The sequence below is a fragment of the Streptomyces sp. NPDC006458 genome, from assembly GCF_040612135.1.
Classification (GTDB): domain Bacteria; phylum Actinomycetota; class Actinomycetes; order Streptomycetales; family Streptomycetaceae; genus Streptomyces.
This window is the reverse complement of sequence record NZ_JBEXPR010000002.1, coordinates 1-104,927: the sequence shown is the minus strand read 5'-3', so window position 1 is coordinate 104,927 and position 104,927 is coordinate 1. Positions and strand designations below refer to the sequence as shown.

The window sequence follows — 104,927 nt, the reverse complement described above, 5'->3', positions numbered from 1 at the left end:
CGCGGGGAACTGCGCGACCAGCCACCGAACACCGCAAGCCACACACGCTCCCCCGCCACCCAAGAAAGGCGGCGCAGGCCGCCGAGGGGCGCGGGGAACTGCGCGACCAGCCAACGGCCACCGGAAGTCGCGAAGCCGGCACCCAAGAAGGGCGGCGCAAGCCGCCGCTGCGAGCTACCCGTTCTCCCCCAGGCGGTCCTCGCCGGGTAACCGGCAACCGCCGTACCACGAGGCCCCGTTCACCCCTCCGGGTGGGCGGGGCCCTCGGCTGTCCGGGCGCCGGGCGGGTCGACCGGGGCGGCGTCCATCACGGTCGCGCCCCGGGGGTCGGGCGCCGTACGCAGCGCGGGCTCCTGGGCGTACGCCCGCAGATATCCGACGACCGTGTTGGTCACCGCCACCAGCGGCACCGCGACCACCGCTCCCCCGATGCCGGCCACCATGCCGCCCGCGGCCACGGACAGCACGACCGCCAGCGGGTGCACCCGCACCGCCCGGCCCAGGATGAAGGGCTGGAGGATATGGCCCTCGATCTGCTGCACGGCCAGCACCACGGCCAGCGTCATCACGGCCGTGAACACGCCCTGGGTCACCAGCGCCACCACCACGGCGAGCGCGCCGGAGACCACCGCGCCGACCAGCGGGATGAAGGCGAACAGGAAGATGAACACCGCCAGCGGCACGGCCATCGGCACATCGAGGAAGTAGATGCCCAGACCGATGAAGATGGCGTCGATCAGGGCGACGATCACCGTGCCGCGCACATACGCCGTCAGCGTCCGCCAGGCCCGCGGACCCGCCCCGGCCACGCCCGGCCGGGCCGCCGCCGGAACCAGCTTCAGCGACCACTCCCAGATGCGCCGGCCGTCGTAGAGCAGGAACAGGGTCGAGAAGACGGCCAGCAGGATGCCGGTCAGCGCCTCGACCACGACCGTGACGCCCTCCAGGCCGGCCGAGGTGATCTGGTCGGTGTTGGCGCCGATCGCCTCGCGCAGGTTCTTGGCGATCTCGTTGATCTGCTTGTCGGTGACATGGAACGGGCTGTCCAGCAGCCAGCGGCGCAACTCGTCGATGCCGTCCTGGACCTGGTCGGAGAGGTCGTCGATGTTCTCCATGACCTGCCAGGTGACGAACCAGCCGATCAGCCCCATGATGACGAAACCGAGGATCGCGGTCAGCGCGGTGGCGGGCCCCCGCGGCACACCGTGCCGACGCAGCCAGGCCACGCTCGGCTGGAGCAGGGCGGTCATCAACAGCGCGGCGACGAAGGCCAGGACGACCAGTTGCACGGCGCTGATGACCCGCATGAGCACCCAGACGGTGCCCGCCAGCACCAGCAGCCGCCACCCCGCCTCGGCGGCGACCCGGACCCCCCAGGGAACGGCGTGCGCGGGATCGGGCCGGGGCGTCCGGACGACCGGCGACCGGTCGAGAGCCTCGACCGGGGCGGGCCGGTCCGGCAGGGGGTCGTCGTGCTCGTGCTCGACCTCGGCCCGGCGCTCGTCCAACCGCGCCCCCATCTCGGTCAGTCCGGCTCCGAACCGGCCGAGCCACCCTGGCACCCGCGACATGATCCGCCTTCTTCCCCCGTCTCGCCCCACCACTCCCCCCTGGAGTCGTCGTGAGAGACCGTACATGCCGACAGCCCCTCACCGTTATGACGGCCAGGGGCTGAAGAGGGTTGAGGCGGAAGGCTCAGTACCAGTGGTTGGCCTGCCAGAACGACCAGGCGCCGCAGGGGCTGCCGTAGCGGCCGTCCATGTAGCTCAGACCCCACTTGATCTGCGTCGCGGGGTTCGTCTGCCAGTCGGCGCCCGCGGAGACCATCTTGGAACCGGGCAGCGCCTGGAAGAGACCGTAGGCACCGGAGGACGGGTTGACCGCCTGGTAGTTCCAGGTCGACTCGTGGTCCACGATGTTGCTGAAGCAGGTCCACTGGTCGCCCGGCACCATCTGCCGGGCCATGGCCTGGATCTGCGACACGCTGTACGAGCTCTGGACGGAGAAGGTGGAGGCGTCACGCGCGGCGCTGCGGCTCGCGGCGGCCTTCTCGGCCTCCTCGCGCTCCTTGGCCTCCTCGGCCGCCTTGACGGCGGCCTCCTTCTTCGCGACGGCGGTGTCGGCCGCGGCCTTGCGGGCCGCTTCCTCCGCGTCTTTCTTCGCGGTGACATCCGCGGCGATGGCCTGGGCGTCGGCCTGCTGCGTCAGGGACGCGGTCTGCACCTGGGCATGTTGGCCAGCGGGTATGTCCGCGAGGAGCGTGGCGTCGGCCGCCGTCGCCTCGGCGTCGTTGTTCTGCGCGGTGCTGCCCGAGGCAACGCCGACGACGCTTCCGACAGCGGTGACCGCGGTGGCGGAGGCCACTGCGAATCCCCGGACCGAGATCCGGCTCACACGGTTTCCTTCCAGCATCGTCCGCTTCGGTGACCCTGGCGGACGCAATCGTGCCCTCTGAACGCTGGCCTCCCCACTTACCGGGTCACGGGAGGCACGGGCCCGGTGGGCAACTCCCGGATGGGGAGCGCCGCGTGGTGCTCGGGCGGCATACGACGACGCTATGGAGTTGGCGGTGCTGCTTGAGTTGTTCCGTACCGCTGGGGGTACAGGTGTGCCGTATGCGGGGCCTGACAGGAGTGAGACTCTGCCGTAACCGGAGTACGCGAGGCAATTCCGAGTTGCGTGTGAAAGCTCACATCCCTTTCGGTCCAGGGGTTTTCGTCGAACGCCCACATACGGAGGCGCCGCCCCGCTAGGCTCTCGGCCTTTGCGGGACGGCGCCAACGGCCTTCAGGGACTTCAGATTGGGCCGTCTTCCAGCATTTCCGTCACCAGTGCGGCGATCTGGGACCTTTCGGACCGGGTCAGGGTGACATGGGCGAAGAGCGGATGCCCCTTCAGTTTCTCCACGACGGCGACGACACCGTCGTAACGCCCGACACGCAGATTGTCCCTTTGCGCCACATCGTGGGTCAGAACCACCCGTGAATTCGCCCCGATTCGGGACAGAACCGTCAGCAGGACGTTCCGCTCCAGCGACTGGGCCTCGTCCACGATCACGAACGCGTCATGCAGTGAGCGGCCGCGGATGTGGGTGAGCGGGAGCACCTCCAGCATTCCCCGGGCGGTGACCTCCTCGATGACGTCGCGGGAGGTGACCGCCGACAGGGTGTCGAAGACGGCCTGCGCCCACGGGCTCATCTTCTCGGCCTCGGTGCCCGGCAGATAGCCGAGTTCCTGCCCGCCGACCGCGTACAGCGGACGGAAGACCATCACCTTCTGGTGCTGGCGCCGCTCCAGCACGGCCTCCAGGCCCGCGCACAGCGCCAGCGCAGACTTGCCGGTGCCGGCCCGGCCGCCCATCGACATGATGCCGACGTCCGGGTCGAGCAGCAGGTCCAGCGCGATGCGCTGCTCGGCGCTGCGGCCCTTGATGCCGAACACCTCGCGGTCGCCGCGCACCAGACGGACGTTGCCCTCGGCCGTCACCCGGCCGAGGGCCTTGCCTCGCTCGGACTGGATGGTCAGGCCGGTGTGCACGGGCAGGTCCGCGGCCTCCGGGACGTACACGTGTCCGTCCTCGAACAGGATGTCCACCTGTTCGCCGGGGAGGGTCAGTTCGGACATTCCGGTCCATCCGGAGTTCTCCGTGATGGCGAGCTCGGCACGGTACTCCTCGGCCTGGAGACCGACGGAGGACGCCTTGATCCTCAGCGGCAGGTCCTTCGACACCACGGTGACGTCGAACCCCTCGGCCTGCAGATTGCGGGCGACCGCGAGGATGCGGGAGTCGTTGTCCCCCAGGCGGTAGCCGCTCGGCAGAACGCTGGGGTCCGAGTGATTGAGCTCGACACGGATCGTGCCGCCGAGCTCCCCGATCGGGATGGGGGCGTCCAGACGGCCGTGCCGGACCCGGTAGTCGTCCAGCAGGCGTAGGGCCTGCCGGGCGAAGTAGCCGAGTTCGGGATGGTGCCGCTTGGCCTCCAGTTCCGTGACCACCACGATGGGGAGCACGACCTCGTGCTCGTCGAAGCGGGTCAGGGCGTTCGGGTCGGCCAGCAGGACGCTGGTGTCGAGAACGTAGGTGCGCCGGTCTGACGTGTGGCGCTTTGCGCTGGTCACCACGGAAGGACGTACCCCCTCGGATGAGGTCGGGGAGCGACGAGGTGGAGCCGGACCGGTCGACGGCCCTTGTGCGCCGCGGGCCGAAAACCGGCCCTCCGCGGCTGCTTCCGTGCGGCGACCGCACGGTGGGGCTGGTGCAAAGGGCCTCCCGGGCGGACGGCTCCGTGCCGCCCGCTGAGAACCGACACCCGTGGTTCGGGTGTCGACCTGTTTGGCTTATGCCCTCGAACACGCGCCGCCATGCCAGGGCATATGACGGCAGACCGGTGAACTCCTTGTGACGCGTGGTGCGTCAGCGCGCCCGGCCGCACCTCCGCGGTCCCGACGCGCGGGGGAAGGCTCCGTGCGCGGTCCCCTCGAACGGGGGAAGGTTCCGTCGGTCGCGCGACCGAACGTTCTCAGCCGCCGTAACGCCGGTGGCGTGCCGCGTAGTCGCGCAGGGCCCGAAGGAAGTCGACCTTGCGGAACGCCGGCCAGAAGACGTCGCAGAAGTAGTACTCCGAGTGAGCCGTCTGCCAGAGCATGAAACCCGACAGCCGCTGTTCGCCACTGGTGCGGATGACGAGGTCGGGGTCGGGCTGGTCCCCGGTGTAGAGGTGGCGGCCGATCATGTCGACGGTGACGGTCTCGGCGATCTCCTCCAGGGAGGCGCCCTTGTCCTGCGCGTCGAGGAGCATCGAGCGGACCGCGTCGGCGATCTCCTGGCGGCCGCCGTAGCCGATGGCGACGTTGACCGTTATCCCGTCGACGTGACGGGTGGCCTCCTCGGCCTCCTTGAGGGTGTGCTGCATCGGGGAGGGCAGCAGGTCGAGCGTGCCGACGTGGTGCACGCGCCAGCGGCCGTCCGCGCCGAGGGTGCGTACGACGTCCTCGATGATGCCGAGGAGGGGGACGAGCTCCTCCTTGGGGCGGTCGAAGTTGTCGGTCGACAGCAGCCAGAGGGTGACGTTCTTGACGTCCGTCTCGGAGCACCAGCCGAGGAATTCCTCGATCTTCTCCGCGCCCACGCGGTGGCCGTGCACAGTGGTGGAGCCGGCGGCCTTCGCCCAGCGGCGGTTGCCGTCCATGATCACACCGATGTGCTGGGGCACCTGAGCGTGGTCCAGGTGGCCCTCCACCCGGCGTGCGTACAGCCTGACGAGCAGGCCGCGCAGCTTGTCGCGCAGGTTCACGTGATGTTCAGCCCCTCCTGTGCGGATGCAGTCCCCGCGGCGGCAGCCTACCGCTGCTAGAGGATTGCTAGAGCCGGTGGGGCCGAGTGCCGTCCGGAGGGCTTCGGTACGGCCCCCGCGCTGCCGCGGAGCGAATGGCTTCCGTACGGCTCCCGCGCTGCCGCGGAGCGAACGGCTTCCGTACGGCCCCGGCGCCGCCGCGAGGCGCGTGTCCGGGCGGGAGCAATAAAACGGGCCGGTCCGTGGGGGGGAGACGGACCGGCCCGAGGGGGGGTTTCCACCATAACCCTTCGTAAGTGATGCTGCGTGCATCGGCGCGGCTCAATTACTCTCCGAAATCGGATGACAACGGACCGATGACTCCGGAATGCCTGGCTCAGGGGCCGTTCATGGCCGGAACGCAGCGAAAGCGCAGGGTGAGACCGGGTCCCTCCGATGGGCTACCCGGGGGTGAACGCCCACTTGACGGGCGGGAGAAGGCAGGGCACCGCGCAGCCCCCTCCACTGCGCGGTACCGCCCGCGCAGCTTTGCTCACGCGAATTACCTTGGTCTGAACTTACGCCAGATCGGTGATCCTTTGCGACACGATCACGATAACGATGTGGAAAAGCTGTGAACAGTGAGGCGGAAGAGGTGTAAGGGAAGGCCCCGGCGGACAGGATCTGTCCTCTTCACCGCCTAGTGCCCCGGCAGGCAGCGTTTGCCCGTCAAGGAGCGGCGTCCGGCGCGTGCTCTCGGTGTGCCGGGTGCAGGCCCTCGTACTGGATGTACTTGGGTCTGTGCCCGGTGCGGCGAGAGGGCGTGCCGGGCGTCGCGACGGGGCGAACGTTGCCTGTCGGGGCACTAGCTTCGCTGGTATGACGTCTTCGAGGATCACCTGGGAGGCCGCCGGGGCACGGCGGCTCGGACGGCAGTTCCTGGCCAATCCCGCGCCGCCCGGCACGGCGCTCGCCGACGTCGTCGCCACGATGCCCGCGGCGCATGCCCAGGTGCTGTCCGCGGCCGAGCTTTCGGTGGGGCTGCGGGCCGCGGGGGCGACGCGCGCGGACGTACGGGACGCCCTGTGGCGCGCCAGCACGCTGATCAAGACGTTCGGGCCGCGCGGCACGGTGCATCTGCTGGCCGCGCGCGACCTCCCCTTGTTCACCGCCGCCCTGCCCGCCGTGCCGTCCGGGCCGAACCCCTTCCCGCCCGGGGTCCGGCTCGACGACGAACAGGCCGCACAGGTCGTCGCGGCGATCGGCGACGCGCTCGACGGCGTGTGCCTGACCGCCGACGAACTCGGCGAGGAGGTTCTCGCCCGCACCGGGCCCTGGGCCGGGGACCTGGTGATGCCCGCCTTCCAGGGCATGTGGCCCCGCTGGCGCACCGTGCTGCACCGCGCCGGGCAGTCGGGCGCCCTGTGCTTCGGCCCCGACCGCGGCCGCAGGGTGACGTACACCCGCCCGCCCCGCCCGCGGCCGCTCCCGGCTGACGAGGCGCTGCGCACCCTGCTGCACCGCTACCTGCTGGCCTACGGGCCCGCGACCTCGCGGCACTTCGCCGGCTGGCTCGCCGCGCCGCCCGCGTGGGCGCAGGAGCTGTTCGCGGCCGCCGAGGAGACCGGGGAGATCGAGGAGGTCGACTTCGAGGGCGGCCTGGCGTGGGTGGCCGCGGGCGACACCGCCTTCCCGGACGACCCGCCGCGCGGCGTCCGGCTCCTGCCGTACTTCGACGCCTACGGCATCGCCGCCCAGCCGCGCGAACGGCTCTTCCCCGGACCCGCGTACGAACGCGCCCTGGCCCGCGGCCAGGCCGGCAACCACCCCGTGCTGCTCGTCGACGGCGTGGTCGCCGGGGTGTGGCACCAGCGGCGCCGGGGCCGGCGCACGACGGTGACGGTCGAGTCCCTCACCGCGCTGACGGCCCGGCAGGAGCGGGAGCTGGCCGGGCAGGCCGAGCGGGTGGGCGAGGTGCTGGAGGCTCGGGCGGAGCTGGTGCGGGGCGAGGTGACGACGGGGCCGCACGCTTGAGGGGCCCGCGGCGCGCGCCGGTCCGAGCGGGCCGCACGCGGGAAGGGGCCGAGCGTCAGTCCTTCGGCCTGCGGACGTCGAACAGATGCCGGCTGCTGTGGGCCACGAACGAGCCCTCCGCGCGGATCCGTTCGTCCAGCGCGCGCAGCCGCGGCCGGTAGAGCTCGGCCGAGAAGCCCGGCACCATCCACACGACCTTGCGCAGGAAGTGGACGACGGCGCCGATGTCGAGGAACTCCACGCGCAGCCGCTCGGCGCGCAGATCGACGACCTCCAGCCCGGCGGCCTCGGCGGCGGCGCGCTCGCGGTCGGGGTGGCGGGCCTGACGGACCTCCTCGGGCAGCGGGCCGAGGAAGAACTCGACGAGCTCGAACACGCTGTCGGGACCGACGTGCTGGGCGAAGTAGGTGCCGCCGGGGGCCAGCACCCGGGCGATCTCGGCCCAGTGCGGGGTCACCGGGTGGCGGCTGGAGACCAGGTCGAAGGTGCCGCTCGCGAAGGGCAGCGGCGCGTCCTCGGCGGCGTCCACGAGCACGACGCCGCGCGGGGCGAGCAGCGCGGAGGCCCGGGCGACGTTCGGGGGCCAGCCCTCGGTCGCCGCGCTGCGGCGGGGCGTGCGACCGGCGCGGCCGAGGGCGAAGTCGAGCACCTCGCCGCCGCCGGTCTGGATGTCCAGCGCGGCCTCGGCGTCCGCCAGCCGCCGGGCGAGGGAGACTGCGTACCCCCAGGAGGGCCGTGCCTCGGTGGCGCGCCCCTCGAACCAGGAGAAGTCCCATCCCTCGGTGGGCACCGAGGCGCCCTCGGCGACGAGGTCCTCGAACGAGCGGTCGCGCTGCTGCGTGTCCATGCGGAGATCGTGACAGCCGGGGCACGGGGCGCGCCTCCGCTTTTTACGTCCGCGCGGCTCCTACGGCACGAGCGGCCGTACGTCGCCGACGAACCGTACGAACCCCTCCATGTCCTTCTCCTCGGCCGTCGGCTGGAGGATCACCGAGTCGGCGCCCGCGTCCACGAGCCGTCGTACGGCGTCCGCGACGGCCTGGGCGTCGCCCGCGGCACCGAGGCCGGGGACGTCGGCGACGCCCTCGGCGGTCAGTTCGGCGTGCAGCCGTCCGGCGGCGTCCGGGCCGGTGGCGGTGACGAGGTAGACGACGAGGCGGTGCGGGTCGGTGCGGCCGGCCTCGGCGCGGCCCTCGTCGATGATCCGCCGGGCCGCGCGCACCCGCTCGGGGGACGTCCCCGCGTGCAGGATCGTGCCGTCGGCGGCCTCGCCGGACAGTCGCAGCGTGCGGGGGCCGGTTCCGCCGCAGAGCACCTGCGCCGGTTCCTGGGGAGGCCAGTCGAGTGCCACGTCGTCCAGGCGGACGTAACGGCCCTCGCGGGTCACCCGCTGTCCGCCCAGCAGCGCCCGCATCGCGTCGAGATGCTCGCGCAGCAGCGTCAGCGGGGACGCGGCCCGGACGCCCACCTGGCCCATCCAGTCCTGGACGCCGTGCCCGACGCCGAGCATGGCCCGGCCCGGGAACATCCGGTGCAGGGAGGCGGCCTCCATCGCGGTGACGGCCACGTTCCGCAGCGGCACGGGCAGCAGCCCGACCCCGACCTTGAGGCGCTCGCTCCAGGCCAGCGCGGCGGCGACCGTGGAGATGCCGCCCTCCAGGAAGCAGTCCTCCCACAGCCACAGCTGCTCCAGACCGGTCCCCTCCGCGACCCGGACCACCTCCCGCAGACGCTCTGGCGGCAGTTGAGGACGGAAGACGGCACCCAGTTCAGTCATGGAGTCTTCCTATCCGGGGCCCGGGGCGAGGGCAACTCCTTTACGGTCGTGGCGAGTACGAGGTGCGAGGGGGGTTCGGCGGATGGCCGCGGGACGACGCTGGCGGGACGGGCGGGGACGCCTGACGGTGGAGGCGGAGCGGCCGGTGACGCTGCCGCTGGAGGTGGCCACGTCCTACCGCGCCCGGACGAAGGGTCTGCTGGGCCGGGACGGCATCGAGGGCGCGCTGCTGCTCTCCCCCGCGAGCGGTATCCACACCTTCGGCATGCGTATCCCCATCGACGTCGCCTACCTGGACCGGCGCCTCAGGGTCCTCGCCGTGCGCACGATGCCTCCGGGCCGCCTGGGCCTGCCCCGGCCGCGGGCCCGCCACGTCCTGGAGGCGGAGGCGGGCGCGATGGCGGGGTGGGGGCTGCGGGCGGGGACGGTGGTACGGGTGGAGGAGGAGCCGCCGGCGTCCGACGACGCGGCGGGGTGACGCCGTCGTCCCGGATCCCGTCGAGGGTGCCGCCGCCGCGGCGCGGCAGGCATGCGCGCGCCGTCGGACCGGGCCGGGCGCACCCACCGACGTCCGGCGACATGACGCCCTGCCGACCGAGACCCTCCGGACCGGCCCCCGGGCCACACCCGTCGACTCGAACGCCCCAGCGGCCGAGACTCCAGAACCGGCCCGAGCCACACCGCCTACACCCGACGCCCCGTCGGCTGAAGCCCGTCCGGGCCGCCTGAGCACGCAGCCGACGCCCGCCGACCCCGACCCTCCGCACCAACCCGAGCCACACCCGCCGACACCCGACGCCCCGCAGGCCGAGACCCTGCACCGGCCCCGAGCCACACTCGCCGGCATCCGACGTCCCGCAGGCTGAAGCCACCCGCACCGCCTCAGCATCCACCCGACGCCCCGCCGACCCCGACCCCCCGCACCAGCCCAAAGCCACACCCGCCGGCATCCGGTGCCCCGCGGCCGAGGCCCCCGTACCGGCTACGGGCCACACCCGGCGGCACCCGTCGGCATCCGGCGGCACCCGGCGGCTGAGGTAACCGGGCCTGCTCAGGCCGCCGCTCGCTCTGTCCCCGCCGCCAGGCGTGCCGTCAGCCGCTCCCGGCATCGCGGCCACTCCTCGCCCGTGATGGAGAAGACCGCCGTGTCGCGCAGGAGGCTCTCCTCGCCCGGCACCCAGGAGCGGGAGAAGTTGCGCAGGACGCCCTCGAAGCGGGCGCCCGTCTTCTCGATCGCGGCGCGCGAGCGGGCGTTGCGGGCGTCGGTCCTCAGCTCCAGTCGGGAGACCCGCCACACCTCGAAGGCGTGGCGGAACAGCAGGAACTTGGCCTCGGTGTTCAGGCCGGTCCCCTGGGCCGAGGCGGCGAGCCAGGTGAAGCCGACCTCGATCGCGTCCAGGCGGTCGTCGCCGAGCCAGGAGCGCGGCTCCCAGTAGGCCGTCGTGCCGACCGCCCGGCCGGTGTCCAGGGAGATCTGGGCGTAGGGGGCCAGTTGGCCGCTCGCGGCGCGGGCCAGCTGGGTGTCGATGTACGTGCCGACCTCGTCGGCCCTCGGCACCCAGGTGTAGGCGTAGAGGCTGCGGTTCTCCTCCGCGGCGGCCGCCAGGTCGGCCGCGTGGCGGTGCTCCAGCGGCTCCAGCCGCACCAGCTCGCCCCGCAGGACCGGCCCCGCCAGCGTGAAGGTCATTCCAGCCCCAAACCCCTTGTCAGTTCCGCGAACGCCTCGTGGAAGCCGGGGAAAGTCTTGCGCACGCATCCGGGGTCGTCGAACGAGATTCCCGGCACACGCAGGCCCGCCACCGCGAAGGACATGACGATGCGGTGGTCGCCGTAGGTGGTGATCTCGGCGCCGGTGAGCCGTTCGGCCGGGCGGATCTCGATCCAGTCCTCGCCGGTCGCCACGTCCGCGCCGAGCGTGCGCAGGTTCTGCGCGCAGGCCTCCAGGCGGTCGCACTCCTTGACCCGGGTGTTGGCGACGTCCTCGATGCGGACCGGGCCGGAGGCGAAGGGGGCGATGGCGGCCAGGGTGGGCATGGTGTCGGAGATGTCGCGCATGTTGACCGTGAGGCCGCACAGTTCGCCGGTGCCGCGGACGGTCGTCCCGTCGGGGCCGACCGACACCCGCGCGCCCATCCGTTCCAGCACCTCCACGAACCGCAGGTCGCCCTGGAGCGCGCCCTTGCCGAGGCCGGGGACGGTGACCTCGCCGCCGGTGAGGGCGGCCGCCGCGAAGAAGTAGCTGGACGTGGAGGCGTCGGGCTCCACGTCGTAGGTCGTGGCGCGGTAGCCGCCGGGCTCGACCGCGAACACGTCGCCGTCACGCCGCACGCGCGCGCCGAAGGCCCGCATCATCGCCATGGTGATCTCGACGTACGGCACGGAGACCAGGTCGGTGACCCGGATGCGCAGCCCCGTGCGGGTCAGGGGGCCGAGCAGCAGCAGGGCGGTCAGGTACTGGCTGGACTGGCCGGCGTCCAGGACGACTTCGCCGCCCTGGACGCCCGAGGCGTGCACGGTGAGCGGGTGGTGGCCCTCGCGCTCCTCGTGGCGCAGGTCGACGCCCAGGTCGCGCAGGGCGTGGGTGAGCGGCAGCAGGGGGCGGCGGCGCATCTGGGCGGAGGCGTCGAAGCGGAAGGTGCCGTGGCCCGCCGCGGCCAGGGTCGGCAGGAAGCGGGCGGTGGTGGCGCCGTCGCGGCAGTAGACGTCGGCCTCGGGGACGGCGGGGCCCTCGGGGCGGCCGTCGATCTGCCAGGTGTCCGGGGTGCGGCCGACCCGGTAGCCGAGGCGTACCAGGCCCTCGGCGAAGCCTTCGGTGTCGTCCGAGCGCAGGGGCCGTACGAGGGTGGTGACACCGTCGGCGGCGGCGGCGAGGAAGAGGGCGCGGGCGGTGATGGACTTGGAACCGGGGATCGCGGCTACAGGCATGCCCTCATGATCCGCCGACGGCCGCCTCGTGCGCCGGGGCGTCCAGGGGATGGACCGGCTCTCGACGGCCTGCCGGGGCGAGTGAGGTCAGGGCCACTGCGCCGAACAGGAGGGCCGCGGCGGCCCAGCGGAGACCGCTGCCGGGTTCGCCCAGGAACAGGGCGGCCGAGGACATGCCGAACACCAGGACGAGCAGCGCGAAGGGCGCCCCGGTGCAGGCCGGGTGACGGCGCGGCAGCCGACCCCGGGCGCCGAAGCCGAACACGGTGGTGACCCGGGCGACGTGGGCGACCGTGCCCGCGCCCTGCCGGTCCAGGGAGCGCGGGGCGGCCAGGTCGCCGTCCGGCCCTCCATGAGCGGGGACAGTCCCAGCAGGGGACCGGGCCGACGAGAACCCCACCCTGGTGGCACCGGTCGCCGCCGGGCCGGGCATCTCGCCCATCCCCCGGCCGGGCCGCGGCCCGCTGCCCGCCGGGGTGGTGGAGGTGGCGCTCGACCCGACGCCGGGACGGCGGCTGTACGCGCTGTGCCGGACGGGGGCCGCGCGGCGCCCGGCCGTCGCGGAGACGGTGCGCACGCTGCGGGAACACCGGCCCGACGCGGCCGCCCTGACGCCTCGTTGAGCCCGCGCGCACCAGGTCCGCGAACACGGGAACCCCGGCGACCGGCATCGGCGCGCCCCGTCCAAAGCGCCGACGGCGGCCCGTTCCCGGTTACTGTGCACTCCCTTGACCGGCAGAAACTTCCAGGATATTGGTGACTCCTCGGAAGTTTCCTTCAGCGGACCACCGCAGCCCTCCGGAAGGAGCGCACGTGCACCACACCAGCACGGGAAGCACCGCGAAACCCTCCAGACGTACGGTCCTCGCCGTCGGCGCGGGCATCACCGCGACCCTCACGGTCGGCGCGGACGCGACTGCCGACGAGGCGTTCGGCACGGCCCGGCTGCGGGCCCTGATCTCCCGGATGACGCTGGAGGAGAAGGTCGGCCAGCTGTTCGTCTCCCGGGTCCACGGCCACTCCGCCACCGCCCCCGACCAGGCCGACATCGATGCCAATCTCAAGGACTTCGGCGTCGCCACGGCCGCGGAGGTGATCGCCAAGTACCGCCTGGGCGGCGTCATCTACTTCGTCTGGGCGCACAACACCCGTGACCCGCGGCAGATCGCGGACCTGTCCAACGGCATCCAGCGCGCCTCCCTCGGCCTCCCGCGCGGCCTGCCCCTGCTGATCTCCACCGACCAGGAGCACGGCATCGTCTGCCGGGTCGGCAGGCCCGCCACGCTGTTCCCCGGCGCGATGGCGATCGGCGCGGGCGGCTCGCGCACCGACGCGCGCACCCTCGGCCGGATCGCGGGCCGGGAGCTGCGCGCGATGGGCATCCGGCAGGACTACTCGCCGGTCGCCGACGTGAACGTCAACCCGGCCAACCCGGTGATCGGGGTACGGTCGTTCGGCGCCGACCCGGCCGCGGTGTCCCGGATGGTGGCCGCCGAGGTGGCCGGCTACCAGCACTCCGGGGTCGCCGCGACGGCCAAGCACTTCCCCGGCCACGGCGACACCGAGGTCGACAGCCACTACGGCTTCCCGACCATCACGCACACCCGGGAGCAGTGGGAGACGCTGGACGCCCCGTCCTTCCGGGCCGCGATCGAGGCCGGCATCGACTCGATCATGACCGCGCACATCCTCGTCCCCGCCCTGGACGACTCCGGCGACCCGGCCACCCTCTCCCGCCCGATCCTCACCGGCATCCTGCGCGAACAGCTCGGCTACGACGGGGTCGTGGTCACCGACGCGCTCGACATGGCCGGCGTACGGCAGAAGTACGGCGACGACCGGGTGCCGGTGCTCGCGCTGAAGGCGGGCGTGGACCAGTTGCTCAACCCGCCCCGGCTGGACGTGGCGTGGAACGCGGTCCTGGCGGCCGTCCGAGGCGGCGAGCTCACCGAGGAGCGGCTGGACGAGTCGATCCTGCGGGTGCTGCGGCTGAAGGCACGGCTCGGGCTGCTCACCGAGCCCTACGTCAACCCCTCCCACGTCGACCGCACGGTCGGCACCGCGACCCATCTGGCGAACGCCGACCGCATCGCCGAGCGCACCACGACGCTGCTGGTCAACGAGGGCGGCCTGCTGCCCCTGTCCCCCGGCTCGCACGGCAGGGTCCTCGTCCTCGGCGCCGACCCGGCCTCGCCCTCCGGCACCACCGGCCCGCCCACCGGTGTCCTCGCCGCCGCGCTCACCGGGCTGGGCTTCACGGCCACGGCCCTGTCCACCGGCACGGCACCCTCGACCGCGGTGATCGACCGCGTGGTCGCGGCGGCCGCGGAGGCGGACGCGGTGGTGGTCGGCACGTACAACGTCACGGCGACCAGCACCCAGAAGACCCTGGTTGAACGCCTGTTGACGACGGGGAAGCCGGTCGTGGCGGTGGCCGTCCGCAACCCCTACGACGTGGCCCGGCTGCCGGGCGTGCGGGCGTATCTGGCGACCTACTCCTGGACCGACGTCGAACTGCGCGCCGCCGCACGCGTGATCGCCGGGGCGGTGGCCCCGCGCGGCAGGCTGCCCGTGCCGGTACAGCGGGCCGACGACCCCACCCGGGTGCTGTACCCGATCGGCCACGGGCTGACGTACTAGGGGCTGTCGTACGGCACCGTACGCCGCGCCCGCCTCGCACCACCCGCACTGCCCGCACCGCCCGGACCGCCCGCACCGCCCGCCCGCCCGCACCGCCCGCACCGCCCGCACCGGGCGTGAACCGCCCCGCACATCTGCCGTACGCCGGCCCCCGCGGGCGGCCCCCGCGGGCCACGCCGGGCGGGGGCGGGCGCGTGGCTGGACGACGTACCGCCGGGCTGTGGTGCCGTACTGGCGGGGGTGTCGGCTCTGACGGGCCGTGCGGGCGCCGCGCCCCGGCCACCGGGCCCATGCCCGAGCCCTCGCCCGGCGGGTGTGACGGACGGGCCCCCACGCGAACGGCCCACCTCGGCATGCGGCATATGCCAGGTTCAAGGACCGTGGTGCTGATCCGGAGGAGTCCGCTCGACGGCCCGAGCTGGGGAGGTGGTGCTGTGGCTGCGCTGACCCGGATTCCGCTGGACGGCGGAGGCTCGGTCCTCGTGGAGCGACCGGGCCTGCCGGACGGCGGGCCCGTGAAGGCCGGCCGCATCGGCGACACCGTGCGCGAACTGCCGACCACCCTGGAAGGCGCCCTGGAGCCGGTCACCGAGGCCGCCCAGGCGGCGCTCGCGGCCCTGCGCAAGGCCCGCCCGGACGAGATCACCGTCGAGTTCGGCGTCGACCTCGCCTTCGAGGCCGGAGCCGTGATCACCAAGAACCAGGCCGCCTGCCATCTGAAGGTGACCGTGACGTGGCGGGACCACTCCGGCCACCCCGGTCCGGACCCGGGCGGGGGGTAGTCCGGTGACGGACGCGGAGAGCACCGGCGACGACGGCATCCCCTCCGAACTGCCCATGTCGGTGGCCCGGATCCTCGGGCCCGACGGGGCGGTGGCCGGCACGGGATTCCTGGTCGCCGAGGACGTGGTGGTCACCTGCGCCCACGTCGTGGAAGCGGCCGGCGGCGGACCCGGCTCGACCGTGGCCCTCGCCTTCCCGCACCTGGCGGACGCGGAGCGGCTGGAGGGCACCGTCCCGCAAGAGCTGTGGCGGTCCCCCACCGGGGAGGACGTGGCCTTCGTCCGGCTCGCCGGTACGCCCGCCGGAGCGCGGGTCCTGCCGCTCGGCTCCTCGGAGGGCTGCCGGGGCCACCAGGTGCGCTCGTTCGGATTCCCGGCGCAGGCCCCGCCGGAAGGACACTTCGGCTTCGGCGAGACCGGGGATCTGCTGCCCGCCGCCGACGGCCGCGGCGCACATCTCCAGCTGACCGCCGCCAACGACCTCACCACCGGCTTCAGCGGCGGGCCCGTGCTCGACGAGGTGACCGGCCTGGTCATCGGCATGCTCACCGAGATCACCGCACCCGACGCCTACGAGCGGGGACTGGGCATCGCCTACGCCACCCCCACCGAGGTCCTGCGGGAGATCTTGCCCGGGCTGGCCGCGAGCGAGGTGTGTCCCTATCGGGGCCTGGAGCCGTTCACCGCCGAGCACGCCCGCTGGTTCCAGGGCCGGTCGGAGGCGGTCCGGCAGATCCTGGCGAACCTCGCCAGGCAACGGCGTCTGACACTGCTGCTCGGACCGTCCGGATCGGGCAAGTCGTCGCTGATCCAGGCGGGTGTGCTGCGCGCGCTCGCGGCGGGGGAACTGCCGGGCAGCGACCGGTGGCTGGCGGTGCTGGCCCGGCCGCGGCGGGACGTGCTCGTCGAGATCGAGCGCGCGGGGCTGCCCGGGGCGAGCGAGGACGGCATCATCGCGGCGGTCAACCGCAGACTCGCGGCCGAACCGTCCGGTCAGCGCGTGCTGCTGGTCATCGACCAGTTCGAGGAACTCCTCGTGCACGGCACCAACGGCCGGCTGCGGGACCTGCTGGACGTCATCGACGAGGTCGTCTCGGCCGCCGACGCGTACACCAAGATCACCGTGATCCTGATCATGCGCGACGACTTCTACCCGCAACTGGCGGCACGGGCGCCCAAGCTGCTCGACGCCGCGATGCCCGGTCTCCTCAACGTGCCCGGCACGCTCAGTCAGCAGGAGCTGCACGACATCATCGTGCTGCCCGCCCAGGACGTGGGCCTGCGCTTCCAGCCGGGGCTGCCCGAGCAGATCATCAGCGACGTCCTGGAGACGACCCCCGAGGCCTCTCTCACCCGTCAGGCGCCCGTCACCGTGCTGCCCCTGCTGGAGATGACCCTCAGCCAGCTGTGGCTGCGCCGCAAGGACGGTTATCTCACCCATGAGGCGTACCGGCGCATCGGCGGGGTCAGCGGCAGCGTGACCACGTGGTGCGACAGCGCGCTCGGCGAACTCACCTCCGAGCAGCAGGTCATCGCCCGGCGGGCGCTGACCTCCCTGGTGCATCCCGCCGACCCCAGCCACAACGTCACCGCCGTCCGCACCCAGGTGCCCCTGGACGAGTTGCGCGACCTGGCGGCCGATCCGGGCGCGACCGGTGAGCAGGCGGCCGTCGACACCGTCATCGCGGCGCTCACCCGGCGCCGGATCATCACCACGCAGTCGCTCCGGGCCCCGCAACGGCCCGGCGGTCCGCCCGGTGAACCCGTCGCCGAGCTGATCCACGAGGCCCTCATCCGCGACTGGGGCGCCCTGCGCCAGTGGGTCGACCAGGACCACCGCTTCCAGGAGTGGCTCGACCGCACCCGCGAACGCCAGTCCCGCTGGGCCGACCAGAAGGACCCCGGCGACCTCCTCGGCGGCACCGCCCTCGCGGAGGGCCTTGAGTGGTCCGAACAACGCCGGCTGCCCTCCGACATCGCCGAGTACCTGACCGCGAGCAGGACCCGCCAGCGGTCGGCGATCCGCCGCAGCCGCGTCCTGAACGGGGTGCTCGGGGGGTTGCTGGTTCTTGCGCTGGTGGCGGCCGGGGGTGCGGTGTGGCAGTGGGACAGGGTGGGGAACGAGAAGGAGGCGGCGTTGTCGCGGCAGTTGGCGGAAGAGTCCGACAAGCTGGTCTTCACCAACCCGGAACTCGCCGCGCTGCTGGCCGTCAAGGCGTACCGCACCAGCCATACGTCCGAGGCCGCCGACAGCCTGAGAGGCGTTTCGGCTCTGCCGAAGCACCGCCGCCTGTCAGGACACTCCGGTGAGGTACGCGCCGTGGCCTACAGCCCGGACGGCGGCACACTCGCCTCCGGCGGCATGGACCACTCCGTCCATCTGCGGGACACGTCAACCATGAAGATCCGCGACAGACTCCGGGGACACAAGGACGCCGTCAACGCTGTGGCGTTCAGTCCCGACGGCCGCCTGCTCGCCACCGGCAGCGCCGACAGCACGGTCCGTCTGTGGAACCCCGGGACCGGCAGACTCGGCAGGGTGCTCAAAGGGCACACAGGGTCGGTGAGGACGCTGGCGTTCAGTCCCGACGGCGGCACCCTCGCCACCGGCGGCGCCGACAACACCGTCCGCCTGTGGAACCCTCGAACCGGCAGACTCGGCAGGGTGCTCAAAGGGCACACGGAGCCGGTCACAACCCTGTCGTTCAGCCCTGACGGCGACACCCTCGCCACCGGCAGCGCCGACCACACCGTCCGCCTGTGGAACCCCAGGACCGGCACGTCCCGCACGCTCAAGGACCACACTCTGCCGTTGACCTCGGTGGCCTTCAGCCCGGATGGCGACACTCTCGCCACGGTCGACGACTTAGACGTTCACCTGAGAGACCCTCACAGCGGCAAGGTGCGCAAAACGCTGTACGAGAGCGCCTTGCTGATCGCCTTCAGTCCGGACAGGAAGTCGTTCGCCACCGCCGCCGACCGCTACGTGCGTCTGTGGGACGCAGACACCGGCGCCCCTCGCGCCACGTTCACCGGGCATGCCAACGAAGTCCTTGCGTTGGCGTTCAGCCGCGACAGCCACACCCTTGCGAGTGCGGCCCGCGACGCGACGGTACGACTGTGGAACGCCACCGCCGGGAACGACCGCGCCACCCTCAAAGGACACACCAGCGCAGTGCTGTCAGTGGCGTTCAGCCATGACGGCAGCACGGTTGCCACCTCCAGCGACGACAAGACCGCGCAGCTCTGGAACCCTGCCACGGGCGAACACCGCAGGACGCTCAGGAAACACTCCGACTCGGTGCTGGCGGTTGCCTTCCACCCGAAGAAGCCCGTTGTCGCCACGGCCGGCAGCGACAAAATCGTCTATCTGTGGGACGCGGACACGGGGAAGGTTCGCACGAAGCTGTCAGAACACAAGGACTGGGTGCGGGCGTTGTCCTTCAGTCCCGACGGCCGAAAGCTCGCCACTGGCGACGACACGGGCACTGTCCTCCTTCGGGACGGAGCGACCGGCAAGGTGCGCATGTCTCTCAAGGCTCACGATCACTTCGTGTACCAGGTGGCGTTCAGCCCCGACAGCAACGTCCTCGCCACTGCCAGCGGTGACTCCACTGCGGCCCTCTGGAACGCGGAATCCGGCAAGAGGCTTTTCACCCTCGCCGGGCACAGTGGCCATGTCGCCTCGGTGGCTTTCAGCCCCAACGGCAGCAAGGTCGCCACCGCCAGTAATGACGGAACCGTCCGCCTGTGGGACGCGGGCACCGGCAAGTGGCTCGCCACTCTGACGGACTACTCTGCGGCCGTGCCCGCGGTGGCGTTCCACCCCAACGGGGACACACTCGCCACCGGCGGCACCGACGGCAGCGTCCGCCTCTGGGACGTGGCCACCGGCAAGGCTCGCACCTCGTTCGCCACAGGGGGTGACCCGGTGAACTCACTGGCGTTCAGTCCCGACGGACACACCCTCGCCGTCGCGGGCGCCGATGGCGCAGGGCACCTGTGGGACGTCTCCGCTTCCTCCGAGAACGACGCAGTCGTCAAGCAGGTCTGCCGCACTTTCGCCCGAGCCCTCACCCCGGAGGAACGCGACGCCTACCTCCACGACTCCGACGCATCCATCTGCCCATGAAAAAAACCGACGGCGGATCCCAAGGACCCGCCGTCGGCTCACCACACAGAAGGACAAGGCCCGTTACGGCCGAAGCCCCCGCTCCGGCATGCGCCGGTCCAGCTTCGCGTCGAAGGACGCCAGCGGCTTCGCCTCGGCCACGGTCGGGGCGGACAGGCCCGCCCACTTGAGGATCTGCGCCGTGGCGAGGTTCTTCTCGGTGTCGACCAGGCCCGCCACGCGGGCGCCGTGGTTGGCGCCGGGGGCCGTGAAGACGTACGAGTCACGCGCGCCCGCGCCGAGGCGGAAGCGCTCCGCGCCCCACGGGTCGTTCTCGCCGTAGACGAACATCATGTGGTTCGCGTTCTGGCGCACCCAGGTGTCGACGTCCCGCATGGCCCAGGGCTGGAAGGACATGCGGATGTCGCGCGGCACGAAGTTCCGCGGGGGCTGGTAGCCGTAGCGGACGTGGCTCTTCTCGATGTGCGGGAAGTGGATCGTCGGCGCGCCGAGCTGGGTGCCCGCCTGGTAGTAGTACGGCGTGTACGGCTCCAGGCCCTGGTCGGTGTAGAAGGAGAACCCGGAGATCGTGTCGACGGAAGTCCAGATGTCGTCGTCGCTCGCGGTCTTCGCGTCGGCCGGGACCGACTCGCAGTCGGACAGCAGGCTGTACTGCCAGAAGCCCCAGACGTAGTCGAGGACGACGGCCTCGTAGGCGCGGTCGAGGCTGCCGATGGTCTTGAAGGTGTAGCCGTTCTCGGCGGCGTACGCCTCGTACTTCTTCTCCAGCGGCTCACGGCGCACCAGCGCCTCGCGCTGCACCGCGTTCAGGCGGTCGCGGCACTCCTTGGTGCCGACGGAGGTGAAGAAGCGGTCGTAGGCGGAGTCCTCATCGTTCACCACGTCGTTGGGGGCGACGTAGGCGACGACACCGTCCATGTCGCGGGGGTAGAAGCGCTCGTAGTAGGTGGCGGTCATGCCGCCCTTGGAGCCGCCCGTGGAGATCCACTTCTGGTCGTAGAGCGGCTTGAGCGCCTTGAAGATGCGGTGCTGGTCGCTGGCGGCCTGCCAGATGTCCAGCTTGCTCCAGTCGGCCGGGGCGGGCCGGGACGGGGTGAAGTAGCGGTACTCCATGGAGACCTGGTTGCCGTCCACGATCTGGGTGGGCTCGCGGCGGCTGGGCGTCGTGGAGACGTTGTAGCCGCCGGTGTAGAAGACGGTCGGACGGCTGACGTCCTTGTGCAGCACGGTGATCCGCTGCTGGAACGTGCCCGCCTTCGGGTTCCGGTGGTCGACCGGCTGGGTGTAGTTGAGGATGAAGAAGCGGTAGCCGGTGTACGGCTTCTCCTCGATCAGGCTCATGCCCGGGATGGACAGCAGCCGGTCCTTGATGTCGCCGGTTCCGGTGGCCTCCGGCTGGGCGGCGGTGGCCGCCCCGGCCGTGCTCAGCGTGCCTATGAACACAGCGAGCGCGAGCAGCCATCTGAGCGCCTTGCGCATGCACCCTCCCTGGGAGACATATGTGCGCCGGAAGCTATCGGAGCAACACGGTTCACACCAGGGGATGTTGAGCTGAGAGTTGCGCGAATTCGCCGAATGGCGAACATTCCTGACCGGTCAGCAGAGAATCCATCCGGAACTCACCGAACCGCCGCCCCGCGAACCCTTGACCCGTACGCAGCGCTGTCCGGCGTAGGTGTCCACCGGGCCGATGCTGCGCGAGCGCGGGCCCTCCTGGTGGGCGGCGCGCAGGCCGCGCGCCTGGACGCTGACGCTCATCCAGCGTTGCGGGCCGGGGTTCTTGGCGCGGGTGACGGCGCACACCAGGCCGCCGCTCTTGTAGACGTGCACCGCGCCGGTGGAGAAGGACAGCGTGCGCACCTTGCGTCCGGGGCAGTTCTCCGCGACGGCCGCCTGGGCCGCGCCCGGCGCGCCGAGCGCGAGCAGTCCGGACGCGGTCAGCACGGCCATGCCGACGGCGAGCCGTCGGCGAATCGCACTCCTGTCCAACTGTCGTCCCTCCCGCATCACGACCCTCGCCGTACTGATGTACGGACGCGGGACGTGTCCCGGATGGTTGCACGAGCCCGGGGGCCGGCGGTCACCGGCCCCCGGGCCGCAAGTCCCCGAGCCCCCGGGCCCCAGGCCCCGCGTCAGCTCGCCGCGGGCACCGGCTCCCCCACGAACGTCGCCCACAGCGCGGCGTAGCGGCCGCCGAGGGCGAGCAGTTCCTCGTGGGTGCCGTCCTCGGCGACCCGGCCGTGGTCCATCACCACGACCCGGTCGGCACGCGCCGCGGTCGTCAGCCGGTGCGCGACCACAAGGGTCGTACGGCGCCCCGCGAGCCGGTCGGTCGCCTGGTTGACCTGCGCCTCGGTGGCCAGGTCGAGCGCGGCGGTCGCCTCGTCGAGCAGCAGGACGTCCGGGTCGACCAGCTCGGCCCGCGCCAGGGCGATCAGCTGCCGCTGTCCGGCGGACAGATTGCGGCCGCGCTCGGCGACCTCGTGGAGGTAGCCGCCCTCCAGCGTGGCGATCATCTCGTGGGCGCCGACCGCACGGGCGGCGGCCTCCACCTCGGCGTCGGTCGCGTCCGGACGGCCGTAGGCGATGGCGTCGCGCACGGTGCCGGGGAACAGATACGCCTCCTGCGGCACCACGCCGAGCCGGTGGCGGTACGACGTGAGGTCCAGGCCGCGCAGATCGGCGCCGTCGACGGTGACCCGGCCGCCGGTCGGGTCGTAGAACCGGGCGACCAGCTTCACCAGCGTCGACTTGCCCGCCCCGGTCTCGCCGACGAAGGCGACCGTCTGCCCGGCCGGGATGCGCAGGTCGATGCCGGTGAGCGCCTCCTCGGGCTCGTCGGCGGAGTTGTACGCGAAGTGGACGTCCTCGAAGGCGATCTCGCCCCGCAGCGACAGCACCTCGCGCGGCTCGTCGGCGGACCCGGTCGAGGTCGGCTCCTGGAGCAGCTCCTGGATGCGGCCGAGGGAGACGGAGGCCTGCTGGTAGCCGTCGAACACCTGGGAGAGCTGCTGGACGGGGGCGAAGAACAGGTCGATGTAGAGCAGGTACGCCACCAGCGCGCCCGTGGTCAGCGTGGCCTCGGCGATCCGGCCGGAGCCGGCGACGAGCACGGCGGCCGCGGCGCCGGAGGAGAGCAGCTGCACGAACGGGAAGTACACGGAGATCAGCCACTGGCCGTGCACACGCGCCTGGCGGTAGCTGTCGCTGCGCTCGGCGAAGTGCCGCGCCCCGTCCCGCTCGCGCCGGAAGGCCTGCACGATCCGCAGCCCGGCCACGGTCTCCTGGAGCTCGGCGTTGACCACCGACACCCGCTCACGGGCCAGCTCGTACGCCTTCACGCTCGCCCGGCGGAAGTAGTACGTGGCGACGATCAGCAGCGGCAGGCACGCGAAGACGACGAGGGCGAGTTGGAGGTCGATCACCAGCAGGGCGACCATGATGCCGAAGAAGGTGACGAGCGAGACGAACGCGGTGACCAGACCGGTCTGCAGGAATGTCGACAGGGCGTCGACGTCGGTCGTCATCCGGGTCATGATCCGGCCGGTCAGCTCGCGCTCGTAGTAGTCGAGGCCGAGCCGCTGGAGCTGGGCGAAGATCTTCAGCCGCAGCGCGTAGAGCACCCGCTCGCCGGTGCGGCCGGTCATCCGGGTCTCGGCGGTCTGCGCGACCCACTGGGCGAGCACGGCGAGCAGTCCGAGCAGGGAGGCGGCCCACACCGCGCCGAGCGCGGCCTCGCTGACGCCGCTGTCGATGCCGTGCCGGATCAGCACCGGCAGCAGCAGGCCCATGCCCGCGTCCATGGCGACGAGGGCGAGGCTGATCAGCAGCGGGGGCCCGAAGCCGCGCAGCAGTCTGCGCAGGCCGTAGTGGTCCTCGGCGCTCACCGCGCGGGCCTCGTCGACCTCCGGGGTGTCGGTGGCCGGGGGCAGCGCGTCGACCTGGGCGAGCAGCTCGGGCGTGGCCGGGGTGCCGGCCAGGGCGGCGTCACGGGGCTCGCGCTCGCCGGCCCACAGCCTCGGGGTGATGCCGCGCTCGGCGTCGAACTCGGCGTCGAGTTCGTCCCGCACGGAGGTGTCCTCGGCGGGCTCGACGGGCTTGCTGCGGCCCGGGGAGACACCGCCGAGCTCGTCGGGGTCGGTGAGCAGACGGCGGTAGAGCGCCGAGCGCTGCTGGAGCTCCTCGTGGGTGCCGACGTCGGCGAGGCGTCCGGCGTCGAGGACGGCGATGCGGTCGGCGAGGTTCAGGGTGGAGCGGCGGTGGGCGATCAGCAGGGTGGTGCGGCCCTCCATGACCTCCCGCAGCGCCTCGTGGATCTCGTGCTCCACGCGGGCGTCCACGGCCGAGGTGGCGTCGTCCAGGACGAGCAGCCGCGGGTCGGTGAGGATCGCGCGGGCGAGCGCGACGCGCTGGCGCTGGCCGCCGGAGAGGGTGAGGCCGTGCTCGCCGACCTTGGTGTCGTAACCGGCGGGCAGCTCGGCGATGAAACGGTCCGCCTGGGCGGTGCGGGCGGCCTGCTCGATCTGCTCGTCGGTGGCCTCGGGGCGGCCGTAGGCGATGTTGTTGCGGACGGTGTCGGAGAAGAGGAAGGAGTCCTCGGGCACCAGGCCGATCGCGGCCCGCAGCGAGTCCTGGGTCAGCTCGCGCACATCGTGGCCGCCGATCAGGACGGCCCCGTGGGTGACGTCGTAGAAGCGCGGCAGGAGCAGGGAGACGGTGGACTTGCCGGAGCCGGAGGAGCCGACGACCGCGAGGGTCTCGCCGGGGCGGATCTCGAAGGAGAGGCCGTTGAGAACGGGGCGCTCGTCGTCGTAGCCGAACGAGACGTCGTCGAACTCGACCGTCGCGGGCGCGTCGGCGGGCAGTTCCTTGGTGCCGTCCTTGATCGACGGCTCGGTGTCGATCAGCTCCAGGACCCGCTCGGTGCCGGCGCGGGCCTGCTGGGCGACGGTGAGGACCACCGCGAGCATGCGGACCGGTCCGACGAGCTGGGCGAGGTAGGTGGAGAAGGCGACGAAGGTGCCGAGAGTGATGTTGCCGCGGACGGCCAGCCAGCCGCCCAGGGCCAGCATGGCGACCTGCCCGAGGGCGGGGACGGCCTGGAGGGCCGGGGTGTACCTGCTGTTCAGCCGGACGGTCCGCAGCCGCCCCGCGAACAGCTTGCGCCCGACCTCGCGCAGCTTGCCGGTCTCCTGGTCCTCCTGTCCGAAGCCCTTGACCACCCGGACGCCGCTGACGGCCCCGTCGACCACGCCCGCGACCGCGGCGGCCTGGGCCTGGGCGTACCAGGTGGCGGGGTGCAGCCTGGCGCGGCTCCGCCGGGCGATCCACCACAGGGCGGGGGCGACGGCGACCGCGACGAGGGTGAGCGGCAGGGACAGCCAGGCCATCACGACCAGGGAGACCACGAAGAGGGCGAAGTTGCCGATCGTCATCGGCAGCATGAAGAGCAGGCCCTGGATCAGCTGGAGGTCGCTGGTCGCGCGGCCGACGACCTGCCCGGTCGACAGCTCGTCCTGGCGGCGGCCGTCGAGCCGCGTGATCGTCTCGTACATGTCAGTCCGCAGGTCGTGCTGGACGTCGAGCGCGAGGCGGCCGCCGTAGTAGCGGCGGACGTAGGTGAGGGCGTAGACGATCACGGCGGCCCCGATCAGGCCCGCGGCCCAGGGCGCCATGTCCCGGGTCCGGTCCCCGACGACATCGTCGATGATCACCTTGGTGATCAGCGGCACGATCGCCATCACGGCCATGCCGAGCAGCGAGGACGTCAGGGCGAGGACCGCATCCCTGGGATACCGCCAGGCGTATCCCGCCAGTCTCCGTGCCCATCCCCGTTGCGCGTCCACGCGGTGTCCTCCAGTCGTCCTGATCTACCGGAAGGCACCAACGCCGGGGAGAGCGGATTTCATCCCTCCGCACTGATCGGACGATCGGATCCGCGACCGGCCGAGCGGCCGAGCGGCCGAGCGGCCGAGCGGGGAACGGCCCATCGCGTGCGCGGTCGGGAGGCCGCCTCGTGAAGCGTCGGCTCGGGCGGAACGGCGGCCGGAGGCGGGGGCTCCGGCCGGCCCGGGACGTCGGGAATCAGCTCGCGTGCAGGTCGCGGTGGACGACCTTGGCGATGTTCTGGATGGTGCCGATGCCGTAGTCCATCGTGCTGTTGCCGTGGGTGAGCACGCTGATGAAGTAGTCGTGGCCGTTGCCCTTGAAGGCACCGATGCTGTGCACCCGCCAGCCGTTGGTGCTGCGCGGCAGCCAGCCGTTCTTCAGGGCCTTGGTCACGGTGGACGGGGCGCCGTACGGGGTGCCCCAGCGCTGTGAGGAGATGACCTGGCTCATCAGCTTCAGGGCGTAGGCGCGCCGGCCGTCGGTGAGGACCGTGCCGGGGGCGGTGAGCAGCTTCAGCAGTTTCTGCTCGTCGGTGACGGTGATCTGGGTCAGGCCCCAGTAGCCGTTGGCGCCCAGCACGGTGTGGGTCATGCCGGCGGCGGTCAGGAAGCTCTTGATCTTCGTGAGGCCGAGCTGCTTCCACAGGGTGGTCGTGGAGGCGTTGTCCGACTTGGTGATCATCGCGGTCGCGAGGGACTTCTCGCGGTCGGTGAGTCCCCGGCCCTGTTTCTGGGTGTCGTACAGCAGGGCGGCCAGGACGGTCGCCTTCACGACGCTGGCCGAGTCATAGCGGACGGTCGGGCGCAGCGTGCAGATGGTCCTGGTGCTGCGGTCGTACACGCCGACCGCGATCGTGCCGCCGCGGGCGTTGACGGCGGCGGTGATGTCCGCCTTCAACTTGGCGGCCAGGCCCGCCTTGGCGGACGTACAGCTGACGGTCGGGGTGGCCGCCCCGGCGGGCGCGGCGGCGACGGATATCAGTACACCCGCGCCGAGCACGGCGACAAGCGCTTTCGCGCGTCTGCGGTGAGTCATGCCCAGGGTGACTCACGGGTTCAACGAATAGTTGTACGACGCCCTACGCACGGTTGTGCGAGCCAACGCGGAACGCACGGGAGATTCCCAGCCTGTCATGCATACGACATCATGCGTTCATCCAACCGAGCGCATGTCCATGTCACCCTCCGGATGCCGCTCAATCAACTCGCGTAGATCGGACCCCACATGCCGACATCACGTGTTCGCCGCTGGAAGCCGGTGGCACTCGCCACCGCCGCGCTCCTGTTCGGCCTGACCGCCCCCGCCCTCACCGCGACCCCCGCCGCGGCCACGACCACCGCGTACGACTCGACGTACTACCAGAACGCGATCGGCAAGACCGGTACGAGCCTGAAGTCGTCGCTGCACACCATCGTCAGCAGCCAGTCGAAGCTGTCGTACTCGGCGCTCTGGGAGGCCCTGAAGGTCACCGACCAGGACCCCGGCAACAGCAGCAACGTCAAGCTGCTGTACTCGGGCATATCCCGCAGCAAGTCGCTCAACGGCGGCAGCTCCGGCAACTGGAACCGCGAGCACGTCTGGGCCCAGTCCCACGGCGACTTCGGCACCTCCACCGGGCCGGGCACCGACCTGCACCACATCCGCCCCGAGGACGTCACCGTCAACGCCATCCGCGGCAACCTGGACTTCGACAACGGCGGCAGCAGCTTCACCAACAGCGGCGGAAGCCTGGTCGACTCCAACTCCTTCGAGCCGCGCGACGCGGTCAAGGGCGATGTCGCCCGCATGATCCTCTACATGGCCGTCCGCTACGAGGGCGACGACGGCTGGCCCAACCTGGAGCCCAACGACTCCGTCAACAACGGCGGCACGCCCTACCACGGCCGCCTCTCCGTCCTGAAGGCCTGGAACGACGAGGACCCGCCGGACGCCTTCGAGGAGCGCCGCAACCAGGTCATCTACGACACCTACCAGCACAACCGGAACCCGTTCATCGACCACCCGGAGTGGGTCGAGGCGATCTGGTAAACGGCATGCGCCCGGCCGCCCCCCGCCACGAGCAGCACATGGCGGGGGCGGCCCCGGGTCACCGGTCCTCGTAGCCGGGCGCGGGCAGACGCGCGCCCCGGCTCTCGGCGATCCGGTGCACGTCCGTCAGCGCCTCACGCATACGCGCGAGCATGAACCGGAGTTGGGCGGAGGTCGCCCGCTGGTCGGCCATCAGATCGGCCGCGTGGTCGAGGAGTTCGCCGGCCATCCCGAGCTGCACGCACTCGATGGTGTCGGCCACACGGGAGAGAAAGCCGCTCCCGTCGGTGACCAGGTAGCAGGGCTTGCCCTCCGTGCCCGCCCAGGGCAGCAGTCGTGCGTCGCTCACCCGGTCACCTCGGCACGGGGCCAGCCGCACGAGCCCAGCCCGATGCCGGGCACGGCCCGCACCGGCTGCGGCGGCCGGAATCCGGCGTGGTGGACGGTCGGCCCGGCGATCCGGCGGCGGCGCATCCGCTTGAGCGGCGGACGGAACAGAACGGCGATACGGTGGCCCATGTCGTCGACCCCTAGGGAATGTTGATGACCATGCCCCCGGACCGGTCGGACGGTCGCGGGGGTCTCTTTGTGCAGCGATCCACTCACAGAGTGAGAGGTGCCGGGCTAGCCTCGCCAGAGGGTGCAGTGTGACCAGGCATTTGTCACAAAGAGGTGGCCATGACCAACACGTACGGTGACTGGCTCAGGCAGCAGCGCGAGACGGCCGGACTGACGCAGCAGCAGCTCGCCGACATGGCGGTCATGACGCGTTCGCACATCGCGCACATCGAGGCGGGGCGGCGGGTGCCGTCCCGCGAGGATGCTCGGCGGCTGGACAGGGCGCTGAACACGGGGGATGTGCTGAGCAGTTTCCTGCCGCAGGAAGCGGTGGCGGTTGCCAACTACTTCGCGGAGGTGCGCCAACTCGAACAGCAGGCCGTGATGATCCAGGAGTACGCCATGGCGTACTTCCCAGGCATCCTCCAAACAGAACGGTACGCACGTACGCTGCTGCACGCGGCGGTTCCTCCTGCGGCTGAGGAGCAGCGTGACCAGCGGCTTGTCACACGCCTTGAGCGCGCGAAAATTCTCGAAGACCCGGTGGCCCCCGTGGTGTGGGCCCTACTCGACGAGGCACTGTTGCGGCGCCCTGTGGCCCGCGGTGACATCATGGCGGAGCAGATCATGCACATCGTCGCCCTCGCGGAGAGCGGACGCATCCGAGCCCACGTCATGCCGTTCGCAGTGGGCCTTCACCCGCTTCTGGGCGGGATGCTCTCGCTGATGTGGTTCGAGGACCAGCCCCCGCTGGCCTACACGGAAGGCTTCCGGGAGGGAACGCTCATCGATTCCCCTTCCGCAGTCAGGGTGTTGCAGACTCGCTACGCGCTCGCCCTGAGCGACGCAATGCCCCTCGAAGACTCACTGGCGCTGCTGCGGACCACCGCGAAAGACTACGGACACCATGGCTGACCGAATCATCTCGAACGCAACCGCACTGCGCGGCTGGCGGAAGTCGTCACACAGCAGCCCGGACGCAGACAGCTGCCTCGAAGTCCTGGACGGCCACCCGTCCGGCATCCCCGTCCGCGACTCCAAGCACCCCAACGGCCCGGCGGTGGTCTTCTCCACCGCCGAATGGGCACGCTTCGTCACGGCCGTGAAAGGCGACGCGGTCGGCCGGACACCGCTTCGATCGGTGTAACGCACGCTCTCTCAGGGTGCAGGGGTCGTCACTTTGTGCGAGTTTCGAATCATAAACCGAACAGCGCTCATACCCGCGCTCGCGCTCTCCGCCATCGCCCTGACGGGCCTGGCCAGCGCTCCCGCACAGGCCAGTACCGGCGAGGCCGTGATCTACACCGGCGACCAGACCCCACTGACGGTCTACCAGAATCCCACGGGCTGCCGGAACTTCACGACCGGAGCCCGGCCGCCCACCACCACCCTCCTGAACCTGACCGACGGCCCTGTCTACTACTACGGGCAGAGAAACTGTCCGGTGGGCGGCGAGGTGCTGGTCGTGCAACCCGGCTACGGCAGAGTCCTGCCGATCAACTCGTACGTGTACTACAGCCTCGAATTCACCTGAGCCCGGTCAATACAGGGCAGGACACGTCACTGCCCGTCACCTCAGGCGAGGTGTGTCGGCGCGAACATCCGCAGCACCGCCGGAAGTACGACCACCGAAGGCCCTGCCGTCGCCAGGGCCTTCGACAGGTCCGCCTCCAGGGACTCCGGGGTGGTCCGGACACCCGGTACCCCGAAGGACTCGGCGAGAGCCACATAGTCCGGGCGCGTCAGTTCCGTCGCCGTCGCCTCGCCGAAGGCGTCCGTCATGTACTCGCGCAGGATGCCGTAGCCGCCGTCGTCGACGATGAGCCAGGTCACCGGAAGGTCGTACTGCTTCGCCGTCGCCAGCTCGGCGATCGAGTACAGCGCGCCGCCGTCGCCGGACACCGCGAGGACCGGGCGGGTCGGGTCGGCCGCGGCGGCGCCGATGGCCGCGGGGAAGCCGTAGCCGAGGCCGCCCGCGCCCTGGGCGGAGTGCATGTGGTTGGGGCCCTTGGCGTCGAAGGCCGACCAGGCCCAGTACGCCAAGATCGTCATGTCCCAGAAGGACGGGGAGTCGGCGGGCAGGGCCGCCCGGACGGACGCCAGCACCTGCTGTTCCAGGGCCAGTTCCTGGGACGCGATGCGGTCGCGGACCTTCGCCAGCACCTCACGGACCCGCTCGGGGGCCGTCGGGTCCTCCCGTCGCGACACCGTCTCCAGCAGCGCCTGCACCGCCAGCCGCGCGTCCGCGTGGATGCCCAGCGCCGGGTGGTTGGACTCCAGCTTGCCGAGGTCCGCCTCGATCTGGATCACCCGGCCGCGGGGCTTGAACGTGTGGTAGTTGGAGGACAGTTCGCCGAGGCCCGAGCCGACCACCAGCAGGACGTCCGCGTCCTCCAGGAAGTCCGTGGTGTGCCGGTCCTCGATCCAGGACTGGAGGGACAGCGGGTGCGTCCAGGGGAACGCGCCCTTGCCTCCGGGCGTCGCGACGACGGGTGCCTGGAGCGCCTCCGCCAGTTGCCTCAGCTTGCCCGAGGCGTCCGCCCGGACCACTCCGCCGCCCGCGATGATCGCCGGACGTTCGGCGTTCGAGAGCAGATGGGCGGCCACCGCCGTCAGTTCGGGGCGCGGCGGCAGTTCCTCGGGAAAGGCGTCGCCGCCCGTCACGACCGGGATCGACGTGGTGGCCAGCAGCACGTCCTGCGGGATCTCCACCCACACCGGGCCGTGCGGGGCGCTCAGCGCCGACTTCCAGGCCGCCTCGATCGCGGAGGGGATCTGGGACTGGGTGCGGACCGTGTGGACGGACTTGACCACGCCCCGGAACGAGGCGGCCTGGTCGGGGAGTTCGTGGAGGTAGCCGTGGCGGCCGCCGCCGAGACCCGCGGTAGGGATCTGGCTGCTGATCGCCAGGACGGGGGCCGAGGCGGCCGCCGCCTCCTGGAGCGCGGCCAGGGAGGTCAGCGCGCCCGGCCCCGTCGACAGCAGCAGCGGGGCCGCCTCGCCGGTGATCCGGCCGTACGCGTCCGCCGCGAAGCCCGCGTTGTTCTCCACCCGCAGCCCGATGTACCGCAGGTCGGAGCGGCGCAGGGCGTCGAACACGCCGAGGGCGTGCTGGCCGGGCAGTCCGAAGACGGTGGTCGCGCCGAGCCCGGCCAGGGTCTCCACGACCAGGTCTCCGCCGTTGCGGCCGGGGGGCGGGTTCAGCGCGGCCGCCGTCTGGGCCGGCGTCGGGCGGAGAACCAGGTCGTGGTCGTGAGTCACTTCGAGCGAGCCTCGGCAATCTGGCGGGACATGATGGTGGTCAGTTCGTAGGCCGTGTGCGACGCGGCCACCGAGGTGATCTCCGCGTGGTCGTACGCGGGGGCCACCTCGACGACGTCCGCGGAGACCAGGTTGCACGATGCCAGACCGCGCAGGATCTCCAGCAGCTCGCGGGAGGTCATGCCGCCGGCCTCCGGCGTGCCCGTGCCGGGCGCGTGGGCCGGGTCGAGGCAGTCGATGTCGATGGAGATGTACAGCGGGCGGTCGCCGATGCGCTGGCGAAGCTGGTCGGCGACCTCGTCGGCGCCGCGGCGGTAGATGTCGGCGGAGGTGACGATGCCGAAGCCCATCTTCTCGTCGTCTGTGAGGTCCTGCTTGCCGTACAGCGGGCCGCGGGTGCCGACGTGGGAGAGCGCCTCGGTGTCGAGGATGCCCTCCTCCACCGCGCGGCGGAACGGCGTGCCGTGCGTGTACTCGGCGCCGAAGTAGGTGTCCCAGGTGTCCAGGTGCGCGTCGAAGTGGAGCAGCGCGACCGGGCCGTGCTTCTTCGCCATCGAGCGCAGCAGCGGCAGCGCGATGGTGTGGTCGCCGCCCAGGGTCATCAGCCGGGCGCCGGTGCCGAGCAGGTCGTCGGCGGCCGCCTCGATGGTCTCCACGGCCTCGTGGATGTTGAACGGGTTCACGGCGATGTCGCCGCCGTCCGCGACCTGGGCCAGGGCGAAGGGGGAGGCGTCCTGCGCCGGGTTGTAGGGGCGCAGCAGCCGGGACGCCTCGCGGATGGCGTTGCCGCCGAAGCGGGCGCCCGGCCGGTACGAGACGCCGGAGTCGAACGGCACGCCCACCACGGCGACGTCGGCGGTGCCGACCTCGTCCAGGCGGGGCAGCCGCGCGAAGGTCGCGGGACCGGCGTACCGCGGGATGCGCGAGGAGTCGACGGGGCCGCGGGGCGTCTCGTTGCCGCTCATGGTCAAATGCCTTCTTTCTTACGCTTCATCGCGTATGTACTGCTTTCCATACGACTCTACTGTTGAGCCGGGACGGGGGCGGACACGGGCTCGGGGGCCCGGCCGGCCAGGCGCTCGCGCCAGGCGGTCAGGACGGCCTGGTCGGTGGGCCTGGTCGCCGGCGAGACGGCCAGGCAGGCGACGAGGGAGGCGAGCAGGCCGTACTGGTGGCCGAGGCCGACACCGCCGATGGTGGACGCGCCGCCGAGCACGATGGCGGCCATGGTGCCGGAGTACATGGCCGGGCCGAGCCTGCGGCCGGCGACCAGGAACTCGCTCTTGGACCTGGCGCGGCGCATGCCCCACCAGGTCCAAGAGCCGGCATGCCGGCCAGACAGACGACGATCACTGTGCAGTCGACGGCCATGCGGGGCCCTCCTTCGCGCACTTCCGGTGGCGTGTCGTGCAGGGATGCGGGGGTGCGTGCGGCGGCTCGACGCGGGGACATCCGCCCGTACCCGCGACCGCCTGTGCCCGACCGACAGTAGGTGGCCGGAATGCGGCTGCGAAGTGTACGTTTCATCCATTCGAGCCGAACGGAGTGGAGGAATCGCACACCATGCCGGAGCCGGCCGTTCCGCCCACGCCACCCGTGCCCCTCATGGCCCTGCTGGCCCGTGAGGACCTGGGTCTGCGCCGGATCGCCGGGCCGTCCGACCCGGATGCCGTCATCCACTGGGCGCACACCTCGGAGATGGCCGACCCCTATCCGTATCTGCTGGGCGGCGAGCTGCTGCTGACGGCGGGCGTGCACGTCCCGGCGGCCGCGGACCCCGGGGACTACTTCGACGCGTACGTGTCCCGGATCGTCGCCGCGGGCGGCGCGGCCCTCGGCTTCGGGCTCGTGCCCGTGCACGACACCGTGCCGCCCGCCCTGGTCGCGGCCTGCGACAGGTACGGGCTGCCGCTGCTGGAGGTGCCGCCGCGGACCACGTTCTCCGGCATCGCGCGGGCCGTGTGGCAGCTGATGGCACAGGCCCGGACGGCCGAGCTGCGCCGGGTCACCGAGGCCCAGCAGTCCCTGGCCGCCGCCGCGGCCCGTCCCGACCCGGTGCCGTCGGTGCTGCGGCGGCTGGCCCGGCGCGTCGCGGGGCGGGCGGTGCTCTACGGTCCGGAGAGCGCGGAGATCGCCGCGGCCGGGCGGGCTCCGGGGCCCGGTACGGACACGGCGCTGGCGGAGCTGGCCGCGACGCTCCTCGCGCGCTCCTCCGCCAGCGCCAGCGCCACCGTCGCCGGGGTCCACCTCACCGCGTACGCGCTCGGCGCCGGGCCCGGCTTCGTGCTCGCCGTGGCGGCGCCCCGGCGCGACCCCGGGGACCACACCATCGCCTCGGTCGCCGCGGTGCTGCTCACGCTGCTGACCGGCGAACAGCAGAGCGGCACGGGCGCGGCCCGCTCCTCGGCCCTCGTCCGGCTGCTGCTGGGCGCCGCGCCCGACGAGGTGGCGGGACTGCTCGGGACCGGGCCGTGGCGGGTGGTGCACGCCCGCCCGGAGGCGCCCGGCGCGGTCGATCCGGTGGCCGCGACCGCGCTCGGGGCGGCGCTAGGCTCGCCGCTGGTCGACGTGGACGACGGGGGTGACGGGGTCGTCCGGGTGCTGCTGCCGGGAGCGGGGGCGCGTGAGCCCGGACCGCAGCAGGGGTGGACGCTCGGGGTGAGCGCCGCCGTCGAGCCGGCGGACTGGCAGACCGCCGACACCCAGGCCGCCCGTGCCCTGGCGCGGGCCCGCGCCACCCGGGGCGCCCTGGTCCGGCACGGCACCCGCCCGGGGCTGGCCGGCCTGGTGCCGCGGGCGGACGCCGAGACGTACGCGGCCACGCTGCTCGCCCCGCTCGCGGGCAGCCCCACCCTGGTGGAGACACTGCGCACCTGGCTCTCCCTGCACGGCAGTTGGGACCGCACCGCGGTCGCCCTGTCCGTGCACCGCAACACCGTGCGCCAGCGCGTCGGGCGGTGCGCGGCCCTGCTCGCGGCGGACCTGGACGACCCCGACGTACGCATGGAGCTGTGGTTCGCGCTGCGGCACGAGAACTGATGTGACAGCGGTGTCACAGAGCGAAGTGACGCATGTCCCAGCGTGCGGGACGACCGCAACCGGCCGGTAGGTCTGCCTCACAATGGGCACCATGCCGATACCCGGGACTCCCAGCCGCGACGAGCTCGTCGAACACCTCGTCAGAACCCGTATCGCGGGCGATGTCGCCACCCCGCGCGAGAACAACCTCTCCCACTACCGCCAGCTCGCCAACGGCGTCCGCAACTTCTGGCTCGGCCTGGAGCTGGGCGACCGCTGGACCGACGAGCAGGACGTGCTCGCGGTGATGGCGGAGCGCTGCGGCGTCAGCGACGACCCGGAGTACCGCTACGGCCAGGACACCATCGACCCGGAGCTGACCGTCGACGCCCTGGAGCGGCTGGCCGGGCGGCTGCGCAAGGCGGCCGAGGACCGCCAGCGGGTGCTGTTCGCCACCGGTCACCCGGGCGGCCTGCTCGACGTCCACCGCGCGACCGCGGCCGCCCTGCGCGCGGCGGGCTGCGAGATCGTGGTCATCCCCGACGGGCTGCAGACCGACGAGGGCTATGTCATGCAGTTCGCGGACGTGTCCGTGCTGGAGCACGGCGCCACCCTCTGGCACACCCACTCGGGCGAGCCGATGCGCGCCATCCTGACCGGCCTGGAGCGCGCGGGCCGCCCGCTGCCCGACCTGGTGGTCGCCGACCACGGGTGGGCGGGCTACGCCGGACAGCACGGCGTCGACTCCGTCGGCTACGCCGACTGCAACGACCCAGCCCTGTTCATCGCCGAGGCGGAGGGCACCGTGCAGGTGACGGTCCCGCTGGACGACCACGTGGTCAGCCCGCGCTACTACGACCCGATGACGGCGTATCTGCTGGCGGCGGCGGGCCTGAGCTGATCCCGGGACGGCCCGCACCGGACCGTGCGGCGGGCGCGGGCCCCGGCGTGCCGGGGACGCCTCGGCGGCGGACCGCGCCCGCGCCGTCCAGGTTGTGCGAGGCCGGCCATGCGCCTGCCGCCGAAGACAACGTCTGCGGCCGCCCGATGGGTGACCTCGGTCTCACCGAGGCACGCGCACGACGCCCTCCTGGATGACCGACACCGCGAGCCGGCCGTCCTGGGTGTAGATGCGGGCCTGGCCGAGGCCGCGGCCGCCGGACGCCGAGGGGGACTCCTGGTCGTACAGCAGCCATTCGTCGGCGCGGAAGGGCCGGTGGAACCACATGGCGTGGTCCAGGGAGGCCCCGACGACGTCGCCGACCGCCCAGCCGCCGCGGCCGTGCGCGAGCAGGACCGAGTCGAGCAGGGTCATGTCGGAGACGTAGGTGGCGAGGACGATGTGCAGCAGGGGGTTGTCGACGGCGCCGTCGAGCTTGCCGTTGGTGCGGAACCACACCTGGGAGTGCGGCTCGCGCGGCTCTCCGTACTGCCCGTAGGGCGGCTCCTCGACATAGCGCAGGTCGATGGCTTCCCGCGCGGCGAGGAAGTGCTCGACGACCTTGGGGTCGAGGTGGCCGTAGCCACGGAACCGGTCCTGCGAGGTGGGCAGCGCCGCCGGGTCCGGAGCGGGCGGCATGGGCGCCTGGTGGTCCATGCCCTCCTCGTGCTCCTGGAAGGACGCGGACAGCGAGAAGATCGGCCTGCCGTGCTGGACGGCGACCACCCTGCGGGTGGTGAAGGAGCGGCCGTCGCGGATGCGCTCGACGTTGTAGACGATGGGCGCGCCGGGGTCGCCCATGCGCAGAAAGTACGCGTGGAGCGAGTGGGGCGGCCGGTCCGCCGGGACCGTGCGCCCGGCGGCGACCAGCGCCTGGGCCGCGACCTGACCGCCGAAGACCCGGGGGACCACGGCGGAGCGGGACTGGCCGCGGAAGATGTTCTCCTCGATCTGCTCCAGGTCGAGCAGATCGAGGAGATCCTGGAGTGCCTGGCTCATGTGGTCAGTTGTATACGCCGGTGATTGCGGGGGCCTTACAGGCCCATGTCCTTGGCGATGATCGACTTCATGATCTCGCTGGTGCCGCCGTAGATGCGGTTGACGCGGTTGTCGGCGTACAGGCGGGCGATCGGGTACTCGTTCATGTAGCCGTAGCCGCCGTGCAGCTGGAGGCAGCGGTCGATGACGCGGTGGGCGACCTCGGTGCAGAACAGCTTCGCGGAGGCGGCCTCGGCGGCGGTCAGCTCACCGGCGTCCAGGGCCTCGGTGGCGCGGTCGGCGACGGCCTCGGCGGCGTCCACCTCGGCCTGGCAGGCGGCCAGCTCGAACTTGGTGTTCTGGAAGTGGGCGACCGGCTTGCCGAAGACGGTGCGGTCCTGCACGTACTGCTTGGCGAACCGGACGGCGGCCTTGGCCTGCGCGTAGGCGCCGAAGGCGATGCCCCAGCGCTCGGAGGCCAGGTTGTGGCCGAGGTAGTAGAAGCCCTTGTTCTCCTCGCCCAGCAGGTCCTCGACCGGCACCTTGACGTCGACGAACGCCAGCTCGGCGGTGTCGGAGGTGCGCAGGCCCAGCTTGTCCAGCTTGCGGCCGACGGAGTAGCCCTCGGACTTGGTGTCCACGGCGAACAGGGAGATGCCGAAGCGGCGGTCCTCGGCGGTGGGGGCCGAGGTGCGGGCGCAGACGATGACCTTGTCGGCGTGCACACCGCCGGTGATGAAGGTCTTGGCGCCGTTGAGGACGTAGTGCGTGCCGTCCTCGGAGAGCTTGGCGGTGGTCTTCATGCCCGCGAGGTCGGAGCCGGTGCCCGGCTCGGTCATCGCGATGGCCCACATCTCCTCGCCGGAGACGAACTTCGGCAGGAACCGCTTCTTCTGCTCGTCATTGGCCAGCATCTTGATGTAAGGCAGGGCGAGCAGCACGTGCACGCCGGAGCCGCCGAACTGGACGCCCGCGCGGGCGGTCTCCTCGTACAGGACGGCCTCGAACTTGTGGCTGTCCATGCCCGCGCCGCCGAACTCCTCCGGCACGTTGATGCCGAAGACGCCCAGCTCGCCGAGCTTGTAGTAGAACTCGCGCGGCGCCTGGCCGGCGGCGAACCACTCGTCGTACACGGGCACGACCTCGGCCTCGATGAAGGCCCTGAGGGTCTCCCGGAAAGCCTCGTGATCCTCGTTGAACACCGTACGGCGCACGCCGCCACCTCCGCGGTCACATGTCTAAGCGCTTGCTCATATCAACCGTACCGGCCGGTAGGGAGGGCGTCCAGAGCTATCACCGCGTAATGCTCGTCACGCCTCCCCGCCACTCTCCAGCATGCGGGCCCGCGGCGCCCTGGCCAATGGAGCGGCCTCGGTCGGGCAGCGGGCCCAGGCGCGGGATCCCCCCACAGCACCCGACCACGACAGCGCCGCAGCACCCTCCTCGCCCTCCCCCACCTCCGGGGAGGCGGCCGGCGGGTGTGTGCGGGGACGCGCGGGAGCACGGGGGACGCGGGAGACCCGGAGGCGCGGGACGCCCGGGACCGTCGCATGCGCGCGGGCCCGGCCGCCGGATTCCCCGCGCCCCCACCCGCGCGATTCGCTGCCCCCCAAACGGTTCCCGGACCTCCCGAGGCCGACCGGGCACCCCCCAAGGGGCGCGGGGAACTGCGCGAACAAGCACCAACGACCCGCACCGCCGGACACACACGAGCCAGGCACCGCCAAGGGGCGCGAGGAACCGCGCACGGGCTCACGCGCCGGACGGGCCAGGCTCAGGCGTTGGTGGAGCCGTTGCCCGCCGACGCCGCGAACGCCCCGCGCGCCATCCGGTGCAGCAGTTCCGCCGTCACGCGCCGACCCGGCAGGGAGCCCGGCCGACCGAGGTGGGGGGTGGAGTTGAGCAGGCCGAAGACCGAGTGGACGGCCGAGCGGGCGGTGGGCTCGGCAAGGCCGGGATAGCAGGCCCGGACCACCTCGACCCACAGCTCGACGTACTGGCGCTGGAACTGGCGCACCAGCTTGCGGTCGCTGTCGCGCAGGCGGTCCAGCTCGCGGTCGTGCAGGGTGATGAGAGGGCGGTCGTCGAGGGCGAAGTCGATATGGCCCTCGATGAGCGAGTCCAGGAGTTCCGTCGCCGGCATGCCGTCGGCCTCGGCCACGCGGAGCTTGGCACCGGTCAGCAGCCGGCTGCTGATCCCCACCAGCAGTTCGGCCAGCATCGCGTCCTTGCCCGGGAAGTGCCGGTAGAGGCCGGGGCCGCTGATGCCGACGGCGGCCCCTATCTCGTCCACGCCGACACCGTGGAAGCCGCGTTCGGCGAACAGCCGGGCGGCCTCCTTGAGGATCTGCTCGCGGCGGGTGGGTGCGTCGGTTCTGGGGGCCATGCGAGCAATTCTAGACAGGGAGGTTAGCGGTCGTTAACCTGAGGGAAATGCGTTAACGCTCATTAACAAGGTGAGGGGATCCGCAAGGATGGATGAGGCACCGGAGCTTCACAGCGCGGCCGACCCCGCGTCGGAGGCCTTTCGGGCCAACGAGGAGGCCCACCGGGCGCTCGTCGGGGAACTGCGCGGCAAACTGACCGCGGCCCGCCTCGGCGGCGGCGAGAAGGCACGTGCGCGGCACACCGCGCGCGGCAAGCTGCTGCCGCGCGACCGGGTGGACACCCTGCTCGACGCCGGTTCGCCGTTCCTGGAGCTGGCTCCCCTCGCGGCCGACGGGATGTACGAGGGCCAGGCCCCGGCGGCCGGGGTGATCGCCGGCATCGGCCGGGTCGCCGGACGCGAGTGCGTGGTCGTCGCCAACGACGCCACGGTCAAGGGCGGCACCTACTACCCGATGACCGTGAAGAAGCATCTGCGCGCCCAGGAGGTGGCCCTGGAGAACCGCCTGCCGTGCGTGTACCTGGTCGACTCCGGCGGCGCCTTCCTGCCCATGCAGGACGAGGTGTTCCCGGACCGCGAGCACTTCGGGCGGATCTTCTACAACCAGGCCCGTATGTCCGGCGCCGGCATCCCGCAGATCGCCGCCGTCCTCGGCTCGTGCACGGCCGGCGGGGCGTACGTCCCGGCCATGAGCGACGAGGCCGTCATCGTGCGCAACCAGGGCACGATCTTCCTCGGCGGCCCCCCGCTGGTGAAGGCCGCCACCGGTGAGGTCGTCACCGCCGAGGAGCTGGGCGGCGGCGAGGTGCACTCCCGGGTCTCCGGTGTCACCGACCACCTGGCGGAGGACGACGCGCACGCGCTGCGGATCGTGCGCGACATCGTCGGCACACTGCCCGCGCGCGGGGCCCTGCCCTGGCAGGTGCGCCCGTCCGTCGAGCCCAAGGTGGACCCGGCCGGGCTCTACGGGGCCGTCCCCGTCGACTCCCGCACCCCCTACGACGTGCGCGAGATCATCGCCCGGATCACCGACGGCTCGCGCTTCGCGGAGTTCAAGGCCGAGTTCGGGCAGACCCTGGTCACCGGCTTCGCCCGCATCCACGGCCACCCGGTCGGGATCATCGGCAACAACGGCATCCTGTTCGCGGAGTCCGCCCAGAAGGGCGCGCACTTCATCGAGCTGTGCGACCAGCGCGGCATCCCCCTGCTGTTCCTGCAGAACATCTCCGGCTTCATGGTCGGCCGGGACTACGAGGCGGGCGGCATCGCCAAACACGGCGCCAAGATGGTGACGGCCGTGGCGTGCGCCCGGGTGCCCAAGCTGACCGTCGTCGTCGGCGGCTCCTACGGCGCCGGGAACTACTCCATGTGCGGCCGCGCCTACTCCCCCCGCTTCCTGTGGATGTGGCCCAACGCCAAGATCTCCGTGATGGGCGGCGAGCAGGCCGCCTCGGTGCTCGCCACCGTCAAGCGGGACCAGCTGGAGGCCCGCGGCGAGGACTGGCCTGCCGAGCAGGAGGAGTCCTTCAAGGCGCCGGTGCGCGAGCAGTACGAGCGTCAGGGGAACGCCTACTACGCGACCGCCCGCCTGTGGGACGACGGGGTCATCGACCCGATGGAGACCCGGCAGGTGCTGGGCCTGGCACTGACCGCCTGTGCGAACGCCCCGCTGGGTGACCCCCAGTTCGGCGTCTTCCGGATGTGAAGGGCTTGACGACGATGTTCGACACCGTGCTCGTGGCCAACCGCGGCGAGATCGCCGTCCGGGTCATCCGTACTCTGCGCAGGCTGGGCGTGCGCTCGGTGGCGGTCCACTCCGACGCCGACGCCGACGCGCGGCACGTGCGGGAGGCCGACATCGCCGTACGGATCGGCCCGGCGCCCGCCGCCGAGAGCTATCTGTCCGTCGAGCGGCTGCTCGAAGCCGCCGCCCGCACCGGCGCGCAGGCCGTCCACCCGGGCTACGGCTTCCTCGCGGAGAACGCCGGCTTCGCGCGGGCGTGCGCCGAGGCGGGGCTCGTGTTCATCGGCCCGTCCGCGGAAGCCATCTCCCTGATGGGGGACAAGATCCGCGCCAAGGAGACCGTGAGGGCGGCCGGGGTGCCCGTGGTGCCCGGCGGCCGCGGCCCCGAACTGGCCGAGGCCGCGCGGGAGCTGGGCGCCCCCGTGCTGCTCAAGCCGAGCGCGGGCGGCGGCGGCAAGGGCATGCGCCTGGTGCGGGACCTGACCGTGCTGGAAGAGGAGATCGCGGCCGCCCGCCGCGAGGCCCGCGCCTCCTTCGGCGACGACACCCTGCTGGTGGAGCGCTGGATCGACCGGCCCCGGCACATCGAGATCCAGGTCCTCGCGGACGGCCACGGCGAGGTGGTGCACCTCGGCGAGCGCGAGTGCTCCCTCCAGCGCCGCCACCAGAAGATCATCGAGGAGGCGCCCTCGGTCCTCCTGGACGAGGCCACGCGTGCCGCGATGGGCGAGGCGGCCGTGCAGGCGGCCCGCTCCTGCGGCTACCGGGGCGCGGGCACGGTGGAGTTCATCGTCCCCGGCGGCGACCCGTCGGCGTACTACTTCATGGAGATGAACACCCGCCTCCAGGTGGAGCACCCGGTCACCGAGCTGATCACGGGCCTGGACCTGGTGGAGTGGCAGCTGCGGGTGGCGGCCGGTGAGCCGCTCGGCTTCGCGCAGGAGGACATCACCCTGACCGGGCACGCGATCGAGGCCCGGATCTGCGCCGAGGACCCCGCGCGCGGGTTCCTGCCCTCCGGCGGTCGCGTGCTCAAGCTGAACGAACCGCAGGGCGACGGCGTGCGCACCGACTCCGGGCTCAGCGAGGGCACCGAGGTCGGCAGCCTGTACGACCCGATGCTGTCCAAGGTCATCGCCTACGGCCCCGACCGGGCCACGGCCCTGCGCAAGCTGCGCACGGCCCTCGCGGAGACGGTCACCCTGGGCGTGCAGACGAACGCCGGGTTCCTGCGCCGCCTGCTGGCCCATCCCGACGTGGTGGCGGGCGAGCTGGACACGGGGCTGGTCGAGCGCGAGGTCGACGGGCTCGTGGCCGACGTCGTGCCGACGGAGCTCTACGCGGCCGCGGCGCTGCTGCGCCAGTCGGCGCTCGCGGTGGCCGGGCCCGGCGACTGGGCCGACCCCTTCGCGGCGGCGGACGGCTTCCGTCTCGGCGGCGAGCCGGCCTGGACACCGCATCACCTGCGGGTTCCGGGCCAGGAGCCGGTGACCGTGCGCGTGCGCCGCGCCCCGGACGGGCGGATGGAGCTGCTGCTGCCCGGCAGAGACGAACCGCTTCGGGGGTCCGGGGGCCCGTCCCCGCGTCCCGGCGCCGAATCCCGCTTCACCCTTCAGCTGGACGGTGTCACCCACACCTTCGCCACGCTGGCGGACGGCACCTGGCTGGGGCGCGACGGCGATGCCTGGCAGGTGCGCGACCACGACCCGGTCGAGGCCGCGCTGAACCGGGCCGCCCACGCGGGCTCCGACTCCCTGACCGCGCCCATGCCCGGCACGGTCACGGTGGTGAAGGTCGCCGTCGGCGACGAGGTGGTGGCCGGTCAGAGCCTGCTGGTCGTGGAGGCGATGAAGATGGAGCACGTCATCTCCGCCCCGCACGCCGGCACGGTCACCGAGCTGGACGTCACGCCCGGCACGACGGTCGCCATGGACCAGGTGCTCGCGGTCATCGCGCCCCACGAGGAGGCGGAACAGTGACGGAGCCCGCACTCCCCATGCCCGTCCCGACCGCGGGCCTGCCCGCCCGGGTGCGCATCCACGAGGTCGGCGCCCGCGACGGCCTGCAGAACGAGAAGACGACCGTCCCGACCGAGGTCAAGGCCGAGTTCATCCACCGCCTGGCGCAGGCGGGCCTGACCACCATCGAGGCCACCAGCTTCGTGCACCCCGACTGGGTGCCCCAACTGGCCGACGCCGAGCGGCTGTTCCCGCTGGTGAGCGACCTCGAAGGGGTGCACCTGCCGGTCCTGGTCCCCAACAACCGGGGCCTGGACCGCGCGCTGGCGCTCGGCGCGCGGCGGCTCGCCGTCTTCGCCAGTGCCACCGAGACCTTCGCCAAGGCCAACCTCAACCGCACGCTGGAGGAGTCGCTGGCCGTCTTCGAGCCGGTCGTGACCCGCGCCAAGGACGAGCACGCCCATGTGCGCGGCTATGTCTCCATGTGCTTCGGCGACCCCTGGGAAGGCGCTGTCCCCGTCCACCAGGTCGTGCACGTCTGCAAGGCCCTGCTGGACATGGGCTGCGACGAGCTGAGCCTCGGCGACACCATCGGCGTCGGCACACCGGGCCATGTGCGGGCGCTGCTCGCCGCGCTCAACGAGAGCGGCGTGCCGACCGACGTGATCGGCGTCCACTTCCACGACACCTACGGCCAGGCCCTGGCCAACACCTTTGCCGCCCTGGAGCACGGCGTCACCACGGTCGACGCCTCCGCCGGTGGCCTGGGCGGCTGCCCCTACGCCAAGTCCGCCACCGGGAACCTCGCCACCGAGGACCTGGTGTGGATGCTGCGGGGCCTCGGCATCGACACCGGTATCGACCTCGGCCGCCTCGTCGCCACGAGCGAGTGGATGGCCGGACAACTGGGCCGACCCAGCCCGTCCCGCACCGTCAGAGCCCTCTCCCACCAGGAGCAGTGAACGACATGGACTACCGACTCTCCCCCGAACTGGAAGAACTGCGCCGCACGGTCGAGGAGTTCGCCCACGACGTGGTCGCGCCCAAGATCGGCGACTTCTACGAGCGGCACGAGTTCCCCTACGAGATCGTCCGCGAGATGGGCCGCATGGGCCTGTTCGGGCTGCCGTTCCCGGAGGAGTACGGCGGCATGGGCGGCGACTACCTCGCCCTCGGCATCGCCCTGGAGGAACTGGCCCGGGTCGACTCCTCGGTCGCCATCACCCTGGAGGCGGGTGTCTCGCTGGGCGCGATGCCGATCCATCTGTTCGGCACCGAGGAGCAGAAGCGCGAGTGGCTGCCCCGGCTGTGCGCGGGCGAGATGCTGGGCGCGTTCGGGCTGACCGAGCCGGACGGCGGCTCGGACGCCGGGGCGACCCGGACGACGGCCCGGCTGGACGCGGAGACCGGCGAATGGGTCATCAACGGCACGAAGTGCTTCATCACCAACTCCGGCACCGACATCACCGGCCTGGTCACGGTCACCGCGGTCACCGGCCGCAAGCCGGACGGCAAGCCGCTGATCTCGGCGATCATCGTCCCCTCGGGCACGCCCGGCTTCACCGTCGCGGCGCCGTACTCCAAGGTCGGCTGGAACGCCTCGGACACCCGTGAACTGTCTTTCCAGGACGTACGCGTGCCCGCGGCGAACCTGCTCGGCGAGGAGGGCCGCGGCTACGCCCAGTTCCTGCGCATCCTGGACGAGGGCCGCATCGCCATCGCCGCGCTGGCGACGGGCCTGGCGCAGGGCTGTGTGGACGAGTCGGTCAAGTACGCCAAGGAGCGCCACGCGTTCGGCCGGCCGATCGGCGCCAACCAGGCGATCCAGTTCAAGATCGCCGACATGGAGATGAAGGCCCACACGGCCCGCCTCGCCTGGCGCGACGCGGCCGCCCGGCTGGTGTCCGGCGCCCCCTTCAAGAAGGAGGCCGCGCTGGCGAAGCTGTACTCCTCCACCGTCGCGGTGGACAACGCCCGTGAGGCCACCCAGGTCCACGGCGGCTACGGCTTCATGAACGAGTACCCCGTCGCCCGCATGTGGCGCGACTCCAAGATCCTGGAGATCGGCGAGGGCACGAGCGAGGTCCAGCGGATGCTGATCGCAAGGGAGTTGGGCCTGGTGGGCTGACGCGCCCCGAGCTGCGGGAACAGCGCGGGAAGGCCCTCCGCGGGAGGCCGGTCACGGCCGGCGCCGCCCCGCCTCCTGGACAAGATCTGAGGTTAGGCTAACCTACCTTTCGACTTGTCCGGCGGGCCTTCCGCCCTGTTCGAAAGCAGCCACAGCCATGCCCAATGCCCGTGCCACTCTCCTGTCCCGCCGCGGCATTCTCGCCGCCGGTGGCGCCCTCGGCCTCGGTGCCGTCCTCACGGCCTGCGGCGACGACGACAAGAAGAGCGGCGGCTCGGACACCAAGGCGTCGGCCAAGGCCTCGGGTCCCTGGACCTTCAAGGACGACCGCGGCACGACCGTGAAGCTGGACAAGGTCCCGGCGAACATCGTCGCCTTCACCGGTGTCGCCGCCGCCCTGTACGACTACGGCATCTCCGTCAAGGGTGTCTTCGGCCCGACCAGGACGCAGGACGGCAAGCCCGACGTCCAGGCCGGCGACATGGACATCACCAAGGTGAAGGTCCTCGGCAACGTCTGGGGCCAGTTCAACGTCGAGCAGTACGCGGCCCTCGCCCCCGACGTCCTCCTCACCACCACCTTCGACGCCGCGGGCACCCTCTGGTACGTCCCCGACGAGTCCAAGGACAAGATCGCCAAGCTCGCCCCGAGCGTGGCCGTCTCCGCCTACGACCGCAAGCTCGACGTCTCCCTCGCCCGGATGCTGGAACTCGCCAAGTCCCTCGGCGGCGACGTGACCTCGGCGAAGGTCACCGACGCCAAGAAGCGCTTCGAGGAGGCCTCCGCGCGGCTGCGCGCCGCCGCCAAGGCCAAGCCGAACCTCAAGGTGCTGGCCGGCTCCGCGAGCCAGGACCTGTTCTACGTCTCCGGCTCCAACCTCTCCCTGGACCTTGAGTACTTCAAGGCCCTCGGCGTGAACTTCGTCGAGCCCTCGGAGAAGGCGAAGGCGGAGGGTGGCGGCTGGTACGAGGGCCTCAGCTGGGAGAACGTCGACAAGTACGACGCGGACATCATCATCATGGACGACCGCTCCGCGACGATCCAGCCGGCCGACATCACCGAGGGCACCTGGAAGAAGCTGCCCGCGGTGAGGGCCGGGCAGGTCATCTCGCGGTCGCCCGAGCCGATCCTGTCGTACGACAAGTGTGTGGCGCTGGTGGAGAACCTGGCGGCGGCGCTGGAGATGGCCAAGAAGGTCAGCTGAGCGCCTGTTGTGGTTGTGGGGTGACCGCGGGCCCGTAGCGGCTGGTCGCGCCCCGCGGCGGCAGCCGCGGATCAACCACGGCCCGCGCCCCTCAGGTGCCTCCACCGCCCCCTGATCGATCGGTTCTGGAGATTCCGTGACAGCCGACGCACTCGCCTTTCGGTTCTTCTCTCTTCACGTCGTACGGACCAAGGCACTGGGTCCGTCACTCGTCCGGGTCACCTTCGCCGGTGACGACCTCGCGCACTTCCACTCCGACGGTCTCGACCAGTCGCTGTCCCTCTTCCTGCCGGCGCCGGGGCGCACCGAGCCCGGGGTGCCGGTCGAGGCGGGCGAGAACTGGTACCAGGCCTGGCGGGAACAGCCCGACGAGACGCGGGCGGTGATGCGGTCGTACACGCTGCGCGCGCTGCGGCGCGAGCCGGACGAGATCGACATCGACTTCGTGCTGCACGGCGTGGAGCCGGGGGCGGCCGTCCCGGCGGGGCCCGCCTCGCGCTGGGCCGCCGACGCGAAGGCCGGCGACCGGGTCCAGCTGATCGGCCCGGCCGTCGCCGACAACCGCGCGATACGGTTCCGGCCCGCCGAGGACACCGACCTGGTGCTGATGTGGGGCGACGAGACGGCGCTGCCCGCGCTCCTCGCCTGTCTGGAGGCCCTGCCCGCCGGGACGCCCGTACGGGCCTGGCTGGAGGTCGAGGACGCCAGGAACATCCAGGACGTCGAGACCGAGGCCGACGCCTCGGTGACCTGGCTGGTGCGCGACGCCAGTGACGCCGAGGGGTCCCCCATGGCCCTCGGCCCCATCAAGACGGCCGAACTCCCGGCAGCCGAGCGGCCGTACGTGTGGATCGCGGGCGAGTCGAGCCGCGTGAAGGAGCTGCGCCGCCACTTCGTGGGCGAGCGGGGCATCGACCGCCGGCAGGTCACGTTCGTGGGCTACTGGCGCCGCGGCCTGACCGAGGAGCAGCTGCGTGAACAGGAGGAGTGAACTGCCTTGTTCCGTAAGGCAGTCACCGCCACAAGCGGAGTGACGGCAGTCACTTGAGGGGTGGAGCATTCCGACTCGAACTTAGGTTAGGCTAACCTAAGTTCGAAGCCGGGGCTCCGCCCCTCTTCCTGTACGTCTTCACGGATTCCCTCACGGTCCATCCCCACCCGGAGGCCCCCCGCATGCGCTCGCACCTGCTCAATGACACGACTGCGGAGCTCTACCGCCGCTCCGTGACCGACGGAGTCGAGCGGGTGGCGGCCAAACTCGCCACCACCGACCGCCCGTTCACGGGAGTGACGGTCGACGCCCTCGCTCCCCGTATCGAGCGGATCGACCTGGACCGGCCGCTGCACGACACCACGGCCGTGCTCGACGAGCTGGAGGACGTCTACCTCCGTGACGCGATCTACTTCCACCACCCCCGCTACCTCGCCCACCTCAACTGCCCGGTGGTCATCCCCGCGGTGCTGGGCGAGGCCATCCTCTCCGCCGTCAACTCCTCGCTGGACACCTGGGACCAGTCGGTCGGCGGCACCCTCATCGAGCGCAGGCTGATCGACTGGACCGCCGAGCGCATCGGCCTCGGCCCCGCCGCCGACGGCGTGTTCACCTCCGGCGGCTCGCAGTCCAACCTCCAGGCTCTGCTGCTTGCCCGCGAGGAGGCCAAGAGCGACGACCTGGCGAAACTGCGCATCTTCGCCTCCGAGGTCAGCCACTTCAGCGTCAAGAAGTCCGCCAAACTGCTCGGCCTCGGCCCGGACGCGGTCGTCTCCGTCCCCGTCGACCACGACAAGCGCATGCGGACCGTCGCCCTCGCCCGCGAGCTGGAGCGCTGCAAGGAGGCCGGCCTGGTCCCCATGGCCGTCGTCGCCACCGCGGGCACCACCGACTTCGGGTCCATCGACCCGCTCCCCGAGATCGCCGAGCTGTGCGCCCAGTACGGCACCTGGATGCACGTCGACGCCGCCTACGGCTGCGGTCTGCTCACCTCGCTGAAGCGCCGCGAGCTCCTCGACGGCATCGAGCGCGCCGACTCCGTCACCGTGGACTACCACAAGTCCTTCTTCCAGCCGGTGAGTTCCTCCGCGCTGCTGGTCCGCGACGCGGCCACCCTGGGCCACGCCACCTACCACGCGGACTACCTCAACCCGCGCCGCGCGGTGGCCGACCGCATCCCCAACCAGGTCGACAAGTCCCTGCAGACCACGCGCCGTTTCGACGCGCTCAAGCTGTGGGTGACCCTGCGCGTGATGGGCGCCGACGGCATCGGCCGGCTCTTCGACGAGGTGTGCGACCTGGCCGAGGAGGGCTGGAGGCTGCTCGCCGCCGACCCGCGCTACGACGTCGTGGTCGAGCCCTCGCTGTCCACCCTGGTCTTCCGCTACATCCCGGCGGCCGTCACCGACCCGGCCGAGATCGACCGCGCCAACCTCCACGCCCGCAAGGCCCTGTTCGCCTCCGGCGAGGCCATCGTCGCGGGCACCAAGATCGGCGGCCGCCACTACCTGAAGTTCACCCTGCTCAACCCCGAGACGAAGACGTCCGACATCGCCGCCGTCCTCGATCTGATCGCCGGCCACGCCGAGCAGTACCTGGGAGAATCCCTTGACCGCGCTTCCTGACACCACGGACACGACCTACGCATTCGTGGGCATCGGGCTCGGCCCGTTCAACCTCGGCCTGGCCTGTCTGACCGAGCCCGTCGCCGAGCTGAACGGCGTCTTCCTGGAGTCCAAGCCGGACTTCGAGTGGCACGCCGGCATGTTCCTGGACGGCGCCCACCTCCAGACGCCGTTCATGTCGGACCTGGTCACCCTGGCCGACCCGACCTCTCCGTACTCCTTCCTGAACTACCTGAAGGAGAAGGGCCGGCTGTACTCGTTCTACATCCGCGAGAACTTCTACCCCCTGCGCGTCGAGTACGACGACTACTGCCGCTGGGCGGCCGGAAAGCTCAGCAGTGTCCGCTTCGGCACGACCGTCACCGAGGTGACGTACGACGAGAGCGAGGAGCTGTACGTCGTCCGGACCCAGGGCGGCGACGTCTACCGCGGCCGCCGCCTCGTCCTCGGCACCGGCACCGTGCCGTTCGTCCCGGAAGCCTGCCAGGACCTCGGCGGCGACCTCTTCCACAACGCGCAGTACATGCACCGCAAGGCGGAGCTGGCGGGGAAGAAGTCGATCACGATCGTCGGCAGCGGCCAGAGCGCCGCGGAGATCTACTACGAGCTGCTGTCCGAGATCGACGTCCACGGCTACCAGCTCAACTGGGTCACCCGCTCCCCGCGGTTCTTCCCGCTGGAGTACACCAAGCTGACCCTGGAGATGACGTCCCCCGACTACATCGACTACTTCCGCGCGCTGCCCGAGGACACCCGCTACCGCCTGGAGAAGCAGCAGAAGGGCCTGTTCAAGGGCATCAACTCGGAGCTCATCGACGCGATCTTCGACCTGCTCTACCAGAAGAACGTCGAGAGCGGCGACCGCCCGGTGCCCACCCGGCTGCTCACCAACTCCACGCTGCACAGCGCCCGTCACGAGGACGGTGTCTACAAGCTGGGTCTGCGCCAGGACGAGCAGGGCAAGGACTACGAGATCGACACCGAGGGCCTGATCCTGGCCACCGGCTACCACTACAAGGCCCCGGCCTTCCTGGAGCCGGTCCGGGACCGCATCCGTCTGGACGGCCACGGCCGCTACGACGTGGCCCGCAACTACTCCATCGACATCACCGGCCGCGGCATCTTCCTGCAGAACGCCGGCGTGCACACCCACAGCATCACGTCCCCGGACCTGGGCATGGGCGCGTACCGCAACAGCTGCATCATCAGCGAGCTGCTCGGCTCCGAGTACTACCCGGTCGAGAAGACCATCGCGTTCCAGGAGTTCGCCGTATGAGCGTCATCACCTTCACCTTCCGTCCCCTCGACCCGCTCAGCGACGCCGAGCTGCTGCACGGCTGGGTCACCCACCCCAAAGCCGCGTTCTGGATGATGCGGGACGCGCGTCTTGAGGACGTCGAGCGGGCGTACATGGAGATCGCCGCCGACGAGCACCACCACGCCCTGCTCGGGCTCCAGGACGGCGTCCCCGCCTTCCTGATGGAGTACTACGACCCGCGCCACCGTGAGCTGGTCGGGCTGTACGAGCCGCAGCCGGGCGATGTCGGCATGCACTTCCTGACGCCGCCGACGGACACGCCCGTGCGCGGGTTCACCAAGGCCGTGATCACCGCGGTGATGGCCCGCCTCTTCGAGGACCCGGCCGTCGAGCGGGTGGTCGTCGAGCCCGACGTGGACAACAAGGCGGTGCACGCGCTCAACGAGGCCGTCGGATTCGTGCCCGAGCGGGAGATCGACAAGCCGGAGAAAAGGGCGTTGCTGAGCTTCTGCACCCGCGCGCGGTTCGAGAAGGCGGTGGCCGCGTGACCCTCGCCGACGCCGTCTCCCATCTCACCCCCGAGCACTGGGACCTGGCCAACCGACAGCTGATCCGCAAGGCCCTCGCCGAGTTCGCGCACGAGCGGCTGCTCACGCCCGAGCCGGACGGGGAGTCGTACGCCGTCCGCAGCGACGACGGACTGACGAGCTACCGCTTCGCCGCGGTCCGCCGCGCCCTGGACCACTGGCAGATCGACGCCGACTCCATATCCCGCCACCGCGACGGGGCCGAACTCCCGCTCGCCGCCCTGGACTTCTTCATCGAGTTCAAGGACGCCCTGGGGCTGAGCGACGAGATCCTGCCGGTCTACCTGGAGGAGATCTCCTCCACCCTCTCCGGCACCTGCTACAAGCTCACCAAGCCGCAGCTGCCGTCCTCCGTGCTGGCCCGCAGCGGCTTCCAGGCCATCGAGACGGGGATGACCGAGGGCCACCCCTGCTTCGTCGCCAACAACGGCCGCCTCGGCTTCGGCATCCACGAGTACCTGTCCTACGCCCCGGAGACCGCGAGCCCGGTGCGTCTGGTGTGGCTGGCCGCCCACCGCTCCCGGGCCGCGTTCACGGCCGGGGCCGGCATCGAGTACGAGTCGTTCGTCCGGCAGGAACTGGGCGAGGAGACCGTCGAGCGGTTCGAGCGGCAGCTCACCGACCGGGGCCTGGACCCCGCCGACTACCTGCTCATCCCCGTCCACCCCTGGCAGTGGTGGAACAAGCTCACCGTCACCTTCGCCGCCGAGGTCGCCAGGGGGCACCTGGTGTGCCTGGGCGAGGGCGAGGACGAGTACCTGGCCCAGCAGTCCATCCGGACGTTCTTCAACGCCTCGCAGCCCGAGAAGCACTATGTGAAGACGGCCCTGTCCGTGATCAACATGGGCTTCATGCGCGGGCTGTCGGCCGCCTACATGGAGGCCACCCCGGCGATCAACGACTGGCTGGCCCAGCTGATCGACAACGACCCGGTGCTGAAGTCGACGGGCCTGACGATCATCCGCGAGCGCGCGGCCGTCGGCTACCGGCACCTGGAGTACGAGCGGGCGACCGACCGCTACTCGCCGTACCGCAAGATGCTGGCCGCCCTGTGGCGCGAGAGCCCCGTCGCCTCCCTCCAGGACGGCGAGTCCCTCGCCACGATGGCCTCACTGCTGCACGTCGACCACGAGGGCCGCGGCCTGGCGGCCGCCCTGATCGAGCAGTCGGGCCTGGCCCCGGTGGAGTGGCTGCGCCGCTATCTGCGGGCCTACTACGTCCCGCTGCTGCACAGCTTCTACGCCTACGACCTGGCCTACATGCCGCACGGCGAGAACACGATCCTGGTCCTGAGGGACGGCGTCGTGCAGCGCGCGATCTACAAGGACATCGCCGAGGAGATCGTGGTCATGGACCCGGACGCGGTGCTGCCGCCCGAGGTCACGCGCATCCGGGTGGAGGTGCCGGAGGACCAGAAGCTGCTGTCGGTCTTCACGGACGTCTTCGACTGCTTCTTCCGCTTCCTCGCCGCGAACCTCGCCGCCGAGGACGTCCTGGAGGAGGACGGCTTCTGGCGCACGGTCGCCGAGGTCACCCGCGAGTACCAGGAGACGACGCCCGAACTGGCCGACAGGTTCCGCCAGTACGACATGTTCGCCCCCGAGTTCATCCTGTCCTGCCTCAACCGCCTCCAACTGCGCAACAACAAGCAGATGGTGGACCTGGCGGACCCGTCGGCCGCGCTCCAACTGGTCGGCACGCTGAGAAACCCGATCACCGGTTACTGACCCTCCCCCACCACACGCCCCCTCCGGAGACGGTCCTCCGGGGGGGTGCCCCGTGAAGAGGCCACGAGGAACCACCCAAAGGGCCGCGAGGAACTACCCAAAGGGCCGCGGGGAACTGCGCAAACAACCCCCACCGACCTGAAGGGGCGCGAGGAACTGCGCGACCAGCCCCCACCCGCCCGCACCCAAACCAGAAGGATCGCGACCCAAAAAGGGGCGCGGGGAACTGCGCGAACAACCCCCACCGGCCCGCACCCGAATCACCGCCCCCGCCAGGCATGGACCGATGAAACAATCGCCCCCATGGCGGAAATCATCCAGAAGGACGGCACGTGGATCTTCGACGGTGACGCCCTGCGTCTGACACCGGGCCGCGACAAGAGCGTCGGCCTGCTACGCCGAGACCTGGGTGAACTCGTCGTACCGCTGGAAGCCCTGGCGGGGATCTCGTTCGAGCAGGGCAAGAAGACCGGACGCCTGCGACTGCGGCTGCGAGAGGGCGCCGACCCGCTGCTCCAGGCGACCGGCGGACGGCTGGGCGATCCGCACGACCCGTACCAGCTGCTCGTGGAGTCCGACCGCTACGGCGTCGCCGAGTACTTCACGGACGAGATCCGCAACGCCCTGCTGCTGGACCAGGTGCCGGCCGACCCGGTGGACCGCTATCTGCTGCCGGGCCCGTCGGTCCCGCTGTCGGCGTCCGCCGGGGACGGCACGGCCGCCTTCGACGGCGAGCAGGTGCGGCTGGAGTGGAACTGGAAGACGGAGGAGGCCAAGTCCTCCGCCGGGAGCCGCACGCTCGCCATGTCCGACATAACGGGCGTGGAGTGGCAGCCGGCCGCGGGCCTGGAGAACGGCCACCTGCGCTTCACCGTGCGGGACTTCCCCAGCAAGCTCTCGCCGAAGTACGACCCGCACGCGGTCGAGCTCTGGGGCTTCAAGAAGGACCCGCTCATGGCGCTGGTGGCCGCCGCCGTCCAGGCCCGCCTGCCGCACCCGGCGGCGCCCGCCGACGACACGGGCCGGGCACGGCCGGACTCCCCCGCCCCGGCCCCGCCCGAGGACGACCACGACGCCCTGCTGCGGCGGCTGCGCGAACTGGGCGAACTGCACCGCTCGGGCGTGCTCACGGACGAGGAGTTCACGCTGGCGAAGCAGGCGATCCTGAAGAGAATGTGACAAAGCAACCCATTCGCCACCCGCGCCTGCCCGAAATCGGGCAGGATGGTTGCGTGAAGCGTTCAGCTACTCCAGGATCTACGGGTGCACGACGAACTTGTTGATCATCTGACGCGGTCCACGCCCCTGAACCGGGGCGAGGCGCTGCGGGTGGTCCAGGACGTGCTCGCCTATTTCGACGAGACGACCACGGAGTTCGTCCGTCGCCGCCACCGCGAGCTCCAGGCCCAGGGCCTGCTCAACGCGGAGATCTTCGAACAGATCGAGGCGGACCTGAAATACCGGGCGGTGGCACCGCCGGAGCTCTCGCTCCGGCAGCTGCGCCGCATCGTCTACGGCTAGGAATACCTCTGTATGTGCGGAATCGTCGGATACATCGGCAAGCGTGACGTCGCGCCCCTCCTCCTGGAGGGCCTGCAGCGCCTGGAGTACCGCGGCTACGACTCGGCCGGCGTGGTCGTCTCCTCCCCGAAGACGCCCAACCTGAAGATGGTCAAGGCCAAGGGCCGGGTGCGCGACCTGGAGGCCAAGGTCCCGGCGCGCTTCAAGGGCACCACCGGTATCGCCCACACCCGCTGGGCCACCCACGGCGCCCCCTCCGACGTGAACGCCCACCCGCACCTGGACGCCGAGGGCAAGGTCGCCGTCGTCCACAACGGCATCATCGACAACGCCTCCGACCTGCGCCGCAAGCTGGAGGCCGACGGCGTCGAGTTCCTCTCCGAGACCGACACCGAGGTCCTGGTCCACCTCATCTCCCGGTCCCAGGCGGAGAAGCTGGAGGACCGCGTCCGCGAGACCCTCCGGGTCATCGAGGGCACCTACGGCATCGCCGTCATGCACGCCGACTTCCCCGACCGCATCGTCGTCGCCCGCAACGGCTCGCCGGTCGTCCTCGGCATCGGCGAGAAGGAGATGTTCGTCGCCTCGGACATCGCCGCCCTGGTCGCCCACACCCGCCAGGTCGTCACCCTCGACGACGGCGAGATGGCCACGCTGAAGGCCGACGACTTCCGCACCTACACCACCGAGGGCACGCGCACCACCGCCGAGCCCACCACCGTGGAGTGGGAGGCCGCCTCCTACGACATGGGCGGCCACGACACCTACATGCACAAGGAGATCCACGAGCAGGCCGAGGCCGTGGACCGCGTGCTGCGCGGCCGGATCGACGACCGCTTCTCCACCGTGCACCTCGGCGGCCTCAACCTGGACGCGCGCGAGGCCCGCCGCATCCGCCGCGTGAAGATCCTGGGCTGCGGCACCTCGTACCACGCGGGCATGATCGGCGCCCAGATGATCGAGGAGCTCGCCCGTATCCCCGCCGACGCCGAGCCCGCCTCGGAGTTCCGCTACCGCAACGCGGTCGTGGACCCCGACACGCTCTACATCGCGGTGTCCCAGTCGGGTGAGACCTACGACGTGCTGGCGGCCGTCCAGGAGCTGAAGCGCAAGGGCGCCCGGGTCCTCGGCATCGTCAACGTCGTCGGCTCGGCCATCGCCCGCGAGGCGGACGGCGGCATCTACGTGCACGCCGGCCCCGAGGTCTGCGTCGTGTCGACCAAGTGCTTCACCAACACCACGGTCGCCTTCGCCCTGCTCGCCCTGCACCTCGGCCGCACCCGCGACCTCTCGGTCCGCGACGGCAAGCGCATCATCGAGGGCCTGCGCAAGCTGCCGGCGCAGATCGCCGAGATCATGGAGCAGGAGGCGGAGATCGAGCAGCTGGCCAAGGCCTACGCCGACGCCCGCTCGATGCTCTTCATCGGCCGTGTCCGCGGCTACCCGGTCGCCCGCGAGGCCTCCCTGAAGCTCAAGGAGGTCTCCTACATCCACGCCGAGGCCTACCCCGCCTCCGAGCTCAAGCACGGTCCGCTTGCCCTCATCGAGCCGGCGCTCCCCACGGTCGCGATCGTCCCCGACGACGACCTGCTGGAGAAGAACCGCGCCGCCCTGGAGGAGATCAAGGCCCGCAGCGGCAAGATCCTCGCCGTGGGCCACCAGGTCCAGGAGAAGGCCGACGAGACGATCGTCGTCCCGAAGAACGAGGACGAGCTCGACCCGATCCTGCTGGGCATCCCGCTCCAGCTCCTCGCCTACCACACGGCCCTGACCCTCGGCCGCGACATCGACAAGCCCCGCAACCTGGCCAAGTCGGTAACGGTGGAATAACCACCCCACCCACAAGGGGCGCGGGGACCTGCGCATCTTCAGGGTGCGCGAGGACCCGCGCACCTTAGGTTGCGCGGGGAACTGCGCACCTTAGGGGCGCGGGGAACTGCGCATCTTTAAGGGACGCGAGGAACCAACTGCGCACCCTTCAGGGACGCGAGGAACCAACTGCGCACCCTTCAGGGGCGCGAGGAACCGCGCAGGCAGGGGGCGCGAGGAACCGCGCATCCTTAGGGGGCGCGGGGAACTGCGCATCCTTCAGGGGCGCGGGGAACTGCGCGACACCCCCCAACCCCCCGGACCCCAGGGGCGCGAGGAACCGCGCAAAAGCCCCACCGCCCCGCCCCGGGCAAGAACACAGAACGGCCCCCCACGTACGCCACCGAACACGTGGGGGGCCGTTCCATGAGAGGGGCCCAGCCAGCGCCGCGCCCCCGCGCCGCACTCAGCCGGCAGCCGTCACACCCCGACCAGCAGCGCGCTTCGGAAGCACCGTCGGCCAGTGCGCGAGCGCAGCGGTCGCGGTGTACCAGGCAACCGCCCCCGCGGCCACGGCGAACCATCCACCGGCCTTGGCAAGACCCCCGCTCTCGGCGAAGGCGGCGACAGCCATGAGCACCAGGCCGACGAGGAACAGCCCGTACATGCCCTGCGAGAGCTGATCCCCGCCCGCGACCGCGAGCGAGAGCACCACAAGGGCGAACAGCAGGTAGAACAGCCCCGCCGCGTTGGCGGAACCCGCGTCGGTCACGGCCCAGGTGAACCAGAGCGCGCCGAGAACCGAGAAGGCCGTACCGGTACCGGAGTCCTGCTCGCGGAAGGCGAACAGGCCGGCGACGAAGAGTGCTACGCCGCCTATGTAGTGGGCGATGGACACGGCGTCGGCCGCCGTGACGCCGTCGATCACGTCCACGGACCCCAGCCCGAAGGCCAACAGGGTTATTCCGAGGGCGAGTCGGCCGGCGATCGTGGTCGTGGTGCTTCCCGCTGAGACGTCGTTGGCCACGGCGGGCTCCCTTCTGCCATGCAGTTGCGCGGTGACCGGTATATGCCCTTCACAAGAGCACAAACACCTCTACGCGCGAGTAGATTCGCGCGGCGCACAAAGGGAGTTGGTTCGGCGGACCCCGCATCTCACCTGGGACAGGGGCGAGTTACGGAATGACGATGACCGGTCGCTTGGCCCGTTTGGCGAGCCGTCCGGCGACGGAGCCGAAAATGCGCCCCACGATGCCGTGGGTCGACCCGACCACGATCGCGTCGGCCTCGTACTCGCGGCCCACCTCTTCGAGTTCGTGGCAGATGTCCCCGCCGCGCTCGACCAGGATCCACGGCACCTCGGCGAGGTATTCGGCGCAGGCGAGCTCCAGGCCCAGCACCTCGGTGCGGTGGTCCGGCACGTCCACGAAGACGGGCGGCTCGCAGCCGGCCCACACGGTGGTCGGCAGCCGGTTGGCGACATGCACGATGATCAGGCCCGAACCGGAACGGTGGGCCATGCCGACGGCGTACGCGAGGGCACGCTCGCTGGAGGTCGAGCCGTCGAAACCGACGACGACGCCGTGCTTGAAGGCTGGGTCGCACGGATGGCGTGGCTCTTCCGCCGCCAGGGGATCGGCCGCCGTGGGGTCGGCGACCGGCCGCTTGCGGTCCGCGGGTTCGAAGAATTCGTGACCGGCCATGGCTGTCTCGGCGTCGTGATCCTTAGGTGGGTGGGGACGACAGTGTGCGGCGGAGCTGTGTCCGGGAAACATCTTCCCAACCCCATACCCCCAAGGGTACGGCGGCACGCCTCCTTAGCCCAGATCCCGCGCGAGCCGCGCAGGGGTTCCAGGGAGCATGCACGAGGGCGCGCCCGGAACGCAACGGTTGCTGCTCTGTACAGGCTGTTCGGTCAGGATTCAAGCAAATTTCAAGCGGCCTCCGCCCGGCGGCCCATGAAAGCCCCACACCCCGATGGAGCTGGAGCAGATCCGTCCGTCGCCCCGCACGGGCGGCGGCCCCGGCAGTGACCGACCGGTCGAACACGCGTTGACCCTGGCGACCGACCGCACAGGGAGAACGCCATGCCCCCACCCCATCCGTCCCCGCACGGCGCGGCCCGCGAGTCCTCGACCGACGTGGTTCGCTGGGCGGCCTTCAGCTGTGTCCTCGTCCCGGTGGTCCTCGTCGGGTACGGCACCTCGCTCGCGGGGGCCGCGGGCGCCGCGTTCGGCCTCGCGGCGGTGACGGCCGTGTGCCGGGTGCTGCTGCGGCGCTCCGAGCGCTGCGCGGGGCGGCGCAGAGTGCCGCCCCTGGCCGGGCCGGCCGCCGAGGAGAGCCCGGGAGAACACGCTCGGCATCCGCGCGGTGGCACGGTGTCACATCGGGCAGGTCGCCGAGCAGGCGGAATTTCACCGGCTGACTGACCGGTTTTGATACCCCTGCCCACCGGTTTTCAGCCAACTTCTCAAACCCGCCCCACCCCCCTTCCGAACACCCTTCACCCCCCGTTCGACCTGCACGGAAAGGGCCGCCAACCCCTCGCACACCCTACGTGGATCGGCCACGGCGGAGAGGCGCACTTCCCTGCGCGGCCCGTGAGTGCAACCCTTCGTGATCGAATGCTTTACGCCAAGTTGCCATGTCGACAATGGGCGATGAGCCGAGAGTGGTCACCGTGGCACGGCGTGACGCAGTAAATTCGATCTTGTCTTACGGCGGGGGACTCGTGCAGGACCGAGGGGAAACGTGCAGGAGCGACACAACCGAGGAGCCGCGACCACCGAGGGGGGCTTAGCAGGATGAGCCACGACTCCACTGCCGCGCCGGATGCCGCGACCCGGAAGCTCTCCGGGCGACGCCGCAAGGAGATCGTCGCGGTGCTGCTGTTCAGCGGCGGCCCCATCTTCGAGAGTTCCATACCGCTGTCGGTGTTCGGCATCGATCGCCAGGACGCCGGCGTACCGCGCTACCGCTTGCTGGTGTGCGGGGGCGAGGAAGGCCCGCTGCGGACCACAGGAGGCCTGGAACTCACCGCGCCACACGGCCTGGAGGCGATCTCACGGGCAGGCACGGTCGTCGTGCCGGCCTGGCGGTCGATCACCTCCCCGCCGCCGGCGGAGGCGCTCGAAGCGCTGCGCCGGGCGCACGAAGAGGGAGCCCGCATCGTCGGACTGTGCACCGGGGCCTTCGTGCTCGCGGCCGCCGGTCTGCTGGACGGCCGGCCCGCGACGACCCACTGGATGTACGCACCGACGCTGGCCAAGCGCTATCCGTCGGTGCATGTGGATCCCAGAGAACTGTTCGTCGACGACGGCGATGTGCTGACGTCGGCGGGCACGGCGGCCGGGATCGATCTCTGTCTGCACATCGTGCGGACGGACCACGGCAACGAGGCGGCGGGCGCGCTGGCCCGCCGGCTGGTGGTGCCACCGCGCCGGTCGGGCGGCCAGGAGCGCTATCTCGACCGGTCTTTACCGGAGGAGATCGGCGCCGACCCGCTCGCTGAGGTCGTCGCCTGGGCGCTGGAACACCTCCACGAGCAGTTCGACGTGGAGACCCTGGCGGCCCGCGCGTACATGAGCCGTCGTACGTTCGACCGCCGCTTCCGCTCGCTGACGGGCTCGGCCCCATTGCAGTGGCTGATCACCCAGCGGGTGCTCCAGGCACAACGCCTGCTGGAGACGTCGGACTACTCGGTCGACGAGGTCGCGGGGCGCTGCGGCTTCCGCTCGCCGGTGGCCCTGCGCGGCCACTTCCGCCGACAGCTCGGCTCGTCCCCGGCCGCGTACCGGGCTGCCTACCGGGCACGCCGGCCGCAGAGCGAGCGGGTGGACTCCGGTGAGACCGTGCCGAGCCCGGCGACGGCCGCGTCGGCGGGCCCGGCGGGCCAGCTCATGGCCCCGTCCGCGCCGCCGCACATCCTGCACCCGGACGCCCCCGTCCCGATGCAGGCCCGCCGCACCGCCACCGCGGGAGCGCTGCCACTGGCGACCCTGCCCGGCCAGCGCACCGGGATGTGATCCACCCGGTACGACATCGCTGCCCCGGCACCCGGCCTCCCGGCCGAGTGCCGGGGCAGTGCGCGTCCCACCCGCGTCAAGGCTCACGCGCACTCCTCACCCCACCCCGGGCCCCGTAAGGTGAGACGCATGAACGACCGCATGGTGTGGATCGACTGTGAGATGACCGGCCTCTCGCTGTCGGACGACGCGCTCATCGAGGTGGCCGCCCTCGTCACGGACTCGGAGCTGAACGTGCTCGGGGAGGGCGTGGACATCGTCATCCGTCCGCCGGACTCCGCGCTGGAGCAGATGCCGGAGGTGGTGCGCCAGATGCACACCGCGTCAGGGCTGCTCACCGAGCTGCCGAACGGCACGACGCTGAAGGATGCCGAGGAACAGGTCCTGGCGTATGTGAAGGAGCACGTGAAGGAGCCCGGCAAGGCACCCCTGTGCGGCAACTCCGTCGGCACCGACCGCGGCTTCCTGCTGCGGGACATGGCGACCCTGGAGGACTACCTCCACTACCGGATCGTCGACGTCTCCTCCATCAAGGAACTGGCCCGCCGCTGGTTCCCGCGGGCGTACTTCAACAGCCCGGAGAAGAACGGCAACCACCGCGCCCTCGCCGACATCCGTGAGTCGATCGCCGAGCTGCGCTACTACCGCGAGGCCGTGTTCGTCCCGCAGCCCGGCCCGGACTCGGACACCGCCAAGGCCATCGCCGCGAAACACGTGCTGCCCGCCCGCTGACGGCCGCCCCCGGGCCCCTCGTGGGCCTCGGCGAAAAGCCGTGCGCGAGCACCCCTTCGGACCCTGTACACTTTTTCTCGGCCGGTCAGGGAAGCAACTGATCCAAGAACCGGTCATGGTGGGTGTAGCTCAGCTGGTAGAGCACCTGGTTGTGGTCCAGGATGCCGCGGGTTCGAGTCCCGTCACTCACCCTGAATGATCAAGGGGTGACCTGCAAAAACAGGTCACCCCTTCTTCATGCCCAGATTTTTGGGAACATCTTGGGAACCGATCAAGGGATTCCCGGCCTATCGTCCCTGGCATGGCGAGCATTGTGGACAGGCCGAAGAAGGACGGCAGCGTCACCTATCAGGTGAAGTGGCGTCAGGACGGAAGCTGGCAGACCGAGAACTTCGGCGACAAGGACCAGGCAGAGCAGTTCCGGAAGCTGGTCGAGGCGCACGACAACAAGTGGCCGTACGGCTGGATCCGGGGCAAGGGGTTCGTCGAGCCGGATGAGCACCCCAACGACGCCCCGCTGATGGACTACGCCAACCGGTACGTCGACCGCCTCACGGGCGTCGACATCCGTACCCGCGAGGACTACCACCGCGAGATCCGCCTGCACTTCATCCACCTCGTGCACACCCGCACTGACGGCCTCGAGGTGCCGGCAACGATCTGCAACATCACCCAGGATGACGTCACCGACTGGGTGCGCCGTGAGCAGGAGGGTCAGCTGGACCCCAAGGACGCCAGCAGGTGGCTCCGGAAGAAGGCCGACCCCAAGAGCATCGCCAACCGCCACGGTCTGATGTACTGCGTCTTCCAGGCCGCCGTCGACGCCACCCCGCAACTGCGTACGACCAACCCCTGCAAGAAGACCAGCCTGCCCCGACAGGACGATCACGTCGATCAGGACATGACCTTCCTGGAACGCGACGAGTACGCCCGCGTCGCCAAAGAGATCACGGATCCGGACGCTCGCGATCTGGCCGACTTCCTGGTGGGCACGGGGATGCGCTGGAGCGAGGCCAGCGCGCTCAAGGTAAAGGACCTGAACCTCACCTCAGAGCGGCCCACAGCGTCCGTCCAGCGGGCGTGGAAGCGCGCCAAGAAGGGGGCCCCGGCGGGAGAGGGATTCTTCCTGGGTCCGCCCAAAACCAAGAAGGCGCGGCGGCTGATCGCGCTCAGCCCGGCCCAGGTGGAGATGTGCCGGCGACTGACGACAGGCCATGGCCCGGAAGCCTTCGTGTTCCGGGCGGCCATGGGCGGGCCCTGGCGACACTCCAACTTCTACCACCGCAAGTGGCAGCCCGCCGTACAGGCAGCGATCGCGGCGGGCCTACCCAAGAAACCCCGCCTGCATGATCTGCGTCACACCCACGTGGCGTGGCTGATCGCCAAGAACATCCCGCTGCCGGCGATTCAGGCGCGGCTGGGGCATGAGTCGATCCAGACGACCGTGGACCGGTACGGGCATCTCGTGCGAGAGCTGGACGATGAGATCACGGCAGCCGTCGAAGGGATCATGTCCGTACCGGCCCCGCGGGCGGGTCTGCGGGCGGTGTGAGGGCTGTCAGCCGCCGGCCTGTGGAGGCTGCCAGTTCTGTTCCCACAGGCCGGAGCGGACGATGTGGCGGAGGTCGCCAAGCATCTCAGCGCGCGCCTGGGGGGAGATGTGCCCGCGGACGATGAGCCAGGCGAAGTGGCCCTCGCGTTCGATGGGCATGACCACGCGGCCTCCGGGCAGGTGGTCCACGTACTCCATGGCTACGTCTGGTGGGGCGTTCTCAGGTTCCGTCGGTCGCGCGCCGTCCGGCTCGTGTTTCGTGGCGCCATGGTCTGCCATTCGCGGTGACCCCCTTGCGGTGTCATCGTCGCGCATTCGCTCGTATGTTCGAATGCCTGGTCATAGTGATCCTGTGCCGCCCCCCAGGCGGATCATTGACGATGCCACACCGGTCACGCTGTGACCACTAGGGGACGGAAAGTAGTACTACCTGTTCACGCTCTGGCCATGGGCTGCAGACAGCCCTCACGGCGACCGGCACCCGGGGCCGGGCGGGCGCCGCGTGAAGCGCCCTGCGGCGGCTCGTACCAGTACTGCACCCAGAGGCCGTCGCGGGCGAGGCGCTCGAGCGTCGCGTTCACGGCATCACGCAGGGGACGAGTGCATGCCCGCTCGCGGATCAGCCATACGCAAGCACCCTCTTCCTCGGCCGTCATGACCGTGATGCTGCTGGGCAGGGCGCTGGCGGGCACGAGCTCCCATCGGGAGGCGGCAGCCCGCTCGCCCTCCGCCGACTCGGGCATCCGCCCGCCGCCGGCCACCCGGTGTCGCCACAGTCCGTTACCAACCTGATGGCGCGTTAGCCGATTGAGGCCTCGGGCCAGTTCGCTCCTGGCGTGGAGCGGGTGCAGATAGATGCCGAGTGTGCCGCCTGGCTGGGCCTGGACGTGAATGAGCTCGTCAGGCCCGAACTTCCCCGGCTGGGCTATGTGGTACACGGCTGACGTGTATTGGTCTGGCATGTTGCCCCCTGCCGCTCGTCCATCGCGAGCGCTAGGACCCAATGGTCATCTCCACCCCCCAGGCGGAAAGCCATTAGACACCGGGCAACAACAAGCAGCCAATACGGGAAACACACTGCGTAACCGGATGGGCGACCGGTTATAGCGCAACTCCGCTTCACTCCAAGGGAGTTGGGGAAAGACTTGACTCAGATTCGATAAAGCGGAAGGCGAGGCTTGAGCGATGCTCAAGTCAGTCTCGCCTCAGCCTCCGCCAGGACTCCATCATCGCCAGGACTCGCTCCTGATCCGCTTCGTCCAGTTCGCGGAAACCATGGACAAGCGTCCGGATTTTACCGTCGTGCGACCAGACCGTGTCGATGCCGACGAACTGAGCGCCGGTGGCCTCCTGGACCAGACCGAGTGGGACCCGAAGGCCAGCCTTCAGCGCGCGGAGCTGCGGCAAAGTAGGCGCCTTGATGCCGACGCCCTTCTCCAGGTTCTCCAGGGTGCTGCGCCCCCAGAGCGGGCCGGCTTCCGGGTCCTCTGGGTCAATGCAGGCCTCGGCGAGGCCGCGGTAGCTCATACCCAGCTCCAATCTCCGCTTTCGCACGAGATCGGAGAGGTCGGTCCTCTGCGTCGTCCCCTCGTCCGTCATCATGTCTGTCTCCTGGTCGCTATGGGCTGCCCGGTGTCCATGTGACCACTGATACGCAGGCGGCATATGCACTGCTCAGCGCGCTGCCACCCATGCTGGCCTTGGGCATAGTGTCCAGGTTCTTAGCCACGTTTCGCCAGTCCGCCCGGCCGGTTTGACCAAATCGGCACGCGCACTCTGCCCAGAAATCTGGACAGGTCGCCCACATTTCTGGCACGGTAGAGCTCTGCCCGAATTTCTGGTCACTCTGCCCGTGAGGTGTGCCAATGGCCTCAGCCCCCCGACACCTGCTCCGCAAGCCGGATCTCCTGCGGGAGCTCATGGAATGCACCGGGACCGGGGCGCCCATCAGCGGACGTGAACTCGCCGCCGCGGTACACGTTCCCCCGAGCACCATCGACGCCCTCGTCAACGGGGTGACCAGGACCCAGCCCAGCCACATCGCCGAGCGGATCGCCAGCGTCATCGGTGTGGACCTGCTGATCCTCTGGGCACCCACCGGCCGTGCCGTCCCGAACCCCGAGGCGGCCACGCCCACCCCGCACCGCAAGGCGGTACCGGCATGAGCCGCCGCCGCCTCAAGTACCCGCAGGCTGCGGAGGAACTGGGCATCGACGAGAGCTGGCTGCGCCGGCACATCAAGCGCCTCCCCCACTCGAAGCTCGGCCGGGTCGTGTATTTCACGGACGCCGACCTCGAGCGCATCGACGCCCAGTTCCACCACGAGCCCACGACAGGCCCGCTCGCAGCCGCCCCCATACCGGCGCCGAGCACCACGCCCCACCCGCTCAGCCACCTGCGCCCCCTGCCGCCAAGGCGCCAGGCCGCACTCACCAGCTGACCCCACGACAAACGGGACCGCCCAGACCCTGCCCGGTCCAAACGGCCCCGCTCGAGACGTCACCTCACTCCAACCATCTTGAAATGAGGTTCACGTGAACCAGGCTACCCAGCCCACCGCACCCGCCGCACACGAGACCGGCGCCAGCCGCGCCTCCTACGAGCGGGCCCGCGTCCTCGCCGACCGGCTCGTCGCCCAGCTGACGACCCTGCCCACCGCGGTTGAGGTCCACCGCTCCTTCGCCCTCGACTCCTTCGAGGTGCGCCTGCACTTCGGCGCCGGCATGACCGCTGGCCGCGGCCTGCTCGAGGCGGCGGCCGCGATCGACACCGAGGTCACCCGCGAGGACAAGTACGACCAGCGCAGCCGCCTCGTCGGGTGCTGGCTCCTCGCTCGCACCGTCATGGACGGTGTGCCCGTGAGCGCCTGGGCTCTGGCCAGCGAGGACGACGCCGACCAGCTGCTGCAGGCGACGCCCACGGACGAGGACACCGCGACGTCGGAGGCCGACACCGCGGCGACGCAGCCGATCCCCACCGTCGGCACCGACCCCGCCGCCATCGTCGCCCCGGCCATGACTGCCGTCCGCACTCTCGCCTCGGTCGTCCGCCCGGTCGGTGACCGGTGACCCGGCCCCTGCAGCACCAGCTGCACGGCCGCCTCGAGCTCGCCGCCCAGGTCCTCGACCTGCCCCTCACGGCCGACCAGCTCGAGCGCCTAGCCCTCGAACTCGCGCCCGCGGTACGGGCGATGCTCGCCGAGCAGGCCGACAGCCTGACCGCGCAGGTGCCCGTCACCTACGCCGTCGTCGGCACCGACGTCGACCGACAGGCCGGTGTGGCGATCACGACGTGGGCGCAGTGCACCTCCGCGATCGGTACCGACGTCGACCACGAGTCGCCCGCTGCGCTCCTCGCTCACGAGCTGCGGTCCCGCCAGCCGGACGTCATCGGCACCGACGTCCCGACCGGCACGTACCTCGGGCTGACCGTACGGCCGCAGTCGCTGAGCGCCTGGCGCTGGTGGCTCGACCGCCTGAGCATCGCTGCCGAGGCGGTGACGGTGCAGGACACCGACGCCTACGCGGTCGGCGTCGTGGGGGACATCGCCGTGCAGTTGTGCGGGCAGGGCGTGGCCGAGCTCCTCGCTGACCGGCCCGTCGCCCGCCTGATGGGGATGCTCGCCGAGTCCGACACGGCCACGCCATGAGCACGGTCACCAGCACCGCCGAGTGGGTGCGCTGCGGTGGCATCGGCGTCGGCGCCTGGGCGGTGATCGCCGTCCTGGTCAAGGCCGCCGCCGACGCCCCGCCCCGCACACAGCCCGCGCCCGCCAAGACCGAGGCCCCGGCCGCGGTCCCGCCGATGCCCGCGTTCCCGCCGTCCACGGCACGGCACGCCGGCATGGCGGCCGCCGAGGAGCAGCTGCTCCTCACCCCGTCTGTCTCCCTCATCAAGGCGGAACCGTCATGGATCTGATCACCGAGACCTACCTCGGGTGGGACCCGCTCACCCACCTCGCCCACTGCCCTGCCCCGGCCTGGGACACCGTCGAGGTGCGCCGCACCGACGGCATCCGCGCCCAGTCCATGGGCGCCTACCACCACAACTGCGAGCACCCCAACTGCGAGCACGCCGACGCCTTCCAGCGGGTCCAGCTGCGGCTGGCGTGCCGGGACTGCGGCACCGTCCACGTCATCTCCGGCGAGGGCCTGACCGAGGCGCACACCGACACGTCGCTCACCGGCTGGGGCCAGGCTCCCGCCCGGTACGGCGACGTGTGGTTGTGGCCGGGCCGCCCCGCCGTCCCGGGCGGCAGCCCGCACGAGTACCTCGTCACCCGGCAGGAGACCGCTGTCACCCGCGCCACCCTGTACGGGATCGTCATCGCCTACCGGGACAGCAACGGTGCCCGGTGCTGGCTGGCCGCCGCCGAACCGGCCGACGACGGGGCGCACCAGGTGTCCACCCTGCGCTGGCGCCACGCCTCCACCTCGCTCGCCTCCATCGAGGAGGCGGCCGAGTGGCTCGGCGTCACGGCCGGCTTCCAGCAGCGCCCGCTGGTGGTGGCGTTCTGATGCCCACTCGTGCTCAGCGCCCCCGCCTGCCGGAGGTCAGCGACAGCCAGCGCAAGGCCCGGCAGGAGTGGAACAGCGGCAAGGTCGGCCAGAGCCGTACGCCCGCCGACCTGGCGGTCGTCGAGGTCTGCACCGTCGACGGCTGCGGCGACCTCGCCGACCAGCCCCGCCCCGCCGCCGGCATGGTGCGCGTGGAGGTGGCCGACTCCCGCGAGCCCGCCCGCTGGTACTGCCCCGTCCGCTGCGCCGCGATCGGCCGCGCCCTCGCCGACCTCGCCACCATCCCTGTCCGGGGGGCCGGAGAGTGACGGCCCGTACCGAGACCATCGCCTCTGTCCTCCAACGCCCCCGTCTGCTGCGCCCGGTGCTCGCGCACGAGCTGCGCGAGCGACTGGTGCAGGGGATGGGCGCGGGCACCACCGAGGTCGAGTGGACGGCGACGGTGCCGCAGCTCGCCGAGGCGATCGACACCGAGCTCACCAGGCACGAGCAGAAGGACAGCCCCACGCGGCCGCCGGTCGCGGTGGGGTCGGCGGACACTGCCCGTGCCCAGATCCTCGCCGCCCTGCAGGCGGCCGGCCACAGCGAGACAGCGGCCCGCGAACTCCTCGCCAGGGCGTTCCGCGATCCGCATGCCGACCCGGTGGCCGGCCACCGCCCCGAGACCCTCGTAGGCGGCCACGCCCTAGTCGTCGAGTACGGCGACCAGGACGTACACGGTGCCTGCCAGTGCGGCCGCCGCCTCGGGCGCATCACCCCCACCGCGCACCTCGACAGCCTCGCCGCCCTGTGGGAGCGCCACACCCTGACCGAGCTCGCTGCACAGGGGAGCTGCTCGTGAACGTCATGCGCGGGAGCGACTACCGCGTAACCGCCCACAGCCAGGTCAGCCCGCATGAGCGACGTCAGGCGATGCAGTACGTGCGCCGCCGGGCCCGCTCTGCCGAGGACCGCCAGTTGCTGCTGACCACCCTCGGCCTGAAAACCCACACCGCCAAAGGGGACTTGATGACTCGCGCCCTGCCCCACGACCCGTACATCACTGCCGTCTGCGACGCTCTCACCGCCGCTGGCCTGGAGCTCACAGGCAGCTCCTGGACCGACGACGGCGAGAGCCGCGGCACGTACTGCTACCTCAACGCCGTCATCACCCTCGACCCCAGCGGCACTCACGACACCGACGACACCGACGACGAGGACCTCCCCGCAGGCACGCCCTGGCGCCACGGCCTGCTGCTGATCTGGGAGTGGCACACCGGCATCGAGGAGGAGGACGGCGAGCCCGCGCGCGGCCCCCTCTGGCTGTTCGCCGAGCTGAGGGCGGACGGCTCCAATGAGTACCCGACCACCTTGCCGGTCTACGGGTACGCCAGCCCGGCCGCGATCGTCGAGGCCACGCGCAAGGTGATCAGCCGGGAGATCGGCGCTGGCCACTCTTTCAACGGCGGCACACCGACGTGGGACGGCCAGCTCATCGGCGACTCGTGGGAGCAGCGCGCCGAGCTGGACACCGCGTGCGAGGCGTGGGGCAACGACGAGGCTTCCAGCGGATGATCCGCCGCCCGGGCGCATGCACGGCAGTGCGGAAGCCGCCTCACGCCCTCACCTACGCGCGCCTCTACCCGAGTGGCTGGTGGTGCGCACGCCATACACCCTCCGCGATGGCCGGCCTCCCCGAGGCCCCGCCCGGCCCGGGCTGGCCCGTCTACCGCCAGCCGCCACCCGACGCCGACACCGCGACATCGGCGCCCACCAGCACCACCGAGCACAGGCAGGACCAGACATGACCTCACCGGCCGCGCCCCGCCGCATTCCGACCCCCGCCGACATGCTGCGCGCCCGACCCGCCCCGTCGCCCGCGACCACCGGCCAGGCCGCGGATACCCGCACCCGGGGTGCAAAGCAGGCGGCACGCCGCGCCGTCCGCGCTCTCGTGCCGTACGAGCCGAAGCGGCTCAGTGTCGAGGAGTCCCTCGCTCCCGGGAAGCTGACCCGTCAGGAGCACTTTCGGCGGTGCTTCCTGTTCGGGGTGCGGCTCAGCAGCATGCCCGCGAGCAGCCGTCTCCTCGCGCATGACCTGATGTGGCGCGCCAGCCACTCCACCGGGCGGGTGCCCCTGAACATGCAGCCCACTCGCGAGCACCTGGCTCAGGCCACGGGCTTGAGCCTCTCCCAGGTCGACGCCGCCATGAACACGCTGGCCGGTCGTGGCTGGCTGCAGCGGCGGCGCCGTACGGAGGCCGACGGCCGCCGCCTCGGCAGCGAGCAGCTGGTCCTGACGATCCCGGCCGGAGCGCTCGAGGACGTCCGCGCATGGGCGAGCACGCACCGCAACCGCGGCATCGCCCGCTGACCTGCTGGGCGGGCGATGACCGCTCTCGCCCGCCCGGCATCAACCCGCATCCCCCCTTTGGAGAACACGTGATCTCGCTCAGCAAGATCGAGGCCCAGGCGCCCGACATGGTCCGCCTCGCCAAGACCGCCGGCGTCAGCCTCACCAAGCACGGCCTGGCCGGGCAGCGCGCGGCCGTCTACCTCGTCGTCGACCGGTCCGGGTCCATGAGCGGCTACTACAACGACGGCTCCGTGCAGCACCTCACCGACCAGGCCCTCGGACTGTCCGTGAACCTGGACGACGACGGCACGGTGCCGCTGGTGATGTTCGACAGCAGGCCCTACCCGACCGTCACTGTCGACCTCGATCGGTACCAGGGCGTCATCAGCCAGCAGCATGAACTGCACGGCGGGCGACGCACTATGGGCGGCACCAACTACTCGGTCGCCATGAACGTCGTGGTCGACGACTACCTGAACTCCGGCATGGGCGCTCCGGCCCTGGTGATCTTCCAGACCGACGGGGCTCCGCAGGACGCCGAGGTCGCCGCACAGCTCCTCGCCCGCCTCTCGAGCCGCCCCATCTTCTGGGCGTTCGTGGGATTCGGACGCACAGAGGTCCCGTTCCTGCAGCGCCTCAACACCCTGCCCGGCCGGGCCGTCGACAACTCCAGTTACTTCCACGCGGGCGCCATCCCCCAGGCGATCGACGACGCCGTTCTCTACGACGGCATCACCGCCGAGTTCTCGCAGTGGCTGCCCGCCGCGCGCGCCCTCGGGATCGTCCGGTGAGGCGCACTCTCGCTGCACTCGGCGCGGCCCTCACCACCACAGCGCTGCTGCTGACCGCCTGCTCGGACACGCTCGAGCAGGGCCCAGCCGGCCGCGTCGTCGCGAAAGACCGCCACTACGAATGCCGCGCCAGCAGCAGCCGCAAGGCCCGCCGCTGCCACTGGGAGTACGAACTCACCACCCGCGACGAGCACGGCCAGCAGCACGAGTTCGAGGTGCCCTCCTTGGTCTACAACGACTGCCGCCGCGGCTCCGCCTACCCCTCCTGCATCGACCGCTGACCCAACCCACCTGAAGGAAACCGATGTCCGCCGCCGCGCTCGCAGCCCACCAGGCTGCACCGCACGCCCAGCCGCCCAGCGCGGCCGCGGCCGTGCGCCCGCGCGACGGCGGACTCACCGTCAAGGTCCCCCTGCGCCTGGTCGTAGGTCCTCAGTACCCCGATGCGGCCCTGAGCACCTACGTCAAGGTGAAGGCACTGGCCCTCCGCCCGGAGGGCTGCACCGCCCGCGTGGACACCCTCGCCGCCTACCTCGGCGTGTCCAAGTCCAGCGCGGAGCGAGGCCTGCGCCCGCTGCGCCACCCCGACCCCGTGGACGGCATCGTCGAGGTGCCCACCGTCCGCCGCACCGCCCGGGGCGGCACCGGCGAGTCCGCGCACCGCGTGACCCGTCCGCTTGCCGAGGGTGAGTTGTGGGTCCGCATCCCCGTGCGCGCGGCCGAGGCCCTCACCCCGCGCCTGCTGCGCCTGTACGCGCTGCTCGCCTACGCCACCGCCCGGGGTATCCCGGTGACGGTGGCCGAGCTGGGCGAGATGTTGCGCCACCACACCGGCAAGCGCGCCGGCGAGGCCCTTGGCGAGCGGCAGGCCCGCCGCCTGATCGACCAGCTCGGGGCGACCGGCTGGCTTACCGTGCGGCGCCGCGAGGGCGCGCAAGGACGCCACGCCTACGAGACCCACCGCCACCCGCTCCGCACCGTGCCCGCCCCGTCGGCGGTCGCCGACGTTCCCGCGGACCAGGCCGCCGAGCAGCTGCCGCTGTGGGGCGCCGAGGCACCGGTCATTCATGACGGATCGGGTGCGGACGATCTTGACGGATCCCTCGCGTCTAAGGAAGACCCGCAGACTGACCGACCTGATGAGACGCACCCCGTGGGGGTTATCCGCCGTAGGCGAGGTGACCGTGAGTGGGTCGCGGGTCCTGTGGACAACTCCCGCACCGACGCGTTCGGTCGGCCCAGTCTCGTGCTGCGCATGGATGACGAGACCGCTGGCGCGGGCCCGGCCCCCTGCCGCCCCGCCTACACCGGTCCCGCCCTGCAGCTTTCCCCCCGGGTGTGGCGAGTGCTCGCCCCGGTACGGCATGAACTCACCGACGTACGCACCTACGTGCTGCGGAGGATCGCCCGCGAGATCGGCACCCAGCTTGACGCGCCGTTCGGCAGCGAGGACCGCCTGATCGACCGCATCGCCCGCCGCTACGCCACCACTGAGCCCGTCCGCGACATCGGCCGCTGGCTGCTCGGCGCGGCCCTCGTACGGCACGGCTGCGGCGACCCGGCCTGTGAGTCCGGACAGCTGTGGCCCGCCGAGGGCGGAGGCGGCGCCTGGGCGCCCTGCGAGACGTGCGCGCTCAACCGGCAAGTAGAGGCGGCCCGGGCGCGGCGGGACGCCGAGCTCGACCGGCGCGAGCGCGAGCAGGTGGCACGCCTGGCGCAGCGGCTGGGTGTCCTCGAGGACCAGGCGCGGCGAGGCGCGGCGGTGCTCCCGCCGAAGAAGACGTTCCGCGAGCGGGACCGGGCGACGGACGCCGAGATCCTCGCGGCGGCCGCCGAGCACGGCCCCGCCGTCGCACTCCACATGTACGGCCCGCTGCGGGCGCTCCCGCTCCTGCACGGCCGCTCCCCATCACCCGAGACCGGCACCGACCGGAGGACCAATGCTCAGTGACCACGACGTCGCCGCATGCGACGGATGCCGTGCGCGGATCCGGTGGGCCATCACCGCCCGCGGCCGCCGCCAGGCCATCAACGCCGACCCCGACCCTGCGGGCAACTTGGCCGCGTACACGGACGGCCCGGGCACCCTGCGGGTACGCGTGCTGACCGCCGAGCGGCCGACCCTCGAGCACGCCGAGTGGCAGGCCATGCCGCACGCCGCGACCTGCCCGCGCCCGCAGCCGCGCCGCTCGACGTCGAGCAGGCCCGAGCGGCGCGCCGCCGTACGTGCCGGGGACTGGCGGTGGGGACGGTGACCCGCGACGACCAGGTCGCCGCGCTCCTGAAGGCCGGCGCCACCTACGCTCAGGTCGCTGCAGACCTCGGCGTCGGCAAGGCGATCGTCCGCCGTGTGCGAGCGCAGCGAGGCATCCCGGTTCCAGCGGAGCGTGCCAAGCGCGGCCGCGCCGAGATGGACGCCGCCGAGGCGGCGGCGATCGGCATGCTCCGCAGCGGTGCCACCGTGAAGGAGATCCGCCGGGCCACCCGGCTGGGACCCAACCGGATCTCCCGCCTGCGCGCCGACTTCCAGATCCCCACGCCCCGGCGGACGTACCCCGCCCCCATAACGATCGCCGAGGCCCTCGCCCTCCACCTCACGCCGGAGCCCGGCGGCCACGCACGGTGGACGGGATCGCGCTACCGCCGCTCGCTGATCCTTTTCGCCGAGGGCCGCCAGCACAACGCCCGCCGGGCGATCTTCGAACAGACGCACGGCCGTCCGCCAGTCGGCTACGTGACGACCGAGTGCACGCGCTCCTGGTGCGTGGCCGGGGAGCACCTCAAGGACGCGGTCATGCGCGGCACCGCCGAGACGGACGCGTGACGGCATGGCCCTCCACCTGACCGCCGCTCATCCGGTTCCGCCCGCCATCACGCACAGACAGGACGTAATCATGACCGACCCGAACGACAGCGAAGGCCTCGCCCGCAAGATGTTCCTCGCCGAGACCGCCGCCGTACGCGAGCACCTCGCCGAGCAGGAGCAGGCCGCCACCGACCGCGCGGCCGAGCTGCTCGCCCCGATCCAGGCCCAGGTACGCGAGCAGCAGGCGCGCGACCGCGCCGAGCACCGGGCCACGGTCCTCCGCGAGGCCGCCGATTTCGTCGGCAACGACGACGACTGCGACTGCGGCGGCTGCGACAGCTGCGTGCCGAACAAGCTCGCTGAGGGCCTGCGCCGTCTGGCCGACCAAGCTGCACCCGCCGGCCCTTCCTCGGTGTTCGCCGAGATTCGCGACGAGCGCGCCCGCCAGGACGCCAAGTTCGGCGAGCAGAACCACCCCGACGGCACCGGCAACAAGTCCCAGCAGGACTACGCAAAGGCGGCCCGTCGCTGGTGCGAGGCCGCCTTCGGCTCCGGCTACGGCACGTGGGCTGACGTACTCGCCGAAGAGGTGGCCGAGGCCAACGCTGAGTGCGACCCCGCGAAGTTGCGCGCCGAGCTGGTCCAGGTCGCCGCCGTCGCCGCCGCATGGATTCAGGCCATCGACCGCCGCACGCCGTGACCAACGCCGCCCGCGACGCCGCGGACTGGCGCCTGCGGGCGGCCTGCCGCGGACAGGACACCGACCACTGGTTCGACGCCAAGGGCAGCCACCACGCCACCGCCCAACAGGTCTGCAACGGCTGCCCGGTCCGCGCCGAGTGCCTCTACGACGTCCTCACCACCGAGCCACCCCACCACCGCTACGGGCTGTGGGGCGGACTCAACGGAGACCAGCGCAGAAGCATCCCCACCCTGCCCGCCTCGACGGCTGCCGCCCTCGCCGCCCTCCGCGAACACCTCGCCGTCGCCCACCCGCCCGCCGAGAGGACCGAACCGCCCATGTCCCAGCCCATCCCCACCGCCCCGCCCTCGCTCGCCGACGCCGACGTACGTCTCAGGGCGGCCGAGCGACTCCCCGTCGGCCAACTCCTCAAGTGGGGCGCCACCCACCCCGACGCTCACGTCCGCGACCAGGCCATGCGCGCCCAGGACGCCCTCGTCGGCCTCCGCCAGCGCCACGCCGCCGACGCCGAGCTCACCGCGATCACCGACGAGGCCGCCAACCTGGAGAAGCGCCTCGCCGAACTCCGCGCCCGCGAGGCCGAGCTCGCGCCCGCCAAGGCGAAGAAGAAGCGCGCCGTCACCCGCGACTACGAGCCCCGCACCGTCCGCGCGTGGGCCGCCGAGACCGGCATCGACTGCCCCCGCGTCGGCCAGATCCCCAGACCCGTCCTCGATGCATGGCGCGCAACCACCGGCCAGGCCTCGGCGAGCCCGTCGTGAGCGAGGTCGGCACGTACGTCGCAACCGTCATCGCCCTGGCCGCAGCCCTTTGCGGCCACACCAGCGAGCCACTCCCGCCCGCCCTTACGCGCCTGCTGCAGCGGGCCCGCCGCAAGAGGAGCACCCGTTGAGCTACCCAGCCCTGTTCACCACGCCCGGCATCCTCGAGGAGGCCTACGAGGCCGGCGCCGAGCGGGACCTCGAGGAGTTCCGCGCCGAGCTGATCCAGATCGCGGCCGTCTGCCAGACGATCATCACCGACCTCGACCGCCGCGGCGGTGCGCGATGAGGAACCCCCGCTCCTACATGTACTCCGCGGCCGCCGGCGCCGTGCTCCTCGCTGGTGCCGTGGCCCGCTCAGCCCTGCAGGGTGAGCACCTGCACGCTGCGATGTTCGGCATCGGCATGCTCGTCCTGGCCGAGGCCGCACTGCGCGAGCACCGCCGCCTGCGCCGCCGGCGCCTCGAGGCCGAGTGGGCCCGCAGCTGTGCACTCGGGGAGAACCCGCCGCCGCTCGAGCCGTGCTGCCTCCTCTCCTTCGCATCCGACGGCCGGGCCCACGACCGTCGTTGCACCGGCACCCACTCCCTGTCCCAGGTCATCGACAACGCAGAACAGCAGCGGAGCCGGCCCTGAGCGAGCAGACCGAACCCAGCGACGCCTGTACGGACGTCGAGGTCGACGGCACCACCATTCGGGTCCGCGGTAGCGGCGAGATGACCAGAGAGGCCAGCGCAGGACTGGCCGCCCTCGTCCGGGCAGCCACCCGACGGTTCACCGAGGACCAGGCCGCCATCGTCCAGCAGGCACTGCATCTTCAGCGGATCTGGCTCGAGGGCGGGCCGCCGCCGCTCGGTACGCCCGTCTCTCGCTGGTGGGACGCCCGCCTCGCCGAACTCCGAGCGGCGCTCACGCCGCCGCAGGATGCGGTCTCCCAGGCCGGAGACTCCCTGCCCACCGTGCAGGACCGGTGGGTGCTCCGGCTCCTATCGGTTCTCTCCGACCTCGACCGCTGCGAGCACGGCCGCCACGAGGGCGACCCCTGCGAATCCTGCGGCGGCTCGTCCGCTGGCAACCCCCACGTCGGACCCGACCGGGTCATCGGCTACGGCCGGTACGGCACCCCGCTCGTCCTGCCCACCCGCGGCAGCAAGACCGACCCCGCCGCCTGGCGGCAGACCAAGGAGAACAATTCGTGAGCGACCCCACCATCCCCGGCCCCCGCGAGCACCAGCCTGCGCCCGACGACGTAGACGACGCCGTCCGCCCCCAGTACGACGCTCTCCGCCGGCGTGCGGACAAGCTGCTGAACGAGCGGGACGAGCGCGTCCGCATCCACATCCAGGCCGTCATGACGGCGGTCAAGGAGCACTCGCCTGAGCAACTCGCGCAGCCTGCAGGGCTGTTCATGTCCGGCATGCTCACCGGCCTCGCCTCAAGCCTGGAGATCCTCGGCGGCACCGCCGAGGGCGCCCTTGAGAACGTCAACGCCCGGCTCACCGCAGCGGTCGGCGAGGCAGGCCTCGCCGGCACCCTGCCCACAAGCAAGCAGAATTCCACCGACCAGACGGACGGCTCCCGCGTCACGGTGTACGGGATCGACGCCGCCGAGTGGGACCGGATGTGGGAAGTCGTCCGCCGCATTGAGACAGCGGTCACCGGATGGCGCGCCCAGGGCCACACCGGACATGGCAGCCCGTGCGAGCACAGATCCGATGGCTCGTGCGCCCAGCCGCCCTCACGGCCGACGGCCGCCCTCAGCGACCACCAGCTCACCCGCGAGGCAGAGATCCGCGGTGTGCAGGGCTGGATGGCCATGGACCTGCACCAGGCCCTCGGGCTGCCGGTCGACGAGCAGGCCGACCACCAGGGCCACCCGTGGTGGGCGGACTGGTGGGCCGACCTGTGCGGCCGCGTACGCCAGCGCACCCACGCCAGCCTGGCTCACACCCGCGCCCTGACCGAGCCGGAAGACCTCACCACGGACCCACTCGTCCCCACCACCGGGTTGCCGCCCGAGCCCGGGGACCTGTTCTTCCCCATCAAGTACGGCGCGATCCTCGCTGAGGCGCACCCGGCCACGCCCACTGAGCCGCCCTACGTGATCGACCTGGTCGGTGTCACCGACGGCGACCCGCTGCGGGATGTAACGCGCAGGCTCATCGTTCACCGGTCCCTGGCCACCCGCCTTGCGCGGGACCTGACAAGGCTCGCGGGCCCCCAGGCGCAGCCACTCCCTGCCGACCTCGCCTCGCTGGTCGACACGGCGACCAGCCAGATGATCGAGGAACACGCCGCCCCTCCGGGCAGCGACGTGGACCCCTTGGAGGCCCTCGGGTACCACGCCATGGGGCTGGGCCTTGCCCTCGAGCGCGCCGAGGCCGAGCGGGACGGCGCTTACCGCGAGCGCACCCACCTGGTCGCGCTCCTCGCAGCGCTGACCGACGGCGCAGTCGTCGCGCCAGCGCCGGACGTGGACGAGCCCGGCTGGCAGATCGCGTACCTGTACCTCGGCGGCCGCCAGGCGTCCTGGCACATCCACCCCCGCGACGCCGACCTGATCCAGGCGCTCGAGCACGTCCCCACCGACGACCCGCGCGCGCAGTGGGACGGCCACACCACCGAAGCCAAGTTCGCCGGAATGCAGGCCCTCACAGCCGAGCTGATGCAGCGCTGCGGCCCGGCCTGCTCCGAAGCCCACACCTACACCCGCCGGTGCGAGGGCGCCGGCGAGGCCTGCGCCCAGCACCCGGGCGCCCCGGTCATCGGTGGCGTGTGTGGCGGCTGCACCCAGTACCCCGACGACATCACGCAGGGAGCCTGACTCATGCCCACCACGGACGAGGTCCTCGCCCAGATCGACAGCGCCGTCCACGACTGGACCGTCAGCGGCGACGCCATGCGCAGCCGCCCCACCCCCGAACCCGCCCCCGCCGTGCCCCTCGTGCCGGCGCCCCCGCTCCTCGTGGCGCGCGCCGAACTGGTGCACCGTCTCGTCACCCACCACGACATGGCCCCGGAGACGGCGCAGCGCGCCCTCACCGACGCGCTGGAGGGCAGGCACACCGAGCACACGGCGGTCATCCACGCGGAGGCGCGCGCGGCCGTCGCCGAGCGGGCTCACATCGCAGGCACGGCCATCGCCCACTTCCTCCAAGCCATGCGGCCCGCCCTCCAGGCCATGGCGGAGGCGGCGCGCCAGGCCGGCCAGGCGATGCGGGCAGCGGCCCACATCGCCGAGCACTGCCACGCCGAGCGACAGCGGGGCCGCCCGGCGTGGCAGTCCCCGTACGGGCCGCGTCGCGGCCGAAAGAAGCGATGACCACCACGCCGTGACCCCGGCAGGCCGTCGCCGCCCAGCATCACCAGCACAGCGAGGAGAACACCGGTGACCACACACCCCTGCGCCGCGGCGACCTGCCACCGCACCCTGCGCGACCACGAACTGACCGCCCACCAGACCCTGTGCACCCCCTGCGTCCGCCTGCTCGGCAGCTGGCTCGCGGAAATCCCGACGCAGATCATCGTCCTCGAGGGCTCCCGCCAGCGGGAGACCACCAGCGCCGGCACCGGCGGCCGCGTCGCCATCCGTACCGCGCCGCTGCCCGGCCGCCCCGACGTCCTCAACCTCCTCGGCCCCGCCGCCTGGACCGACGTGCGCGACCCGCACGGCGACCAGCACGGGCCCCTGCCGATCGCCGGCGTCCTCATCCCCTGGGTCCGGCTCGTCAGCGAGGAACGCCGCTGGAACCCGCCCGCCTCGCTCACCCCGCAGGCACTGTGTGCGTGGCTGGCCGCGCCCCGGCCGCTCGGCTGGGTCTCGCGCCGACCCTGGGCGGGCGACATGCGCGACGAGCTGCACGAGCTGGTGCGGACCATCCGCAACACCACTCGTCTGCGGCCGCAGCGCCGGCCGATCACCCAGCCCTGCCCACGCTGCGACGACCTCGAACTGGTCGAGACCGACCACCAGCTGTACATCGACTGCGGCGGCTGCGGCGCCATGTTCACCCGCGAGGAGCTCGCCCTGGCCGCACGCATCACCGCGGCCGCCCTCGAGGCCGGCGCAGCGTGAGTCTGGAAGACCAACGGACTGGAGCCGCAGGTCACTTATGTGACGCAAGACGGCGCGTACCACCAACATCGTCCGAAAGGGTGACCTGGCTTTGTACGGGAGAACGGTTCTCGCTCTCGCGTACAAAGCCAGGTGACCACTCAAGGCCTTCAGGCGTCCGGCCCGCCGCCCGCCGCGTCCGCCTTCTTCTTCACCCTTCGGACGTACTCCCGCGTCCATCCGGTGATTCGGGCGACAGAGGCCTGTGCGCCGCGCTCTTCCGTTTGGCGGAGTGCGGCCACGGCTTCGGCGTGGAGGTCGGCGCGTGCGGAGTCGAGGGCGCGCTCGGCCTCACGGTAGCGCTGAGCTGCGAGTTCCAGTCTGACGGTGTCCATGCGCCCATCATGCATCAACCGTGTTGGCCAACTCAATAGGCGAACAGAGTTGACAATGCGAACCGAGTTGGCCAACATGGTTCCCACGAGGCGGCGACCGGCGCCACCCACCTCCGAGAGGAACCCGCCATGATGGACGCCAACTCCCTCACCCCCCGCTTCGTCGCCCTCAAGGGCCGCGGGCACTGGTACGTCCTCGACCGCACCACCGGCGCGATCCGTGCGGGCTATGTCCGCGTGGGGGCGATCCAGGTCGCCGACCATCTCAACCGGCGCAACCCCTGACGGGGTGCGGCCGGCGAGCGTCGCTCGCCGGCCGCGGTCAACGCGTCCAGACGTCCGGTCCGCCGCCGCGCCACTCGATCAGCGACGACCGGACCACGTCCATCTCATCCCACTCCTGGAGCCCCGCCTCCTGCATGAACCGGGCGACGTCTTGCACGCTGAACGCCCGGCCCTTGATCACCCCGTCCACGCGCACGCGCCGGCCTCCGTCCTCGTCGGGCGGATAGATCACGACCGGGCGATCAGCGGCCACGCCTTCAGCCTCACCCCGGATCGCGGGCGCCGCACCCTGGGCTACTCCCCGGCCGCCGGCGGCTTCCCCTTCAGGTCCGTACGCCAGCCAGGGTGGTCCTTGTCCCACTCTCGATGCGCCTTGTTCCCATACGCCTGACAGTCCGCGTTGGCCTTGACCAGGAAGGCACCCCAGCCCGGCGTGCCGTGCAGGTTGTGCAGTGGCCCGTCCTCACGCAGCGCGCGCCGCTCCTCGGCCGCAGCCTCCTCACGCGACGCGAACCACGTCACCTCGAAGGAGGCGACGCTCGGCCACCAAGCATGCTGATCGGCGTGGGATGCCCAGCGCCCCATCGGGTTGCGCCCCATCCCCACGTAGAGCAGGCGGCCGGAAGCGTCACTGAGCCGGTACACCGCTGCTCTTGTCACCCACTCCTGGGTGGGGAATCTGCCCCCGCGTCGCGTGCTGCACCATCTGTCGGGTTCTCCTCTGACGGTCGAATGTCGGTTCTCTGCCCCTGCCGTGACTTCCGCTTCCGGAAGTACGGCTCGATGACCCGCCAGTCGAACAGCCTCATGCGGCCGACCTTCATTGCCTGATTGAGAGGCACCGGCCAGTCCGGGTCTTCCTCGGCGAGCTGCCGACAACGCTGCGCGCTGATCTTCTTCAGACCGGCAGCTTCGAGACGCGCGGGCATGTCCGCGAAAGAGATCAAGTCCGGGCCTCCCGTCTCGTCGACTTCCTCCGGCGGAGAGTCGGGCATGACTCCATCCTTCCAACTTCCTTGTTTTAAAACAAGGAAGTTCGCTACTCTCGATCCGGCAACAACGAAGGCCCCGGCCGGAGTTCGCACCTCCACATGGCCGGGGCCGGACCTACCCACAACCGTGACGAAGGAGCAGGTCCGCCATGGAGCGTACCGACGAGCCCGACCCGCCGCCCAGCCTCAAGCCGCAGCCCAGCGGTCTCATGGCCACGCCCGACACCCCCGAGCAGTGCCACGCCGAGTACGAGAACGGGGCCGACATCCGCCGCCGCCTCGGCTGGAGGGACGGCAACTGATGAGCCGCCTCGCCGACTTCGCGCGCAGCCTCCAGCCCGGCCGTGACCGCGAACTCGCTGCCGACCTCTCCGCGCAGCGCCGGCGCGCGCCCCGCCAGTCCATCCCGCGCACCGCCCGCAAGGGGCAGGCGTGGGAGGACGAGGACCGGGCCCGCGACCGCCGCGGCGGCTGGCACCGCCTCCGCTGACCCACCCCGACCGCCGGCCCCGCGAAATCCCCCACGCGGGGCCGGCTCCTTCCCCTCGGAGTCACACCATGAGCACCCCGCCGCCTGTCGGTAAGACGCTGTCGGTCAAGGTCGACCAGGGGCTGTACGACGACCTGGTCACACTGATGTCCACCGGTATGACGCAGTCCGACGCTGTGCGCACCGTCGCCCGCATCGTGGCTGGCACATACCGGGCCGTGTGGGCCGCCGGTCACACCCCGCCGACCGTCCAGCCGCTCATCGATGCCTGGTTCGTCGCACCGTATGACGCAGGTCAGAGTCCCCAGGAGCGCGCAAAGGCGCAGCGCGTCCCACGCGCGTACCGCGCCCGTCCCACCACCCCTCACACGCTCGGTAAGACACGCCCTCCCCAGGTGCGACGGTCTGACTGATGGCCGTCACACGAGACCCGGGGCCGTCCGACGAGGAGCCCCGCGAGCGGTCCTATGGCGACGAGCTGCGCGCCCGCTACTACCTCCACCGCCTCGACCAGTCCGACCGCGCGATGCGTGAGAGCGTCGGCATCAGCCCCGACCCGTCCTGAGAGGATCCCCGTCATGTCTGCTGATCGCGTCACCGTCCGAGTCCTGCTCCTCTTCGGCGACCAGGCCGAGATCGTCGCCGAAGTCCCGGCCGAGGACCGGGCCGCGCCCGAGCGCTACCCGGCCGCCGAGATCGCCGAGACGATCGGCGTGCCCGTGCCCGAACTCGCCGGGATGCGGCTGACCGCCGAGGTCGGTGCCGACCACCGCCTGTCCGGCTGGCGCCGCGCGTAGCACCCCCGCCTCAAGCCCCCGGCCCACTCGGTCCGGGGGCATTCACCACCCAAGAGTGTTGCAAAACCAGAAGCGAATGTTGTAAAGTTAGAGATGTCAGGGCGGGGGGTGAGAGCCCCGCACCAGACGCCAGTTGAAAACTCCACAGAGAGGGAAGCCAATGGCCGACCGCGACGACGAGATCATGGGGGCACTCGCCCACTCGATCTCCGTGACGTACTCGCTCCTGGTCGACGTGTGCGAGGCACTGCCCGTGCCGATCACCATCCCGACCGACCGGCACATCCCCGCAACCAACGCGGTCCCCGCAATCCAGCGGGTGGCCGCACTGGCCGAGGACCAGCCGATGGGCGAGGCGCAGGAGGCGCAGCTGTTCACCGGCTGCATCCACCTCCTGGCCGCCATTGACCTCTACGCGCTGTGCGCGGCGAGGTACGAGGAGACCCGAGCCGAAGGGGTCGGCGCCAACCTGCTATACGCGGACGGCGCGCTCAAGGCCCTCTGGGTCTGGCTCCTGATCAACAGCGACTGATCAATCGGCGCCCCCGGCACCCAGCCGGGGGCGCTCCACTCCCCCTCTCGCAGTTGCAATTCTAGACGCGAGTGCTGTAAAGTTAGAGATGTCAGGGCGGGGGGTGAGAGCCCCGGGCCTGACGGCCAGTTGAAAACTCCACAGAGAGGGAAGCCGAAATGGCTGACGACAAGGAGCGGTTCCTCCGACTCGGAGAGACCGTCATGGGGATGATGGAGTACCTGCGGGGCCTCCTGCTCGACCTCCCCATCCCGGTGGTCCTCCCCGAGCTCCTCGCGGGGGGCAGCCCCGACCCCGAGGCGGTCCTGGCGCTCGACAGGGCGCGCGACCTCCTTGAGGCCGAGCCGATCCCGGGCCAGCACCAGACCGCGCTTGAGCACCTCATCCTGAACTGGTTCATCGCGTACGAGATGCTCGTACTGCGGACGATGGCCGGACCCGCAGCCTGGCGGCTGGACGCCGCCGAGCACGCAATCCGGTCCTTCACGACCATCGCAGAGATGATCGAGAGCGGCGAACTGGAGGACGACGAGTCCTAACCGCCCCGCCCGCCCCGCGCAGCCAGCGCGGGGCGGGACCCTCTCAACTGGCGAACACCGAGCCCGCTCTCACGCAAGCAAACGGGGCCGGCGCTGATCCCCTGGCACGCCAGAGGGTGAGAGAGCGTCGGCCCCACCAGTTGAAAACTCCGCAGAGGGAGAATCCGCCACCATGGTAGCCCCGGCCCGCATCATCACCCCCGAGATCGCCGCGACCTACGGTGTGAGCACCCACACCGTGACCAAAGAGTGGGCCCGCCGCCCTGGCTGGCCCGAGCCCGTCGGCAAACGCGGCCGGTACAAGGAATACGACGCAGCCGCTGTCGCCGAGTTCGTCCGCGCCAGCGTCGACCGCCAGGCCGTCGACCTCGAGCCGGACCGCCTCTACACCGCCCAGGACCTCGAGGCCGCCGGCATCGGCATCAAGGCCGGCACCATCCGTGCCGACCTCAACCGCGGCCGCTGGCCCGAACCCGACGACACGGACCACGGCGTGAACCGGTGGAAGGGGCAGACCGCCGCGGCCGCCATGAGGAACCGTCGAAGCTACCGGCGCAGCACGGAAGCGTGATCGGACGACAGTGACGGGTTCGTGACGCACCCTCCGCCGGGACCCCGACGAACCGCGTGAACTAGGGCAGACCCTATGTACTAGAACGAATGATCGAATCAGGATTGATCATCTGGTCCGGCCGGATCGCCCGCGCAGTACCTGCGCAGCCAACGACTCGCTCGCCTCACGGCGTACGCGACCCGGCGAAAGGCATGCACACATGGCCACCTGGACCCTGCATAGCGGCGACGCACTCACACTCCTCCCCACCCTCGACACCCCCATCGACGCGGTCATCTGCGACCCCCCGTACAACAGCGGCGGCCGCACCATGAGCGAACGCACCGCCCGCACCGCCCGCCAGAAGTACCTCAGCAGCGGCGGCCGCCACCACGGATTCGACCTCGGTGACTTCACCGGCGACAGCCGGGACCAGCGCTCATACACCGCGTGGCTCGCGCTCGTCCTCGCCCAATGCCACCGACTTACCCGCCCGGGCGGCGCCGCGATGGTCTTCACTGACTGGCGCCAGCTTCCCGCCACCAGCGACGCCCTCCAGGCTGCCGGCTACACCTGGCGCGGCATCGCCGTCTGGCACAAACCCAACGCCCGCCCCCAGGCCGGACGCCTCAAACAGGACTGCGAGTTCATCGTCTGGGGCAGCAACGGCGCCATGATCCCCGGCAACGACCCCGTCTACCTGCCCGGCCACGTCACCGGCAGCCAGCCCCGTGGAACACAGCGCCGTCACATCACCCAGAAGCCGCTCGAGGTCATGCAGCAGCTGGTGCGGATCGTCCACGAGGGCGGCACCGTCCTCGATCCCTTCACGGGGTCCGGCACCACCGGCGCCGCAGCCCTCCTCGAGGGCCGCCACTTCATCGGCATCGAGCAGTCCCAGCAGTACGCGGACATCGCAAGGGAACGCCTCGCCTGCATCGCGCCCGCCGCGCCGACGGGCAGCGCTGGACAGTAAACGATCAGCACTGCATACTCTGATGCCAGCAGTACACCTGTGCCCACACACCACACGAGCCCCCGCCCCGGCGGGGGTTTTCGCGTTCCAGGGGGTGAGCACATGGCCCGCCCCGGAGACCGCGAGCCCGCAGCCGGCCGCGAGGACGCCGACGGAAACGTCTGGTTCACCGTCGCCCAGGCCGCCGCATTCCTCAGCGCCAGCCGCCAGACGATCTACTCCTGGGAACGCCGCGGACACCTCAACCGCGACGCAGCGCCCACCGACGAACACGGCCGCCGCATCTACAGCCAGGCCCAGATCGCCGCCGCCGTACGCGCCACCCGGCAGAACACCGTGGCGATCCGCCGCGTCGCATAACCACCGTCTGCCGCCCGCCGGCGGCCACACCCCATGGAGGCCGCCGTGCCCCGCACCGCCGTACCCGTCACGCAGATCACCCGTGCCGGTGTCGCAGCCCCCGCCGAAACCAACGGCGACCCCGTCAACAACCACGTCATCCCGAACAACGGGCGGATGCTCCTCCTGGTCCGCAACTCCGGCAGCACCGTGGCCCGCACGGTCACACTCCGACTGCCCGGCCTCCACGACGGACAGAGCATCACGCCCCGAACCGTCAGCGTGCCGCAGAGCGCCAGCCGCTACATCGGCCCTTTCCCCACCGACAGCTACGGCTCCCAACTCCAGGTCGACGTCGACAACGCCGAGCTGAAACTGATCGCTCTCGGCATCTGATGGCCGAGCAGCCCATCGGCCAGCTGCTCGATGCGCTCGGCGTACAAGCCGACCTCGGAGAGGGCGACCTCCCGACCGATGCGTTCGTGATCCTGAAGATCGTCAAGGCGGACGGCACCGTCAGCATGATCAGCGCCCGCTCTGAAGGCCTCGACTGGATCACCCGACTCGGCATGGTCACCGCGACCCAGCAGATCGAAAACAGCGGCTACCTCGACGTACCCACCGACGACGGATGAGAGAGGCAACCCGCATGCCCCGCATTCAGATCCTCGAACTCCCCACCATCTACCGTGAGAACGGGGACGACGAGACACCCTTCGCCCTTGTCATCGACCAAGCCTCCGAGGAAACCATCAAGGACCTCACCCTGTGGCACGGCGAGAGCGACCAGCCCGCACCCCACCGATCCCTCGCCGAACAGCTCGGTGCACGCGCGGTCCTCTGCTTCGAGGACACCGTCGACATTCCCGCGAACGAATGGCGCACCCCCGCCCCGGCCGAACAGGTCCTGAACGTCCACGTGGACGGGGACGCCGAGCAGATCCGCCGCCAGGTAGAGGAGAGTGCCGCGCGCGCGGTTCGGGCCAACGCGGAAGCCCGGCCCGCATGATGCCCACCGCTGGCCACATGGCACGCCTCACCGCCCGCGAGGCAGCACAGCTCCTCGCCCAGCAAGGCCGGCACTCACACCTGCACTCCGAGCACGAAACCGTCTGCATCAGCGGCGACTGCATCCCGACTCCCGCCGTCCTCGACGGCACCACCCACACCACCATCCGCCCGAGCAGGTACCTATGAGCGGCGGCAGCTACGGCTACCTGTACAGCGCCCTGGACCTCGAGGACCTGCAGACGCATCGGGGCGACCTGGAAGCGATGGCCGAACGCCTGGCCAGCCTCGGCTACGCCCAGGACGCAGCGCGTGAGACCGAGGAACTCCTCGTCCTTTTCCGCCAATGGGAGACCCGCGCTGCGGTGCGCATCACCCGGCTCCGGGATCTCTGGCACGCCGTCGAGCGATGGGACTCCAACGACAGCGGCGAAGCCAGGGTGCGGGCAGCGCTCGAGGCGTACCGCGGCGACCACGCCGGCACGCCGCCGCCCTAGCGCGTCAGTCCTGGAACGAGCCGTCCTTGCGCCGCTGGTGGCGCCCCATCAGGTGCTTGCACTGCGGACAGTTCTTCAGGAACACGGGCTTGATCAGCCACGCCAGAGTGACCAGATACAGCATGTGACGGCCCTGCCGGGCCACCCAGCTCATCGTGCACGTCCGGCAGTCTCGGCACCCACCAGCCACGACCACACCCCCCTCACGCTGGAACCCCTCTGGTCCCAGACACGGCACCGTATCCCAGGACGGGTGATAACCATGGCCAGACGAGCGATGTCCATCTGCTCCACGCCAGGCTGCCCGGAGTACACCAATGGCGGCCGCTGCGCCGACTGCCGCGCTGCGGCCGACCGCCGACGCGGCACCAGCACCCAGCGCGGCTACGGCGCGCGCCATCGCAGCCGCTTCCGCGACGCCGTCCTCGCCCGGGATCCGGCCTGCGTCTGCACGATCACCAGCCACGGCCACGACTCACCCTGCGGACAGCCGAGCAGGCACGCCGATCACCATCCGCTCAGCCGCCGCGATCTCGTCGCCCGCGGCCAGGATCCGGACGACCCGCAGCACGGCCGAGGCCTCTGCCACCGCTGCCACTCTGCCGAGACCGCCGAGCACCAGCCCGGAGGCTGGAATCAGTGACCGACACCGCGACCAGGCCGACCGAGGCCACGAGCCTGCTGCGACGCACGGCGCAGCAGGACATCGCGGCCGCCGCGCTGCGCCTCGCTCGCCTCGGCTTCGACACCGTCGACCGCCGCGAGCCGCCGATCCCGTCCACCTTCCGCGCCCGCTGGTCGCCAATCGGGTTCCAAGATCACGACGCAACGTTTTGATCTTGCCGCGCGCGCCCGCGCGCCCGCGCCCGGGTGGGGGCGCACCCGCGTGCGCGGCTGCACGGGAGACCGCGGGGGAGGGCTCTCAGAACCTGTACGGGTCTGGGAACTTGATCATCTTGCGTTCAACCGCGCCTGTCCCACCCGATCCACGCTCAGCCGCAACGGCGGGCACTGACGCGCCGCAACGGCGCTCACCTGGAGTGATGACCATGGCAGGGAACGGACCGCCCCCGAAGCCGGCCGGACAGCGACGGCGGCGCAACGCCACCATCGCCACCACGAAACTCCCCGTCGAGGGCCGGAAAGGCCGGCCGCCGAAGTGGCCGCTCCTCGACGACGTCGTCCTCACCACCCGCCGCGACATGGCGATGCGCAAGGCCGACGACCTCGAGCTGGCGCTGCTCGAGCCGAACCTCAAGGGGCGCGCGAAGACGACGGCCGAGAAGAAGGCCGACGAGGCGCGGGCCGCGGCGACGATCCTGCAGATGCAACTCGAGGCCCAGCAGAAGATCGAGACCGAACTCTGGCGGCAGCTGTGGGCGACGCCCCAGGCCGTCATGTGGGTGCGGCTGTCCTGGACGCGGGAGGTCGCCCAGTACGTACGGTGGAAGTCCCGCGCGGAGGCCGGCGACCTGGACGCTGCGAAAGAAGCGCGACAGCTCGCCGACCGTCTCGGCCTGACACCGCTGTCGCTTCTGCGGCTGCGGTGGGAGATCGCCACTGACGAGGTCGCCGAGACACGGCAGGCCCGGGCCAAGACCGAGCGGCAGACCACCCGGCGACGCCTGCGGGTCGTCGACACCGACGCGGCGGCAGGGGGCGAATGATGGACGAGCCGCTGTTCGTGGTCTGTTCGCCGACGGCCCGGCATACCGCGGAGTGGCGGCGCGAGATGGGGCTGCCCCGCCGCCGGGTGATGCACGCCGGCTCAGTCAGCAAGGTCGACGGAGTGCACAACTTCGTGGCGGTGTACCTGCCCGGCTTCCACGAGCGCCGTGACGCGGCGCAGATCCGTACGGTCCTGGACCGCTGCCTCATGAAGCTGGCGGCCTCCCGTGCCGTGGCGGGGTCCTGAGTATCGCGGCGAGTTCCCGAGCCTCGGCTGGCTGGTCGGCGAATGGATCGAGCGGCACTGTGTCATCCCGGACGGCGACCGGATCGGTGAGCCGTACGGTCTGACGGACGAGATGTGGACGTTCCTGGTCCACCACTACCGTCTGCGGCTGACGGCCACTCCCGGCCAGCGCGCGGCCGCGTTCGCCTACCGGCGCTCGCAGCTGGTGCGTCCGCAGAAGTGGGGCAAGGGCCCGCTCACCGCCGCCATGGTCTGCGCCGAGGGCGTCGGCCCGGTGCTTTTCGAGGACTGGGCCGAAGGCGGAGAGGCCTACGACTGCCGCGACTACGACTGCGGGTGCGGATGGATCTGGGAGTACGAGCCCGGAGATCCGATGGGCCGGCCGTGGCCCACGCCGCTGATCCAGATCACGGCCAACTCCGAGGACCAGACGGCCAACATCTACTCGGCACTGACCCCGATGATCGAGCTGGGGCCGCTCGCCGAGCTGATCTCGGACACCGGCGAGACGCGGATCAACCTGCCGAACGGCGGACGCATCGACCCGGTCACCAGCCGGGCCCGCAGCCGTCTCGGCCAGCGTGTGACGTTTGTGCCCTGGGACGAGTCCGGTCTGTACACCGTCTCGTCCGGGATGATCGCCGTCGCCGAGACCCAGCGCCGAGGCCTCGCCGGTATGGGCGGCCGCGGCGTGGAGACGACGAACGCGTGGGACCCGAGCGAGGACAGCCTCGCGCAGCGGACGTCGGAGTCCCGGGCGAAGGACGTGCACCGGGATCACCGCAAGGCGGACCCTCGGCTGCAGTACAAGCTGAAGGCCGACCGCCGGAAGATCCACAAGGCGGTGTACGGCGACAGCGCCGGCCGTACCGGCTGGGTCGACCTCGACGCCATCGAGGGCGAGGCCGCCGAGCTCATCGAGCGGGACCAGGCGCAGGCAGAGCGGTTTTTCGGCAACCGCATCACGTCCGGCACCGGGACCTGGCTCGACCGGGAGATCTGGGACCTGCGCCACCAGGCGCGCGAGGTCGAGGCCGGCACTCAGGTCGTCCTCGGGTTCGACGGCTCCGACGTGGACGACTGGACCGGTATCCGACTGGAGACGCTGGACGGCTACCAGTTCACCCCGACGTACGGGCCGGACAAGCTGCCGACGATCTGGAACCCGGCCGACTACGGGGACCAGGTCCCACGCCTCGAGGTCGACGCCGCGATGGACGAGGTGATGAACACCTATGACGTGGTGCGCGGCTACCTCGATCCGCCGTACTGGGAGTCCGAGGTCGACGCCTGGGCCGAGCGGTACGGGGAGACGCGGGTGGTGCGCTGGTACACCTACCGCACCGTGCAGATGCACGCCGCTGCCGAGCGGCTCCTGACCGACGTCACGAAGAAGGACACCACCTTCACGCACGACGGCTGCCCGAGCGCGAGTGCTCACGTGGGCAACGCCCGCAAGGCCGCGCGGCCGTCGAACCGGTACGTGCTGAAGAAGGCCAGCCTGACCCAGAAGATCGACGTCTGTGTGATCTCGATCCTCGCGCACGAGGCGGCCGGTGACGCGATCGCGGCCGGCCTGGCAAAGCCCAAGAAGAAGTCGAAGATGATCGTTATCCGCTGAAAGCGAGGTGAGCTGTGGAGCGCACTGAGCTGCAGTGGCTGGAGGACCTGATCACCTGCCACGACAAGGTCCGGGGTGAGCTCGACAGGCTGGACCGGTACTACGAGGGTGAGCAGGAACTCTCCTACATGGCGCCCGAGCTGCAGGCGGAGCTCGAGGAGAACGTGCGCCAGGTCGTCATCAACTGGCCGCGCCTGGTAGTCGACTCCGTCGAGGAGCGCCTGGACGTCGTCGGGTTCCGCTTCCCCGGGCAGGCGGAGGCCGACGAGGAGCTGTGGCGGATCTGGAAGGCCAACGACCTCAGCGTGCAGTCGCAGCAGGGCCAGCTCGATGCGCTGATCATGAAGCGGGCGTACGTGGTGGTCGGCACGAACGAGGACGACGAGCGGACCCCGCTCGTGACGGTCGAGTCCGCGCAGGACATGTACGCCGACCACGACCCCCGCACCCGCAAGGTGGCGGCCGCCGTGAAGCGGTGGGAGGACGGCGAGGGCCAGGACAAGGTTGAGCACGCCACCCTGTACCTGCCGGAGGCGACGATCTGGTGGGTGAAGAAGGACGGGACGTGGGAGGAGGACACCGACAACCCGCGCGACGATCACGAACTCGGTGTCGTGCCGGTGGAGGTCCTCGCGAACCGGACCCGCCTGAAGAAGCGCGGCGGCGTGTCCGAACTCGCCGACGTCATCCCGCTGTCGGATGCCGCCTGCAAGATCGCCACGGACATGATGGTGTCCGCGGAGTACCACGCCACCCCGCGAAGGGCGGCGTTCGGCTTCGGCGAGGAGGACTTCGTCGACGAGCAGGGCCGGAAGATCTCGGCCTGGTCCCGGATCGCCGGCAGGATCTGGGCCACGGAGAAGACGAAGAAGGACGGGGCGGACGTCGTCCAGTTCCCCGAGGCGGACCTGAAGAACTTCCACTCCACGATCAACCAGCTCGCGCAGCTGGTCGCCTCGCTCGCCGGTCTGCCGCCCCACTTCCTGGGCCAGACCACAGCCAACCCCGCCAGCGCGGACGCGATCCGCAGCGCCGAGTCCCGGCTGGTCAAGCGCGCCGAGCGCAAGCAAGGGTCGTGGGGCGGGACGTGGGAGCGCGTCATGCGGCTGGTCCTGCGCATCCGCGACGGCGAGTGGTCGGACGACGCCCGGGCGCTGGAAACGATCTGGCGCGACGCTTCCACCCCGACGGTCGCGCAGGCCGCCGACGCCGCGGTGAAAAAGCACCAGGCGAAGATCGTGCCGCTGCGCCAGACGCGCGAGGACCTCGGCTACACCCAGGCGCAGATCCGGCGCATGGAGGAGCAGGACGAGGAGGACGCGCAGAACGCCCTGCGCCGCCTGGCCGCTGGCGATGTGACGCCGCTGTTCGGCACGAAGCCGCAGCCGCAGCCGGACGAGGCGCTGCCGGAGGCCGACCATGGCGACGCCGCCTGAGCTCCCCGCCTCCGGCCGCCCCGGCCCTCCCCCTGTCCGTCAGCTCGGCTCGGCGTCCGAGCTGGCGGCCGGCCGATACGACCACGTGGCGGCGACGATCCGCGCGATCGTCGAGCAGATCCAGGCGGTGTGGGCCACCCTCGCCGCGCAGTCGATCGAGGCCGCTCTCCTCGGCGAGGCAGGCGCACAGATCGCCGCCGCGGCGATCGCCGGGCAGACCAGTGTCGCCCAGGCCGCCCAGGCGTACATCGCGGCGCAGATGGCCGCCCAGGGCGGAATGTCGCTGGCGCAGTCCGCGCTGCTGCCGCGGCTGGTTCCGTCCGCGCTCGCCGGGATCGCTCCGGGCGGCGGGCGGCTGGAGTCGCTGCTGTACGTTCCGGCGATCGGCGTCCGTCGGCGGCTTGCCGCTGGGCTCCCCCCGGAGGAGGCTATGATCGGCGGCCTCGTCGACATGACGATGTACACCTCCACCGCCATCGCAGACACCGCCCGGACCGCGGACCAGGTGGCGATGACCTCGCACCCGCAGTGCGTGGCCTACGTGCGGGTCGTACGGCTGCCCGCCTGCGCGCGCTGCATCATCCTTGCCGGGCAGATCTACTCCCACTCGGAGGGATTCCTGCGGCACCCCAACTGCGACTGCCAGACCCTGCCCCTGCGCGAGCACGAGTGGCCCGGCGTGTACACCCCCGAGCAGCTGTTCAACCAGCTCGACAAAAGGCAGCAGCAGAGAGTGTTCGGCGTCGCCGGGGCCCGCGCCATCCGCGCCGGCAGCGACATCGGGCAGGTCGTCAACGCGCGCCGCGGCATGTCCACCGCTCACGTCCACGGCCGTGACATCCAGGTCACCAGCGAGGGCGCCACCCGGCGTGGCACGTTCGGCCGCAGCCGGGACCGCGCGGGGGACCGGTTCGCCAGGTTCGCCGGCCAGCGCCACGGCCAGGCCACATCGACCCGGTACGCACGCTCGACGTCCACACCGCGGCTGATGCCCGAGGAGATTTTCCGGATCGCGGACACCCGCGACGAGGAACTGCGGCTGCTACGCCGCAACGGCTACATCTCGTAGCCGCCAACCCGCCTGACCAGGCGCAACGCCTGGCCACCGATCCCGCAACGGGAGAGACACCACCATGCACGCAACCCGTACCAGCTGGCTGCCCGCTGCTCACCGCGTGGGCTGGTTCCGGCTCGACCGGCACGACGACCCCGAGCCGGCCGCCCCGCCTGCCGACCCCGCGGCGGACCCGGCCGACCCGTCGGCGGACCCGGGCCCCGCTCCTGCCGACCCGCCTGCCGACCCGGACGGAGCCGACCAGCTCGGCGACGCCGGGAAGAAGGCGCTCGACGCGATGAAGGCCGAGCGCGCCGAAGCCAAGAAGACGGCAGCCGCCGAGAAGAAGCGCGCCGACGACCTGGCGAAGCGAGTCGCGGAGTTCGAGGACCGCGACAAGTCGGACCTGGAGAAGGCACAGCAGGCCGCCGAGCGGGCCTCGGCCCTGGCGGAGGCGGCCACCAAGCGAGCCGTGACCGCTGAAGTACGGGCGGCCGCAGCGGACTTCGCCGACGCCGACGACGCCATCGCGTTCCTCGACCTGGCGTCGTACTCCGACGACAGCGGCGAGATCGACACGGACCAGATCCGTACCGACCTCGACGCGCTCCTGGAGCGCAAGCCGCACCTGCGCAAGCAGACGGCGACCGCGCCGGAGCCGGAGCGCAAGGGCCCCCGCCCGGACCCGAGCCAGGGCGCACGGCCCCCGGCTCCGCCGTCCGACTACCGCAGCGCCTCCAAGGAGGACTACGCCGCGGCGATGGCCAAGCTCGGCGTGGCGCCCCGGCGTTGATCCGCATCACGGCACGGCTCTCTGACGGCGTCACGCGCCTGGAAGTCGAGGGCCACGAGGGTCACCTCGAGGACGGGCGGGTCTGCGCGGCGGTCAGCGCCATCACACAAGCCGCGCTGCTCGGCCTCGAGCAGGTCGCGCAACAGCATCCGGACCTCGTGTCCATCGACATCCAAGAGGAGTAGCTATGTCGCTCGCGACGCTCCCCACGCGCAGGACCTGGTTCAACCTGGCCCGGCACGACATCCGTTCCACCCTGCCGGCATCGATCCGCGAGATCATGCAGAACGGCCTGCTGTACCGGGCCTTCGAGGAGGCCCTCCTCCCGGAGTTCCTGTTCCCGTCCATCGCGACCCCGCGGCCGTGGTCGCAGAACGTCGGCGACACGGGAACGTTCACCCGGACCGGTCTGCTCACGCCGACCACCACGCCGCTGGCCGGGGCCGACCCGGCGCCGCAGACGTACAGTGTCGAGCAGTACTCGGTCACCATGGACCAGTACGGCATCACGATGGACACGAACATGCTGACCAGCCGCATGGCGCTGGCCAGCAAGTTCCTCGAGGACGCCCAGAAGCTGGGCATCTCGGCCGGTCAGTCCCTCAACCGGATCGCCCGCGACAAGCTCTACAACGCGTACGCGGGCGGCCGGACCTGGGCGACGTCGGCCGGCTCCTCGGACACCAGCATCGTCGTGCAGTCCGTGCGCGGCTTCGAGTACGTCCTGGTCAACGGCAAGCCCACCCCGGTCTCCGGCGCGAACCCGCTGACCGTGTCCATCGAGGGCGTCGCCAACACGGTCACCGGCGTCAACGCCGGCACCAGCACGCTGACCCTCGGCACCGCCCGCGCCGACACCGCCGGTGACGCCGTCGTCGCGGTCAACGCCCCGGTCACCATCCGCCCGTCCAACACTCTGGACACGGCGTACGACATCGGCACATCGAACGTCGCCACGCTCAAGATGTTCCGCGCGGCCGTCGCCCGCCTGCGCCGGATGAACGTCCCGGCGTTCGGCGGCTACTACACCGCGCACATCGACCCCGAGACCGAGACCCAGCTGTTCGACGACGCCGATTTCAAGCAGGCGCTGCAGGGCCGGGTCGACTCCCCGATCTACGAGGGACTGTCGATCGGCCGGTTCGCCGGCATCGACTGGGTCCGCGACAACGAGGTCCCCATCCTCAACGGCGGGTCCGCCGGCAACGTCACCGTGCACCGCCCGATCGTCTTCGGCGCGGAGGCGCTGCTGTCCGCCCCGTTCGACGGGATGGGCCAGCTGCTCAGCGAGGCCGACACCGGCGGCGTCCCGTCGATCCAGATGATCGGCCCCGCCAACGGCGTCCAGGTCGCCTACATCGTCCGGCCGCCGCAGGACCGCCTCGGCCAGATCGTCTCCCAGACCTGGTCCTGGGTGGGCGACTTCGGTGTCCCGTCCGACGCCACCTCCGGCGACGCCAGCCTCTTCAAGCGCGCCGTGGTCCTCGAGCACGCATGACCGCCCGGGCCCGCCCTGCACGGGCGGGCCCGCGCCCGACCCCCAGAGAGGAACCGGACGATGCGTGTGCTCGTGCGGGAGGCCCTCAAGGCCTACATCAACCACCAGCCCGAGGACTTCACCCCCGGGCAAGAGATCAAGGGCGACACCGCCGTGTACCTGCTGCGCAACGGCGCGGCGGTCGACCCCTGCGACGACGAGGCGGAGGAGCTCGCCCAGGCCCTCGCCGCCGAGGGCCAGGACGACGAGCCCGAGGAGACAGAGCCCGACGACGACCAGACGCCTGCGGAGCTGGACATCACGGGCTCCGTACCGCACGTCCTCGCCTGGGTGGGCGAGGACCCCGAGCGGGCTCGCCAGGCCCTGGCCGCCGAGCTGGCCCAGGACAAGCCGCGGTCGACGCTGGTCAAGCAGCTCGAGAAGACCGCCGAACCAGGCCAGTAGAGGGGGCATCGTGCCGCTGCCAACCCTCGCCACTCCCGACCAGCTGCGGGCCTATCCGGGTGTGGGGCAGGTGTCCGACGAGGAGGCCGACCTGGTCCTGCGGCTGGCGTCCGGCGCCATCCGCAACCAGACCCGGCAGGTCATCACCTTCGTCGCGGACGACACCGTGGAACTGGACGGCGGAGAGCGGGTGCTGAGGCTGCCGCAGCGGCCCGTGGTGGTCGACGACGCCCATCCGCTGACCGTGGTGGAACTCGTGGACGGCACGGGCCTGGAGGTCCCTGCCGTCGCCGGCCGCGACTTCGTCCGCAAGGGATCGGAGCTCCACCGCGGCGAGTCCCATCCCACCAGCCGGCTGATGGGCTGGCCCCGCCGCTACCCCGTCGGGATCTGGGCGGACCGCGTCCGGGTGACCTACTCCCACGGTGAGCTGGAGATCCCCGATGACATCCTCGGTATCTGTCTGGACCTGGCGTCCGCGACGGTCTCCAACCCCAACCGGCTCCGGTCGGAGACCTCCGGTGCCACCAGCGTGGTGCACACCGTGGAGACCTTCGGCACCGGCTCACTCACCTCTGACCACATCAAGCTGCTGCGCGCCTACAAGCGGTCGACCATGTCGGTGGCTCCGTCATGAGCGTCCTGTACCAGCAGTCCGGCGTCATCATCCGCCCCGCCGTCACCACCGACCGGTACGGCAACCAGCGGCCGGACTACGGCAGCGCAGCCGAACGCATCCCCCTCGGCCAGATCAACGTGCAGCCAGCCGGCGGCAGCAGCGAGGACACCAGCGACCGGCAGCTCACCGTCACGGGCTGGCTGCTGATCTCCGCGCCCGGCACCATGCCCGACCTCCGCGAGACCGACCGGATCGAGATCGACGGCCAGGTCCTCGAGGTCACCGGCAAAGTCGGCCGCTGGCCCACACCACCGGGCCTGCGCCACATCGAAGCCCAGCTCAAGGAGGTGGCCTAGCAGTGGCTCGCACCACCTTCCGGTACGTGCCCAACCCGCAGGTGTTCCAGGAGATCGCCCGGTCCAACGGCGTACGGGACCTGCTGAAGGACGCCGCCGACCGCGGCGCCACCGTTGCCCGGGCCACGGCCCCCCGCTACAGCGGCCCCACCTACAACCCCGCCATCAGCCGCCACGACGAGTACGTCAACAGCATCTACTCGGCCGCTGTGCTCCAGCCGAACGGCTGGCGCGCCGAGTTCGGGGCGACCGCCCCGTGGGCGTTGCAGGTCGAGTTCGGCACCGGCCAGACCACGGACCGCGCCCGCGACTCCAGCGGCCGGTTCCGGTCCACCCGCGAACGCCCGCAGGGCGGCCACAGCCCGAAGTTCAGGGTCCTCGGCCGCTCTCTCGACTCGATCAGGAGTACGTGATGCCCCGTATCCAGCTCGCCCACTGGCACGGCCAGCATCAGCCGGGCGACGAAATCGACGTCACGGCGGAGGAGCTGGTGGCGCTGCGACGGGACGGCCGGGTCGCCCAGGTCGTCACGGACCCGCCGCAGGCGGCGGCCGCGGCGGATCCCGTCCCGGACACCACGCCGGCGGAGGCCGTCGAGGAACCCGCGCCTGAGCCGCCTGCGCGGTCCAGCCGCAAGAGGCCATGACCACACCGGTCTACGTGTTCCCCGACGCCGAGAAGGCCGCGGTCACCGTGCTGCGGGCCGCGCTCGACACCGGCGTCACGGTCGGCACCGAGTGGCCGGCCTCCCTGCCGGAGCGGCTCGGCGGCGGTGTGGTGTCCGTGAGCCGCGGCGGCGGAGCGACCGTGCAGCGCAACGTCATCGAGGACGTCACCCTCGACATCGACGTCCTCGCCGCCGACAAGGGCGCCGCGCAGGACCTGGCGCAGCTGGTGCGCGCGCACCTGCACGCCGCCAGGGGCAACACCGTCGAGGACGCCAAGATCTACGCCGTCGCGGACCTCTCGCTGATCTGGCTCCCGCACGAGCCGGACCCGGAGACCGCCCCGATCCCGCGGTACGTGCTGGTCATGCAGATGCGTCTGCGTGCCAGGCCTGCCACCTAACCCGCTGTCCCTGTTCCCGTACCCGTCGGCCGCCGGTCGCACGGGCCCCTCGCATGCCTGGAGGCATCCGTGTCCAACGACGCCGACAACGTAAGGGTCGCGCTCAACGGCTCCATTTACCTGGCCCCCAAGGGGACCACCGCCCCGGCTGACCTGACCACCCCGTGGGGTGCGTCGTGGGTGGACCTCGGCTACATGTCCGACGACGGCGTCTCGATGGAGTACTCGACCGACGTCGAGGACATCAACGCCTGGCAGTCCCTCTCCCCCGTACGCCGTGTGCTGACCAGCGTCGACATGACGCTCGGGTTCACCGCCCTCGAGCTGAAGGCGAAGACGATCACGGCGTACTTCCCGGACAGCACGATCACCGAGGTGTCCGCCGGCACCGTCTGGCGCCTCGACATCCCGGCCGCACCCGGACCCGCCGAGTGGGCCGTCGGCCTGGAGTGGATCGACGGCGACATCACGAACCGCTTGGTCATCCCGCGCGGTGAGATCACCGACCGCGGCGCGATCAGCCTCGGCCGCTCAAGCGCGGTCGGTCTGGAGATGACCGTCTCCGCGTACGCCTCCTCGGCGCCGGAGCTCGCGACCTGGCTGTCCAACGACCCGGCCTGGGCCCTCGCCGCCTAAGGCCGCTCGACTCCCCGGCAGGCGTGCGATGCGGGTCGCGCCTGCCGGGGACCCCAACCCGCTGAACCCGCAACCCGTATGAGGAGAACTAGGTGAGCACCACCCCCAGCACCAGCAAGAAGAGGACGGGCCCGGGCACGCAGCGCGTCAGCCTCGACGCGCTCGCACAGCAGAAGCGTGACGCGCTGCCCGACCCCACCGACTACGAGCTGTTCGGCGTCGAGTTCACGCTGCCGCCGATGCGGGCGCTGCCGTGGGAGATCCAGGAGAAGGTCGGCGACCTCAACGACACCATCGGCGTCCTGGCCGAGACCCTCGGCGAGGACAAGGTCAAGGAGATGTACCGGGCGGGCTACCAGCTCGGCGACCTCGAGGTCATCGCCCGCGACTGGCAGAAGCGCTCCGGGCTGGAGCCGGGGGAATCGCAGGCCTCCGCCGGTTCCTGAGCGAACACGGGGAGGCAGTCGAGTGGGACATGGCCCGGTACTGGCCGGGCCGGTCCCTGCTGCAGCTGTACCGGGGCGAGCTGTCCTGGCGTGAGCTGCGGGTGTTCCTCAAGTACCTGCCGGCCGACTCGGCCACCGCACGTTCCGTGCGCGGCTCCACCCCGGAGGACGACTACTGGACCCCGGACCGGCAGCTGGCGGCGGCCGTCGTTGACGCGCTGCGGGAGCAGACGTTCGTACAGATCAAGCTGCACGGCGACCCGAAGAAGACCAAACGCTTGAAGGCGCCTGAGCCGATCCAGCGGCCGGGCGTCGAGAAGCGCAGGAGCACGAAGACGATCCGCTTCGGCGGCCGCCATGGAAGCGGCGCCGCCGAGCTGGCGAGGGTCTTCGGAGGCCGCGCCACCAACCCATGACGGGAGGTGCGCGTGGCTTCCGGAGGTGTACTCGTCGGCCGCGGCTACGTCGGCATCCGGCCCGAGTTCGAGGGCAACTGGTCCCAGGCCGTCAACGCCCGCGCCTCGAACGCAGGCAAGTCGGGCGCGGCTGCGTTCGGCCGCGCTTTCGGCGCCGGCCTCAAGGGCATCGGTGCCCTGGCCGGTGTCGCGATCAGCGCCAACCTGTCCTCCGCGGTCGGGGCCGCGGCAATCCTCGCCCCCGCCCTCACGACCGCGGGCGTGGCAGCCGGCGCGCTGAAGGTCGGGCTGTCCGGGGTCGGCAACGCCATGAAGGCGGCGTTCGCCGACAGCAGCGCGCAGGCTTCCTCTGCCGCGTCCGCGACCCGTGCGGTAGAGGCGGCGCAGCGTGGACTCGCCAATGCGCAGCGGTCGCTGGCCGACGCCCGGGTGCAGGCGGCGCAGCGGGTGCGGGACGCCCAGGAGGAGGTCGCCGACGCCGAGCGGGATCTCACCGATGCGCAGCGTGAGGCGCGGGACGTACAGGCCGAGCTCACCGACGCGCGCCGTGAGGCGACGCGCGAGCTCGAGGACATGAACCAGCGGCTCGCCGAGTCCCAGCTCAGCGAGCGCGAGGCGGTCATCCGGCTGCAGGAGGCGGAGGAGGAGCTCAAGGCCGCCCAGCAGAAGCCGGGCACGGACCCGCGCGACCTCGAGGAACTGGAGATCCGCTACGAGCGGGCGCGCCTCAACCTCGAGGAGCAGCGCAGGGAGACGCAGCGGCTGGCCACCGACACCGCGGCGGCGAACAAGGCCGGCGTCGAGGGCAGCGACAAGGTGCTGGCCGCGAAGGGGCGGATTGCCGACGCCAACCGTACGGTCGCCGACCGCGAGCGTGCGCTGGCCGAGGCGCAGGCCGGCGTCGACGAGGCGCGTGCCGACGGGCAGCGGCAGATCGAGGACGCGCAGCGGGCCGTCGCGGACGCCGCGCGCGCGGTCGCCGATGCGCAGGCCGCGGCTGCCGGGCAGGCGTCCCAGTTCGACAAGGCCATGGCGAAGCTCGCCCCGAATGCACGCAGTTTCGTGGGCGCGATCCAGGGGCTGGCACCCGCCTGGCGGGACATGAAACTCGGCGTCCAGAACCGGCTGTTCGAGGGCCTGGACTCCACGGTCACCACCCTCGGCAACGCCACCATTCCGGTCCTCAAGCGCGGCCTGACCGAGACGGCCGGGGTGTGGAACGCCATGGCCAAGTCGGCGGCCGGCGCGGTCACCGAGATGGCGAGGACCGGCCTGCTCGACAAGATCCTCGACGGCGCCACCGCGAACCTGGCCGCGTTCAAGGACGCCCCCGGGCAGATGCTCACCGCGTTCGGTCAGCTGTCCGTGGCAGCGCAGCCCGCGTTCAACGCGCTGTCGCAGCAGATGGCCGGCGGCATCAAGTCGTTCACCGACGGCATCGCCGAGTCCTTTGCCTCGGGCGGTCTCGAGCAGGCGATCAGCAGCGCGGTCGGGATCCTGTCCGCGTTCGGCACGCTGATCGGCAACATCCTCGGCACCGTCAACCAGATCTTCAAGGCGGCATCCGACGCCGGCGGTGAGATCGTCGGCTCGCTCGGCGCCGTCTTCGGCGAGCTGCGCCGGGTGCTGGGCGGCGACGAGATGCAGGCCCAGATGCGGAGCCTGTTCACGTCGGTCGCGCAGATCGTCTCAGCGATCGTCCCGGTCATCGGGTCGGTCGTCCAGGCCGTCGTGCCGCTGCTCGCCGCGATCGCCGCGCCGATCGCGCAGATCGCCACCGTTCTCGGCCCCGTCCTGCAGCAGCTCGCCTCCGCCCTGGGCGCCGCGCTGCTGCCGATCGTGCAGGCGCTGGGCCCCGTCCTCGTCACGGTCGGCACCGCCCTGGTGCAGATGGTCCAGGCGGTGACGCCGCTCCTGCAGCCGATCGCCGACCTGATCAGCGGCGTCGTCACCGCGCTCGCGCCGGCGCTGACGCCGATCGTCTCCGTCATCACCAGCTTGGTCGGTGTCCTGGTCGGCCCGCTGGCGCAGATCGTGCAGGCCCTGGCCCCGGCACTGCAGCTCATCGGCACGGTGATCACTCAGCTGTTCGTGAGCCTGGAGCCCGCGCTCACGCCGCTGGTCACGCTGATCGGGCAGGTCGCCGAGCTGATCGCCGGCGTGTTCACCGCGGCGCTCGACCAGCTGATGCCGATCCTGCTGCCGCTCGTGGAGACCGGCATCCAGCTGGTCGACATCGTGTTCGCCGCGCTGGCTCCGCTGCTGCCGGTGATCGGCGAGGCGGTCAGCGCGCTGGGCGGTGCGCTGCTGACGATGCTGCCGGCGTTCTCCGGGATCGCGGACGCCGCGGTGCTCCTGGTCGAGGGCATCACCCCGCTCATCCCGGTCGGCGTGCAGCTCGTCACGGCCGTGTTCGACGCGCTGCTCCCGGTCCTGCCGACCGTGGCGGACGCGTTCGTCGGAATCTCCGCCGCGCTGCTGGCGATCGTGACGCCGCTCGCCGAGGTCGCCGGATCCCTCGCCCAGCAGCTCGCGCCGATCATCGCTGGACTCGCCCCCGTCCTGGCGGACTTCGTCGGCATGCTCGCGGGCACCCTCGCCGGAGTCCTCCCGCCGCTCACCGCAGCGTTCCTCACCCTGGCGCAGGCCTTCGCCCCGCTGCTGCCGGTCGTCGGCGAGCTCCTCGGCATGGTGCTGGAGATGGCCGGCGGTGTGCTGCTGCAGCTGCTGCCGTCCCTGATGCAGCTCGTGCAGGCCGGGGTCGACCTCGCGCTGGCGCTGCTGCCGATCGTGCCGCCGCTCGCACAGATCGTCGGCCTGGTCCTCGAGCTCGCCATCAACGTCCTGTCCTGGCTGCTGCCCCCGCTGCTGCAGTTCGCCGGTTTCCTCGTCGGCCAGTTCGCGGGCGCCGTCTCGGGCGCGGTCGGCTGGGTGTCCTCGATGGTGAAGGCGATCGCGGGTCTGGTCACGTGGGTGCGGGAGCACTTGGGCCCGGCGTTCCAGTGGCTCAACGACCGGGTGGTCCAGCCGGTTTGGCGCGGGATCAAGGACACGATCCGGGCTGCCTGGGAGAAGGGGATCAGGCCCGCTTTCGGGTGGATCACGAGCGGGGTCGGGAATCTCGGCACGACCATGCGCAACTTGCGCGACCGGTGGATCCGTCCCATCTGGGACGGCATCGCCGGCGCGATCCGCGGCGCGTACGACCACGGGATCAAGCCCGCTTTCGACGTCCTCAAGGAAGGCGTCGGGCTGGTCAGCGACAGCTTCGAGGACGCACGCAAGTCGATCAAGCTGGCGTGGGACCGGTTGAAGGGGATCGCCAAGGGCCCCGTCAGTTTCATGATCGACACCGTCTACAACTTGGGGATTGTCGGCGTCTGGAACAAGATCGCCGCCGCGTTCGGTGCGCCTCCGCTCAAGGAGTTCCACCCCAAGGGCTTCGCCCGCGGCGGCGTCCTGCCCGGCTACACCCCGGGCCGGGACGTGCACAGGTTCGTCTCCCCGACCGGCGGCACGCTCGACCTGTCCGGCGGCGAGTCGATCATGCGGCCGGAGTTCACCCGCGCCGTGGGCAGCGGATTCGTCTCCTACTTCAACCGCGTCGCCAGGACGTCGGGGACGTCCGGCGTACGCGCCGCCCTCGCCCCCGTCTTCGGCGGCAACCCCCGCACCGGCGTGGACCGTTCACTGCGGTACGCGTCCGGCGGCGTCCACCAGGCGTACGCGGACGGCGGCATCTTCGGATGGATCGAGTCGGCCGGGTCCGCGGTCCTGGGCGCCGGCACCGAAGTGTGGAACCACGTGAAGAAGGGGGCGTCCTGGCTGGGCGACACGCTCGAGGCGTCCGCCCGGGCAGGCGTCCGCAACCTCGTCGACCCCCTGCTGCGCAGCTTCCCCGGCATGGACACCGCGCTGGGCCGGATGATCCGCCGCATCCCCAACAAGATCCTGGACGCCCTGTTCGGCTACTCCGAGTCCGCGGACAAGAAGGGCGCGGGCGGGGTCGGCGGCCCCCGGATCCAGGCAGGCCTGCGCTGGGCGCGCACCCAGGACGGCCTGCCCTACCAGTGGGGCGGCAACGGCAACCCGTCCTGGGACTGCAGCGGTCTGGTGTCCGCGATCGAGTCCGTGATCCGCGGGCAGAGGCCGCACCGCAGGTGGGCCACCGGCGCATTCCACGGCACGACCGCCCCGCCCGGCTGGGTCCTGCACGGCAAGTCGCCGTACCGGATCGGCATCACGAACGCCGGCGTCGGCCACACCGCCGGCACGATCGGCGGCGTCAACGTGGAGTCGCGCGGCGGCGACGGCGTTGTCATCGGCAAGGGCGCCCGCGGCTACAAGGACAAGCTGTTCACCGACTGGTACGGGTTCCAGCCGGGCGTGTACGACCAAGGCGGATGGCTCCAGCCCGGCTGGAACTTCAACGGAATGCGCACGCCGGAGGCGGTGCTCACTCCCCGGCAGCTGAGCACCCTCGAGGGCGCGGCCGCCGTCGGCATCGCCGCCAGCCAGGGCGCCGGCACCCAGTACGTCATCAACGCCCGTACGGCCGACTTCACCGTGGCGGACCTCGAGCGGGTCCAGCGCGTGCAGGAGGCCCGGGCCAGGGTGGGGAGGCCGCGCTAGATGCCCATCATCACCGCACCACTCACAACCCCGCCCGGGCCAGAGCCCGGCCCTCCAGTACTGCTGCCGGAGATCGGCTACGCCACCGCCACCTACACCGACCCGAGCGGGCAGGTTTGGCCGCTCACCGACCGGGACGGCGGCTGGTTCACCCTGGCCGACGGCGTGTCCGGGCTGGGTGCGGCGTCGTACGAGCTGACCTCCGACAAGCACCCACGCGGCGGTGCCCGCCTGCGGCACGCCCAGCCGCAGCCGCGCACGATCATCTGGCCCTTGTTCGTGCACGGGTCCGATCACGTCGACTTCCTGGCGCGGTGGCGGGCGCTGGCCACGGCCTTCACCCGCACACTGCGGCGCGGGCCGGACGGCGTACGGATGCCAGGGATCCTGGAGATCGCCCGCCCCGACGGGGGTCGACGCCAGATCGAGGTGTACTACCAGGAGGGGTTCGACGGGCAGTCCAAGCGGGGGTACTACCGGGACGCCGACAGCGCCGTGATCACCCTGTGGTGTGAGGATCCGTACTGGGTGGACCCCACCCCCGTGACGGTCACCCGCGAGGCCAGCACGCCGAGCGACTTCCTGGACCCGTTCCCGTCCGTGTCGTCGTCGCAGGTCCTCGGCGAGACGGTCGTCCACAATCCCGGCGACGTGGACGTGTGGCCGTCCTGGGTGATCACCGGCCCGGCGTCCTTGATCGAGGCCGCCCACGCAGGAACGGGCGAGGCCTTCACACTCGACCCGGACGCAACGGCCATCGAGCACGGACCGCTCCTCGCCGGGCAGCAGGTCACCATCTCCACCGACCCGCCCCAGGTGCGCTATCAAGACGGCTCCAACTGGATCGGCAGCCTCGACTGGCCCGGCGCCACTCTCTGGGGCCTGGCCCCCGGAGACAACCCGGTTGAGTTCGCACTGACCGGAGCGGGGCCCGGCTCGTCCGTGCAGCTCACCTTCAACCCGCGCTACGAGACGGCCTGAGATGACGATCCAGCTCCTCGTCACCGACGACGCCCTCGCCATCCAGGGCGACCCGCTCACCGGCTGGACCAACCTGGACGCGCCCCGGCGGTTCAACGAGCCCGCGGCCGGAGCGGTGACCCTTCCCGCGCGGTCCGAGGTCATGGACCAACTCCGGCCAGGCAACCGCCTGGTCGTCATCCGGGACGGGCACATCTGGACGGCCGGCCCCATGGAAGTACCGACGGACTACGAGTGGACGGCCGACGACGGCGACCCCGGCACCGGCACCGTCACCGTCAACTTCGTCGACGACTTGGCCACGATCGCCGGGCACATCACCTACCCCACCCCCGGCTCCGCCTGGTCGGCCCAGCTCGGCAGCACCTACCGCAGCTTCACGGCGGTCAGCGCGGAGACCATCATCCGCACCCTGGTCAACGAGAACTGCGGGCCTGGCGCCCTCCTCGCCCGCCGCATCCCGAGCCTGGTCCTTGATACCGCGGCCGGGGTCGCCACCACGACCAGCGTAAAAACCCGGTTCGAGCCGGTGCTGGACGTGTGCCGCGCCGCGGCCAGCAACGGCGGCGGCCTCGGCTTCCGCACCCGCCAGGTCGGCAGCCAGATCAAGTTCGGCGTCTACGAACCGCGGGACCTCACCGCCACGGCGCGGTTCTCGATCGGCCTCGGCAACCTGCGCAGCATCGGCTTCCGTCAGTCCGCGCCGACAGTCACTCACGCTCTGGTCGCCGGCACCGAGACCTCAGGCAGCACGACGCGTACGTTCGTCGAGACCGCCAACGCGGGAGCAGCGAGCAGCTGGTGGCGGGTCGAGAAGTACGTGGACGGCAACGCCGCCAACGACACGAGCGGTGAGCTCACGGTCCTCGGGACCAGCGAGCTCGCCGAGAGCTCCGCGCCGGTCGAGCTGGCGACGGTCACCGTCGACACCCCCGACCTGCAGGCCGGCCGCGACTACGACCTGGGCGACCAGGTCACCATCGCGCTGCCGCACGGGCTGCAGGTCACCGACATCGTCCGGTCCATCCACCTGCAGGCCACCCCCGACGGCGGCGAGACGGTCGCGTCGGTCGTCGGCTCGCAGGACGCCACCACCGACCCGCAGACCGTGCGGATGATCCGCACGCTCGGCCGCAGGCTGGGTCGACTCGAAACGAGGTAACACCCGATGGCACAGAACTCGTGGCCGTCCCCGGCCTACAACGCGCGCGCCGTCACCGACAGCGAGTTCGAGGCGATGGCCTCACGCTGGTCCGACGACGGGGTGTACGGCACGCCCGGCAGCGCCCGCGTCGTCACCGAGGGAACCGGCCTGAACGTGCTCGTGCGGCATGACATGCGCGCCTCGGTCCGCGGCCACCACTGGACGTCGGGCCCGACCTCCAGCACCTTGCCCGTCGGCACCAACGTGTCGGGCCAGACCCGCATCGACCGCGTCGTCCTGCGCCTGGACCGCTCGACCTGGACGGTCCGCGCCGTCATCAGCCCCGGCACACCCGGATCCGGCCCACCGGCTCTGACACAGGACACCGGTGACACCGGCCTGTACGAGATCCCGCTCGCCGAAGTCACCGTACTGAGCGGCGCCGCCGCCGTGAGCGTGACCCGCACCGAGCTCTACGTGGGTTCCCGCGTCCGGCCGTGCACCTCCACCACCCGCAACCCCGTACCGGCCCAGGGTGAGATCTGCTACGAGATCGACACCGGCCGGCTACGGCTGTGGACGGGGTCGACGTGGACGCTAGTCCACCGGCCGCAGACGAGCACCAGCATCGACTCCCCGGTGTCGTCCTGGACCAACTCGGGCGCCTCCGTCGCGGAGCGCCGCGGCGACAGCGTCACGCTGCGACTGGGGAACTTCGAACGCAACTCCTCGCTGGCCGCCGCCTCGGACTCCCGCCTGCCCGTCCTCATCCCCGTCGACTACCGGCACCCCACGCTGAACCACTTCGCACCGGTCTACATTTCGGGCGTCCGCATCGGGAACCTGACGATCTACCCCAACAACCACGCCGACCGCGCCGGACAGGTGTGGCTGACCCAGCACCCCGACATGACCGCGGCCGACTCCGTGCTCGCTACGACGATCTCCTGGACGGTGTGACCCTTGGCTCGATACCTGTACGGCGCCGGTATGGCGGACTACGTCGTCCGGCCCAG

General features: G+C 71.2%; 120 protein-coding genes, 1 tRNA gene and 3 pseudogenes. 93 read left to right on the top strand and 31 right to left on the bottom strand.

The features are described 5' to 3' along the window. Positions 1–239: 239 nt before the first annotated feature. The 4 genes from ABZZ79_RS03750 to ABZZ79_RS03735 all read right to left on the bottom strand — a co-directional run bounded on the left by ABZZ79_RS03750 (position 240) and on the right by ABZZ79_RS03735 (position 5,294). On the bottom strand, positions 240–1,571 hold the full coding sequence (locus ABZZ79_RS03750; protein WP_356686112.1) for an AI-2E family transporter: 1,332 nt from the start codon (positions 1,569–1,571) through the stop codon (positions 240–242). A gap of 124 nt (positions 1,572–1,695) precedes the next feature. Beyond that, positions 1,696–2,394, bottom strand: a complete 699-nt coding sequence (locus tag ABZZ79_RS03745) for a transglycosylase SLT domain-containing protein (RefSeq protein ID WP_356686110.1) — start codon at positions 2,392–2,394, stop codon at positions 1,696–1,698. A 402-nt stretch (positions 2,395–2,796) separates the two neighbouring features. Continuing rightward, positions 2,797–4,122, bottom strand: coding sequence for a PhoH family protein (locus ABZZ79_RS03740; RefSeq protein ID WP_356686108.1), 1,326 nt, complete (start codon positions 4,120–4,122; stop codon positions 2,797–2,799). A gap of 398 nt (positions 4,123–4,520) precedes the next feature. Then, positions 4,521–5,294, bottom strand: coding sequence for an isoprenyl transferase (locus ABZZ79_RS03735; protein WP_356686106.1), 774 nt, complete (start codon positions 5,292–5,294; stop codon positions 4,521–4,523). An 858-nt stretch (positions 5,295–6,152) separates the two neighbouring features. Here ABZZ79_RS03735 and ABZZ79_RS03730 point away from each other — a divergent pair. Next, positions 6,153–7,307, top strand: a complete 1,155-nt coding sequence (locus ABZZ79_RS03730) for a winged helix DNA-binding domain-containing protein (RefSeq protein WP_356686104.1) — start codon at positions 6,153–6,155, stop codon at positions 7,305–7,307. Between the two features lie 55 nt (positions 7,308–7,362). Here ABZZ79_RS03730 and ABZZ79_RS03725 read toward each other — a convergent pair whose 3' ends face one another. Then, entirely contained in the window at positions 7,363–8,154 is a 792-nt protein-coding gene (locus ABZZ79_RS03725) for a methyltransferase domain-containing protein (protein ID WP_356686102.1), read from the bottom strand. A 60-nt stretch (positions 8,155–8,214) separates the two neighbouring features. Continuing rightward, positions 8,215–9,084: an LLM class flavin-dependent oxidoreductase gene (locus ABZZ79_RS03720; RefSeq protein ID WP_356686100.1), complete on the bottom strand. Its 870-nt coding sequence runs from the start codon at positions 9,082–9,084 to the stop codon at positions 8,215–8,217. 82 nt (positions 9,085–9,166) lie between these two features. On the opposite strand from ABZZ79_RS03720, the gene ABZZ79_RS03715 reads away from it, so the two are divergent. Continuing rightward, a complete protein-coding gene (locus ABZZ79_RS03715) occupies positions 9,167–9,562 on the top strand; it encodes a DUF192 domain-containing protein (protein WP_356686098.1) in 396 nt (131 codons plus the stop codon). Between the two features lie 573 nt (positions 9,563–10,135). Here the strand turns inward: ABZZ79_RS03715 and ABZZ79_RS03710 are convergent. The 3 genes and pseudogenes from ABZZ79_RS03710 to ABZZ79_RS03700 form a co-directional block, all read right to left on the bottom strand. After that, positions 10,136–10,771, bottom strand: coding sequence for a GNAT family protein (locus ABZZ79_RS03710; protein ID WP_356686096.1), 636 nt, complete (start codon positions 10,769–10,771; stop codon positions 10,136–10,138). Continuing rightward, entirely contained in the window at positions 10,768–12,009 is a 1,242-nt protein-coding gene (gene aroA / locus ABZZ79_RS03705) for a 3-phosphoshikimate 1-carboxyvinyltransferase (RefSeq protein WP_356686094.1), read from the bottom strand. Before aroA ends, ABZZ79_RS03710 begins: the two co-directional genes overlap by 4 nt. Positions 12,010–12,013: 4 nt before the next feature. Further along, a pseudogene (locus tag ABZZ79_RS03700) lies at positions 12,014–12,387 on the bottom strand (EamA family transporter); the annotation flags it as partial. A gap of 2 nt (positions 12,388–12,389) precedes the next feature. Here ABZZ79_RS03700 and ABZZ79_RS03695 point away from each other — a divergent pair. From ABZZ79_RS03695 to ABZZ79_RS03680, 4 genes and pseudogenes are all read left to right on the top strand, one after another. Beyond that, positions 12,390–12,632 (top strand): annotated as a pseudogene (locus ABZZ79_RS03695) (LysR family transcriptional regulator); the annotation flags it as partial. Between the two features lie 190 nt (positions 12,633–12,822). After that, positions 12,823–14,649, top strand: coding sequence for a glycoside hydrolase family 3 protein (locus ABZZ79_RS03690; protein WP_356686092.1), 1,827 nt, complete (start codon positions 12,823–12,825; stop codon positions 14,647–14,649). A 434-nt stretch (positions 14,650–15,083) separates the two neighbouring features. Continuing rightward, complete coding sequence (locus ABZZ79_RS03685) at positions 15,084–15,431, top strand: CU044_2847 family protein (protein ID WP_356686090.1); 348 nt, start codon at positions 15,084–15,086, stop codon at positions 15,429–15,431. A 4-nt stretch (positions 15,432–15,435) separates the two neighbouring features. Beyond that, positions 15,436–19,563: a trypsin-like peptidase domain-containing protein gene (locus tag ABZZ79_RS03680; protein ID WP_356686088.1), complete on the top strand. Its 4,128-nt coding sequence runs from the start codon at positions 15,436–15,438 to the stop codon at positions 19,561–19,563. Positions 19,564–19,626: 63 nt separating this feature from the next. On the opposite strand, the gene ABZZ79_RS03675 is transcribed toward ABZZ79_RS03680, so the two are convergent. The 4 genes from ABZZ79_RS03675 to ABZZ79_RS03660 form a co-directional block, all read right to left on the bottom strand. Beyond that, positions 19,627–21,042, bottom strand: a complete 1,416-nt coding sequence (locus ABZZ79_RS03675) for a S28 family serine protease (protein WP_356686086.1) — start codon at positions 21,040–21,042, stop codon at positions 19,627–19,629. Between the two features lie 117 nt (positions 21,043–21,159). Then, positions 21,160–21,552, bottom strand: coding sequence for a hypothetical protein (locus ABZZ79_RS03670; protein ID WP_356686084.1), 393 nt, complete (start codon positions 21,550–21,552; stop codon positions 21,160–21,162). A 143-nt stretch (positions 21,553–21,695) separates the two neighbouring features. Further along, entirely contained in the window at positions 21,696–25,409 is a 3,714-nt protein-coding gene (locus ABZZ79_RS03665) for an ABC transporter ATP-binding protein (RefSeq protein ID WP_356686082.1), read from the bottom strand. A gap of 238 nt (positions 25,410–25,647) precedes the next feature. Further along, positions 25,648–26,487, bottom strand: coding sequence for a serine hydrolase (locus tag ABZZ79_RS03660; protein ID WP_356686080.1), 840 nt, complete (start codon positions 26,485–26,487; stop codon positions 25,648–25,650). A 189-nt stretch (positions 26,488–26,676) separates the two neighbouring features. On the opposite strand from ABZZ79_RS03660, the gene ABZZ79_RS03655 reads away from it, so the two are divergent. Further along, positions 26,677–27,480, top strand: coding sequence for an endonuclease (locus ABZZ79_RS03655; protein WP_356686078.1), 804 nt, complete (start codon positions 26,677–26,679; stop codon positions 27,478–27,480). 58 nt (positions 27,481–27,538) lie between these two features. Here the strand turns inward: ABZZ79_RS03655 and ABZZ79_RS03650 are convergent, their stop codons facing one another. After that, entirely contained in the window at positions 27,539–27,829 is a 291-nt protein-coding gene (locus ABZZ79_RS03650) for a hypothetical protein (protein ID WP_356686076.1), read from the bottom strand. After that, a complete protein-coding gene (locus tag ABZZ79_RS03645) occupies positions 27,826–27,999 on the bottom strand; it encodes a hypothetical protein (protein WP_356686074.1) in 174 nt (57 codons plus the stop codon). Before ABZZ79_RS03645 ends, ABZZ79_RS03650 begins: the two co-directional genes overlap by 4 nt. A 159-nt stretch (positions 28,000–28,158) precedes the next feature. On the opposite strand from ABZZ79_RS03645, the gene ABZZ79_RS03640 reads away from it, so the two are divergent. Genes ABZZ79_RS03640 through ABZZ79_RS03630 form a run of 3 tightly spaced genes read left to right on the top strand, consistent with a single transcriptional unit; the run spans position 28,159 to position 29,572 of the window. After that, positions 28,159–28,953 (top strand): helix-turn-helix transcriptional regulator, encoded by a 795-nt coding sequence (locus tag ABZZ79_RS03640; RefSeq protein WP_356686072.1) that lies wholly within the window; start codon positions 28,159–28,161, stop codon positions 28,951–28,953. Beyond that, positions 28,946–29,185 carry a DUF397 domain-containing protein gene (locus tag ABZZ79_RS03635; protein WP_356686070.1) on the top strand — a complete coding sequence of 80 codons (240 nt, stop codon included), beginning with the start codon at positions 28,946–28,948 and terminating at the stop codon, positions 29,183–29,185. The genes ABZZ79_RS03640 and ABZZ79_RS03635 overlap by 8 nt, the downstream gene beginning before the upstream one ends. Positions 29,186–29,218: 33 nt before the next feature. Then, positions 29,219–29,572 carry a hypothetical protein gene (locus tag ABZZ79_RS03630; RefSeq protein ID WP_356686068.1) on the top strand — a complete coding sequence of 118 codons (354 nt, stop codon included), beginning with the start codon at positions 29,219–29,221 and terminating at the stop codon, positions 29,570–29,572. Positions 29,573–29,613: 41 nt separating this feature from the next. On the opposite strand, the gene ABZZ79_RS03625 is transcribed toward ABZZ79_RS03630, so the two are convergent. The 3 genes and pseudogenes from ABZZ79_RS03625 to ABZZ79_RS03615 form a co-directional block, all read right to left on the bottom strand. After that, positions 29,614–31,299 (bottom strand): thiamine pyrophosphate-binding protein, encoded by a 1,686-nt coding sequence (locus tag ABZZ79_RS03625; RefSeq protein ID WP_356686066.1) that lies wholly within the window; start codon positions 31,297–31,299, stop codon positions 29,614–29,616. After that, positions 31,296–32,264, bottom strand: a complete 969-nt coding sequence (gene speB, locus ABZZ79_RS03620) for an agmatinase (protein WP_356686064.1) — start codon at positions 32,262–32,264, stop codon at positions 31,296–31,298. The genes ABZZ79_RS03625 and speB overlap by 4 nt, the downstream gene beginning before the upstream one ends. Before the next feature lie 194 nt (positions 32,265–32,458). Next, positions 32,459–32,670, bottom strand: a pseudogene (locus tag ABZZ79_RS03615) (sodium:solute symporter); the annotation flags it as partial. A 192-nt stretch (positions 32,671–32,862) separates the two neighbouring features. Between ABZZ79_RS03615 and ABZZ79_RS03610 the strand changes: the two are divergent. Beyond that, the gene (locus tag ABZZ79_RS03610; RefSeq protein WP_356686062.1) at positions 32,863–34,338 is read left to right on the top strand and encodes a PucR family transcriptional regulator; all 1,476 of its coding nucleotides are present in this window, start codon (positions 32,863–32,865) and stop codon (positions 34,336–34,338) included. Between the two features lie 91 nt (positions 34,339–34,429). Next, positions 34,430–35,218, top strand: coding sequence for a phosphatase (locus ABZZ79_RS03605; protein ID WP_356686060.1), 789 nt, complete (start codon positions 34,430–34,432; stop codon positions 35,216–35,218). A 162-nt stretch (positions 35,219–35,380) separates the two neighbouring features. On the opposite strand, the gene ABZZ79_RS03600 is transcribed toward ABZZ79_RS03605, so the two are convergent. The 3 genes from ABZZ79_RS03600 to ABZZ79_RS03590 form a co-directional block, all read right to left on the bottom strand. Then, the gene (locus ABZZ79_RS03600; protein WP_356686058.1) at positions 35,381–36,256 is read right to left on the bottom strand and encodes an acyl-CoA thioesterase II; all 876 of its coding nucleotides are present in this window, start codon (positions 36,254–36,256) and stop codon (positions 35,381–35,383) included. 35 nt (positions 36,257–36,291) lie between these two features. Next, a complete protein-coding gene (locus ABZZ79_RS03595) occupies positions 36,292–37,449 on the bottom strand; it encodes an acyl-CoA dehydrogenase family protein (RefSeq protein WP_356686056.1) in 1,158 nt (385 codons plus the stop codon). Between the two features lie 560 nt (positions 37,450–38,009). Then, on the bottom strand, positions 38,010–38,621 hold the full coding sequence (locus tag ABZZ79_RS03590; protein ID WP_356686054.1) for a TetR/AcrR family transcriptional regulator: 612 nt from the start codon (positions 38,619–38,621) through the stop codon (positions 38,010–38,012). Positions 38,622–38,709: 88 nt separating this feature from the next. Here ABZZ79_RS03590 and ABZZ79_RS03585 point away from each other — a divergent pair, with 88 nt between their 5' ends. The 13 genes from ABZZ79_RS03585 (at position 38,710) to glmS (ending at position 55,194) form a co-directional block, all read left to right on the top strand. Next, the gene (locus tag ABZZ79_RS03585; RefSeq protein WP_356686052.1) at positions 38,710–40,326 is read left to right on the top strand and encodes a carboxyl transferase domain-containing protein; all 1,617 of its coding nucleotides are present in this window, start codon (positions 38,710–38,712) and stop codon (positions 40,324–40,326) included. A gap of 14 nt (positions 40,327–40,340) precedes the next feature. Further along, on the top strand, positions 40,341–42,344 hold the full coding sequence (locus ABZZ79_RS03580; protein WP_356686659.1) for an acetyl/propionyl/methylcrotonyl-CoA carboxylase subunit alpha: 2,004 nt from the start codon (positions 40,341–40,343) through the stop codon (positions 42,342–42,344). A 17-nt stretch (positions 42,345–42,361) separates the two neighbouring features. Continuing rightward, positions 42,362–43,285: a hydroxymethylglutaryl-CoA lyase gene (locus ABZZ79_RS03575; protein ID WP_356686657.1), complete on the top strand. Its 924-nt coding sequence runs from the start codon at positions 42,362–42,364 to the stop codon at positions 43,283–43,285. Between the two features lie 5 nt (positions 43,286–43,290). Then, positions 43,291–44,451, top strand: a complete 1,161-nt coding sequence (locus ABZZ79_RS03570; protein WP_356686050.1) for an acyl-CoA dehydrogenase family protein — start codon at positions 43,291–43,293, stop codon at positions 44,449–44,451. A 157-nt stretch (positions 44,452–44,608) separates the two neighbouring features. Beyond that, the gene (locus ABZZ79_RS03565) at positions 44,609–45,655 is read left to right on the top strand and encodes an ABC transporter substrate-binding protein (RefSeq protein WP_356686048.1); all 1,047 of its coding nucleotides are present in this window, start codon (positions 44,609–44,611) and stop codon (positions 45,653–45,655) included. 136 nt (positions 45,656–45,791) lie between these two features. Next, positions 45,792–46,646 carry a siderophore-interacting protein gene (locus tag ABZZ79_RS03560; RefSeq protein ID WP_356686046.1) on the top strand — a complete coding sequence of 285 codons (855 nt, stop codon included), beginning with the start codon at positions 45,792–45,794 and terminating at the stop codon, positions 46,644–46,646. 182 nt (positions 46,647–46,828) lie between these two features. Further along, on the top strand, positions 46,829–48,271 hold the full coding sequence (gene desA, locus ABZZ79_RS03555; protein WP_356686044.1) for a lysine decarboxylase DesA: 1,443 nt from the start codon (positions 46,829–46,831) through the stop codon (positions 48,269–48,271). Further along, the gene (locus ABZZ79_RS03550) at positions 48,255–49,547 is read left to right on the top strand and encodes a lysine N(6)-hydroxylase/L-ornithine N(5)-oxygenase family protein (RefSeq protein ID WP_356686042.1); all 1,293 of its coding nucleotides are present in this window, start codon (positions 48,255–48,257) and stop codon (positions 49,545–49,547) included. Before desA ends, ABZZ79_RS03550 begins: the two co-directional genes overlap by 17 nt. Next, positions 49,544–50,077, top strand: coding sequence for a GNAT family N-acetyltransferase (locus ABZZ79_RS03545; protein WP_356686040.1), 534 nt, complete (start codon positions 49,544–49,546; stop codon positions 50,075–50,077). The genes ABZZ79_RS03550 and ABZZ79_RS03545 overlap by 4 nt, the downstream gene beginning before the upstream one ends. Beyond that, positions 50,074–51,843: an IucA/IucC family siderophore biosynthesis protein gene (locus ABZZ79_RS03540; protein ID WP_356686038.1), complete on the top strand. Its 1,770-nt coding sequence runs from the start codon at positions 50,074–50,076 to the stop codon at positions 51,841–51,843. Before ABZZ79_RS03545 ends, ABZZ79_RS03540 begins: the two co-directional genes overlap by 4 nt. A gap of 303 nt (positions 51,844–52,146) precedes the next feature. Next, positions 52,147–53,022, top strand: a complete 876-nt coding sequence (locus tag ABZZ79_RS03535; RefSeq protein WP_356686036.1) for a DUF4429 domain-containing protein — start codon at positions 52,147–52,149, stop codon at positions 53,020–53,022. 84 nt (positions 53,023–53,106) lie between these two features. Continuing rightward, a complete protein-coding gene (locus ABZZ79_RS03530; protein WP_356686034.1) occupies positions 53,107–53,364 on the top strand; it encodes a hypothetical protein in 258 nt (85 codons plus the stop codon). A 12-nt stretch (positions 53,365–53,376) separates the two neighbouring features. Then, a complete protein-coding gene (gene glmS / locus ABZZ79_RS03525) occupies positions 53,377–55,194 on the top strand; it encodes a glutamine--fructose-6-phosphate transaminase (isomerizing) (protein ID WP_356686033.1) in 1,818 nt (605 codons plus the stop codon). A 445-nt stretch (positions 55,195–55,639) separates the two neighbouring features. On the opposite strand, the gene ABZZ79_RS03520 is transcribed toward glmS, so the two are convergent. Both ABZZ79_RS03520 and ABZZ79_RS03515 read right to left on the bottom strand, forming a co-directional pair. Continuing rightward, on the bottom strand, positions 55,640–56,200 hold the full coding sequence (locus tag ABZZ79_RS03520; RefSeq protein WP_356686031.1) for a GPR1/FUN34/YaaH family transporter: 561 nt from the start codon (positions 56,198–56,200) through the stop codon (positions 55,640–55,642). Positions 56,201–56,348: 148 nt separating this feature from the next. Beyond that, positions 56,349–56,876 carry a universal stress protein gene (locus tag ABZZ79_RS03515; protein ID WP_356686029.1) on the bottom strand — a complete coding sequence of 176 codons (528 nt, stop codon included), beginning with the start codon at positions 56,874–56,876 and terminating at the stop codon, positions 56,349–56,351. Between the two features lie 384 nt (positions 56,877–57,260). On the opposite strand from ABZZ79_RS03515, the gene ABZZ79_RS03510 reads away from it, so the two are divergent. From ABZZ79_RS03510 to ABZZ79_RS03490, 5 genes are all read left to right on the top strand, one after another. Then, positions 57,261–57,602: a hypothetical protein gene (locus ABZZ79_RS03510; RefSeq protein WP_356686027.1), complete on the top strand. Its 342-nt coding sequence runs from the start codon at positions 57,261–57,263 to the stop codon at positions 57,600–57,602. A 375-nt stretch (positions 57,603–57,977) separates the two neighbouring features. Then, positions 57,978–59,198 (top strand): helix-turn-helix domain-containing protein, encoded by a 1,221-nt coding sequence (locus ABZZ79_RS03505; RefSeq protein ID WP_356686025.1) that lies wholly within the window; start codon positions 57,978–57,980, stop codon positions 59,196–59,198. Between the two features lie 129 nt (positions 59,199–59,327). Next, on the top strand, positions 59,328–59,930 hold the full coding sequence (orn, locus tag ABZZ79_RS03500) for an oligoribonuclease (protein ID WP_356686023.1): 603 nt from the start codon (positions 59,328–59,330) through the stop codon (positions 59,928–59,930). A gap of 118 nt (positions 59,931–60,048) precedes the next feature. Beyond that, positions 60,049–60,121: transfer RNA gene (locus ABZZ79_RS03495), tRNA-His, on the top strand. Positions 60,122–60,231: 110 nt separating this feature from the next. Next, positions 60,232–61,482: a site-specific integrase gene (locus ABZZ79_RS03490; protein ID WP_356686021.1), complete on the top strand. Its 1,251-nt coding sequence runs from the start codon at positions 60,232–60,234 to the stop codon at positions 61,480–61,482. Positions 61,483–61,488: 6 nt separating this feature from the next. Here ABZZ79_RS03490 and ABZZ79_RS03485 read toward each other — a convergent pair whose 3' ends face one another. The 3 genes from ABZZ79_RS03485 to ABZZ79_RS03475 form a co-directional block, all read right to left on the bottom strand. Further along, on the bottom strand, positions 61,489–61,680 hold the full coding sequence (locus tag ABZZ79_RS03485) for a hypothetical protein (protein ID WP_356686019.1): 192 nt from the start codon (positions 61,678–61,680) through the stop codon (positions 61,489–61,491). A gap of 236 nt (positions 61,681–61,916) precedes the next feature. Then, positions 61,917–62,420, bottom strand: a complete 504-nt coding sequence (locus tag ABZZ79_RS03480; protein ID WP_356686017.1) for a hypothetical protein — start codon at positions 62,418–62,420, stop codon at positions 61,917–61,919. A 256-nt stretch (positions 62,421–62,676) separates the two neighbouring features. Further along, on the bottom strand, positions 62,677–63,084 hold the full coding sequence (locus ABZZ79_RS03475) for an XRE family transcriptional regulator (RefSeq protein ID WP_356686015.1): 408 nt from the start codon (positions 63,082–63,084) through the stop codon (positions 62,677–62,679). A gap of 263 nt (positions 63,085–63,347) precedes the next feature. On the opposite strand from ABZZ79_RS03475, the gene ABZZ79_RS03470 reads away from it, so the two are divergent. From ABZZ79_RS03470 to ABZZ79_RS03355, 24 genes are all read left to right on the top strand, one after another. After that, a complete protein-coding gene (locus tag ABZZ79_RS03470) occupies positions 63,348–63,647 on the top strand; it encodes a helix-turn-helix transcriptional regulator (RefSeq protein WP_356686013.1) in 300 nt (99 codons plus the stop codon). Continuing rightward, positions 63,644–63,922 (top strand): helix-turn-helix domain-containing protein, encoded by a 279-nt coding sequence (locus tag ABZZ79_RS03465; RefSeq protein WP_356686011.1) that lies wholly within the window; start codon positions 63,644–63,646, stop codon positions 63,920–63,922. Before ABZZ79_RS03470 ends, ABZZ79_RS03465 begins: the two co-directional genes overlap by 4 nt. Before the next feature lie 94 nt (positions 63,923–64,016). Further along, complete coding sequence (locus ABZZ79_RS03460; RefSeq protein ID WP_356686009.1) at positions 64,017–64,550, top strand: hypothetical protein; 534 nt, start codon at positions 64,017–64,019, stop codon at positions 64,548–64,550. Further along, positions 64,547–65,131: a hypothetical protein gene (locus ABZZ79_RS03455; protein WP_356686007.1), complete on the top strand. Its 585-nt coding sequence runs from the start codon at positions 64,547–64,549 to the stop codon at positions 65,129–65,131. Before ABZZ79_RS03460 ends, ABZZ79_RS03455 begins: the two co-directional genes overlap by 4 nt. Then, entirely contained in the window at positions 65,128–65,400 is a 273-nt protein-coding gene (locus tag ABZZ79_RS03450; protein WP_356686005.1) for a hypothetical protein, read from the top strand. The genes ABZZ79_RS03455 and ABZZ79_RS03450 overlap by 4 nt, the downstream gene beginning before the upstream one ends. Further along, positions 65,391–65,999 (top strand): hypothetical protein, encoded by a 609-nt coding sequence (locus ABZZ79_RS03445; RefSeq protein ID WP_356686003.1) that lies wholly within the window; start codon positions 65,391–65,393, stop codon positions 65,997–65,999. Before ABZZ79_RS03450 ends, ABZZ79_RS03445 begins: the two co-directional genes overlap by 10 nt. Beyond that, entirely contained in the window at positions 65,999–66,307 is a 309-nt protein-coding gene (locus ABZZ79_RS03440; RefSeq protein WP_356686001.1) for a hypothetical protein, read from the top strand. The genes ABZZ79_RS03445 and ABZZ79_RS03440 overlap by 1 nt, the downstream gene beginning before the upstream one ends. After that, positions 66,304–66,840 carry a hypothetical protein gene (locus tag ABZZ79_RS03435; protein ID WP_356685999.1) on the top strand — a complete coding sequence of 179 codons (537 nt, stop codon included), beginning with the start codon at positions 66,304–66,306 and terminating at the stop codon, positions 66,838–66,840. Before ABZZ79_RS03440 ends, ABZZ79_RS03435 begins: the two co-directional genes overlap by 4 nt. After that, positions 66,837–67,553, top strand: a complete 717-nt coding sequence (locus ABZZ79_RS03430; RefSeq protein ID WP_356685997.1) for a hypothetical protein — start codon at positions 66,837–66,839, stop codon at positions 67,551–67,553. Before ABZZ79_RS03435 ends, ABZZ79_RS03430 begins: the two co-directional genes overlap by 4 nt. Before the next feature lie 107 nt (positions 67,554–67,660). Beyond that, a complete protein-coding gene (locus ABZZ79_RS03425; protein WP_356685995.1) occupies positions 67,661–67,786 on the top strand; it encodes a hypothetical protein in 126 nt (41 codons plus the stop codon). Beyond that, the gene (locus tag ABZZ79_RS03420; RefSeq protein WP_356685993.1) at positions 67,783–68,352 is read left to right on the top strand and encodes a hypothetical protein; all 570 of its coding nucleotides are present in this window, start codon (positions 67,783–67,785) and stop codon (positions 68,350–68,352) included. The genes ABZZ79_RS03425 and ABZZ79_RS03420 overlap by 4 nt, the downstream gene beginning before the upstream one ends. Positions 68,353–68,420: 68 nt before the next feature. Continuing rightward, positions 68,421–69,125, top strand: coding sequence for a VWA domain-containing protein (locus tag ABZZ79_RS03415; RefSeq protein ID WP_356685991.1), 705 nt, complete (start codon positions 68,421–68,423; stop codon positions 69,123–69,125). Continuing rightward, a complete protein-coding gene (locus ABZZ79_RS03410; protein WP_356685989.1) occupies positions 69,122–69,406 on the top strand; it encodes a hypothetical protein in 285 nt (94 codons plus the stop codon). The genes ABZZ79_RS03415 and ABZZ79_RS03410 overlap by 4 nt, the downstream gene beginning before the upstream one ends. Positions 69,407–69,429: 23 nt before the next feature. Next, the gene (locus ABZZ79_RS03405; protein WP_356685987.1) at positions 69,430–71,076 is read left to right on the top strand and encodes a hypothetical protein; all 1,647 of its coding nucleotides are present in this window, start codon (positions 69,430–69,432) and stop codon (positions 71,074–71,076) included. After that, a complete protein-coding gene (locus tag ABZZ79_RS03400) occupies positions 71,066–71,380 on the top strand; it encodes a hypothetical protein (RefSeq protein ID WP_356685985.1) in 315 nt (104 codons plus the stop codon). Before ABZZ79_RS03405 ends, ABZZ79_RS03400 begins: the two co-directional genes overlap by 11 nt. Next, the gene (locus tag ABZZ79_RS03395) at positions 71,377–71,949 is read left to right on the top strand and encodes a hypothetical protein (RefSeq protein WP_356685983.1); all 573 of its coding nucleotides are present in this window, start codon (positions 71,377–71,379) and stop codon (positions 71,947–71,949) included. The genes ABZZ79_RS03400 and ABZZ79_RS03395 overlap by 4 nt, the downstream gene beginning before the upstream one ends. A 70-nt stretch (positions 71,950–72,019) precedes the next feature. Next, entirely contained in the window at positions 72,020–72,631 is a 612-nt protein-coding gene (locus ABZZ79_RS03390) for a hypothetical protein (RefSeq protein ID WP_356685981.1), read from the top strand. Continuing rightward, positions 72,628–73,395 carry a WhiB family transcriptional regulator gene (locus ABZZ79_RS03385; RefSeq protein WP_356685979.1) on the top strand — a complete coding sequence of 256 codons (768 nt, stop codon included), beginning with the start codon at positions 72,628–72,630 and terminating at the stop codon, positions 73,393–73,395. The genes ABZZ79_RS03390 and ABZZ79_RS03385 overlap by 4 nt, the downstream gene beginning before the upstream one ends. Before the next feature lie 127 nt (positions 73,396–73,522). Further along, positions 73,523–73,684, top strand: coding sequence for a hypothetical protein (locus tag ABZZ79_RS03380; protein ID WP_356685978.1), 162 nt, complete (start codon positions 73,523–73,525; stop codon positions 73,682–73,684). Beyond that, on the top strand, positions 73,681–74,031 hold the full coding sequence (locus ABZZ79_RS03375; RefSeq protein WP_356685976.1) for a hypothetical protein: 351 nt from the start codon (positions 73,681–73,683) through the stop codon (positions 74,029–74,031). The genes ABZZ79_RS03380 and ABZZ79_RS03375 overlap by 4 nt, the downstream gene beginning before the upstream one ends. Positions 74,032–74,111: 80 nt before the next feature. Further along, positions 74,112–74,594: a hypothetical protein gene (locus ABZZ79_RS03370; protein ID WP_356685974.1), complete on the top strand. Its 483-nt coding sequence runs from the start codon at positions 74,112–74,114 to the stop codon at positions 74,592–74,594. Continuing rightward, positions 74,591–76,219: a hypothetical protein gene (locus ABZZ79_RS03365; protein ID WP_356685972.1), complete on the top strand. Its 1,629-nt coding sequence runs from the start codon at positions 74,591–74,593 to the stop codon at positions 76,217–76,219. Before ABZZ79_RS03370 ends, ABZZ79_RS03365 begins: the two co-directional genes overlap by 4 nt. Before the next feature lie 3 nt (positions 76,220–76,222). Further along, the gene (locus ABZZ79_RS03360) at positions 76,223–76,717 is read left to right on the top strand and encodes a hypothetical protein (RefSeq protein ID WP_356685970.1); all 495 of its coding nucleotides are present in this window, start codon (positions 76,223–76,225) and stop codon (positions 76,715–76,717) included. Between the two features lie 66 nt (positions 76,718–76,783). Continuing rightward, on the top strand, positions 76,784–77,470 hold the full coding sequence (locus ABZZ79_RS03355) for a hypothetical protein (protein WP_356685968.1): 687 nt from the start codon (positions 76,784–76,786) through the stop codon (positions 77,468–77,470). A gap of 149 nt (positions 77,471–77,619) precedes the next feature. On the opposite strand, the gene ABZZ79_RS03350 is transcribed toward ABZZ79_RS03355, so the two are convergent. After that, the gene (locus tag ABZZ79_RS03350; RefSeq protein WP_356685967.1) at positions 77,620–77,844 is read right to left on the bottom strand and encodes a hypothetical protein; all 225 of its coding nucleotides are present in this window, start codon (positions 77,842–77,844) and stop codon (positions 77,620–77,622) included. A 129-nt stretch (positions 77,845–77,973) separates the two neighbouring features. Between ABZZ79_RS03350 and ABZZ79_RS03345 the strand changes: the two genes are divergently transcribed. Then, positions 77,974–78,129 carry a hypothetical protein gene (locus ABZZ79_RS03345; protein ID WP_356685965.1) on the top strand — a complete coding sequence of 52 codons (156 nt, stop codon included), beginning with the start codon at positions 77,974–77,976 and terminating at the stop codon, positions 78,127–78,129. A 37-nt stretch (positions 78,130–78,166) separates the two neighbouring features. Here the strand turns inward: ABZZ79_RS03345 and ABZZ79_RS03340 are convergent, their stop codons facing one another. From ABZZ79_RS03340 to ABZZ79_RS03330, 3 genes are read right to left on the bottom strand one after another with little or no spacing between them, the layout of a single operon-like run. Next, a complete protein-coding gene (locus tag ABZZ79_RS03340) occupies positions 78,167–78,382 on the bottom strand; it encodes a hypothetical protein (protein ID WP_356685964.1) in 216 nt (71 codons plus the stop codon). A gap of 41 nt (positions 78,383–78,423) precedes the next feature. Beyond that, complete coding sequence (locus ABZZ79_RS03335; protein WP_356685962.1) at positions 78,424–78,789, bottom strand: hypothetical protein; 366 nt, start codon at positions 78,787–78,789, stop codon at positions 78,424–78,426. After that, positions 78,786–79,124 carry a hypothetical protein gene (locus ABZZ79_RS03330; protein WP_356685960.1) on the bottom strand — a complete coding sequence of 113 codons (339 nt, stop codon included), beginning with the start codon at positions 79,122–79,124 and terminating at the stop codon, positions 78,786–78,788. Before ABZZ79_RS03330 ends, ABZZ79_RS03335 begins: the two co-directional genes overlap by 4 nt. Before the next feature lie 146 nt (positions 79,125–79,270). Between ABZZ79_RS03330 and ABZZ79_RS03325 the strand changes: the two genes are divergently transcribed. From ABZZ79_RS03325 to ABZZ79_RS03255, 15 genes are all read left to right on the top strand, one after another. Continuing rightward, entirely contained in the window at positions 79,271–79,423 is a 153-nt protein-coding gene (locus tag ABZZ79_RS03325; protein WP_356685958.1) for a hypothetical protein, read from the top strand. Next, entirely contained in the window at positions 79,423–79,611 is a 189-nt protein-coding gene (locus tag ABZZ79_RS03320; protein WP_356685956.1) for a hypothetical protein, read from the top strand. The genes ABZZ79_RS03325 and ABZZ79_RS03320 overlap by 1 nt, the downstream gene beginning before the upstream one ends. Before the next feature lie 68 nt (positions 79,612–79,679). Beyond that, on the top strand, positions 79,680–80,024 hold the full coding sequence (locus ABZZ79_RS03315) for a hypothetical protein (RefSeq protein ID WP_356685954.1): 345 nt from the start codon (positions 79,680–79,682) through the stop codon (positions 80,022–80,024). Further along, positions 80,024–80,176 (top strand): hypothetical protein, encoded by a 153-nt coding sequence (locus ABZZ79_RS03310; protein ID WP_356685952.1) that lies wholly within the window; start codon positions 80,024–80,026, stop codon positions 80,174–80,176. The genes ABZZ79_RS03315 and ABZZ79_RS03310 overlap by 1 nt, the downstream gene beginning before the upstream one ends. A 13-nt stretch (positions 80,177–80,189) precedes the next feature. Next, positions 80,190–80,408 (top strand): hypothetical protein, encoded by a 219-nt coding sequence (locus ABZZ79_RS03305; RefSeq protein ID WP_356685950.1) that lies wholly within the window; start codon positions 80,190–80,192, stop codon positions 80,406–80,408. A gap of 160 nt (positions 80,409–80,568) precedes the next feature. Continuing rightward, positions 80,569–80,940, top strand: a complete 372-nt coding sequence (locus ABZZ79_RS03300; RefSeq protein ID WP_356685948.1) for a hypothetical protein — start codon at positions 80,569–80,571, stop codon at positions 80,938–80,940. Between the two features lie 158 nt (positions 80,941–81,098). Then, positions 81,099–81,479 (top strand): hypothetical protein, encoded by a 381-nt coding sequence (locus ABZZ79_RS03295; RefSeq protein WP_356685946.1) that lies wholly within the window; start codon positions 81,099–81,101, stop codon positions 81,477–81,479. Between the two features lie 172 nt (positions 81,480–81,651). Then, positions 81,652–82,050 (top strand): hypothetical protein, encoded by a 399-nt coding sequence (locus tag ABZZ79_RS03290; RefSeq protein WP_356685944.1) that lies wholly within the window; start codon positions 81,652–81,654, stop codon positions 82,048–82,050. 202 nt (positions 82,051–82,252) lie between these two features. After that, positions 82,253–83,008 carry a site-specific DNA-methyltransferase gene (locus tag ABZZ79_RS03285; RefSeq protein WP_356685942.1) on the top strand — a complete coding sequence of 252 codons (756 nt, stop codon included), beginning with the start codon at positions 82,253–82,255 and terminating at the stop codon, positions 83,006–83,008. A 102-nt stretch (positions 83,009–83,110) separates the two neighbouring features. Then, positions 83,111–83,368, top strand: a complete 258-nt coding sequence (locus tag ABZZ79_RS03280) for a helix-turn-helix domain-containing protein (RefSeq protein ID WP_356685940.1) — start codon at positions 83,111–83,113, stop codon at positions 83,366–83,368. Between the two features lie 45 nt (positions 83,369–83,413). After that, positions 83,414–83,743: a hypothetical protein gene (locus ABZZ79_RS03275; RefSeq protein ID WP_356685938.1), complete on the top strand. Its 330-nt coding sequence runs from the start codon at positions 83,414–83,416 to the stop codon at positions 83,741–83,743. Next, the gene (locus tag ABZZ79_RS03270; protein ID WP_356685936.1) at positions 83,743–83,982 is read left to right on the top strand and encodes a hypothetical protein; all 240 of its coding nucleotides are present in this window, start codon (positions 83,743–83,745) and stop codon (positions 83,980–83,982) included. Before ABZZ79_RS03275 ends, ABZZ79_RS03270 begins: the two co-directional genes overlap by 1 nt. A gap of 14 nt (positions 83,983–83,996) precedes the next feature. Further along, the gene (locus tag ABZZ79_RS03265; RefSeq protein WP_356685934.1) at positions 83,997–84,356 is read left to right on the top strand and encodes a hypothetical protein; all 360 of its coding nucleotides are present in this window, start codon (positions 83,997–83,999) and stop codon (positions 84,354–84,356) included. 17 nt (positions 84,357–84,373) lie between these two features. Next, a complete protein-coding gene (locus ABZZ79_RS03260) occupies positions 84,374–84,544 on the top strand; it encodes a hypothetical protein (RefSeq protein WP_356685932.1) in 171 nt (56 codons plus the stop codon). Next, the gene (locus tag ABZZ79_RS03255; RefSeq protein WP_356685930.1) at positions 84,541–84,852 is read left to right on the top strand and encodes a hypothetical protein; all 312 of its coding nucleotides are present in this window, start codon (positions 84,541–84,543) and stop codon (positions 84,850–84,852) included. Before ABZZ79_RS03260 ends, ABZZ79_RS03255 begins: the two co-directional genes overlap by 4 nt. A gap of 4 nt (positions 84,853–84,856) precedes the next feature. On the opposite strand, the gene ABZZ79_RS03250 is transcribed toward ABZZ79_RS03255, so the two are convergent. Next, entirely contained in the window at positions 84,857–85,006 is a 150-nt protein-coding gene (locus tag ABZZ79_RS03250) for a hypothetical protein (RefSeq protein WP_356685928.1), read from the bottom strand. Between the two features lie 108 nt (positions 85,007–85,114). Here ABZZ79_RS03250 and ABZZ79_RS03245 point away from each other — a divergent pair, with 108 nt between their 5' ends. The 23 genes from ABZZ79_RS03245 to ABZZ79_RS03135 all read left to right on the top strand — a co-directional run bounded on the left by ABZZ79_RS03245 (position 85,115) and on the right by ABZZ79_RS03135 (position 104,871). Further along, complete coding sequence (locus ABZZ79_RS03245) at positions 85,115–85,495, top strand: holin (RefSeq protein ID WP_356685926.1); 381 nt, start codon at positions 85,115–85,117, stop codon at positions 85,493–85,495. Next, positions 85,492–85,689: a hypothetical protein gene (locus ABZZ79_RS03240; protein WP_356685924.1), complete on the top strand. Its 198-nt coding sequence runs from the start codon at positions 85,492–85,494 to the stop codon at positions 85,687–85,689. Before ABZZ79_RS03245 ends, ABZZ79_RS03240 begins: the two co-directional genes overlap by 4 nt. A gap of 212 nt (positions 85,690–85,901) precedes the next feature. Continuing rightward, positions 85,902–86,519 (top strand): hypothetical protein, encoded by a 618-nt coding sequence (locus ABZZ79_RS03235; RefSeq protein WP_356685922.1) that lies wholly within the window; start codon positions 85,902–85,904, stop codon positions 86,517–86,519. Next, on the top strand, positions 86,516–86,767 hold the full coding sequence (locus ABZZ79_RS03230) for a hypothetical protein (RefSeq protein WP_356685920.1): 252 nt from the start codon (positions 86,516–86,518) through the stop codon (positions 86,765–86,767). Before ABZZ79_RS03235 ends, ABZZ79_RS03230 begins: the two co-directional genes overlap by 4 nt. Continuing rightward, positions 86,748–88,388, top strand: a complete 1,641-nt coding sequence (locus ABZZ79_RS03225) for a hypothetical protein (RefSeq protein ID WP_356685918.1) — start codon at positions 86,748–86,750, stop codon at positions 88,386–88,388. The genes ABZZ79_RS03230 and ABZZ79_RS03225 overlap by 20 nt, the downstream gene beginning before the upstream one ends. Before the next feature lie 14 nt (positions 88,389–88,402). Further along, a complete protein-coding gene (locus ABZZ79_RS03220) occupies positions 88,403–89,824 on the top strand; it encodes a phage portal protein (protein WP_356685916.1) in 1,422 nt (473 codons plus the stop codon). Continuing rightward, positions 89,808–90,893: a hypothetical protein gene (locus ABZZ79_RS03215; RefSeq protein ID WP_356685914.1), complete on the top strand. Its 1,086-nt coding sequence runs from the start codon at positions 89,808–89,810 to the stop codon at positions 90,891–90,893. Before ABZZ79_RS03220 ends, ABZZ79_RS03215 begins: the two co-directional genes overlap by 17 nt. 64 nt (positions 90,894–90,957) lie before the next feature. Beyond that, on the top strand, positions 90,958–91,671 hold the full coding sequence (locus ABZZ79_RS03210; protein ID WP_356685912.1) for a hypothetical protein: 714 nt from the start codon (positions 90,958–90,960) through the stop codon (positions 91,669–91,671). Further along, a complete protein-coding gene (locus tag ABZZ79_RS03205; RefSeq protein ID WP_356685910.1) occupies positions 91,668–91,856 on the top strand; it encodes a ribosomal-processing cysteine protease Prp in 189 nt (62 codons plus the stop codon). The genes ABZZ79_RS03210 and ABZZ79_RS03205 overlap by 4 nt, the downstream gene beginning before the upstream one ends. A gap of 2 nt (positions 91,857–91,858) precedes the next feature. Next, positions 91,859–93,169 (top strand): N4-gp56 family major capsid protein, encoded by a 1,311-nt coding sequence (locus tag ABZZ79_RS03200; protein ID WP_356685908.1) that lies wholly within the window; start codon positions 91,859–91,861, stop codon positions 93,167–93,169. Between the two features lie 60 nt (positions 93,170–93,229). Continuing rightward, entirely contained in the window at positions 93,230–93,613 is a 384-nt protein-coding gene (locus tag ABZZ79_RS03195; protein ID WP_356685906.1) for a hypothetical protein, read from the top strand. 10 nt (positions 93,614–93,623) lie between these two features. Then, the gene (locus tag ABZZ79_RS03190) at positions 93,624–94,250 is read left to right on the top strand and encodes a hypothetical protein (protein ID WP_356685904.1); all 627 of its coding nucleotides are present in this window, start codon (positions 93,624–93,626) and stop codon (positions 94,248–94,250) included. Further along, positions 94,247–94,588 carry a hypothetical protein gene (locus ABZZ79_RS03185; protein WP_356685902.1) on the top strand — a complete coding sequence of 114 codons (342 nt, stop codon included), beginning with the start codon at positions 94,247–94,249 and terminating at the stop codon, positions 94,586–94,588. Before ABZZ79_RS03190 ends, ABZZ79_RS03185 begins: the two co-directional genes overlap by 4 nt. Positions 94,589–94,590: 2 nt before the next feature. Beyond that, entirely contained in the window at positions 94,591–95,001 is a 411-nt protein-coding gene (locus tag ABZZ79_RS03180) for a hypothetical protein (RefSeq protein ID WP_356685900.1), read from the top strand. After that, positions 95,001–95,234 (top strand): hypothetical protein, encoded by a 234-nt coding sequence (locus tag ABZZ79_RS03175; protein ID WP_356685898.1) that lies wholly within the window; start codon positions 95,001–95,003, stop codon positions 95,232–95,234. Before ABZZ79_RS03180 ends, ABZZ79_RS03175 begins: the two co-directional genes overlap by 1 nt. Continuing rightward, entirely contained in the window at positions 95,231–95,656 is a 426-nt protein-coding gene (locus ABZZ79_RS03170) for a hypothetical protein (RefSeq protein ID WP_356685896.1), read from the top strand. Before ABZZ79_RS03175 ends, ABZZ79_RS03170 begins: the two co-directional genes overlap by 4 nt. A gap of 69 nt (positions 95,657–95,725) precedes the next feature. Next, complete coding sequence (locus ABZZ79_RS03165) at positions 95,726–96,292, top strand: phage tail protein (protein ID WP_356685894.1); 567 nt, start codon at positions 95,726–95,728, stop codon at positions 96,290–96,292. 92 nt (positions 96,293–96,384) lie between these two features. After that, on the top strand, positions 96,385–96,738 hold the full coding sequence (locus ABZZ79_RS03160; RefSeq protein WP_356685892.1) for a hypothetical protein: 354 nt from the start codon (positions 96,385–96,387) through the stop codon (positions 96,736–96,738). 29 nt (positions 96,739–96,767) lie between these two features. Further along, positions 96,768–97,154, top strand: a complete 387-nt coding sequence (locus ABZZ79_RS03155; protein WP_356685890.1) for a hypothetical protein — start codon at positions 96,768–96,770, stop codon at positions 97,152–97,154. A 12-nt stretch (positions 97,155–97,166) separates the two neighbouring features. Further along, complete coding sequence (locus ABZZ79_RS03150; RefSeq protein WP_356685888.1) at positions 97,167–101,786, top strand: hypothetical protein; 4,620 nt, start codon at positions 97,167–97,169, stop codon at positions 101,784–101,786. Further along, on the top strand, positions 101,787–102,767 hold the full coding sequence (locus tag ABZZ79_RS03145) for a phage tail protein (RefSeq protein ID WP_356685886.1): 981 nt from the start codon (positions 101,787–101,789) through the stop codon (positions 102,765–102,767). It abuts the gene before it with no gap. A gap of 1 nt (position 102,768) precedes the next feature. Beyond that, positions 102,769–103,929 (top strand): siphovirus ReqiPepy6 Gp37-like family protein, encoded by a 1,161-nt coding sequence (locus ABZZ79_RS03140; protein WP_356685884.1) that lies wholly within the window; start codon positions 102,769–102,771, stop codon positions 103,927–103,929. A gap of 6 nt (positions 103,930–103,935) precedes the next feature. Next, entirely contained in the window at positions 103,936–104,871 is a 936-nt protein-coding gene (locus ABZZ79_RS03135) for a hypothetical protein (protein WP_356685882.1), read from the top strand. Positions 104,872–104,927 lie beyond the last annotated feature (56 nt).

What these genes read in the sequence shown, in the direction of transcription:
- ABZZ79_RS03515 (WP_356686029.1), bottom strand. Translation starts at nt 56,876, where the DNA reads ATGGCCGGTCACGAATTCTTCGAACCCGCGGACCGCAAGCGGCCGGTC.
- ABZZ79_RS03750 (WP_356686112.1), bottom strand. Translation starts at nt 1,571, where the DNA reads ATGTCGCGGGTGCCAGGGTGGCTCGGCCGGTTCGGAGCCGGACTGACC.
- ABZZ79_RS03490 (WP_356686021.1), top strand. Translation starts at nt 60,232, where the DNA reads ATGGCGAGCATTGTGGACAGGCCGAAGAAGGACGGCAGCGTCACCTAT.
- desA (WP_356686044.1), top strand. Translation starts at nt 46,829, where the DNA reads ATGCGCTCGCACCTGCTCAATGACACGACTGCGGAGCTCTACCGCCGC.
- ABZZ79_RS03310 (WP_356685952.1), top strand. Translation starts at nt 80,024, where the DNA reads ATGGCCGTCACACGAGACCCGGGGCCGTCCGACGAGGAGCCCCGCGAG.
- ABZZ79_RS03200 (WP_356685908.1), top strand. Translation starts at nt 91,859, where the DNA reads ATGTCGCTCGCGACGCTCCCCACGCGCAGGACCTGGTTCAACCTGGCC.
- ABZZ79_RS03640 (WP_356686072.1), top strand. Translation starts at nt 28,159, where the DNA reads ATGACCAACACGTACGGTGACTGGCTCAGGCAGCAGCGCGAGACGGCC.
- ABZZ79_RS03470 (WP_356686013.1), top strand. Translation starts at nt 63,348, where the DNA reads ATGGCCTCAGCCCCCCGACACCTGCTCCGCAAGCCGGATCTCCTGCGG.
- orn (WP_356686023.1), top strand. Translation starts at nt 59,328, where the DNA reads ATGAACGACCGCATGGTGTGGATCGACTGTGAGATGACCGGCCTCTCG.
- ABZZ79_RS03350 (WP_356685967.1), bottom strand. Translation starts at nt 77,844, where the DNA reads ATGGACACCGTCAGACTGGAACTCGCAGCTCAGCGCTACCGTGAGGCC.
- ABZZ79_RS03600 (WP_356686058.1), bottom strand. Translation starts at nt 36,256, where the DNA reads ATGAGCCAGGCACTCCAGGATCTCCTCGATCTGCTCGACCTGGAGCAG.
- ABZZ79_RS03505 (WP_356686025.1), top strand. Translation starts at nt 57,978, where the DNA reads ATGAGCCACGACTCCACTGCCGCGCCGGATGCCGCGACCCGGAAGCTC.
- ABZZ79_RS03210 (WP_356685912.1), top strand. Translation starts at nt 90,958, where the DNA reads ATGCACGCAACCCGTACCAGCTGGCTGCCCGCTGCTCACCGCGTGGGC.
- ABZZ79_RS03465 (WP_356686011.1), top strand. Translation starts at nt 63,644, where the DNA reads ATGAGCCGCCGCCGCCTCAAGTACCCGCAGGCTGCGGAGGAACTGGGC.
- ABZZ79_RS03170 (WP_356685896.1), top strand. Translation starts at nt 95,231, where the DNA reads ATGACCACACCGGTCTACGTGTTCCCCGACGCCGAGAAGGCCGCGGTC.
- speB (WP_356686064.1), bottom strand. Translation starts at nt 32,264, where the DNA reads ATGAGCGGCAACGAGACGCCCCGCGGCCCCGTCGACTCCTCGCGCATC.
- ABZZ79_RS03185 (WP_356685902.1), top strand. Translation starts at nt 94,247, where the DNA reads ATGAGCGTCCTGTACCAGCAGTCCGGCGTCATCATCCGCCCCGCCGTC.
- ABZZ79_RS03255 (WP_356685930.1), top strand. Translation starts at nt 84,541, where the DNA reads ATGAGCGGCGGCAGCTACGGCTACCTGTACAGCGCCCTGGACCTCGAG.
- ABZZ79_RS03485 (WP_356686019.1), bottom strand. Translation starts at nt 61,680, where the DNA reads ATGGAGTACGTGGACCACCTGCCCGGAGGCCGCGTGGTCATGCCCATC.
- ABZZ79_RS03305 (WP_356685950.1), top strand. Translation starts at nt 80,190, where the DNA reads ATGTCTGCTGATCGCGTCACCGTCCGAGTCCTGCTCCTCTTCGGCGAC.
- ABZZ79_RS03580 (WP_356686659.1), top strand. Translation starts at nt 40,341, where the DNA reads ATGTTCGACACCGTGCTCGTGGCCAACCGCGGCGAGATCGCCGTCCGG.
- ABZZ79_RS03575 (WP_356686657.1), top strand. Translation starts at nt 42,362, where the DNA reads ATGCCCGTCCCGACCGCGGGCCTGCCCGCCCGGGTGCGCATCCACGAG.
- ABZZ79_RS03585 (WP_356686052.1), top strand. Translation starts at nt 38,710, where the DNA reads ATGGATGAGGCACCGGAGCTTCACAGCGCGGCCGACCCCGCGTCGGAG.
- glmS (WP_356686033.1), top strand. Translation starts at nt 53,377, where the DNA reads ATGTGCGGAATCGTCGGATACATCGGCAAGCGTGACGTCGCGCCCCTC.
- ABZZ79_RS03445 (WP_356686003.1), top strand. Translation starts at nt 65,391, where the DNA reads ATGGATCTGATCACCGAGACCTACCTCGGGTGGGACCCGCTCACCCAC.
- ABZZ79_RS03135 (WP_356685882.1), top strand. Translation starts at nt 103,936, where the DNA reads ATGGCACAGAACTCGTGGCCGTCCCCGGCCTACAACGCGCGCGCCGTC.
- ABZZ79_RS03635 (WP_356686070.1), top strand. Translation starts at nt 28,946, where the DNA reads ATGGCTGACCGAATCATCTCGAACGCAACCGCACTGCGCGGCTGGCGG.
- ABZZ79_RS03510 (WP_356686027.1), top strand. Translation starts at nt 57,261, where the DNA reads ATGCCCCCACCCCATCCGTCCCCGCACGGCGCGGCCCGCGAGTCCTCG.
- ABZZ79_RS03345 (WP_356685965.1), top strand. Translation starts at nt 77,974, where the DNA reads ATGATGGACGCCAACTCCCTCACCCCCCGCTTCGTCGCCCTCAAGGGC.
- ABZZ79_RS03420 (WP_356685993.1), top strand. Translation starts at nt 67,783, where the DNA reads ATGACCTCACCGGCCGCGCCCCGCCGCATTCCGACCCCCGCCGACATG.
- ABZZ79_RS03270 (WP_356685936.1), top strand. Translation starts at nt 83,743, where the DNA reads ATGGCCGAGCAGCCCATCGGCCAGCTGCTCGATGCGCTCGGCGTACAA.
- ABZZ79_RS03250 (WP_356685928.1), bottom strand. Translation starts at nt 85,006, where the DNA reads ATGAGCTGGGTGGCCCGGCAGGGCCGTCACATGCTGTATCTGGTCACT.
- ABZZ79_RS03280 (WP_356685940.1), top strand. Translation starts at nt 83,111, where the DNA reads ATGGCCCGCCCCGGAGACCGCGAGCCCGCAGCCGGCCGCGAGGACGCC.
- ABZZ79_RS03655 (WP_356686078.1), top strand. Translation starts at nt 26,677, where the DNA reads ATGCCGACATCACGTGTTCGCCGCTGGAAGCCGGTGGCACTCGCCACC.
- aroA (WP_356686094.1), bottom strand. Translation starts at nt 12,009, where the DNA reads ATGCCTGTAGCCGCGATCCCCGGTTCCAAGTCCATCACCGCCCGCGCC.
- ABZZ79_RS03140 (WP_356685884.1), top strand. Translation starts at nt 102,769, where the DNA reads ATGACGATCCAGCTCCTCGTCACCGACGACGCCCTCGCCATCCAGGGC.
- ABZZ79_RS03535 (WP_356686036.1), top strand. Translation starts at nt 52,147, where the DNA reads ATGGCGGAAATCATCCAGAAGGACGGCACGTGGATCTTCGACGGTGAC.
- ABZZ79_RS03370 (WP_356685974.1), top strand. Translation starts at nt 74,112, where the DNA reads ATGACCAGAGAGGCCAGCGCAGGACTGGCCGCCCTCGTCCGGGCAGCC.
- ABZZ79_RS03645 (WP_356686074.1), bottom strand. Translation starts at nt 27,999, where the DNA reads ATGGGCCACCGTATCGCCGTTCTGTTCCGTCCGCCGCTCAAGCGGATG.
- ABZZ79_RS03360 (WP_356685970.1), top strand. Translation starts at nt 76,223, where the DNA reads ATGCCCACCACGGACGAGGTCCTCGCCCAGATCGACAGCGCCGTCCAC.
- ABZZ79_RS03325 (WP_356685958.1), top strand. Translation starts at nt 79,271, where the DNA reads ATGGAGCGTACCGACGAGCCCGACCCGCCGCCCAGCCTCAAGCCGCAG.
- ABZZ79_RS03715 (WP_356686098.1), top strand. Translation starts at nt 9,167, where the DNA reads ATGGCCGCGGGACGACGCTGGCGGGACGGGCGGGGACGCCTGACGGTG.
- ABZZ79_RS03145 (WP_356685886.1), top strand. Translation starts at nt 101,787, where the DNA reads ATGCCCATCATCACCGCACCACTCACAACCCCGCCCGGGCCAGAGCCC.
- ABZZ79_RS03265 (WP_356685934.1), top strand. Translation starts at nt 83,997, where the DNA reads ATGCCCCGCATTCAGATCCTCGAACTCCCCACCATCTACCGTGAGAAC.
- ABZZ79_RS03315 (WP_356685954.1), top strand. Translation starts at nt 79,680, where the DNA reads ATGAGCACCCCGCCGCCTGTCGGTAAGACGCTGTCGGTCAAGGTCGAC.
- ABZZ79_RS03260 (WP_356685932.1), top strand. Translation starts at nt 84,374, where the DNA reads ATGGCACGCCTCACCGCCCGCGAGGCAGCACAGCTCCTCGCCCAGCAA.
- ABZZ79_RS03195 (WP_356685906.1), top strand. Translation starts at nt 93,230, where the DNA reads ATGCGTGTGCTCGTGCGGGAGGCCCTCAAGGCCTACATCAACCACCAG.
- ABZZ79_RS03475 (WP_356686015.1), bottom strand. Translation starts at nt 63,084, where the DNA reads ATGATGACGGACGAGGGGACGACGCAGAGGACCGACCTCTCCGATCTC.
- ABZZ79_RS03590 (WP_356686054.1), bottom strand. Translation starts at nt 38,621, where the DNA reads ATGGCCCCCAGAACCGACGCACCCACCCGCCGCGAGCAGATCCTCAAG.
- ABZZ79_RS03545 (WP_356686040.1), top strand. Translation starts at nt 49,544, where the DNA reads ATGAGCGTCATCACCTTCACCTTCCGTCCCCTCGACCCGCTCAGCGAC.
- ABZZ79_RS03295 (WP_356685946.1), top strand. Translation starts at nt 81,099, where the DNA reads ATGGCTGACGACAAGGAGCGGTTCCTCCGACTCGGAGAGACCGTCATG.
- ABZZ79_RS03450 (WP_356686005.1), top strand. Translation starts at nt 65,128, where the DNA reads ATGAGCACGGTCACCAGCACCGCCGAGTGGGTGCGCTGCGGTGGCATC.
- ABZZ79_RS03675 (WP_356686086.1), bottom strand. Translation starts at nt 21,042, where the DNA reads ATGCGCAAGGCGCTCAGATGGCTGCTCGCGCTCGCTGTGTTCATAGGC.
- ABZZ79_RS03425 (WP_356685995.1), top strand. Translation starts at nt 67,661, where the DNA reads ATGGCCGGCCTCCCCGAGGCCCCGCCCGGCCCGGGCTGGCCCGTCTAC.
- ABZZ79_RS03300 (WP_356685948.1), top strand. Translation starts at nt 80,569, where the DNA reads ATGGCCGACCGCGACGACGAGATCATGGGGGCACTCGCCCACTCGATC.
- ABZZ79_RS03610 (WP_356686062.1), top strand. Translation starts at nt 32,863, where the DNA reads ATGCCGGAGCCGGCCGTTCCGCCCACGCCACCCGTGCCCCTCATGGCC.
- ABZZ79_RS03660 (WP_356686080.1), bottom strand. Translation starts at nt 26,487, where the DNA reads ATGACTCACCGCAGACGCGCGAAAGCGCTTGTCGCCGTGCTCGGCGCG.
- ABZZ79_RS03235 (WP_356685922.1), top strand. Translation starts at nt 85,902, where the DNA reads ATGGCAGGGAACGGACCGCCCCCGAAGCCGGCCGGACAGCGACGGCGG.
- ABZZ79_RS03375 (WP_356685976.1), top strand. Translation starts at nt 73,681, where the DNA reads ATGAGGAACCCCCGCTCCTACATGTACTCCGCGGCCGCCGGCGCCGTG.
- ABZZ79_RS03330 (WP_356685960.1), bottom strand. Translation starts at nt 79,124, where the DNA reads ATGCCCGACTCTCCGCCGGAGGAAGTCGACGAGACGGGAGGCCCGGAC.
- ABZZ79_RS03730 (WP_356686104.1), top strand. Translation starts at nt 6,153, where the DNA reads ATGACGTCTTCGAGGATCACCTGGGAGGCCGCCGGGGCACGGCGGCTC.
- ABZZ79_RS03440 (WP_356686001.1), top strand. Translation starts at nt 65,999, where the DNA reads ATGCCCACTCGTGCTCAGCGCCCCCGCCTGCCGGAGGTCAGCGACAGC.
- ABZZ79_RS03725 (WP_356686102.1), bottom strand. Translation starts at nt 8,154, where the DNA reads ATGGACACGCAGCAGCGCGACCGCTCGTTCGAGGACCTCGTCGCCGAG.
- ABZZ79_RS03710 (WP_356686096.1), bottom strand. Translation starts at nt 10,771, where the DNA reads ATGACCTTCACGCTGGCGGGGCCGGTCCTGCGGGGCGAGCTGGTGCGG.
- ABZZ79_RS03155 (WP_356685890.1), top strand. Translation starts at nt 96,768, where the DNA reads ATGGCCCGGTACTGGCCGGGCCGGTCCCTGCTGCAGCTGTACCGGGGC.
- ABZZ79_RS03720 (WP_356686100.1), bottom strand. Translation starts at nt 9,084, where the DNA reads ATGACTGAACTGGGTGCCGTCTTCCGTCCTCAACTGCCGCCAGAGCGT.
- ABZZ79_RS03230 (WP_356685920.1), top strand. Translation starts at nt 86,516, where the DNA reads ATGATGGACGAGCCGCTGTTCGTGGTCTGTTCGCCGACGGCCCGGCAT.
- ABZZ79_RS03405 (WP_356685987.1), top strand. Translation starts at nt 69,430, where the DNA reads ATGTCCGCCGCCGCGCTCGCAGCCCACCAGGCTGCACCGCACGCCCAG.
- ABZZ79_RS03565 (WP_356686048.1), top strand. Translation starts at nt 44,609, where the DNA reads ATGCCCAATGCCCGTGCCACTCTCCTGTCCCGCCGCGGCATTCTCGCC.
- ABZZ79_RS03245 (WP_356685926.1), top strand. Translation starts at nt 85,115, where the DNA reads ATGGCCAGACGAGCGATGTCCATCTGCTCCACGCCAGGCTGCCCGGAG.
- ABZZ79_RS03215 (WP_356685914.1), top strand. Translation starts at nt 89,808, where the DNA reads ATGGCGACGCCGCCTGAGCTCCCCGCCTCCGGCCGCCCCGGCCCTCCC.
- ABZZ79_RS03605 (WP_356686060.1), top strand. Translation starts at nt 34,430, where the DNA reads ATGCCGATACCCGGGACTCCCAGCCGCGACGAGCTCGTCGAACACCTC.
- ABZZ79_RS03570 (WP_356686050.1), top strand. Translation starts at nt 43,291, where the DNA reads ATGGACTACCGACTCTCCCCCGAACTGGAAGAACTGCGCCGCACGGTC.
- ABZZ79_RS03290 (WP_356685944.1), top strand. Translation starts at nt 81,652, where the DNA reads ATGGTAGCCCCGGCCCGCATCATCACCCCCGAGATCGCCGCGACCTAC.
- ABZZ79_RS03320 (WP_356685956.1), top strand. Translation starts at nt 79,423, where the DNA reads ATGAGCCGCCTCGCCGACTTCGCGCGCAGCCTCCAGCCCGGCCGTGAC.
- ABZZ79_RS03175 (WP_356685898.1), top strand. Translation starts at nt 95,001, where the DNA reads ATGCCCCGTATCCAGCTCGCCCACTGGCACGGCCAGCATCAGCCGGGC.
- ABZZ79_RS03390 (WP_356685981.1), top strand. Translation starts at nt 72,020, where the DNA reads ATGACCGACCCGAACGACAGCGAAGGCCTCGCCCGCAAGATGTTCCTC.
- ABZZ79_RS03285 (WP_356685942.1), top strand. Translation starts at nt 82,253, where the DNA reads ATGGCCACCTGGACCCTGCATAGCGGCGACGCACTCACACTCCTCCCC.
- ABZZ79_RS03400 (WP_356685985.1), top strand. Translation starts at nt 71,066, where the DNA reads ATGCTCAGTGACCACGACGTCGCCGCATGCGACGGATGCCGTGCGCGG.